The organism is Streptomyces sp. NPDC016845 (assembly GCF_044332585.1).
Classification (GTDB): domain Bacteria; phylum Actinomycetota; class Actinomycetes; order Streptomycetales; family Streptomycetaceae; genus Streptomyces.
The window spans coordinates 56,694-168,708 of record NZ_JBIRPI010000005.1 but is presented as its reverse complement, the minus strand read 5'-3'; the positions used below and the strand labels follow the sequence as shown (position 1 = coordinate 168,708).

Sequence of the window (112,015 nt, the reverse complement as noted above, 5' to 3'; positions counted from 1 at the left end):
AGGCGGTTCGGGAATTCGCGGCGCACTCTGCTGCTTATGTTACGGGGCTGATCATTTCGTCGCCCACTCTCAACCGGCCCGCCCAATAACCTGATTCCTGATCCCGTGGCGGGGATGCGAGAAGATTCCGTCTACGCTTCCCCAGCCCACCACTTCCCCCAGCTCCCATCCCGTCCGCCGTCGACCCACACGTCTGTGGAGCGGGCGTGGTTCATGGCGTCCAGGTGGAGCGCCCCACTGGACGAACGACCTGGACGCCATGGGCCGCGTCTGCTCGGCTCTGCCTGGGTCGATGGTGGACGGGATGGGAGCCCCCACACTCGCCACGATGTGCCCGCGGCCGGGAACGGCGCCCCCTCCCACCCGGTGCCGGCCGATCCCCCGCCGGAGGCATCGTCTGTGACCGAGGGCCGCATACGTCGGGTGCTCGACTCATGCCACCAGGCCCATCACATGAAGGGCGGGCGTCGGCGCAGCGGGGCGGAGCGGGCCGAAGGCAGGAGCGGCAGCCCCAGCGGAGCCGTGAGCCCGCCCGGCGGCGCGGAGCGGCGCCGGGTGCTTGAACCAGTAGAGAAAGTTGTAACTCAGTCTGGCCACTGGTACTTGAAGTCGTATGCGCAGGTCGGGAGTCCGGCAGCTTGCCTGTGGGCCAGGAGCAGGAAGAGGACCGGACGTATCGTCCAGGTGATCCGGGTGTTGGCGTGGGTGACTGAGACCGTGCACGGCTCTGTGCGCAGGAGGGTTCGGCGGGTGTGGATGCGTCCCTCGTACAGCCACCCCCAGGCTTCTTCGGAGGCGTCAGAGTCGAGTGTCGGTGAGATGGTGCGCAGAGCGATCGCCACCCACCTGTCGGCCTGGGGCGCCGAGTAGGCATCGAAGGATGCCCGCAGCCTCGGAGGTGCCCCCTCAACGTCGGTGAGGTCTTCGGTCCAGCACTCGCACCAGAAGCCGGGCCGTGGCCGTGGTTGGTCGGCTAGCACGAGCGGGCTTCCGGGTGCAGGCCGACGAAGAGTTCCGCCATGACCGTGTGGCCCCGGTCGTTGTCGTGGATCAGGACCCGGTGGGCGAGGATGCTGACCATTCCCAGGCCCCGGCCGTATTCCGCCTCCTGGTCCAGGTGCTCGACCTTGGGGGCCGATCCGGCGCCTCCGTCGTCCGTCACCGACAGCGCGACCATGTGCGGCGTCAGCGCAACAGAGAGGTGGAAGTTGCCGCCTGGCAGGCGTCCGCTGGCCGTGTGCAGGATCGCGTTCGCGCTCAGCTCGCTCACGATCAGTTCGGCGTCGTCCACCAGGGGGGAGCCCTGGAGGATGTCCCGTGTCCAGCGTCGGGCCCGGCTCACCTCTTCGGGGAAACCTGGGCAAGTGAGGCCCCAGACTCGCATTGTGCTCGTATACTCGTGCATACAAGTTCCTTCGTGCTGGTAGGCCGCCATGTGCAGCGGGTTCGAGCTAGACGAGTTTGACGCCGTCGTGGGCGCGGACGGTCGGCGGGCACGGTGCGTCGAGTGCGTCCAGGACGCGGATCGCGTATGCCTCGTCGGCGAGTTCGGTGACTTCTTCGCGGGTGGCCCAGCGCAGTGCGCGGGTCTCGTCGCCGGTAGTGGGGGTGCCGTCGGCGGCTTCGCAGCGGAAGACCATGGAGACGATCAAGCCGGTCATGTTCTTGTAGATGCCGGTGAGGGTCGCGGGAAGTGTGATCTTGATGCCGGTTTCTTCGAGGACTTCGCGTTGCAGGGCCTCGGGGATGGTTTCCTCAGCTTCGAGGACGCCGCCCGGGGGCTCCCAGTGGCCATTGTCCCGGCGCTTGATCAAGAGGGCGCGGCCCTGCTCGTCGACGATGACTCCAGCAACGCTCACGGAGTGCGGACGGTCAGTGCTCAAGGTCCTCGGCCCTCTCGAATAGCTAGGCTCTCCACCGTAGCAACAACACTCGCCCACTCGTCTAGATACCTAAAGGAGTGCACGTGACGACCCTTCCTGGCCTGCTCGGTGCCATCGACCCCACGAGCGACCGCGCGGTCTTCCGGCAGATCGCTGACCAGCTGCGCGAGTCCATCGACCGCGGGCGATTCAAGGAGGGCGAGAAGCTGCCCTCGGAGGCGGAACTCGTCGAGCATTACGGCGTCTCTCGGATGACCGTTCGGAACTCCTTCTCCGTCCTCCAGGGGGAGGGCCTGGTCCACGCCGAACACGGCAAGGGCGTCTTCGTACGACCACGGCCGCCAGTACGACGGCTCGCCTCCGACCGGTTCGCCCGGCGCCACCGCGATCAGGGGAAGTCCGCGTTCATTGTCGAGGCCGACGCTGCGGGCAGTCATCCCCAGGTGGACAGTCTGGAGGTCAAGGAAGAGAAGGCCAGTCAGGACATCTCCACCCGCCTCGGCTCGGTGCGGCGCGTGCTCGCTCGTCGGCGGCGGTATCTGCTTGACGGCCGGCCGGTCGAGTTCGCCACCTCCTACCTCCCGCTCGACATCGCGCGCGGTACGCAGGTCGCCGAACCCAACCCCGGCCCCGGCGGCATCTACGCCCGTCTCGAGGAACTGGGCCACCACCTCGACCACTTCGACGAGGAGATCCGGGCCCGGATGCCCGCACCGTCCGAGGTGAAGACGCTCCGACTGGCCTCCGGCGTGCCCGTGATCCATCTGGTCCGCACCGCGTTCGATACCGAAGGACGGGCGGTCGAGGTCTGCGACACCGTCATGGCGGCGGACGCCTACGTGCTGTCGTACCAGCTCCCGGCCACCTGAGGGCCTGACGGCCGTGGCGCGGCGCGGGGCGCTTCCCGAACTCGTACACGCCCACAGGCATACTCGTATAGACGAGTGGGCAAGTTGTGTGGCAAGGTGGTCGCCGTTCCCGGAGATCGGGTTCGAAGGCTGCATCTTGTATAGACGAGTAGATGGGAAGAACCTTGCGAACCATCCGTGTGGAGACCTCGGCCGCGACGATCCTGCTCACCGAAGCGCCCGAGCCCAAGGTCCGCGACCGTCAGACCGGCGAGATCGCCAAGGATGCCACCAGCGGTGAGGCCCTGATGACGATCGGCGTCGTCTACATCGAGGAAGGGGAGTCGTCCCTGATCAAGGTGACCGTTCCGGAGAGCGGCGTGTCGGACGGGCTGACGCTCGGCGCGCCGGTCTCGCTGCCGGGGCTCGTCGCCCGGCCGTGGGAGAGCGTGTTCAACGGACAGCAGCGGCACGGCATCGCCTACCGCTGCGCCGCCGTCACTCCGGCCGCCTTCCCGGCCGCCGTGGGGGCGTCGGCCTGATGTCCGACCTGACGACGCTTCTGGAGGTGGGTGGTCCTGTCGCCGCACTCGGCGGCGGGGCTGCCTACGCCCGGGCCAAGCACCCCGGGCTCTACTGGTCCACGGTCGGCCTGCCGATGTCCACCGCCCGCCTGCTCGGCTCGTACGGCTCGGTCATGGAAGCGTGCGGGCTGACCGTGGCCCCGTCCCGCCTGCGAATCCTGGCGGTCAAGGCCACCACCCGGGGTGAGATCCGGCCCGTACCGCCGCGTCGCGGACTCATCCACCCGACCACGACCGGGCTCCGGCTTCGCCTGCGGCTCGCACCCGGCCAGGAACCCGCCGACGTGGCTGCCTCGGCCGAACGACTGCGGCACGCCTGGGGCGTTCACGGCGTCTACGTGACCACGGTCAAGCCCGGCGTCATCGACCTGCGGCTCGTCGGGTACGACGTACTGCGCAAAGTCCGCATGCCGCGCAACGCCGTGGGCGGCTTCCTGGAAGTACCCGTGGCACTGCGGGAGGACGCGACACCGTTCGTACGCGACTACCGGGCCGTACCGCACGGGCTCACCCTCGGCGCCACCCTGTCCGGCAAGTCCATGTACCTGCGCCACCTCATCGCCGGACTCGCGCGACAGCCCGTCGCCCTGGTCGGCATCGACTGCAAGCGAGGTGTGGAGCTGGCGCCGTTCGCCCCGCGACTGTCGGCGCTGGCCACCGACCCCGACCAGGCCGCCAAGCTGCTACCCGTACTGATCCGGGAGATGGAGGACCGGTACGACCTGATCAAGGCCCGGCAGGGGATCGCCCCGAGCACCCCGGACGAAGTGATCACCTCCGACATCTGGGGACTGCCCGAGCACGAACGACCCCTCCCCATCGTGCTGGTCGTCGATGAGGTCGCGGAACTCTTCCTCGTCGCCACCAAGAAGGAGGAGGAGCGACGGGACGAGATGGTCACTCAGCTCATCCGCCTCGCCCAGCTCGGCCGCGCCGCCGGTATCTACCTGGAGATCTGCGGGCAGCGCTTCGGCGCCGAGCTGGGCAAGGGCGCCACCATGCTTCGGGCCCAGTTGAGCGGGCGCGTCTGCCACCGCGTCAACGACGAAGCCTCCGCCAAGATGGCGCTTGGCGATATCGCCCCGGAAGCCGTTTCCGCCGCCTGCACCATTCCGGCCGAGCGCCCCGGCCTCGCCGTCGCCGGGGACACCTCGGGGGGCTGGTCCCGCATCCGCACGCCGTATCTCTCTCTCGCTGATGCCGCCGCGACCTGCCGTGCAACGGCCCGCCTGGTCCCTGACCTGCCCACGCTGAAGCCGTTCCGGCCGTCCGTGCCCGTACCGCCGCCGGTCAAGTCCCCGGTATCGACCGTGCGACCGCGCCCGGCAACTAGCTGAACCGCACCTCCCGCACTCCGGTCGGCGTGACCGTCTCGCGCCACGTCCCTACCCCTCCCATGCCTGACCCCGGAAGGAGCCGCAGCATGCGCGCCCAACTGGCCCGTGTCGACGCGGTGCTCGTCCAGGCCGTCATCGCCGCCGCCCTGTCCTTCGCCCACCTGCACGACGTCGCTTCGGCGGCCGGACAGGACGGGTGGAAAGCGTGGGCCTACCCGGTCTCGGTCGACCTGCTGCTCGTCGCCGCCTGGCGCCGACTGCGGACCGGTGACAGCAAGGCCGCGGGCTGGTGCTGGTTCGTCATCGCGCTCACGGCATCCCTCGGTGCGAACGTCGCCACCGCCGGACTGCTCGACATGACCCACGTACCGGCCTGGCTCCGCATCCTCGTCGCGGGCTGGCCGGCAGTCGCCTTCCTCGGCGGGACGCTCCTTGCCCACTCGGCGCCGTCCCCGCGCGAAGGGACCGGCGCCACCGCGAACCAGAACCAGACAACCGAGGACATCGAGCGCCAGGACGACGCCGCGCCCGAGCCTGCCCCGGAGCCCCCGCCGACACCGCTCCCTGTGCCCGCCTCGCCCCTTCCGCCCGCCGTCCCCGTCCCGGCCGCCCTGGTCGAGCACGCCCGCAAGGTCGCCGCCGAACACCACACCCGGACCGGAACGGTCATCGACACCCCGACGCTTCGCGCCCGGCTCGGTGTCCCCGCGCCGATGGCTGAGGCCATCTCCGCCCAACTCACCTGAGAAGGAGGCTCCACCGATGCCACACCTCGACCGCAACACGGCCGCCGACTACTACGACGCCGCCCGCGAGATGGCCGCCACCGGCCGCCCGACGCTGGCGCGACTCCTCGCCGAAGAAGCCGCCGACCGCACCGCCGACCCCGACCAGGCCGCCGAAATCCTGCACGACTTCTCCGGCTTCAGCCTTCACCGGGAGGGCTGAGGCATGACTCCTATGAAGCGCTTCCGCAACGTCACCCGTATCGGCCCCGTTCAGGTCGGCACGGCCTACGACAACCGGGGCCGCGAACAGCACACCGCCGCCTGCACTGCCCCGCGCTGCGGCTTCTCCGCCGACTACGACAGCCGCGCCGCCGCCGAGTTGGCCGCCCGCACCCACCGCTGCCCCGTCCGCTGAAAGGACCGATCACCGTGACCGTCAGCCTGCCGCTCGTCTTCGTCCTCGGCTGCTTCGCCTGGGGAGCGGTCAAGTTCCTCGGTGTCCGCACATGGATCGTCGTCGTGATCGCACTGTTCGGCTTCTGGCTCTCGCACACGTTCATGGCCCCGGCCATCGAATCCGGTACGCGCTCCGGCGTGGACATCGTCAACGGCTCACACAACTAGACGAGTAGGCAAGGGTAGATCCACCGTGTTCCTGCCCAAGTACCCCGACAGCCCGACGCCGCCGCCCGCCCACACGCACGCGCCCAGCGATACGACACCCGCCCGGCGACCGGTCCCGCAGATATCCGTCAGTACGGGCGCGGTCGTGACCGTCCTGGTCGGCGGAGTCGTGCTCACCGCGCTCCTGGCCGCCGTCGCTGTCTCGGCCATCTCCGTGGCCGTCGCCGCCGTGGTCCTGCGCTCGATGCTCCGCGACCAGCGCCACCGCTGATCCACCCGGACTGATCCAGACCAGTCCGTACGCAGACCCCCGGGGCGGCCTCGATACCGCCAAGCATCCGCCGCCCCGGGAGCCCTGTACCTCCTGACCGAAGCCAGAAGGAGAACCCATCATTACCCGCGCCACCCAGCCCCCGCTGCCCGAACTGGGTCAACTGGCCGCCTCCGGCACCATGCCCTCGCTCCTGCGCCAGCTCTCCGGCCTCGGCGGCTGTACGCACCCGATCCGCCTTGACGGCCACCGCACCGAGCACGCCGTCGACACCCGTACCGGCGAGATCGGCAACGTCCTCCACCGCCTCGACTCCACCGACCTCCCGGCCGGTCACCTCCTGGTCCGCTGTAACAACCGCCGCACGACCCGCTGCCCGGCCTGCGCCGAGGTCTATCGCCGCGACACCTTCCACCTGATCACCTCCGGCCTGCGCGGCGGCAAGGGCGTCCCCGAACGCGTCGCCGCCCACCCCCGCGTCTTCGCCACCTTCACCGCCCCCGGCTTCGGCCCGGTCCACAACCGCCCCACCGGCCCGGCCCGAACCGTCCGCCCCTGCCGCTGCGGCGTCCTCCACGACCAGGACGACCCCGCCCTGGGCACGCCCCTCGACCCCGACACCTACGACTACGAGGCGGCCGTCCTCTGGAACGCGCACGCGGGCCTGCTCTGGAGGCGCTTCTCGATCTACCTCCGCCGTGAGGTCGCCAAGCGCGCCGGCCTCACCCAAAGGGCCTTCCGCGACTACGCCCGTGTCTCCTTCGCCAAGGTCGCCGAGTACCAAAAGCGCGGCGCCGTCCACTTCCACGCCGTCATCCGCATCGACGGCCCCGAGGGCGGCGACACCCCGCCTCCGGCCTGGGCGAGCGCCGAGCTGCTAACCGACGCGATCCGCGCCGCTGCGACCACTGCCCGCGTAGACGGCCCAGTCATCGACGACCGCGCGCACGCCTTCACCTTCGGCCGCCAACTCGACGTACGCACCATCCGATCCGCCGACTTCGACGGCGGCCAGGAACTCACCGAACGGGCCGTCGCGGCGTACATCGCCAAGTACGCCACCAAGGGCGCCGAAACAGCGACAGGCGCCCTCGACCGCCCGCTCAAGTTCCTCGCCGAACTCGCCCAGCTCGACATCAGCGACCACGCCCGCCGCATGGTCCGAGCCGCGTGGAACCTCGGCGCTCGCAAGGAACTGGAGTACCTCCGGCTCCGCGCCTGGGCCCACATGCTCGGCTTCCGCGGCCACTTCTCCACCAAGTCCCGCCGCTATTCCGTCACCCTCGGCGCCCTCCGCGACGCCCGAGCCGAATGGCGCCGCGCTCAGGTCATCGCGGACGACCAAGTCGCCCCGGACACGACCCTCGTCCTCGCTCACTGGGTCTACGCCGGAAGCGGCCTCACCGACACCGAAACCTGGCTCGCCGAAACCCTCGAACCTGTCCCAGGAACAGAAGGAGAACCGACGCATGCGTGAGCGTGACGACGAACTGCTGACCGTGGTCCAGGTCATGGCGCGGCTCAAGCTCGGTCGCTCGAAGGTCTACGACCTGATCCGCACCCGGCGTCTGCGCTCGGTCACCATCGGCCGGTGTCGGCGCATCCCTGCTTCTGCCATCAGCGAGTTCATCGCTGGGCAGATGGAGCGGGCTGCCTGATGACGACGCGTCGGAGTCGTGGTGACGGCGGCCTTCACTGGGATGAGAAGCGGCAGCGCTGGATCGCCACCGCGAATCTCGGCTTTGATCCGAGCGGCAAGAGGATCGTCAAGCGGGGGAGTGGCAGGACCAAGACCGAAGCCAAGAACAAGCTCAAGGAGGTGTTACGCGATCACGAGGACGGGCTTGCCATCGCGCCCACCAACTACACGGTCGCGGACGCGGTGAACGACTGGCTGACGTACGGCCTGGCGGGTCGTGATGAGGGCACGGTCGAGACCGTCACGCTGCTGAGCCGGACCCACGTGATCCCGAGCCTGGGCGCGCGAAAGCTGCGTGATCTCAGCGCAGAGGACGTTGACCGCTGGTTGGCGGTGAAGGCTCGAACGCTCAGCACGCGCACCCTGCAAGGACTGCACTCCTGCCTGAATCGCTCGGTCAAGCGGGCTATGGCACGGGACAAGGTGAAGCGCAACGTCGTCGAGCTGTGCGCCGTTCCGGCCGGCCGTCCGGGGCGCCCGTCCAAGGCACTCACCTTGGCCCAGGCGAAAGCCGTGCTCAAGGCTGCTGAGGGGACCTCGATGTACGCGTACATCGTCGTCGCTCTGCTGACCGGTGCCCGCACGGAGGAACTCCGCGCGCTGACCTGGGACCACGTCTTTCTCAGCGGCAGGCCGGACGCCAATCCGCCGCAGCCTCCGCACATCGCCGTGTGGCGGTCGGTCCGACGTGGCGGGGACACCAAGACGCGGAAGTCCCGGCGCACGCTGGCCCTGCCTGCGCGCTGCGTAGAGGTCCTGTGGGCCCAGTTCGAGGATCAGGGTTGGGAGCGCCTTGCCGCCGGTGACGACTGGGAGGAGACCGGGCTCGTCTTCTCCTCGGCCGTCGGCAAGCCGCTGGATGCGACCAACGTCCGACGTGCCTTCAGGGTGGCTCTTAAGGGCGCCGAGGGGATCAACGCCGACGAATGGACGCCTCGGGAGCTGCGGCACAGCTTCGTCTCACTGCTCTCGGACAGTGGCGTACCTCTGGAGGAGATCTCCCGGCTCGTCGGCCATTCCGGAACGGCCGTGACCGAGGAGGTCTACCGGAAGCAAATCCGCCCGGTCATCCAGACCGGTGCGATCACTATGGACAGCATCTTCCGGTCTAAGTGATCCACGGCGATACGAAGCGGCAGGGCCTGAGACCAGGCCCCGCTTTCGTGTCACTCCTGATCCGATGCCTGAGGTTCGCTCCACTCACGACGCAAGCGTCGAGCGGCTGGGATCACGGGACGAAGAGCGCAGAGGAAGCCGAGCACGAGCAAGACGAGGAGCCCGAGGACATCGAAGATGTTGAGAAGCCACAGGCTGACGTGATCACTCCAGTGCATCTGGTACGCACCTTCCGTTTCAGGCACGGCCAGACTGGGTGCATACGGCAGCCTCAGCCCAACCGCGCGCAAGCGGTCGAGATGAGTTCTGCCGACGTTCAGAACCAAGGATCGAACGGGGTGCCGATGACTGGCGGTCAACGGCCAAGCCTCACGAGAGCGGGTTGAAGGATCTCTAAAGCTCAGCTACGTCGAAGCCGAGCACATAGAGGGCAAACCTCCCAGACGCCGACCTATTCGGTCTGACGCGTCACCTCCCCGACCTATTCGGTCTGACGGAAGGTCTCGCAAACGATGGTTAGACGGTAGCTGAGCTGAGGGACCGGCGAGAGAGGTTTGGAGGAGCTAGTCACGCAGATAGACACGCACGCAGAAACAGGTGAGGCGCCTACCGAATCCGGTAGGCGCCTCACCTGCTGTTTTGGCTGTCGGGGTGGCGGGATTTGAACCCACGACCTCTTCGTCCCGAACGAAGCGCGCTGCCAAGCTGCGCTACACCCCGATGTCGTTGTTCCGCTTCCCGGGCCGTTCGGGCCGGTCGCGGCGACATCGATTACTTTAGCGGACTGGTGGCCTGAGACGAAATCCGGTTTTCGGGGCCCCGGATCTCGGGGCGGAAGCGGTCCGCCGTGACGAGGAGCAGGGCCAGGGCGTAGAAGGCCAGGCCGAAGATCACGGCGTTGCCGAGGACGCCCGCGTAGCCGTGCTGGTCGACGTCCAGGAACGGGTACGGGTAGCGCGCCGGCGTGCCCGGGGTCATGATCGCGCCGCGGATCAGGGCGAAGCCGAAGTAGGCCAGCGGATAGATCATCCAGGTGCCCGCGTGGCGGAGGCGCAGCATGCCGGGGCGGGTCAGCAGGAGCCAGTCCAGGACCGCGCCGATCGGGGTGACCGTGTGCAGAAGCTGGTTCGAGAGCTGGCGGGCGCCCGTCATCGCATGGCCGGGGTCGTCGGTCATGGAGAAGCCGGACGCGTCGTTCGCCAGGATCACGTGGTAGACGAGGCCCGTGATGCAGATGAAGAGCAGTGCGCCGCCCGTGAGGAGTGGGGGGAGGGGGCGGGACGCCGTCCACGCGCGTACCGCCGATACGGCCAGTACTGCCGCCAGCAGGATGTTCGACTGGATCGTGAAGTAGCTCAGGACGCGTAGCGCGCTGTCGCTGATCGCCAGGTCGGTGATGATGCCTGTCGCCGCCGCCAGCGCGAGCAGAGCGCGGAAGGCGGCGGCCAAGGGGCGCCGGCGTCGTGGGACCACTGCTTCCGCCGGTACCGGGCGGGCGCTGGAGGCACGAGGGTCGATCATCCACCCACCGTAGGACGGCCCGCGGACGGGCGCGAAGAGGGCTTCAGCGGCGTTTCGGCGCCGGGACCAGCGTCAGGAGGGACACCTCGGGCGGGCACGCGAACCTCACCGGCGTGTAGCGGTTCGCTCCGCAGCCCGCCGATACGTGGAGGTACGAGGTCCTGCCCTCCGCCGAGTGCGTGGACAGGCCCTTCACGCGGTCGGTGTCCAGGTCGCAGTTGGTGACGAGGGCGCCGTAGAAGGGGATGCAGAGCTGGCCGCCGTGGGTGTGGCCGGCCAGGACCAGGGGGTAGCCGTCCGCGGTGAAGGCGTCCAGGGCGCGGAGGTACGGGGCGTGGACCACGCCGAGCGAGAAGTCGGGGCCCGGGAGCGGGCCGCCCGCCACCTCCACGTAGCGGTCGCGCTTGATGTGCGGGTCGTCCAGGCCGGTCAGGCCGATCTCGACGCCCGCCACCTTCAGGATGCCCCGCGTGTTCGTCAGGTTCAGCCAGCCCGCCTCGTCGAAGCCGTCGCGCAGGTCCGTCCACGGGTTGTGGATGGCGTGGACGACGGGCGCGTTGCCGTTCAGGCCGTGCCTGCCGCGCGTCTTGTTGACCAAGTACCGCGCCGGGTTGAGGAGTTTGGGGCCGTAGTAGTCGTTCGAGCCGAAGACGTACGCGCCCGGGAACTCCATCAGCGGGCCGAGCGCGTCCAGGACCTCCGGGACGCCTTCCGTGTCCGACAGGTTGTCGCCCGTGTTGATCACGAAGTCGGGGCGCAGCCCGGCCAGCGAACGCAGCCAGCGCTGCTTCTTGCGCTGGCCGCTCACCATGTGGATGTCCGAGACCTGGAGGACCCGCAGGGGGCGCATGCCCTGTGGCAGGACGGGGACCGTCACCCGTCGCAGCCGGAAGGAGCGGGCCTCGAAGCCCGCAGCGTAGGCGACCCCGGCGGCTCCCACCGCCGCGACACCGGCCGACACCTTCAAGGAGGTCTTCAAGCCCCGTTGGAGGGCGGTCTGGACAGAGGGCTGCACAAGAGCTTCGTTTCGCACGCGCATGTGGCCCATCGTCGCAGACCCGCGAGGCCCCGGAAATCGACGGGCGCCGCACCCTGCGTACCTGCGACAATCAAGGCATGACCACGCTCAAGTCGAAGCTGCAGGACGACCTCAACGCCGCGATCAGGGGGCGCGACGAGCTGCGCTCCTCGACGCTGCGGCTGACCCTCTCCGCGATCACGAACCAGGAGGTCGCGGGCAAGGAGAAGCGGGAGCTCTCCGACGACGAGGTGCAGAAGGTGATCGCCAAGGAGGCGAAGAAGCGCCGCGAGGCCGCCGACGCGTTCGAGAAGGGCGGCCGCGCCGAGTCCGCCGCCCGTGAGCTCGCGGAGGGCGAGATCCTCGCCGTGTACCTGCCGCAGCCGCTGAGCGACGCGGAGCTGGAGCAGATCGTGGCGCAGGCCGTCGAGGAGGCGAAGGCGGCGGGTGCCGAGGGGCCGCGCGCCATGGGCCAGGTCATGAAGATCGCCAACCCGAAGATCGCGGGCCGCGCCGAGGGCGGCCGCGTCGCCGCGACGGTCAAGCGGCTGCTGGCGGGTTAGCGCCGACTGTTTCGGCGAGCTGAGGCGGGCTGGCGCTGACTGCCCCGTGAGCTGGCGCGGCTGGCGTCGATCGCCCGTGAGCTGAGGCGGGCTGGCGTTGATCGCCCGTGAGCCGGCGCGGGTCGGCGTCGATCGCCCGTGAGCTGGGGCGCGCTGGTGTCGACTGCCCCGTGAGCTGGCGCGGGTCGGCGTCGACCGCCCCGTGAGCGGAAGAAGGGGCGCCCCCGGACCGGGGGGCGCCCCTTTCACGTACTCCGCGTGGCTACCGGAACCTCAGCGGTCCCGGCCGCCCCCGCCCCCGTTCCCGTTCTCGCCGATCAGCCCCGGCGGAATGGAGAACCCGGGCAGCGGATCGTCGTCACCGCCGCCGTTCCCGCCGGTGTCGCCGCCACCGCCGTTGCCGCCGCCCCCGTTACCACCGGGTTTGGCGTCGTTCTGGCCTTCGTCGTCCCCGCCCTTGTCCTTGTCTTTGTCCTTGTCGTGGTCGGGGATGTCGACCATGGTGAACTGCGGGGCGGGCCGGCCCGACAAGGCGCCGGTCATGGCGCTGCGCCAGATCGGGCCCGGGGTGTCCGCGCCGAAGACCTTCTCGTGGTAGCGGCCGCCGATGTAGATGTCGGTCATCTCGACGTCCTGCCCCGGGCCGCCGACCCATACGGCGCCCGCGAGGTTCGGCGTGTACCCGACGAACCAGGCGTTCTTACGGCCGTCGGTCGTACCGGTCTTGCCCGCGTTGTCCCGGCCGTCCTGGAGGCCGGCCTCCTTGCCCGTACCGGAGTCGGTCACCCCGCTGAGCAGCGTGTTGATCTTGTCCGCGGTCTGCGTCGACATGGCGCGTGAGCACTTCGTCTTCGGCACGGCGAGCGACTTGCCGTCGGGGCCCTTGACGGAGTTGATGGCGACCGGCGTGCAGTACGTGCCCTCGTTCGCGAACGCGGCGTACGCGGAGGCGATCGTGAGCGGCGACAGACCCGTCGAACCGAGCGTCATCGACGAGGGCACCTCGTCGACCTTGGTGCCGTTGCCCTGCACCACGCCCAGCTTGTCGGTCATCTTGACGACGGGGCACATGCCGATGTCGCCGACCATCTGCACGAAGTACGTGTTGATGGACTTCTCCATCGCCTCATTGAGGCGGTAGGGGCCGACCTCCGTCTCGTTCTCGTTCTCCACCATCGCGGGGCTGGTCTTCGAGTTGACCCACGGCTTGCCGCTGCACGTCTGCACGCTGCTCGGGTACGGCATCTTGTACGGCGCCGGATACTCCTGGTCGATCGGCGTGCCTTGTTCCAGCGCCGCCGCCGCCAGGAACGGCTTGAACGTCGATCCCGTCGGGAATCCGTAACCCGAACCGTTGTACGCCTCGTTGACCGAGTAGTTGAGCACGGTCTCGTTCTTGGCGTTGTCGGTGCCGTACGGCTTCGACTGGCCCATGCCGAGGATCTTGCCGGTGCCCGGCTCGACGAGCGTGACCGCGGTCGCGACCTTGTCCGTCTTGCGGACGTTCTCCTTTATGGCGGCCTGCACCGAGGTCTGCGACTGCGGGTCGAGCGTGGTCTTCACCGTGAGCCCGCCGCGGTCCCAGACCTTGGCGCGGGCCTCCTTCGTCTTGCCGAAGACCGGGTCGCTGAGGAAGATCTCGCGGACGTAGTCGCAGAAGAAGGAGGCGCCCTTGACCGCCGTGATGCAGCCGTTCTGCGGCTTGCTGACCTTGAGGCCGAGCGGCGTCCTCTTCGCCCGCTCCGCTTCCTCCTGGGAGATGTCGTGCACCTGCGCCATGCGCGTCAGGACCGTGTTGCGCCGCTTCGTCGCCTCGGTCTCGTCGTTGACCGGGTCGTAGCGGCTCGGGGACTGCACGATGCCGGCGAGGAGCGCCGACTCCTGGAGGTTGAGGTCCTTGGCGTGCTTCGAGAAGTAGCGGCGGGCGGCCGCCTCGACGCCGTACGCCTGCTGCCCGAAGTACGTGATGTTCAAGTAGTTGGCGAGGATCTTCTTCTTGCCCAGCTCCTCCTCAACCTGGATCGCGTACTTGAGCTCCTTGACCTTGCGGCCGAGCGTCTGCTGGGTGGCCTGGGCGACCTTCGTCGGGTCGTTGCCCGCTTCCTCGATGAAGACGTTCTTCACGTACTGCTGCGTGAGGGTGGAGGCGCCCTGGGAGACGCCGCCGTCGCGCGCGTTGGCGTTGATGGCGCGCAGGATGCCCTTCGCGTCGACGGCCCCGTGCTCGTAGAAGCGTGAGTCCTCGATGGCGACGAGCGCCTTCTGCATGAAGGGCGAGATCTTGTCGAGGGGGACCACGGTGCGGTCGCGCGAGTAGACAGTGGCGATCTTGCCACCCTGGTTGTCCAGGATCGTGCTGCGCTGACTCAGCGGCGGCGTCTTCAAGTTGGCGGGGATCTCGTCGAACCCCTCGACGGAACCCTTGGCAGCCAGCCCCAGCGCGCCCGCGGCGGGCAACGCGATTCCGGCGAGCACGGCTCCTGCGAGCACGCTGACACCGAGGAACTTGGCAGCCTGCTGAGTCGGCGACAGTCCGCCGCCGCTACCGGCCGAGCGCTTCTTTCCCATGCGGGGCAGCCTACGTGTCGATTCTCCGGACAGGCGTATATGCCTTGGCCTAAGCTGCACTCAACTGTCACAGCAGTGCGGTCCCGTATCAAGACGTGGGACGAACCCGAATCGTTCCCGCTGTCTTCTACGTGGCCCTCAGTGGCCCTCAGCGGCTCGCGAGGCGGCCCTCGATATGGCTCTTGTAGTCATTTCCGGGCCCTCGGCGGGCTACCCGCACAGGGCCCACCGGGTGTCCGGAATCGCCTTGTGTGTCATCGGCCGTCCCTTGTGGCGCGTGTGAACTGCCCCGCTTTGCCGGGGTTATTACGCATGTCCTTCGGTCACTCCGTCGGGTGATCTGCCGCTTACGCATAGTCCGTTCGGACCATTCAAGATTGGGCCCGAAGGGGGTGTTGCGCTGTGCCCACCTTCCGTAACGTCCTCAACTGGCGGCGGTGAATATGCCGCTGCCGCCGTGGGGGAGCCTCGATTCGGGAGAGGACGGCGCCGGTATGGGCTGGGTAGTCGACTGGAGTGCGCAGGCGGCCTGCCGCACTACCGATCCGGATGAACTGTTCGTTCAAGGAGCAGCGCAGAACCGGGCCAAGGCGGTGTGCACGGGATGCCCCGTGCGGACCGAGTGCCTGGCGGACGCGCTGGACAATCGCGTCGAATTCGGCGTGTGGGGTGGCATGACGGAGCGGGAGCGCCGCGCACTGCTGCGCAGGCGTCCGACCGTCACCTCATGGCGCCGGCTCCTGGAGACGGCACGGACGGAGTACGAGCGTGGCGCGGGCCTGCTGCCCGCGGAGTTCGAGGACGAAGAGACGTACGAGCGGTACGCGGCCGTCGGGTAGCCGACCACCGCGCACCGCCAGGCTTCACGTGCGGCTCACGCAGCTCCGGCCGGAGTGTCCCCGGCCGCGAGCCGTTCCCCGATGTCCCTGAGGCCCGCCAGATCGTGTACGTCACCGGGCAGCGCCGCGATCTCCGCGACGGCGACCTCGGGATGCAGCGCGGTGAAGCGGTCACGCGTGCGCTGTTCACGCGCGACCACCTGCATCCGCTCGGCGTGCAGGCGCAGCAGGCCGGCGGTCAGCTGATGGGCGGTCGGTTGCCGGGTGGTGGGGCCGGGCGGAGGGTCCGCTGCGGCGGGGGAGCCTGTCGCGGAAGTAGTACGACCGTCTTCTTTCCCTCTCGGCTGATCCACAATGCGGGCCTCATCAAGATTTTCATCGTGGGCCGTAGCAAGTTCTTCGACGCGGACCTCGTCGGCCTCCTCCACGCGGACCTCGTCGGCTTCCTCCACGCGGGCCTCGTCAGGCTCCTCAACGCGGGCCTCGCCAGGCTCCTCCACCCCGACCTCGCCAGGCTCTTCCACGCGGGCCTCGTCGAGGTTCTCCGCGGCGGCCAGGGCGCGTTCGGCGGAGAGCGCGTCGGCCCCGCTGCCGTGCACCCGGTTCAGCACGAGACCGGCCAGCGGCATCCGCTCCGCGGCCAGCCGCTCCACGAAGTACGCGGCCTCGCGCAGCGCGTCCCGCTCGGGCGCGGCGACCACGAGGAACGCGGTGCCGGGCGCCTGGAGCAGCTTGTACGTGGCGTCCGCGCGCGTGCGAAACCCCCCGAACATGGTGTCCATCGCGGCGACGAACGTCTGCACGTCCCGCAGCAGTTGGCCGCCGAGCAGCTTGCCGAGGGCGCCGGTCATCATCGACATCCCGACGTTCAGGAACTTCATGCCCGCGCGTCCACCGACCTTCGCGGGCGCCATCAGGACCCGGATCAGCTTGCCGTCGAGGAACGAGCCGAGCCGCTTGGGCGCGTCCAGGAAGTCGAGCGCGGAGCGTGACGGGGGAGTGTCGACCACGATCAGGTCCCACTCGTCCCGGGAGCGCAGCTGCCCCAGCTTCTCCATCGCCATGTACTCCTGCGTGCCCGCGAAGCCCGCCGAGAGCGACTGGTAGAAGGGGTTGGAGAGGATGGCGTGCGCCCGCTCCTCGTCCGCGTGCGCCTCGACGATCTCGTCGAAGGTCCGCTTCATGTCGAGCATCATGGCGTGCAGTTCGCCGCCCTCGGCCCCTTGGGCGGTGACGATGTCCTTCACCCGGCGCGGCGTGTTGTCCAGCGAGTCGATGCCCATGGACTGGGCGAGCCGGCGGGCCGGGTCGATGGTGAGCACGACGACCTTGCGGCCCCGTTCGGCGGCGCGAAGGCCGAGGGCGGCGGCGGTCGTCGTCTTGCCGACGCCGCCGCTGCCGCAGCAGACCACGATGCGCGTGCCCGGGTCGTCGAGCAGCGGGTCGATGTCGAGCGTGCCCTCAGGATCCAGCGTCATCGAAGCGGTCCCCCCATGCTCGTACCACCCTTCCCCTTGTCGTCCGCGGAGATCCCCTGCCGGCGCAGATCCTTGGCGAGCTTGTACAGACCCGCGACGTCCAGGCCCTCGGTGAGCTGCGGCAGTTCGTGCAGCGGAAGGCCCGCCTCGGCGAGCAGTCCGCGCTGGGCGCTCTCGAGCGCGTACCGCTCCCCGTACTCCCCCGCCTGGTCGAGCAGTGGCCCTACGAGCTTCCCGGCGCCGCCGAGACCGGCCGCGGTCAGGGCCTTGGTGATCTCGGGGCGCACGGAGGTGTCGCGGGTCAACGCAAGGGCGGGTTCCCCCAGAAGCGCGGGACGCACCATGTTCACCATGATCCGTCCCACCGGGAGGCGCGCGGCGCGCAGTTCGCCGACCCCGTCGAGGGTCTCCTGCACCGGCATCTCCTCCAGGAGGGTCACCAGGTGGACGGCGGTCTCGCGGGACTTGAGGACCCGCATGACCGCCTGTGCCTGGTTGTGTATGGGGCCGATCCTGGCAAGCCCGGCGACCTCGTCGTTCACGTTGAGGAAGCGGGTGATGCGGCCCGTCGGGGGCGCGTCCATGATCACGTGGTCGTAGGCGTAGCGGCCCTGCTTGTCCTTGCGGCGCACCGCCTCGCACGCCTTGCCGGTCAGGAGTACGTCCCTGAGGCCCGGGGCGATGGTGGTCGCGAAGTCGATCGCGCCCAGCTTCTTCAGGGCGCGGCCCGCGCCGCCCAGTTTGTAGAACATCTGGAGGTAGTCGAGCAGCGCCAGTTCGGGGTCGATGGCGAGCGCGTACACCTCCCCGCCGCCGGGGGCGACGGCGATCTTGCGCTCCTCGTAGGGGAGCGCTTCCGTCTCGAAGAGCTGTGCGATGCCTTGCCTGCCCTCCACCTCCACAAGGAGAGTGCGCTTGCCCTCGGTCGCGAGGGCTAGCGCGAGTGCGGCGGCGACCGTGGTCTTTCCGGTACCGCCCTTGCCGCTGACGACCTGGAGCCTGCTCACGTATTCGAGCCTAACCAGAGAGCGCCGCGATCACGCAGGAGCCCGGGGAACGGCCGGCACTGAGGCCGAGAACGGTCGGCGCCGAGGCCGGGGGCGGTCGATGCCGGAGCCCGGGGAACGGTCGGCGCCGAGGCCGGGGGGCGGTCGGTGCCGGAGCCGGAGAAGCGCCGGCGCCGGGAGCCTGGCGGAGGAGGCGGATCGCTTCGGCGGATACAGTCGCCCCCATGGCTAAGAAGTGGGAATACGCGACCGTGCCGCTCCTCGTGCACGCGACGAAGCAGATCCTCGACACCTGGGGCGAGGACGGCTGGGAGCTGGTGCAGGTTGTGCCGGGCCCGAACAACCCGGAGCAGCTGGTGGCGTATCTGAAGCGGGAGAAGGCGGCGTGAGCGCCGTCGAGGACAAGCTGGCGTCGCTGGGCCTGACCCTGCCGCCCGTGGTCCCGCCGGTCGCGGCGTACCAGCCGGCCGTGCAGTCCGGGGTCTACGTGTACACGGCCGGGCAGCTGCCCATGGTCGACGGCAAACTGCCGCTGACCGGCAAGGTCGGCGACGAGGTCACCCCCGACCAGGCCAAGGAGCTGGCCCGCACCTGCGCGCTCAACGCCCTGGCCGCGGTGAAGTCCGTCGCCGGTGATCTGGACCGCATCGCGCGCGTGGTGAAGGTCGTCGGGTTCGTCGCCTCCGCCACCGACTTCACCGGTCAGCCCGGTGTCGTCAACGGCGCCAGCGAGCTGCTCGGCGAGGTTCTGGGCGACAAGGGCGTGCACGCGCGCAGCGCCGTCGGCGTGGCAGTGCTGCCGCTGGACGCGCCGGTCGAGGTCGAGATCCAGGTGGAGCTCACCGAGGCATAGGGCCGTGGGCCGTGGGCCGTGCGTCGTGGGCCGTGCGTCGTGGGCTGGGGGCTGTGGGCCGTTACGGAGTTCCGGTGGACGGGTGGGCTCTCGAACATCTGCCCTCCACCGGATAGCCTCCGGCCATGGCGAACGGGCAGTGGTACCCCCCTGAGTGGCCGGAGCGCATCCGCGCCCTCGCCGCCGGCACCCTGGTGCCCGCGGTGCCCCGGCGCGCCGCGACCGTGCTGCTCCTGCGGGACGCCGCCGACGGCCCTGACGGCCCTGACGGCCCTGACGGCTCTGACGGCCCTGACGGCGTCGAGGTGCACATGCTGCGCCGCCGCACGTCCATGGCGTTCGCCGCCGGTGCGTACGCGTACCCGGGGGGCGGCGTCGACCCCCGCGACGACGACCGCCAGGTCCGCTGGGCCGGTCCCGCGCGCCAGGAGTGGGCCGCGCGCCTCGGCGTGCCCGAGAAGGAGGCGCAGGCGGTCGTCTGCGCCGCGGTGCGTGAGACGTTCGAGGAGGCGGGCGTGCTGCTCGCCGGGGAGACCCCGGACACCGTCGTCGACGACACGACGGGGGCCGACTGGTCCGCCGACCGGCAGGCGCTGATCGCCCGCGACCTGTCCTTCGCCGAGTTCCTTCAGCGCCGCGGGCTCGTGCTCCGCTCCGACCTGCTGGGCGCCTGGGCACGCTGGATCACACCCGAGTTCGAGCCGCGCCGCTACGACACCTGGTTCTTCGTCGCCGCGCTGCCCGAGGGCCAGCGCACCAGCGACGACTCCTCGGAGGCCGACCGCACTGTGTGGATCCGCCCGGAGCGGGCCCTGGAGGCGTACGACCGGGCCGAGTTGTCGATGATGCCGCCGACCGTCGCGACCCTGCGCACTCTCGCGACGTACGCGCGCGTGGACAGCGCGCTCGCCGGTTCCACGGGGCACGACCTGACGCCCGTACTGGCGCGTGCGCGGATGGAGGGCGACGAGTTGGTGCTGGCCTGGCCGGGACACGAGGAGTTCACCAAGCACATTCCGAACGCGCCCTCGGGTTCCGTCACTCCCACCGCTCCCACCGCTCCCACCGCTCCGACCGCTCCGACCGCTCCGAGCAGGGGAAACAGCTGATGACCGAAGCCGCCGCCCTGCCGGGGCAGCCGCGCGGCGGAGTGCTCTCCGGCCCCGCCACCGCCCGCGCCGTCAACGTCCTGGCGCCCAACGCCTCCGCCATGACGCTCGACGGCACCAACACCTGGATCGTCGCCGAGCCGGACAGCGACCTCGCCGTCGTCATCGACCCGGGCCCGCTGGACGACGCGCACCTGACGCACGTCATCGACACGGCCGGCAAGGCGGGCAGGCGCATAGCGCTCACGCTGCTCACGCACGGGCACCCCGACCACGCCGAGGGCGCGGGCCGGTTCGCCGAGCTGACCGGCACGAAGGTGCGCGCCCTCGACCCGGCGCTCCGCCTGGGCGACGAAGGGCTCGCCGCGGGGGACGTCGTGACCACCGGCGGCCTGGAGCTACGCGTCGTCCCGACGCCGGGGCACACCGCGGACTCGCTCTGCTTCCATCTCCCCGCCGACCAGGCGGTCCTGACCGGCGACACGATCCTCGGGCGAGGCACCACCGTGGTCGCGCACCCGGACGGCCGCCTCGGCGACTACCTCGACTCGCTGCGCCGCCTGCGCTCCCTGACCGTCGACGACGGCGTGCACACCGTGCTGCCGGGCCACGGGCCCGTCCTGGACGACGCGCAGGGCGCCGTCGAGTTCTACCTCGCGCACCGCGCACACCGCCTCGCCCAGGTCGAGACGGCGGTCGAGAACGGCCACGTGACGTCGTCCGAGGTCGTCGCGCACGTCTACGCGGATGTGGACCGCTCGCTGTGGCCGGCCGCCGAGCTGTCCGTCCTGGCCCAGCTGGAGTACCTCCGCGACCACGGGCTCATCCGGAGCAGCGGCGTCTAGGGCAGTCCTAGAGGGTCCTAGAGGCCGTCCTCGCGCGGTTCGAGGGGCCACGTGACGCCCATCGCCGCGAGCCGCCCCGGGTCGGCGATGATGTCGACGCCGCCGACCCTGCCGTCCCGGAACGACAGGACGAGGACCGAGACGACCTGGCCGCGGGGCGCCTGCACGATGCCGACGCCGTCGCCCACGTACGCGGCGGACGCCGTGTCCACCATCTGCCCGAAGTACGTCGCCTGCCCGGCCACCTCCACCGCGCCCCGCACCAGCTTGGACGCCGTGCCGGGACCCGCGTCGACGCGCAGCAGCACGTCCGGGTCGAGGAGTGCGAGCAGCGCCTCGAAGTCCCCCGCGCGCGTGGCGGCCAGCCAGGCGTCGACGACCTCGCGCTGGCGGGCCAGATCGGTCGGCGCGGGCACGGCGGACCCCTGCACCCGGCGCCTGGCGCGACTCGCCAGCTGCCGGGTGGCCGCCGGTGTGCGCTCGACGATGGGCGCGAGGTCCTCGAAGGGCACGGCGAACATGTCGTGGAGGACGAACGCGAGCCGCTCGGCGGGCGCCAGCGTGTCGAGCACGACGAGCAGCGCCAGACCGACGGAGTCGGCGAGTTCGGCCTCCTGACCCGGGTCCGCGGGCCGCACCACGACGTCGGGGACGTGCGTCTCGGCCGTATCCGGCTCCAAGGGGTCCTCGCGGCGGGACGCGCGCGTGCGCAGCATGTCCAGGCAGATCCGCCCGACGACCGTGGTCAGCCAGCCGCCCAGGTTCTGTACGTCCGCGCTGTCGGCGCGCTGCAGCCGCAGCCAGCTCTCCTGGACGGCGTCCTCGGCCTCGCTGAGCGAACCGAGCATGCGGTACGCGACGGACCGCAGCCGCCCACGCTCGGCCTCGAACCTGGTCGCCAGATCGGCCGCCGACGGTGGCCGGGTCTCGGACTGCGTCATGCCGGGTTCCCCTCCGGGGTGGTCGAGTGCCGGTACGCGACGTGCGGTACGCGACGTGCGGACGGACCCGCCACGGATACGGGTCCCGCCACGACATCGTGGCGGGACCCGTATCCGTGACGGCCTGAGACCTTGAGGACCCAGCGGCTCAGCGTGAACGCTTGGCCAGGCGCTCCACGTCGAGCAGGATCACGGCGCGGGCCTCCAGGCGCAGCCAGCCGCGGCCCGCGAAGTCGGCGAGCGCCTTGTTCACGGTCTCGCGGGAGGCGCCGACCAACTGGGCCAGCTCTTCCTGCGTGAGGTCGTGCACGACGTGGATGCCCTCCTCGGACTGCACGCCGAAGCGGCGCGACAGGTCGAGCAGCGCGCGGGCGACACGGCCCGGCACGTCGGAGAAGACCAGGTCGGACATCTGGTCGTTGGTCTTGCGCAGGCGCCGGGCGACGGCGCGCAGCAGGGCGGCGGCCACCTCCGGGCGTGCGTTCAGCCAGGGCTGGAGGTCGCCGTGGCCGAGGCCGAGCAGCTTGACCTCGGTCAGCGCGCTGGCGGTCGCGGTGCGCGGACCGGGGTCGAACAGCGACAGCTCGCCGATCAGCTCGCCCGGGCCGAGCACGGCCAGCATGTTCTCGCGGCCGTCGGGGGATGTGCGGTGGAGCTTCACCTTGCCTTCGGTGACCACGTAGAGGCGGTCGCCGGGGTCGCCCTCGTGAAACAGGGCATCGCCGCGCGCGAGGGTCACCTCACTCATGGAGGCGCGGAGCTCCGCGGCCTGCTCGTCATCGAGCGCCGCGAAGAGCGGGGCGCGCCGCAGAACGTCGTCCACGAGTTTCTCTCCTATGTCGCCTGCACTGTGGGGACGGGTGTTTCCCGCCGCCCATTTTGCCGGACGGTCCAAACAGTGTGATCAGTCACTCAGACACAAGTCTGCCGCACCTGCGTCACAACCCGACGGGGAGGGGGCCAATCGGGGGCCGATCGGACGGCGTCGGGGCGGATGTCAGTACCGGGCTTTAGGCTGGCCGAGTATCCAAAAAGCTGGGGACGACGCAGGCGGAAGGGGCTGGAAGGGTGGCGGCCGACCGGTATTCCGCTGTGGGCGAACACGCCGGATGCGCTGCCCGGGCGACCCCGTCCGCCTCCGCATCGGTACCGTCCGCCTCCGCACCGTCGGCGTCCGTACCGTCCGCGTCCGCCTCCGTACCGTCCGGGTCAGTACCGTCCGTGCAGGGAAAGGCCGCATAGCTCATGCCCGCGAAGAAGCGATCCGCCGCGACGACCAGTGCGAGTACGGGAACGGGTACCAGCACGGGAACGGGTACGAGCACAGGTACGGGTACGAGCACGGGTGCGGCGAAGCCCGAGTCGCGTACGGCGCTGGTGCGCCGGGCGCGGAAGATCAACCGGGTCCTCGCGGAGACGTACCCGTACGCGCACCCGGAGCTGGACTTCGAGAACCCGTTCCAGCTCGTCCTCGCCACGGTGATGTCCGCCCAGACGACGGACCTGCGGGTCAACCAGACGACCCCGGCGCTGTTCGCGAAGTACCCGACGCCCGCGGACCTCGCGGCAGCCAACCCCGAAGAGGTCGAGGAGCTGATCCGGCCGACCGGGTTCTTCCGGGCCAAGACGAAGTCGATCATGGGCCTGGCCAAGGCGCTGGAGGAGGACTTCGACGGCGAGGTGCCGGGCCGGCTGGAAGACCTGGTCAAACTGCCCGGCGTGGGCCGCAAGACGGCGTTCGTCGTGCTCGGCAATGCGTTCGGGCGCCCTGGCATCACCGTGGACACGCACTTCGGCCGACTCGTGCGGCGCTGGAAGTGGACCGAGGAGACCGACCCGGACAAGGTCGAGAAGGCGGTCGGCGAGCTCTTCCCGAAGAGCGACTGGACCATGCTGAGCCACCACGTGATCTTCCACGGCCGCCGCATCTGCCACTCCCGCAAACCGGCCTGCGGGGCCTGCCCCGTCGCCCCCCTCTGCCCGGCGTTCGGCGAGGGCGAGACGGACCCGGAGAAGGCGCGGAAGCTGCTCAAGTACGAGAAGGGCGGCTTCCCGGGCCAGCGCCTCAAGCCCCCGCAGTCCTACCTCGACGCGGGCGGACGGCCGGCCCCGCCGCTGGGCGGCACCCCGGGCGGCGCGGCCGGGTGACGGCACGCGGTACGGGGCGGAGTACGGGCCGCGGTACGGGACGCGGTACCGGGCGCGGCGCCGGGTGACACGACCGGGTGACACCTCCGGAAGCCGGAACGAATCGGGGGCGGCCAGGCGTTGGGCGAGGGACGACGGGTACGGGGGCGGCGAGATGAAGCACGTGAGCGAGATCGAGGATGCGAGTGGCGTGACCGGTGAGGCGGCCGGATCCGGTGGTTCGACCCCGGGCGGTGGCGCCCCGCACGTCCCGGACGTGACGCTGCGCGCGGACGGCCTGCCCGGCTGGCTCACCCCCGTCGCCGAGGCCTTGCGCACCGTCCGCGGCGAGCAACTGAGCCGCTTCCTGCCCCCGGCGGACGGCGCGGGGCGGCAGTCCGCGGTGCTGATCCTGTTCGGGGAGGGCGCGCGCGGGCCCGAGCTGCTGCTGATGGAGCGGGCGGGATCGCTCAGATCCCATGCGGGGCAGCCGTCCTTCCCCGGCGGCGCCCTCGACCCGGAGGACGGGGACCCGCGGGCCGAGGGCCCGCTGCGCGCCGCTCTGCGCGAGGCGTGGGAGGAGACGGGGCTCGACCCGAGAGGCGTACAGCTCTTCGGCGTACTGCCCCGGCTCTACATCCCCGTCAGCGGCTTCGTGGTGAGCCCGGTCCTCGGCTGGTGGCGGCGGCCGACGCCGGTCACGGCGGTCGACCCGGCGGAGACGGCCCGCGTCTTCACGGTCCCGGTGGCGGATCTCACGGACCCGGAGAACCGGGTGACGACCATTCACCCGAGCGGCCACAGAGGCCCCGCGTTCCTGGTGGAATCCGCCCTCGTGTGGGGGTTCACGGCCGGTGTGATCGACCGGATCCTGCACTACGCGGGGTGGGAGCGCCCCTGGGACCGAAAGAAGACGGTGCCACTCGACTGGCGCACATGACAGGGTGGCCCCCGTGCCGTGCCGTCCCGGGGAGCGCCCCCGGAACTCCGGCGCGGAAGTGGACTTCACGATGACACCCGCGAGGACATCCGCGATGCGAGGCGAGGCCAGAATTCGGTGAACGTGCTGGACATCCTGCTGCTCGCGGCTGCCGTCTGGTTCGCCATCGTGGGCTACCGGCAGGGCTTCGTCGTCGGCATCCTGTCGGTGATCGGTTTCCTCGGCGGCGGCCTCGTGGCCGTCTACGCGCTGCCCGCCATCTGGTCCGCTGCGACCAGCGACGCCCAGGTGACGACCACCGCGGCGATCGTGGCCGTGGTCGTCGTGATCGTCTGCGCCTCCATCGGCCAGGCTTTCACCACGCACCTGGGCAACAAGCTGCGCCGCTACATCATCTGGTCCCCGGCGCGCGCGCTCGACGCGACGGGCGGCGCCCTCGTCAACGTGGGGGCGATGCTGTTGGTCGCCTGGCTGATAGGTTCCGCGCTCGCCGGTACCGCCCTGCCCACCCTCGGCAGCGAGGTCCGCTCCTCGAAGGTGCTGCTCGGCGTGGCCCGGGTGCTGCCCGCGCAGGCGGACACCTGGTTCGCCGACTTCTCCTCCACGCTCGCGCAGAACGGATTCCCCCAGGTCTTCAGCCCGTTCGCCAACGAGCCGATCGCCGAGGTCCAGCCGCCCGACCCCGCGCTCGCGCGGAGCGCCGCCGCCCGCACCGCCAAGCGTTCGATCGTCAAGGTCGTCGGCCAGGCGCCCAGCTGCGGCAAGGTCGTCGAGGGCACCGGCTTCGTCTTCTCCGACCGCCGCGTGATGACCAACGCGCACGTGGTCGGCGGCGTCGAGGAGCCCACCGTGCAGATCGGCGGCGAGGGCATCAAGTACGACGCGAAGGTCGTCCTCTACGACTGGAAGCGCGACATCGCCGTCCTGGACGTACCGCAGCTCAAGGCGCCCCCGCTGCGCTTCACGTCGACGGACGCGCAGCGCGGCGGCGGCGCCATCGTCGCGGGCTTCCCGGAGAACGGCGCGTACGACGTGCGCCCCGCGCGCGTGCGCGGCCGTATCACCGCCGACGGCCCGGACATCTACCACCGCGGCAAGGTGCAGCGCGACGTGTACTCGCTGTACGCGACGGTCCGGCAGGGCAACTCCGGCGGACCGCTGCTGACCCCGGACGGCCAGGTGTACGGCGTCGTCTTCGCCAAGTCCCTGGACAACGCGCAGACGGGCTACGCGCTGACCGGCGACGAGATCCGCACCGACATCACGCGCGGCCGAGCCGCGGTCCAGCAGGTGGACACGGACGCCTGCGCGCTCTGAGGAACCCGGGAAGACGGGGGATGTGTCAGCCGCGCCCGCTGTGGCGCAGCCGGGCCGACACCCACCGGGCCCGGCGCCGCAGGATGCGCGGGATGCCCAGCCGGGGATCGTGCACCGCGTGTCCTTGCGGTGCGCCCCTCTGGGGAGAGCCCAGCGTCATCGCTGGGCGGCGATTGCGTGCTGCGTCACTGTAGTCGTGCGTCCAGCCCATACCCCGACGTCTGCCCGGGCCCCATGGTCGGTAACCGCCCCCACAGCCCCCAAATTGGCTTATGCGGCAGGCAATTGGCTGTTCGTAGGACAGATGTTCCCGTCCGGACACCGGACGCTCACCGTCCACGCACCGCCCGCTCACGGACAGCTCGCGCACAGCTCACGAACGAGTTCTCAATGGCTCAACGGCTCAACGGCTCAACGGCTCAACGGCTCAACGGCTCAACGGTCCGGCTCGGAGTCCTTGAGCCAGCTCACCAGTTCCTTGGAGAACGCGGCCGGATCCTCCTCGTGCGGGAAGTGGCCGAGACCGTCGAACAGGCGCCAGCGGTAGGGCGCTTCGACGTACTCGCCGGAGCCAGCGGCGCTGCGCGTGCGCATCACCGGATCGAGCGAGCCGTGCAGATGCAGCGTGGGCACACGGACCGGCCGCTTCATGCGCCGGTTGAACTGGATGCCGTCGGGCCGCGCCAGGGAGCGCACCATCCACCGGTACGGCTCGATCGAGCAGTGCGCGGTCGAGGGGATGCACATGGCGCGCCGGTACGTCTCGACGGTCTCGTCGTCCGGTTGACGCGGCCCGGACCAGTCCCGGATCAGGCGCCCGACCAACGCCGCGTCGTCCGCCGCCAGCTGACGCTCCGGCAGCCACGGCCGCTGGAACCCCCAGACGTAGGACCCGGCGGTGGTCTGCTTGAGGTCCGAGAGCATCGCCGAGCGCCAGCGGCGCGGATGCGGCATCGACGACACCGCGAGCCGGCGCACCAGCTTCGGCCGCATCACGGCCGCCGTCCACGCGAGGTAGCCGCCGAGGTCGTGCCCGACGAGCGCCGCGTCGGGCTCACCGAGCGAGCGCACCACTCCGGTGATGTCGAGCGCGAGGTTGGCCGGGTCGTACCCGCGCGGCGTGCGGTCGCTGCCGCCCAGGCCCCGCAGGTCCATCGCCACGGCCCGGAACCCCGCGTCGGCCAGCGCCACGAGCTGGTGCCGCCACGTCCACCAGAACTGCGGGAAGCCATGAAGCAGCAGCACCAGCGGCCCGTCACCCACCTCCGCGATGTGGAAACGCGCGCCGTTGGCCGCGACGTCCCGGTGGATCACCTCTTTGGCACCGGGTACGTCCAGACGTACGACAGAGGAAGGCGGCTGGGCCGAAGGAGTGGCGGGGTCCGTCATGAAGACGAGCGTGCCACAGCCTCGATGGCCTCGGGGACACGCTCTCCGGCCGTCACCGGACGGGGGTGCGGCTTGGCGTTCTGCAGGACGCCCGCGGTCTCCTTGACGGAGGCGGCGACCTTCTGCGGGCCCTTGCTCTTCTTGGCCTTCTTGGCGAAGACCACACCGATCAGGCCGACCAGACCGGCGACGATCAGGCTCGCGGCGAAGGAGAGCAGGAAGCACCAGGCGAGGTTCCAGCCGCCGTCGCCGTTGTGCCCGCCGGTCCAGGCGTTGATGCCGTAGGCGAGCGCGAAGCTCAGCATCGGCAGCGAGAAGAGCGCGATCGTCAGCGCCGCGGTGAAGGCGCCGCCGCTCACCGCACCCTTCTTCACGTCCTGCTTGAGCTGTACTTTCGCAAGGGCGATCTCGTCGTGCACCAGTGCGGACATCTCGGCCGTCGCCGAGGCGAACAGCTGGCCGATGCTGCGCTCGGCGCCGACCGCGCCGACCGTGCTGCCGTCGGGTGCGCTCATCGCGTTCTCCCTGTTCTCCTGTAGGAGCACTGTGGCTCTGTCGGTTGTGCGGACTTGCTGTCAGATCATGCCGGACGCTCGCCCTCGCCGCCTTCCCCGCCCGTCGCTTCGGCAAGCCGCCGGTGCTCCGCGGCCTTCTTCTCGTGCAGCACGGCCATCCGAAGGTGGTACGCCGGGTCGCCCACCTCGTATATGTCGGGGACCCCGTCGAGGTCCTCGTCGCGCTCCTCCGCCTCCCACAGGGCGCGGTACTTGGCGTTCCGGATCCGCAGCAGTACGCCGCTGAGGACGGCCGCGATCAACGAGCCGACGAGGACGGCGGCCTTGGCCTCGTCGGTGAGCGCGGCGTCGCCGGTGAAGGCCAGTTCGCCGATGAGGAGCGAGACGGTGAAGCCGATGCCGGCGAGCGCGGAGACCGCGAAGAGGTCCGGCCAGGTCAGGTCGGAGGAGAGCGAGGCTCTGGTGAACCGTGCCGTCAGCCACGTACCGCCGAAGACACCGATGGTCTTGCCGACGACGAGACCGAGGACGACCCCCAGCGTCTCGGGCCGGGCGAAGACATCGCCGAGCGCGCCGCCCGACACCGCCACACCAGCGCTGAACAGGGCGAACAGCGGGACCGCGAGGCCGGTGGAGAGCGGGCGCACGAGGTGTTCGATGCGCTCGCCGGGGGACTGTTCCTCGCCGTCGCGGCGCGCGCAGCGCAGCATCAGGCCCATGGCGACGCCCGCGACAGTGGCGTGGACGCCGCTGTTGTACATCAGGCCCCAGATGACGAGCGCGAGCGGCACGTACACGTACCAGCCGCGTACGCCCGTCCGGAGGAGCAGCCAGAAGACGGCGAGGCCGATGAAGGCGCCGGCGAGAGCGGCGAAGTTCAGGTCGCTGGTGAAGAAGACCGCGATGATCAGGATGGCCAGGAGGTCGTCGACGACGGCGAGGGTCAGCAGGAAGGCGCGCAGGGCGCTCGGCAGCGACGTACCGAGGACGGCGAGGACGGCGAGCGCGAAGGCGATGTCGGTGGCGGTCGGCACGGCCCAGCCGTCCGTCGAGCCGCCGCCGGCCAGGTTGACCAGCGTGTAGACGAGGGCGGGCGCGGCCATGCCGCAGACGGCGGCGACGACCGGAAGCGCGGCGGCGCGCGGGTCGCGCAGATCGCCCGCGACGAGCTCGCGCTTGAGTTCGATGCCCGCGACGAAGAAGAAGATCGCGAGGAGGCCGTCGGCGGCCCAGTGTTCGAGGGAGAGGTGCAGGCCGAGCGAGCCGGGCCCGAGGTGCAGGTCGCGAACGGTCTCGTAGCTGTGGCTGAGCGCCGGGACGTTCGCCCAGACGAGGGCCGCGACGGCGGCGACGAGCAGCAGGACCCCGCCGACGGTCTCGGCCCGCAGGGCGTCGGTCAGGAAGTTCCGCTCGGGCAGGGACAGGTGTCCGAACGCTGTGCGGTCGTTCTTCTGGGGGGCGCTCACGCGGGGAACCTCCGGTCGGGTACGGCTGATCGATCTGCCGACCAGACTTCCCGGCGCACCCTGTGGACTTCCTGTCGCGTTCGTGACGCGCCTGTCACCCTACCGGGTGCATGGCGGGCAGGCCTGGTGATCATCGCCATACGGAACCTCACCCTACGAACGAAGCGGGCATCCGGCGCGTTCGCCGAATGCCCGCTCAGTACGGTGCGGTGTCTGATCAGTCCTCGCTGGACGCCGCAGGCAGCTTGTCCTGGATCAGGTCCATGACGGAGGAGTCGGCGAGCGTGGTGACGTCACCCACCGCCCGGTTCTCCGCCACGTCGCGCAGCAGGCGGCGCATGATCTTGCCGGAGCGCGTCTTGGGCAGCTCGGCGACCGGCAGGACCCGCTTGGGCTTGGCGATCGGGCCGAGCACGGCGCCCACATGGCCCCGCAGGTCGGCGACGAGCTGCTCGTCCTCCGCGTTCGCGCTGGAGCGCAGGATCACGAAGGCGACGATCGCCTGGCCGGTCGTGGCGTCGGCGGCGCCGACGACGGCGGCCTCGGCGACGGCCGGGTGCGAGACGAGCGCCGACTCCACCTCGGTGGTCGAGATGTTGTGGCCGGAGACGAGCATGACGTCGTCGACCCGGCCGAGCAGCCAGACGTCGCCGTCCTCGTCCTTCTTCGCGCCGTCACCGGCGAAGTAGCGGCCCTCGAAGCGGGACCAGTAGGTGTCGATGAACCGCTGGTCGTCGCCCCAGATGGTGCGCAGCATCGACGGCCACGGCTCGGTCAGGACGAGGTAGCCACCGCCGCCGTTCGGCACCTCGTTGGCCTCGTCGTCGACGACGGTCGCGGAGATGCCGGGCAGCGCGCGCTGGGCCGAGCCCGGCTTGGTCTCGGTGACGCCCGGCAGCGGCGAGATCATGATCGCGCCGGTCTCGGTCTGCCACCAGGTGTCCACGATCGGGCACGTGTCGCCGCCGATGTTCTTGCGGTACCACATCCACGCCTCGGGGTTGATCGGCTCACCGACCGAACCGAGCACGCGCAGGCTGGACAGGTCGAACTTCGCGGGGATGTCGTCGCCCCACTTCATGAACGTACGGATCGCGGTCGGCGCCGTGTAGAGGATCGTGACGCCGTACTTCTGCACGATCTCCCAGAACCGGCCCTGGTGCGGGGTGTCCGGGGTGCCCTCGTAGATGACCTGCGTCGCACCGTTGGAGAGCGGGCCGTACGTGATGTACGAGTGCCCGGTGACCCAGCCGATGTCGGCCGTGCACCAGTACACGTCCGTCTCCGGCTTGAGGTCGAAGACCGCGTGGTGCGTGTAGCTGGCCTGCGTCAGATAGCCGCCCGAGGTGTGCAGGATGCCCTTCGGCTTACCCGTCGTGCCGGACGTGTAGAGGATGAACAGCGGCTGCTCGGCGTCGAACGCCTGCGGCGTGTGCTCGGCGGACTGGCGGCCGACGACCTCGTGCCACCACTGGTCGCGCCCCTCGGTCCAGGCGACGTCCTGCTTCGTGCGCTGCACGACGAGGACCGTGCTGACGCCCTCGACGCGGGTCAGCGCCTCGTCGACGGCCGGCTTGAGGGCCGACGGCTTGCCGCGGCGGTAACCACCGTCGGAGGTGATGACGACCTTGGCGTCCGCGTCCTCGATGCGCTTGGCGATCGCGTCGGCGGAGAAGCCGCCGAAGACCACCGAGTGCGCGGCGCCGATGCGCGCGCAGGCCAGCATCGAGACGACCGCCTCGGGGATCATCGGCAGGTAGACGGCGACCCGGTCGCCCTGCTGCACGCCCAGCTCGGTCAGCGCGTTCGCCGCGCGGCTGACCTCGTCCTTCAGCTCGGCGTAGGTGATGGCCCGGCTGTCGCCCGGCTCGCCCTCGAAGTGGATCGCGACCCGGTCGCCGTTGCCCGCCTCGACGTGGCGGTCGACGCAGTTGTACGCGACGTTGAGCTTGCCGTCCTTGAACCACTTGGCGAACGGCGGGTTCGACCAGTCCAGCGTCTCGGTCGGCTCGGTGTCCCAGCTCAGGCGGCGGGCCTGCTCGGCCCAGAACCCGAGCCGGTCAGCCTTGGCCTGCTCGTACGCCTCGGCCGTGACGTTGGCGCTCGCCGCCAGCTCGGCGGGCGGCGCAAAACGACGCTCCTCTTTCAAGAGGTTGGCCAGGCTTTCGTTGCTCACGACATCTCCCTTACGGTGCTTCGCCGGGCGACCGTTGTGTCCCAAACCACAGCTCATCAGACGGTGCCCCCTGGTGACAAGGGGGGTCGGCGAATTGGTTTAGACCTGTAGACGGCCCTGGTGACGAGCGAACGGCTCCCGGCCACAGCGGCCGGGAACCGTCACGCTCTCACCCGTTGCACGCGGAAGGGTGCCCGCGGGTTCAGGCCCGCGTGGCGGGCGTGTCTCTGACGTCGTCGGCGGACGCGGCGGCGACCTGTCCGAAGACGGGGTCGGCATCCGCGGACGCGGCGGCGACCTGTCCGAAGACGGGGTCGGCATCCGTGGACGCGGCGGCGACCTGCCCGAAGACGGGGTCGGCATCCGTGGACGCGGGGGCGACCTGTCCGAAGACGGGGTCGGCCTCCTCGAGCAGGTATGCCTGCGCCTCGCCGACGTGGAAGTACATGCCGTGCAGCTGAAGCGTGCCCTCGTCCAGGGCGCGGGCCACCGCCTCGTGCGCCCGCAGATGCTCCAGCTGCTGGACCACATTGGTCAGACAGAGCTGCTCGACCGCGTCGGCGGGCGCCCGCCCGGCGAGCCGCGCGTCAGGGAGCCCCTGGTCGCCCAGGCGCTCAAGGCTCGGGACGCCGTGCCGCAGCCACCGCTTGAGCGGCGTGAGCGCCCCGGCCCCGGATGGCGGACTGCTCATGAGCGCCTGCATGGCCCCGCACCCGGAGTGCCCGCACACGGTGATCGACTGCACCTTCAGCACGTCGACCGCGTACTCGATGGCCGCCGCGACCGAGTCGTCCCCGCTCTCGGCGCCCGGCAGGGGCACCAGATTGCCCACGTTCCGTACGACGAAGAGATCGCCGGGCCCGCTCGACGTGATCATCGAGGTGACGAGCCGCGAATCGGCACAGGTCAGGAAGAGCTGCGTCGGCTGCTGCCCTTCCTTGGCGAGCCGCGCCAGCTCCCCGCGCACCAGCGGCGCCGTATTGCGCTGGAACGCGCTGAGCCCGCTGGCCAGATGGTGCCCGCCGCGCGGTGCGACGGTCTCGGGCGCCGGGTCGGAGGGCCGGTCGCAGTGGTGGTTGCGCCATGGCGTCCAGGGTCGGCAGCACGAGTGGCTCGCGCTCGCGGGTTCGGCGATCCGCTGCCCGCCGCGGCCGGCCAGCTCGACCTCGCCGCCCTGCGTGGTGTGCGTCTTCTCCCAGTCCTGCAGCGCCTCGTACGCGGCATGGTCCATGAAGGAGCCGTCCAGCTCGACGACGCATTGCGCCCGGTGCGGGATCTGGTGCAGTACCCGGCTGAGCCGGGGCACCGCGAGGAACGTCAACTGCCCGCGAACACGCACATGGTGGACGCCGCGTGCGTCCTCCTCGTGCGTGATGCGGGTACGCGTGAGGCGGTGCAGCGCGACGCCGACGGCCACCGCGACGCCGAGCCCCACGCCTTCGAGCACGCCGAGGACGACGACGCCGAGGGTGGTCACCACGTACACCAGGATCTCGCGGTGGCGGGTGACCGTGCGGATGTGGAGCAAGGAGACCATCTTGAGGCCGACCGCCATGACCAGCGCGGCGAGCGAGGCGAGCGGGATCAGCTCCAGCGCGGGGACGAGCAGCAAGGTGGCCGCGACGACCCAGAGCCCGTGCAGCATCGTGGAGTCGCGGCTCAGCGCTCCCGCGCTCACGTTCGCCGTCGAGCGCACCGCCACCCCCGCGACGGGGAGCCCGCCGAGGGTGCCGGACACGATGTTCGCGGCGCCCTGGCCGAGCAGTTCCCGGTCCAGGTTCGAGCGGCGCGACGTGGGCGGCAGTTCGGGCCGTGCGGCGGCCAGTTTGTCGACGGCCACGGCGCCGAGCAGGGACTGCACGCTGCACACCAGGGTGGTCGTCAGTACGGCGGCGGCGATGCCGAGCACCGGCCCGTCGGGGAGTCCGGCCAGCGCGTGGCTGCTCCAGGACGGCAGGTCCACCTTGGGGAGCGTCAGGCCGCAGAGCGCGGTGACCGCGGTCGCGGAGGTGACGGCGACGAGCGCCGCGGGCACCGCGCGCGTGAAGCGGCCGATCCGGCCCGGGATGCGCGGCCAGCAGTACAGGAGGGTGAGCGTCAGGGCGCTGACGCCGAACGCGGCCACGCGCGCGTCGGCGAGCTGGGACGGCAGCGCCGCCACATTGGCGAGCACCGAGCTCTCGGGGGTGCCGCCGAGCACGATGTGCAGCTGGGCGACGGCGATGGTGATGCCGATACCGGCGAGCATGCCGTGGACGACGGCGGGGCTGACGGCGAGCGCCGTGCGGGCCACCCGCAGGCAGCCGAGCCCGAGTTGGGCGATCCCGGCGAGAACGGTGATCGCGCAGGTGGTGCGCCAGCCGTAGCGCTGGATCAGCTCGGCGGTGACGACGGTGAGACCGGCGGCCGGGCCGCTGACCTGGAGCGGGGCGCCGCCCACCAAGCCGGCGACGAGTCCGCCGACCGCGGCGGCGACCAGGCCCGCTTCAAGAGGCGCGCCGGTAGCGAGGGCGATGCCCAGAGACAGCGGCAGGGCGATCAGGAAGACCGCGACGGACGCCGACAGATCGGCTCCCGCGATCCGGAAGCGGCGACGCGGCGGCGGTGGGGGACTGTGTGCGTTCCGGGCGCCGACTGACGGCTTGGCTGTCCGGCCGGGGTCGCTGGGGTCGCTGGGGCGAGTGGGAAGGCAGGCTGTCATGTCCCGTCTCCTTGGCACGTAGCGGCGGGATGAATTGCAACACTCGGTAAACGAACAGTAATGCAGAGTAAAGATTGTGGCTGGATTAAACGGGCAAATAGCCTACTTATTCACCTGGAGGAGTGAATAAGAATATTGGTCGGCTTGTCGTACAAATTCGGGGGTGAATTGCGTGCGACGTTGACGGCTGCCGCCCGCGCGCAAGCGGGCGCGCTCGCGCATGCCTGTCGCGCATGCGCGGCCTCGCAGGCCGACCCCAAGGAAGCAGGTGGGCGGAAGATGGCCGCCACCCAGAGGACCGCCGCACAGAAGACCGCCCCCCGGCAGTTCACCGCCCCGAGGATCACCGCGGCCGTCGCCGCGGCCGCGGCGTGCGCCGCCACCCTCGCGGGCTGTGGGCACGACGACCCCGGCGCGGCCCGCGACCAGGGCGCCCCCGGCGCCAGGAAGGCCGGGCCCGCCGCCCCGCACCGCACGGTCCGGCTGATCGGCGACGGCTCGACCGCGTACACCGGCCGGCAGCCGCACCTGCCGAGGGCCGAGCGTCTCAGACCGGGCCACAGACCCCCGCAGTTCGTGGTCTTCTCCTGGGACGGGGCCGGTGAGGACGGCCAGAAGCTGTTCTCGCACTTCCGCAAGGTCGCCAAGGAGAACAACGCGACCATGACGTACTTCCTCAGCGGCGTCTATCTGCTCCCGGGCGCCAAGAAGGAGCTGTACGACCCTCCGCGGCACGCACCGGGCCGCTCGGACATCGGCTTCAACGACGCCGAGGGAATCCGCGACACCGTCGAGCAGTTGCGCGGCGCCTGGCTCGAGGGCAGCGAGATCGGCACCCACTTCAACGGCCACTTCTGCGGCAGCGACGGCGGCGTCGGGCAGTGGTCGGTCGAGGACTGGAAGAGCGAGATCCGGCAGGCCAAGTCCTTCGTGCGCACCTGGAAGTCCCATACGGGCACGAAGGCGGCGGCCCCGCTGCCCTTCGACTACGACAAGGAACTCGTCGGCGCCCGCACGCCCTGCCTCGAAGGGCAGAAGAACTTCATGCGGGCGGGCCACGAGATGGGGTTCCGCTACGACACCAGCGGCGTCAACGACCAGGTGTGGCCGAAGAAGAAGCACGGCCTGTGGGACCTGTCCATGCAGCTCGTGCCGTTCCGAGGGCACTCCTACGAGCAACTCACCATGGACTACAACTTCATGGTCAACCAGTCGGGCACCACGCAAGGCGACCCGGACAGGCGTGCGTACTGGGGCGACCAGATGCGCGACAGCCTGGTGGCCGGGTTCAGGCGCGCCTACCACGGCAACCGCGCCCCGCTGATCATCGGCAACCACTTCGAGTCCTGGAACGGCGGCGTCTACATGCGCGCCGTCGAGCAGACGGTCCGGAAGGTCTGCGGCAAACCCGAGGTCCGCTGCGTCTCCTTCCGTCAGCTCGCCGACTGGCTCGACGCCCAGGACCCCAGGACGCTGGAGAGGCTCACCGGCCTCAAGGTGGGCGAGGCGCCGAAGCGGGGCTGGCGCTCCTACCTCGACGACGACGCGCCCGCCCCGGCGCCCAAGGGGGCGCCGGACACCCCGGCCGGTACGTCGTGACCCCCGTCAGACGGGTGCGGTGACGCTCTCCCGCAGCACGTAACCGGGGTCGATCTGCGCCGCCAGGTCGGCCCCCGTCCGCTCATTGCCCCAGCTCCGCGCGTTCTTCTCGTGGAAGTGCACCATCTGGCGCGTGTAGCGCTCCCAGTCGCGCGCCTCGTACGTGGCGTCGGCGGCGTCCTGGAGGGTCCGCAGGGCGCCCCTGGTGGGCTCCTCCAGGAGGTCGAAGCGCGGCGGAAGCCCCTTCTCCATGGCGCGCACCCAGTCCGACTGGCCGACGGTGACGAGCAGGTCGTCGCCCACCTCGGAGCGCAGGAAGTCGAGGTCCGCGTCATCGTCCCCGCGCACCTTGTTGCCCACGACCTTCAGGGCGATGCCGTAGTCCTGCGCGTATTGCTTGTACTGCCGGTAGACGGAGACCCCCTTCCGCGTCGGCTCGGCGACGAGGAACGTCATGTCGAAGCGGGTGAACATGCCCGAGGCGAAGGAGTCGGAACCGGCGGTCATGTCGACCACCACGTACTCGTCACGGCCGTCGACGAGGTGGTTCAGGCACAGCTCCACCGCTCCCGTTTTGGAGTGGTAGCAGGCGACGCCCAGATCGGCCTCGGTGAAGGGCCCGGTGACCATCAGACGCACGGTGCCGCCGTCGAGTTCCACCGGCCGCGCGCAGGCGTCGTACACCGGGTTGTTCTCGCCGACGCGCAGCAGCCGCGAGCCCTGGCCGGGCGGCGTCGTCTTGATCATCGTCTCGGCCGACGCGATCCGCGGGTTCGATCCGCGCAGGTACTCCTTGATGAGCGGCAGCCGCGCGCCCATGGCGGGCAGCTCGGCGGCCACCTCCTCGTCGAGCCCGAGCGCGGCACCGAGATGCTGGTTGATGTCGGCGTCGACGGCGACGACCGCGGATCCGGTGGTGGCGAGGTGGCGGATGAACAGCGAGGACAGCGTGGTCTTGCCACTGCCGCCCTTCCCTACGAAAGCGATCTTCATGTTCACCTAGCGTAGTGTGGCGACCGCGCAGCGTGTCGACCCCCCGTGAAGAAGACCACTCCAACGTGGGGCGCGGGCCCGGGGCCCGTAGGGTCGTACTCATGAGTACGTCAGCCGATCCCCTTGCCGCCCTCGGCGCGCTCGCCGGCGTGAGCGACGCCGTGGCCTCCGTGCGCAAGGCCGTGGACCGGGTCTACGGGCACCGGGTCATGCGGCGCCGGAGCAACGAAGTCACCTCCGAGGCCGCACTGCGCGGCGCGCGCGGCAGCGCGGCGCTCTCCGGCGCCGACTGGGCGCTCGAAGAGGTGCGCAGGCGCACCGACTTCAGCGGCGTGGACGGCGACGGCGAGGCGCCCACGGTCGGCGCGGCCCTGCGGCTCACCGCCGAGGCCGGGCAGCTGCTGTCCATCTGGCGGCAGTCACCGCTCCGGGTCCTCGCGCGCCTGCACCTGGTGGCCGCCGCCGACCGCGGGGACGCGGTCGGCCGCCCGCGCACGCCGGACGAGCCCGTCGACGAGCCGCTCATCGAGCTGCCGCTGCCGAGCGCCGACGAGGTGGCGGGCCGCCTGGAGGGCCTCTCCAGGCTGATCATCAGCGGCAGCTCGGCGCCCGCCCTGGTGAGCGCCGCCGTGGTGCACGGCGAACTTCTCGCCCTGCGCCCCTTCACGTCGCACAACGGCCTGGTCGCCCGCGCCGCCGAACGCATCGTCCTGATCGGCAGCGGCCTCGACCCGAAGTCGATCTGCCCGGCCGAGGTCGGCCACGCGGAGCTGGGGCGCGCGGCGTACGCGGCCGCGCTCGAGGGCTACGTCTCCGGTACGCCGGAGGGGATGGCGGCGTGGATCGCCCACTGCGGCAAGGCGATCGAGCTGGGCGTCAGGGAGTCGACGGCGGTCTGCGAGGCACTGCAACGCGGTGCTGCCTGATGGGCGGCCGTCGCGGCTGAGTGAGCGCAATTGCGTCTGAAAAGGGTTGCGGCGGTACGAGATCTCGTACCGCCGCCGGCATGACGCGCCGGGTTACCAAGCGTCCTCGATATATGCCCATCAGGTCGGGACTTCGCCCGTCACCTGGTGCGGCTGGCCCGTAATCGACGGGTCGACGTCGCGTGGGTGCCCGGTGTTCATGCTTCGGTCCGTGGGGCCTTGGTTGCGGTTGAAGGTGATCCTCTCGGATGTCCCTGGTCTCGCGGGCCGTTGACTCCTTTGTACTCCTCCCGTCGGGGAAGCGGAAGCCCTGGCCGCACTTCTTTACTTATAGGGACGGAAATGAACTTTTCCGGCATCTCGTCTCGGGCGGCCCCTGGCCCTACCGGGAGGCGGTGAGCGCCCGGCGCCGACTGGCGTACCAGACCAGGCCCGCCGTGGCCGCGGCGGCGCCTACAGCGGCCGCCGCGACCAGGGCGGGACGCGAGGGCGCGGAGAAGTCCGGCAGCCGCTGCTTCAGCCTGACCGGCTTGTGGAAATCGAGAATCGGCCACGCGCGCGTGAGCGCCTCGCGCCGCAACGCCCGGTCCGGGTTGACCGCGTAGGGATGCCCCACGGAACTCAGCATCGGCACATCCGTCGCCGAGTCGCTGTACGCGTAGCAGCGCGCGAGGTCGTACCCCTCGGAGCGGGCCAGGTCCTTGACCGCCTCGGCCTTCGTCGGCCCGTACGCGTAGTACTCCACCTCGCCCGTGAAGCAGCCGTCGGCGCCGACGACCATGCGCGTGGCCACCACCCGGTCCGCGCCGAGCAGCTCCCCGATCGGCTCGACGACCTCCGCGCCCGACGTGGAGACGATGACGACGTCGCGCCCGGCCGCGTGGTGCTCCTCGATGAGGGACGCCGCCTCGTCGTAGATGATCGGGTCGATCAGATCGTGCAGCGTCTCGGCGACGATCTCTTTCACCTGTTCCACGTTCCATCCGCGGCACAGCGCCGAGAGGTACGCGCGCATCCGCTCCATCTGGTCGTGGTCGGCACCGCCGGCGAGGAAGACGAACTGCGCGTACGCGGTGCGCAGCACGGCCCTGCGGTTGATCAGCCCGCCTTGGTAGAACGACTTGCTGAAGGTGAGCGTGCTCGACTTAGCGATGACCGTCTTGTCCAGGTCAAAGAAGGCCGCTGTGCGCGGCATGGAGTGGGTCAAGGACTGGATTTCCACGAGTTTGAGCATAGGCGCCCACCATTCGGCGTAAGCTGTGGCGCGTGGGTTTGCTTGAGAAGGCTCTCGGGTACACCATGGAAGTCACGGATCGTTCGCGACCGTGCTAACCCCGGTCTGGCTCCTCCCCCCCCCGAGTCAGACTGTGGGGACGACCCCCGCTCTCCCCCCCGGCGGGGGTCGTCGCATGTCCGGACCCGTTTTCGGGTCCATTTTTTTGCCGCTTGGGCTTCTGATCGCGCCTCGGGCCGCAGGCGCTGATCTGCGATGGACCAGTCACGGTGGGTGACCGCGAGGTGGCGTGGGAGCCGTTCTGCGGGCTGCCCTGCGGAAGTTCTGCTTCAACTGCACTGTGTCACTGGTATGGGTGGTTGGGATATTCACAACCCTTCTCACGTCCACAGTTATTGACCAAGATCCCCACGCTTTCCGGGATCGATGCACGGTGATTCCGCACGCGGAGTTCGGCATCGGTGTTCATGGCCGGTTCGTTATGGCCGAGCTGTGCCGGGGCGGCTGGTATTCGACGCTTCGGTTCCGGACTTCGCGGTGGCCGGTTCGACCCGCGCTTCCCGTATGTGTACGGCGGATGCGGGCGTCCACCGGCGGGCCAGATGTGTCGTACGGATGCGGGTGTGCGGGGAGAAGGGGGCCGGATCGTGGCGGAAACCATGACATGTGAGGTGCGGGGTGTACGGCGCACTCCGTTGATCGTGACGGAGGACGTGGGGCTCCTGGACGATCTGCTGCGGCTCTGCGCCGCGGCGGGCGTACGGCCGGAGGTCGGGCACGGGGCGCCCGCGACCAGGGGCAGCTGGGAGGCGGCGCCCCTGGTGCTGGTCGGGGACGACGCCGCGAGGCGGCTGCGCGGGCTGGCACGGCGGCGCGGAGTCGTGCTGGTGGGGCGCGACCAGGACGACCCCGGGGTGTGGCAGCGGGCCGTGGAGATCGGTGCCGACCACGTGCTGATGCTGCCCGACGGCGAGCAATGGCTGATGGACCGGATCGCCGATGTCGCCGAAGGCGTGGGGCGGCCCGCGGTGACCGTCGGGGTGATCGGGGGCAGGGGCGGCGCCGGTGCCTCGACGCTGGCGTGCGCGCTGGCGGTGGAGGCGGCGCGGGCCGGGCGGCGCACGCTCCTGGTCGACGCGGATCCACTGGGCGGCGGGCTCGACGTCCTGCTCGGCGGGGAGACGGTGGACGGCCTTCGCTGGCCTGCCTTCGCCCAGTCGAGGGGGCGCGTCGGCAGCACCGCGCTGGAGGAGTCGCTGCCGCGACTGCACGACGTGCGGCTGCTCAGCTGGGACCGGGGCGATCTCGCGTCGGTGCCGCCCGAGGCGGTTCGGGCGGTGCTCGCGGCGGGCCGGCGCAGAGGCGGTGCCGTCGTGGTGGACCTGCCGCGCCGGGTCGACGCCGGTTCGGTGGAGGCGCTGGCCCAGCTCGATCTGGGCCTGCTCGTGGTGCCACCGGAGCTGAGGGCTGTCGCGGCGGCCCGGCGGGTGGCCGGGGCGGTGGGGATGGTGCTGCGGGATCTGCGTGTGGTGACGGCGCCGACGTCCGGCCCGGGGGCGCTGGAGGGGGACGAGGTGGCCCGCTTGCTGGGGCTGCCGCTGGCGGGCGAACTGCCGTGCCTGGGGTCCGCTCCGGAGCCCTCTATGGGTGCCAAGGCGACGAAGTCCGGTGTGGGAGGGCCGCTGGGGCGGTTCTGCGCGGAGTTCTGGGGGCGGATGCCGGTGGGCTCGGAGGAAAGGGCGTGACGAGGGTGCGCGGCAGGTGGGGCGAGGCAGGACCGAGGGGGTCGCGGTGAGTGCGGTGGTGGGGGCGCGGATGCTGGACGGCGTACGCCAGTGGCTCGCGGAGAACGGGGCGGAGGCGACACCCGCCCGGGTCGCCGAGGCGTTGCGGGCACAAGGGCGGATCCTGGGCGACGCCGAGGTGCTGGGCGCGGCCGGACAGCTGCGGTCGGAGCTGGTGGGCGCCGGGCCGTTGGAGCCGCTGCTCGCGGATCCGTCGGTGACGGACGTCCTGGTGTCGGCGCCGGACCAGGTCTGGGTCGACCGCGGCGGCGGCCTGGAACCGACGAAGGTGGAGTTCGAGAGCGCCGCGTCCGTACGGCGGTTGGCGCAGCGGCTCGCCGCGGTGGCGGGTCGGCGCCTCGACGACGCACGACCCTGGGTGGACGCGCGGCTGCCGGACGGGACCCGGCTGCACGCGGTGCTGCCGCCGGTCGCGGTGGGCTGCACCTGTCTGTCACTGCGGGTCGTACGGCCCCGGGCCTTCACCCTGGACGAGCTGGTGGCGGCGGGGACCGTACCGCCGGGCGGCGACGGGGTGCTGCGTGCGCTCCTGGACGCGCGCCTCTCGTACCTGATCAGCGGTGGGACGGGCAGCGGCAAGACGACGTTGCTGAGCGCGCTGCTCGGCCTTGTCGGGCCGCACGAGCGCATCGTGCTGGCCGAGGACTCCGCCGAGCTGCGGCCGGACCACCCGCACGTGGTGCGCCTTGAGGCACGGCCCGCCAACCAGGAGGGCGCGGGCGCCGTCGACCTCGCGGATCTGGTGCGTCAGGCGTTGCGGATGCGCCCCGACCGGCTGGTCGTCGGCGAGGTGCGCGGCGCGGAGGTCGTCTCCCTGCTCGCCGCGCTGAACACCGGCCACGAGGGCGGCTCCGGAACCCTGCACGCCAACGCGGCGAGTGACGTCCCGGCCCGCCTGGAAGCGCTGGGAACGGCGGCGGGGCTCGACCGGGCGGCGCTCCACAGCCAGCTGGCGGCGGCGGTCTCCGTGGTGCTGCACCTCGTACGGGACCGGAGCGGGCGGCGCCGGATCGCGGAGGTACGCGTACTGGAGCGGGATGCGCAGGGCTGGGTGCGGGCGGTGCCGGCGCTGGAGTACGGCGAGCGGGGCTTCGTGCCGGGCGAGGGGTGGCGGCGGCTGGGCGAGGTGCTGGAGGTGCGGGCGCTGTGACAGGTGGATCGATGGGGGCGGAAACGCAGGGCGGGGTGTTGATGTCGGTCGGGGTGTTCGTCTTGGGGGTGGTGGCGGTGTCGGCAGCGGTCATGGGGTTGTGGAGCGACGGGTCGTGGCGGGGTGCGGAGGCGCGGCGGGCCCGGCTGGTGCTGGGCGTCGGGCCCGGGAAGGTGCCGGTGCCCGCCTGGCGGCGAGGGGCTAAGACGTGGTGGGAGTGGGGCCGGGCGCGCCCTGAGTGGGGGTGTGTCGCGGTCGGGCTGGTGATCGGGCTCGTCGGGGCCTCGGTCGTGCCGCTCGTGCTGGGGGTCTGCGCCGTGCCCGGTGCGGCGCGGGCACGGCGGGCCCGGGCCGCCCGACGGGAACGGGAGCGGCGCGGGGACGCGGTGATCCGCTTGTGCGGGCTGATGGCGGGAGAGGTGCGGGCGGGGAAACAGCCCGGGGAGGCGCTGGTCGTCGCCGTGCGGGAGTCCGCGGCGCTGCCCGGTGCCGGGGCGAGCGCGGCCGTGGTCGCGGCGGCGCGGTTCGGCGGGGACGTGTCCGGTGCGTTGCGGGAGGCGGCGCGTCGGCCCGGGGCGGAGGGACTGCATGGGCTCGCGGCGTGTTGGCGTGTGGCGGTGGACCGGGGCGCCGGGCTGGCGGCGGGGCTCGAGCGGTTGGCCTCGGCATTACAGGCGGAGCGGGACCAACGGGCGGAGCTGCGAGCACAGTTGGCAGGCCCCTGGTCGACGGTGGTGATGCTCGCAGCGCTGCCGGTGCTCGGCTTGCTGCTCGGCTCTGCGCTGGGCGCCCACCCGTTGCGGGTGCTGCTGCATACGGGGGCCGGGGCGGGGTGCCTGGTGGTGGGCGGGGCGTTGGAGGCGGCGGGGATGTGGTGGGCGGTGCGGATCGTGCGGGGTGCGGAGGCGTGAGCGCCAAGGGGTCGGGAGGTGCGGGGCGATGGAAGTTGTCCACAGGCTGGGGGTAGTGCTGTGCATTGCCGTGCTGGTCGCGTCACTGGCGAGCGAGGTCGGTGCACGGCGCCGGGAGCGGGTGACACGGCGACGGGTCCGGCTCGTGTGCGCGGTGACCGAGGCGCGGCCGGAGCGGCGCACACGGAGCGTGCCTGTTGCGGTCCGGCGTTGGGCGCTGGTGGCAGGGGCGGTGAGCGCCGGGTACGTGTGTGTCGGGGGCGTGGCGGGGTTGGTGGCCGGTGCGGTCGCGGGCGTGGGTGTGTGGCGGTGGTGGCGAGGAAGGGCTGGTGCCGACGGAGGTCTGCCCGGCTCGGTGAACGCGCGGGCGCGGGCCGAGGCGGAGCGGCAACTTCCATTGCTCGCGGATCTGTTGGCCGCGTGCCTGGCGGCCGGTGCGGAGCCGGTGGGAGCCGCACGGGCCGTGGGGGAGTCGGTGGGCGGACCGGTCGGGTCGGCGATGGCGCGGGGTGCCGCGCAAGTACGACTCGGAGGCGAATCGGACTCGGCTTGGCGGGAGTTGGTCGCGATACCTGGAGCCGGGGCACTGGTCCGTCTGCTGGAGCGGGCCGGGGAGTCCGGGGCACCGGCGGCGGGGCCGGTCGCACGTTTCGCCGCTGAGTGCAGAGCGGAGCGGGCGCGCAGGGCGACGGCCGTGGCGAGGCGGTCCGCTGTGCTGATCACGGCGCCGGTCGGGTTGTGCTTCCTGCCCGCGTTCCTGGTGATCGGCGTGGTGCCCGTGGTGATCGGGCTGGGGGCGGGGGTGCTGGGTGGTCGTTGAGGCCCGTGCGGTCGTACGGGCGCGGTGTGAACAGGGTTGTCGAGAACGGGGGTTGTGGTTGTGATGCGGAACAAGGCGAGTGAGGCACGGACGGCGTACGGCTGGGTGCGGGCGGGAGCGCTGCGCCGGTACCGGGCGGTTCGGTCGGTGCGACGGGATGCGGGCATGGTCAGTGCCGAGTACGCGGTGGGGTTGATCGCGGCGGTGGGATTCGCCGGGCTGCTGTACCAGGTGGTGACGAGTGACGTCGTGCAGGCGGCGTTGCAGTCCCTGGTGGCGAAGGCGCTCCATGGGTCGTTCTGAGGCGCTGAGCGGCAGCCGGCGCGACCGGGGCATGGTGACGGCCGAGGCGGCTGTGGTGCTGCCGGTGCTGGTGGCTTTCACCATGGGGCTGGTCTGGGCCCTGCTGGCGGCTTCGGCACAGATCCGGTGCGTGGACGCGGCGCGGGCCGGTGCTCGGGCGGTGGCCCGGCAGGAGCCCAGGGACGCCGCGATCACCGCCGCGCGTGAGGCGGCGCCGAACGGGGCGCGGGTCGAGGTGAGCCGGGAGGGCGACCTCGTCCGGGTGACGGTGCGGGTGCGCGCCGCTGGTCCCGGGCCGCTCGGCGTGGACCTGAGCGCGCAGGCCGTGGCGGCGGCGGAGGAGACGGTCGGGACGGCGGGGGAGGAATGACGAGGAATGTCCCGGAATGACGTGAGGAGCGTACGTAGGGCCCGGCGCGGACGGGCGCGCTCGGACCGCGGGTCGGCCACGGTGTGGGTGGCCATGGCGCTGGCCGCCATCGGCATCGTCTTCGGCGGCCTCCTGACCATGAGCCGCGCCGTCGAGGCCCGGCACCGGGCCGGCGCCGCGGCGGACCTTGCGGCACTTGCGGCGGCGGATCACTGGATGGAGGGAGGGCCGGTGGCCTGCGCGCTGGCGAAGAAGGTCGCCCGCGCCCAGGACGCCAGGGTCACGCGGTGCGCGGTCCACGGCCAGATCTCCGACGTGACGGCGATGTCAGGCACGGGCCCGTTGGAGGCGAGGGCCAGATCCCGGGCGGGGCCGGCGGGGCCGGTGGGGCCCAGGGCGTGACGGGGCGGTGCTGGGAGCAGGGGGGCGTCCTGGCCAGAGCTGCCGAGGGGCGGTCCGGCGGCCCGGCGGTCCCGGGCCCTCATGGCCCGACCGACGCAGCCCCCGCCGTGTCCGGGCCCGGGCCTGGTTCGGGTGTGGGCGTCTCCGGCCCCCCGGGCCGCTGCGACGGCGTCTCCGGCCCCCCGGGCCGCTGCGACGGCGTCTCCCGCGCCCTGGGGGGCTCCTCGGGCGCAGGTCCCCGACCAGGGGCGTCCGGCACCGTCACCGCCGGCCTGGCGCCAGTCACGCCCGGCGCTGGTTCCTCGGCCTCGGGACCCGGTCCGGCTTCCGCCGTCGCCGCCCCCTGCAAGAGCACCGAGAGCAACCGCACCGCCCCCCGCTTGTGCAGCGGATCGTTGCCGTTGCCGCATTTGGGGGACTGGATGCAGGAGGGGCAGCCGGCTTCGCATTCGCAGGAGGCGATCGCTTCGCGGGTGGCGGTCAGCCATTGCGGGGCCGTGTGGAAGGCGCGTTCGGCGAAGCCCGCGCCGCCGGGGTGGCCGTCGTAGACGAAGACCGTGGGGAGGAGCGTGTCGGGGTGGAGGGGGATGGAGACGCCGCCGATGTCCCAGCGGTCGCAGGTGGCGAAGAGGGGCAGCATGCCGATGGAGGCGTGTTCGGCGGCGTGCAGGGCGCCGCCGAGGATCTCGGGGTTGATGCGGGCGGCGTCGAGCTGGTCCTCGGTGACCGTCCACCAGACGGCGCGGGTGCGCAGGGTGCGGGGAGGGAGGTCGAGCTTGGTCTCGCCGAGGACCTCGCCGGTGATGAGGCGGCGGCGGAGGTAGCCGACGACCTGGTTGGTGACCTCGACGGAGCCGTAGCAGAGGCGGCCGTCGCCCCAGGGGACCTCGACGTCCGTCTCCAGGATGGAGATGGCCGTGGTGTCGCGGGCGGTGGTGGAGTAGGTGGGGTTGCCCGGCTCGACGAGGGCTACGTCGTCGTCCAGGTCGAGGTGTTTCACCACGTACGTGCGGCCCTGGTGGAGGTGGACCGCGCCGTCGTGGACGGTGGTGTGGGCGGAGGCCGCGTCGACCGTGCCCAGGAGCCGGCCCGTGGCGGCTTCGACGATCTGGACGGGGTTGCCGCCCGCGCCGCGGATGTCGGCGAGGTCGGCGGCGGACTCGCGCCGCGTCCAGTGCCAGGCCTTGACCCGGCGGCGCAGCAGTTTGGCGGCCTCCAACTGCGGGAGGAGGTCGGTCGTCGCCGGGCCGAACAGCTCCCGGTCGGACTCCGTCAGGGGCAGTTCCGCCGCAGCCGCGCACAGGTGCGGAGCGAGGACGTACGGGTTGTCGGGGTCCAGGACCGTCGACTCGACCGGCTGCTCGAAGAGCGCCTCGGGGTGGTGGACGAGGTAGGTGTCCAGCGGATCGTCGCGGGCGACGAGGACGGCGAGCGCGCCCTGGCCGGAGCGGCCGGCGCGGCCCGCCTGCTGCCACAGGGAGGCCCGGGTGCCGGGATAGCCGGAGATGAGGACGGCGTCGAGGCCGGAGACGTCGATGCCGAGTTCGAGGGCGGTGGTGGCGGCGAGGCCGAGGAGTTCCCCGGAGTGGAGCGCGGCTTCCAGGGCGCGGCGCTCCTCGGAGAGGTAGCCGCCCCGGTAGGCGGCGACGCGCCGGGGCAGCGAGCGGTCCACCTCGGCGAGACGTTCCTGCGCGATCACCGAGATCAGCTCGGCGCCACGCCGGGACCGTACGAAGGCGACCGAGCGGACGCCCTGCACCGTCAGGTCGGTGAGCAGGTCCGCGGTCTCGGCGGTGGCGGTGCGGCGGACAGGGGCGCCCTTCTCGCCCTGCATCTCGGTGAGAGGCGGCTCCCAGAGGGCGAAGACGAGCTCGCCGCGCGGGGAGGCGTCGTCGGCGACCTCGACGACCGGCAGGCCCGTCAGACGCCTCGCTGCGACGGCAGGCTCGGCGGCCGTGGCCGAGGCGAGGAGGAAGACCGGGGAGGAGCCGTAGCGGGCGCAGAGGCGGCGCAGACGCCGCAGCACCTGGGCGACGTGGGAGCCGAAGACGCCGCGGTAGGTGTGGCACTCGTCGATGACGACGTACTTGAGCGCCTTCAGGAAGGACGACCAGCGCGGGTGGGAGGGCAATATGCCGCGGTGCAGCATGTCGGGGTTGGTCAGGACGTAGTTCCCGTACTGCCGCACCCATTCGCGCCCTTCGAACGGGGTGTCGCCGTCGTAGACCGCCGGGCGTATCGCGGAGCCCAGCGGTTGTGAAAGTTCCTTCACAGAGCGGCACTGATCTGCGGCGAGCGCTTTTGTCGGGGCGAGGTACAGGGCGGTCGCGCCGCGCCCGTTCGGCGCCTGTGAACCGTCCAGCAATGTCGACAGGACGGGGGCGAGGTAGGCCAGTGATTTGCCCGACGCCGTGCCCGTGGCGACGACCACCGACTCGCCGTCCAGTGCGTGCTCCGCCGCGCGTGCCTGATGTGCCCACGGGTGTTCGATCCCCGCCTTCTGGACAGCGGCGATGACCTCGGATCGGATCCGGTCCGGCCAGACTGCATGACGACCCGGGCGAGGGGGCAAGTGCTCCGTATGAGTGATGCGCGCAGCCCTGTTCGGCCCCGAGGCGAGCCGCTCCAGGACCGCCCCGGGAGAGGGGCGGGAGGCAGCGGACGGCTGGGGATGATCGGGTCGGTGTTTCTTGGCCATCGGCATCGAGTGTGTCACTGGCGTGACGGACAATGCTTCGAAGGCGTCGTGCACGCCTGCCGGTAAGTGATTGAATGCCATCGCGGCTGGCGAACCGTCCCGGGGGATCAAGCCGAGGTATCCCCAAGGGGCGACCGCTCGATAGCAAGGTGCTGGAGGATCCGTGGACCTGTCCCTGTCGACCCGTACCGTCGGCGATCGTACGGTCGTCGAGGTCGGTGGCGAAATCGATGTATATACCGCGCCCAAGCTGCGCGAGCAGCTGGTCGAGCTGGTGAACGACGGCAGTTTCCATCTTGTCGTCGACATGGAGGGCGTGGACTTCCTCGACTCCACCGGGCTCGGCGTGCTGGTCGGCGGTCTCAAGCGGGTGCGCGCCCATGAGGGCTCGCTCCGTCTGGTCTGCAACCAGGAGCGCATTCTGAAGATCTTCCGGATCACGGGCCTGACCAAGGTGTTCCCGATCCACACCTCGGTCGAGGAAGCCGTCGCGGCCACCGACTGAGACCGAACAGGCGGATCCGCTGGATCGCGCCGCCCGCCGGGTCCCCGGACCCGTCGTGGCGGCCGGTCCGGCGGAGCCGGTAGATGGTGGGGATCGGTCCTTGGCCGGTCCGGTCCCCGAGAGCACGCCCGTACGTCCGAGGGGGATGCATGGCCACCGTCGAACTCCGCTTCAGCCCTCTGCCCGAGCATGTCAGGACCGCCCGCTTGGTGGCGGCCGCTGTGGCACGCAGGGCGGGTGTGGACGAGGCGGTCCTCGACGAGGTCAGGCTCGCCGTCGGCGAGGCGTGCTCCCGCGCCGTGGGGCTGCACCGGAGCAGTGACATCACGGCGCCGGTGCGGGTCGCGCTGATCGAGGAGGAGAAGCAGTTCTCCATCGAGGTCGGTGACGAGGCGCCCCGCACGATTGCCGTACCCGCCGCGCCCGGCGTCGCCGGCAGCGGTGACGAGTTGGAGGCCGAGGGCGAGGACGAGATGGGTCTCGCCGTCATCAGCGGCCTCGTGGACGACGTGGAGGTCACCGCGGACGAGTCCGGGGGTCTCCTTCGGATGACATGGCCGACCACGCCGTTGACGCTCCCCTAGCGGCCGTCCGGCCGATCGAGGTCCTGCTCACCACCCAGGTGAACAGGGCCTTTTTTATGTTCCATGTCTGCTGCTGCGAGCGCCGCTGCGAGCGCCATTGTGATCACCGCCGCGATCTTCGATATTTCCTCTGCGATCTTTGATAATGCCTCAAGGGTGTTATCCCCATACCCAGCGCGTATGGCCTGAAATGTGTTCTTCGATCATTAGCCGGGTAGGCAGAACACGGCAGAAGAAGAACATCGACGGTTGCGGCGTACTGTTTTGATCAGGTTCCGCTCCCTACAATCCGTCCACAATCTTGAGCTCTTCCCAAGCGTCAAGGAGGACGAATGGCGGAGCCCTCAACCATCGCAGCCGCAGTTCTGACGGACGACAACCGTCTGATCGTGATCGTCATCGCCGTCGTCGCGCTCGCGGCGCTCGCCGTCGCCGGAGTCCTGGTGCGCCAGGTGCTCGCGGCCGGCGAGGGGACGGATTCCATGAAGAAGATCGCGGCCGCGGTCCAGGAAGGCGCCAATGCCTATCTGGGCCGACAGCTGCGTACCCTCGGCGTTTTCGCCGTCGTGGTGTTCTTCCTGCTCATGCTGCTTCCCGCGGACGATTGGAATCAGCGTGCCGGGCGCTCGATCTTTTTCTTGATCGGCGCTCTGTTCTCGGCGATCACCGGCTATATCGGAATGTGGCTCGCGGTGCGCAGCAATGTGCGTGTCGCCGCCGCGGCCCGGGAAGCGACACCGGCGGAAGGCGAGCCGGAAAAAGATCTCACCGCTGTCTCGCACAAAGCCATGAAGATCGCTTTCCGCACGGGCGGCGTCGTCGGCATGTTCACGGTGGGGCTCGGTCTGCTCGGCGCCTCCTGTGTCGTGCTCGTCTATGCGGCCGACGCGCCGAAGGTCCTGGAGGGATTCGGGCTCGGCGCGGCGCTGATCGCGATGTTCATGCGTGTCGGCGGCGGCATCTTCACCAAGGCCGCCGATGTCGGTGCCGACCTGGTCGGCAAGGTCGAGAAGGGCATCCCGGAGGACGACCCGCGCAACGCCGCCACCATCGCGGACAACGTGGGGGACAACGTCGGGGACTGCGCCGGAATGGCCGCCGACCTGTTCGAGTCCTACGCCGTCACGCTCGTCGCCGCGCTGATCCTCGGCAAGGCGGCCTTCGGCGATGCCGGACTCGCGTTCCCGCTGATCGTGCCCGCGATCGGGGTCGTCACGGCGATGATCGGCATCTTCGCCGTCGCGCCGCGCCGCGCCGACCGGAGCGGCATGACCGCCATCAACCGCGGCTTCTTCATCTCCGCGGTGATCTCGCTGGTCCTCGTGGCCGTCGCCGTCTTCGTCTACCTGCCGGGCAAGTACACGGAGCTGGACGGGGTCACCGACGCCGCGATCCGGGTCAAGGACGGCGACCCGCGGATCTTCGCGGTCGTCGCCGTGGCCATCGGCATCGTCCTCGCCGCGCTCATCCAGCAGCTCACCGGCTACTTCACCGAGACGACCCGGCGCCCGGTCAGGGACATCGGCAGGACATCGCTGACCGGCCCCGCCACCGTCATCCTGGCGGGCATCTCCATCGGCCTGGAGTCCGCGGTCTACACGGCGCTGCTGATCGGGCTCGGCGTGTACGGGGCGTTCCTGCTGGGCGGTACGTCGATCATGCTCGCCCTGTTCGCGGTCGCGCTCGCGGGCACCGGGCTGCTCACCACCGTCGGCGTCATCGTCGCCATGGACACCTTCGGGCCGGTCTCCGACAACGCCCAGGGCATCGCCGAGATGTCCGGCGACGTACAGGGGTCGGGCGCGCAGGTGCTCACCGACCTGGACGCCGTCGGCAACACGACGAAGGCGATCACGAAGGGCATCGCCATCGCCACCGCGGTACTCGCGGCCGCGGCGCTGTTCGGCTCGTACCGCGACGCGATCCTGACCGCCGCGCGGGACGTGGGCGAGAAGGTCGGCGACGGCGGGCCGATGAACCTCGTCATGGACATCTCCCAGCCCAACAACCTGGTGGGGCTCATCGCCGGGGCCGCGGTGGTGTTCCTCTTCTCCGGGCTCGCCATCAACGCCGTGTCCCGGTCGGCCGGTTCGGTCGTCTACGAGGTGCGCAGGCAGTTCCGTGAGCACCCCGGGATCATGGACTACACGGAGGAGCCGGAGTACGGGCGCGTCGTCGACATCTGCACCAAGGACGCGCTCAGGGAGCTGGCCACGCCGGGGCTGCTCGCCGTGATGGCGCCGATCGCGGTCGGCTTCACGCTCGGCGTCGGCGCGCTCGGCGCCTACCTCGCCGGGGCCATCGGCACCGGCACCCTGATGGCCGTCTTCCTCGCCAACTCGGGCGGGGCGTGGGACAACGCGAAGAAGCTCGTCGAGGACGGGCACCACGGCGGCAAGGGCAGCGAGGCCCATGAGGCGACGATCATCGGCGACACGGTCGGCGACCCGTTCAAGGACACGGCCGGGCCCGCCATCAACCCGCTCCTGAAGGTGATGAACCTCGTCGCGCTGCTCATCGCGCCCGCGGTCGTCAAGTTCAGCTACGGGGACGACGCGAGCGTGCCGGTGCGGGTCGTGGTCGCCGTCGTCTCGCTCGGTGTCATCGTCGGGGCGGTCTACGTCTCCAAGCGGCGCGGCATCGCGGTCGGCGACGACGAGGACGGGAACGGCGAGCAGGGCCCGGGGCGCGTGCCGAAGCCGGCGGACCCGGCCGTGGCACCGTCCCGCACATAGCCGTCCCGCACACAGCCGCCCCGTACGGAGCTGCCTCGTACGGAGCTGCTTTGTACGGAGCTGCTTCGTACGTATGTTCAACGAGTGGGCGGGCACGGGTTCCTGACACCCTGTCCGCCCACTGGTGTGTGCGGCGTGATGTCCACTGTCGTGTCCAGCTCCTTGCGTGGGTTCTCCGTGAGCCTTCTCTCCCTTGGTGCAAATGGCTGCTAAACGTAAATAAAGCGGTCATATAGTGCGTCCGACGGGCGAGAGACGTGTGCTCGGCGTGTAAGTTCCGGGGCCGAGAGCCATGGAAGGGACCGATCCGGTGAACAAGAAGCTCGCAGCCGCACTGTCCGGCGGTGCGGTACTGGTACTGGCCTTGTCGGGTTGCGGTGACGACAGCAACGACAAGCTGAACTCCTGGGCCAAGCAGGTCTGCGACGCGGTCCAGCCGCAGGCCAAGAAGATCGAGTCGGCCAACGCCGCGATCCAGAAGCAGACCTCGGACAATAGTTCGCCGGCCGACGTCCAGAAGACGGACTCCCAGGCGTTCCAGGACATGTCCGACGCGTACAAGGCGATCGGTGACGCCGTCGACAAGGCGGGCGCCCCGAACGTGGACGGCGGCGAGAAGAAGCAGCAGAACGCCGTCAAGGAACTGGACAAGATCTCGACCTCGTACGCCGACCTGAAGAAGCAGGTCGACAAGTTGGACACCAAGGACCAGGGCAAGTTCGCCGAGGGGCTCAAGAGCGTCGCGGGCGAGCTGAGCAAGCTGAGCCAGTCCGGCAGCGACGCCCTGAAGAAGCTCGAGGAGGGCGACGTCGGCAAGGCGATGTCCGAGCAGGAGAGCTGCAAGAGCGCGTCCGCCACACCTTCGGCCTCCTCCTAGACCTGTCCGACCTCCTCCTAGACCTGTCCGGCCGCCACTGACCCTGTCCGGCCGCCACTGACCCCGACTGGCCGCCACCCATTTCGACCGGCCGCCATCGACCCCGACCGGCCGCCATCGACCCGACTGGTCCCGACAGGCCCCGGGTGGGGGCGGTGCCGTGAGGCTCGAAGCGTCACAATGGACGCGTGAGTTCTCCCGCCGCCTCCGCCCTGCCCGCCGCCGACCGTGACGACGTCGCCGCCTCGCTGCGCGACGCCCTGCTCGCCGCCGAGTTCACCGCCGACGGGCTGCTCGAACTGCTCGGAGCGCCCGCCTACGCGGCGCTCGCGCGCAGCGAGACCGTGCCCGCCCTGCGCGCCACCCGGGGGGACACGCCCCTGGAGACGCTCGTCCGGCTCTTCCTGCTGCAACAGCCCGCGGCGCGCGAGCGCGTCGCCGCCGTGCTGCCCCTGGAGGCGTGCCTGGCGAGCGGCTGGCTGCGCGAGGGCGGCCAGGACCACGGCACGGTCGCCGCCACCGTCGACGTACGGCCCTACGGCGGGCCTGACGGCGAGGACTGGTTCATCGTCTCCGACCTGGGCTGCGCCGTCGGCGGCGCGGGCGGTATCGGCAGCAGTGACGAAGGTGTCGTCCTCGGTGTCGGCGGCGCGTCCACCACGCTCGCCGGGATCACCGTCCGTACGCCCGTCGCGTCCGCCCTCGACCTCGGCACCGGCTCCGGGATCCAGGCGCTGCACGCGGCACGGCACGCCACCCGCGTCACCGCGACCGACCTCAACCCGCGCGCCCTCCACATCACCGCGCTCACCCTCGCGCTGTCCGGGGTGCCCGCCGCCGACCTGCGCGAGGGTTCACTGTACGAGCCCGTGGGCGACGCCACCTACGACCTCATCGTGTCGAACCCGCCCTTCGTCATCTCGCCCGGCGCACGCCTCACGTACCGCGACGGCGGCATGGGCGGGGACGATCTGTGCCGCTCGCTCGTTCAGGGAGCGGGGGAGCACCTGAACGAAGGGGGATACGCGCAGTTCCTCGCGAACTGGCAGCACGTCGAGGGCGAGGAGTGGACCGAGCGGCTGCGCTCCTGGGTGCCGCGCGGCTGCGACGCCTGGATCGTGCAGCGCGAGGTGCAGGACATCACGCAGTACGCCGAGCTGTGGCTGCGCGACGCCGGTGACCACCGCTCCGACCCGGCCGCGTACGCCGCCCGCTACGACGCCTGGCTCGACGAGTTCGAGGCGCGCAAGGTGACGTCCGTCGGCTTCGGCTGGATCACCCTGCGCAAGTCGTCCGCGGCCGAGCCGAACATCGTGGTCGAGGAGTGGCCGCACCCCGTCGAGCAGCCGCTCGGCGACACCGTGCGCGCCCACTTCGAGCGGCTCGACTGGCTGCGCACGCACGACGACGCGGCGCTGCTCGCATCCTCCTTCCTGCTCGCAGGCGAGGTCGTGCAGGAGCAGGTCGGGCTTCCCGGCGCCGAGGACCCCGAGCACGTCGTGCTGCGGCAGGGGCGCGGGATGCGCAGGGCCACGAAGGTGGACACGGTCGGCGCCGGGTTCGCGGGCGTCTGCGACGGGACGCTCAGCGCCGGGCGGATCCTCGACGCCATCGCGCAACTGGTCGGGGAGGAGCAGGTCTTGCTGCGCGACCGAACGCCCGCGCAGATCCGCACCCTGGTCGAGCAGGGCTTCATCGAGCCCGCGGGCGCGCCGGGGAACCCCGGCCCCGGACAGGCCGGATAACCCTCTTCTCTTCGCCTTGCGCTGCCCGGGAGTTCACCCCGGGTTCCCCCGCCCGTGCCAGCGTCACCGGACCGGGCGGCGGGGGCCGCCCCGGTATCGGGGAGTCCGGGAGGCAAGGCGATGGAGAGTGCACCTGCGTTGTTCGCGGGGACGGTGTTCGCGTTGTTCGGCGCGGGGCTCGTGGTGTGGACGGGCGCGCGCACGGTACACCGGCAGCCCGTGGTGTACGGCGCCCGGCCGGTGGCGGCGGCGGTGGTCACCGGAGTGGCGGGGGTGGGGTGCCTGGCGTTGGCAGCGTGGTGTTTCGGCCAGGTGTGACACACCGTTATACGTACGACGACGCCCGCCTCCGGAGGATCCCGGGGCGGGCGTCGTCGTATAGGGACTCGTACCGCTGCGCACGTCAGCGCAGCGGGCGGCCCTGCGCGTCCGTACGGTCGTTGCTGGTGAGGAAGAGGATGCCGTCGATGAAGCCCCACAGGCCGCCGGCGCCGCAGGTGAGGATCGAGACGACGAGCTGCCAGACACCGACCTTGGTGTCACCCACGTAGAAGCGCCCGACGCCGAACGAGCCGAGGAAGATACCGAGCAGGCCGGCGACCAGCTTCTGCTTGTCGGAGTACGGGCGGCCCTGCGGGTCGACACCGAACGGCGCCTCGGGCGTGGCGCCGGGGAAGGGCTGGGACATGGGAGTTGCTCCTAGGGACGCGAAAAGCGGCACGGCAAGGCCGGGCCTGTGAGCGGAAGGTTCCGAGAGCGACGCACCGGTGGGGACACGGCGTGTCCTCGGAAGTCCGAAGCGTAGAGGGGGACATGCGGGTGCAACGGTGTTGGGGGACCGATCGTGGCGTGTTCGTGACCTTGCGCGGTCGGAGGTGACGGCCTATCAGGAGCCGTCGTAATCCCGGCGGATCAGAAAACGTTGCGCAGCACGGTCCAGACGGCCGCCGCACTGAGCAGGGCCAGCTGCGTACGCGGGCTCGGGGCGGGCCGCCAGCGGCGTCCGCGCAGACCCTCGTAGAGCCAGCGGCCGAGCAGGAGGAGGACGAACGGGGAAGCGGCGAGGAGCAGGGCGTTGTCGTGCCAGGCCGTCGCGAAGTGGCCGTGCAGCACGTCGTAGGCCATGCGCGTGCCGCCGCAGCCGGGGCAGAGCAGCCCCGTGAGCGCGCGCAGCGGGCAGCCGGGGAGCCAGTGGCCCGGCTCGTGCGGGTTCGTGCCGTAGAGGTACGCGGCCCCGGCGGCCCCGGCGGTGAGCACCGCGAGGGGTGCCAGGGCCGGGGCGCGGGGTGCGGTGCGCGGTCGGTTCGCCACTATGACCGCAGGATGCGGCCCTGCGCGTCGGTCGTGTTGCTGCCGGCGAGCATGACGATGCCGTCGATGAAGCCCCACATGCCGCCGATGCCGCAGGTCAGCACGCCGACCAGGAGCTGGCCGACGGCCAGGCCGGTGTGTCCGGTGTAGAAGCGGCCGACGCCGAACGTGCCGAGGAAGATGTTGAGCAGACCGGCCGTCATCTTCGACTTGTCCGAGTACGGGCGGCCGTACGGGTCGTAGCCGTAGGGCGCCATCGGGTCGTAGGGGGCGGGCATGCCGGGCTGCGGCTGGGGCGGGTAGGCGCCACCGGCCGGGGCGGAGCCCGGGTAGGGGTAGCCGTAGGTGGGCTGGCCGCCCGGCGGCGGGCCCTGCGGGGGCTGCTGCGGGTAGCCGTACGGGTTCGCGCCGCCCGGCTGTTCCTGCGGGGGCTGCTGGCCGTAGGGGTTGCTGTCGGACATCGGGGTGCTCCTGGGTCGGGATGCCGGTGGGGACGGACCGGGGGTCTCCCTTGGTCATCCATGTCACCCATGGGCTCCCCCCAGCCGTCCGCCATCTTGTCAGGAGCAGATAAGGGAGGGGAGTGAGGGAGCGGGAATAGCGGCGGGACGGAAACGGTCGTGACAAGAACGTGGCACAGGAAGCCGCCGAGCGGCACGCGCTGTGATCTTGCGGCTACACGGAGGCGAGGCTTCCGCTCCCCGGTCCGGGGGCAGGATCACGAAGAGTCGGGTTACCGTTCCGAGTGGCTGCTGCGCGCTTTTCCCGTTTGACACACCGGCGGGAGGTACCGTCACACTCCGCAGCAGTGTCATAGAAGCAGCCACAACCGCCGACCGGAGAGAAGAGCGAAGTTGTCCCCGACCAGCGAGACCGCACAGGGCGGCCGCCGACTCGTCATCGTCGAGTCGCCCGCCAAGGCGAAGACGATCAAGGGCTATCTCGGTCCTGGGTACGTCGTCGAAGCGAGCGTCGGGCACATCCGCGACCTCCCCAACGGCGCGGCCGAGGTCCCCGAGAAGTACACCGGCGAGGTGCGCCGGCTCGGCGTGGACGTCGAGCACGACTTCCAGCCCGTCTATGTCGTCAACGCCGACAAGAAGGCGCAGGTCAAGAAGCTCAAGGACCTGCTGAAGGACTCCGACGAACTCTTCCTGGCCACCGATGAGGACCGCGAGGGCGAGGCCATCGCGTGGCACCTCCTGGAGGTCCTGAAGCCCAAGGTCCCCGTCCACCGGATGGTCTTCCACGAGATCACCAAGGACGCGATCCGCAGCGCCGTCGCCAACCCGCGCGAGCTGAACAAGCGCATGGTCGACGCCCAGGAGACCCGCCGCATCCTCGACCGTCTGTACGGTTACGAGGTCTCGCCGGTCCTGTGGAAGAAGGTCATGCCGCGCCTGTCGGCGGGCCGTGTGCAGTCCGTGGCGACCCGGCTCGTCGTCGAACGGGAGCGCGAGCGCATCGCCTTCCGCTCCGCCGAGTACTGGGATCTGACCGGTACCTTCGCGACCGGCCGCCCCGGTGACTCGTCCGACCCGTCGTCCCTCGTCGCGCGCCTCAGCGCCGTCGACGGCAAGCGCATCGCCCAGGGCCGCGACTTCGACTCCGTGGGCCGGCTCAAGTCCGACACCCTGCACCTGGACGAGGCGAGCGCCCGCGCGCTGGCCGCCGGCCTCCAGGACACGCGGTTCGCCGTCCGCTCGGTCGAGTCCAAGCCGTACCGCCGCTCGCCGTACGCCCCGTTCCGTACGACGACGATGCAGCAGGAGGCCTCGCGCAAGCTCGGCTTCGGTGCGAAGGCGACCATGCAGGTGGCGCAGAAGCTGTACGAGAACGGCTTCATCACCTATATGCGTACGGACTCCACGACGCTGTCGGAGACGGCGGTCGCGGCGGCTCGTACGCAGGTCACGCAGTTGTACGGGGCCGACTACCTGCCGGACAAGCCGCGCACGTACGCGGGCAAGGTGAAGAACGCGCAGGAGGCGCACGAGGCGATCCGCCCCTCGGGCGACCGTTTCCGTACGCCCGCCGAGACCGGTCTGACCGGTGACCAGTTCAAGCTGTACGAGCTGATCTGGAAGCGGACCGTCGCCTCCCAGATGAAGGACGCGGTCGGCAACTCGGTCACGGTGAAGATCGCGGGCCGGTCGAGCGACGGCCGCGACGCCGAGTTCAGCGCGTCCGGCAAGACCATCACCTTCCACGGCTTCCTCAAGGCCTACGTCGAGGGCGCCGACGACCCGAACGCGGAGCTGGACGACCGCGAGCGGCGCCTGCCGCAGGTCTCCCAGGGCGATCCGCTGACCGCCGAGGAGCTGACGGTCGACGGGCACGCGACCAAGCCGCCGGCCCGCTACACCGAGGCCTCGCTCGTCAAGGAGCTGGAAGAGCGCGAGATCGGCCGCCCGTCGACGTACGCGTCGATCATCGGCACGATCCTCGACCGCGGCTACGTCTTCAAGAAGGGGACCGCGCTGGTCCCCTCCTTCCTGTCGTTCGCCGTCGTGAACCTCCTGGAGAAGCACTTCGGACGCCTCGTCGACTACGACTTCACCGCCAGGATGGAGGACGACCTCGACCGCATCGCGCGCGGTGAGGCGCAGTCCGTGCCGTGGCTGAAGCGTTTCTACTTCGGTGAGGGCGACGGAACCGACGGATCCGGCGGCGCCGCCGAGGCGGGCAACGGGGACGGCGACCACCTCGGCGGCCTCAAGGAACTCGTCACGGACCTGGGCGCGATCGACGCCCGAGAGGTCTCGTCCTTCCCGGTCGGGAACGACATCGTGCTCCGCGTCGGGCGCTACGGCCCCTACGTCGAGCGCGGCGAGCGCGACTCCGAGAACCACCAGCGGGCGGACGTCCCGGAGGACCTCGCCCCCGACGAGCTGTCCGTGGAGTACGCGGAGGAGCTGCTCGCCAAGCCGAGCGGCGACTTCGAGCTGGGCACCGATCCGGGCAGCGGCCACCAGATCATCGCCAAGGACGGCCGCTACGGGCCCTACGTCACCGAGGTGCTCCCCGAGGGCACCCCGAAGACGGGCAAGAACGCGGTGAAGCCGCGGACGGCCTCGCTCTTCAAGACCATGTCGTTGGACACAGTCACGCTCGACGACGCGCTGAAGCTGATGTCGCTCCCGCGCGTGGTGGGCGCCGACGCCGAGGGCGTCGAGATCACCGCGCAGAACGGGCGGTACGGGCCGTACCTGAAGAAGGGCACGGACTCGCGCTCCCTGCAGAGCGAGGACCAGCTCTTCACCATCACCCTCGAAGAGGCGCTGGCGATCTACGCGCAGCCCAAGCAGCGCGGGCGTGCCGCCGCCAAGCCGCCGCTCAAGGAGCTCGGCGAGGACCCGGTCAGCGGGAAGCCCGTCGTGGTGAAGGACGGCCGCTTCGGCGCCTACGTCACCGACGGCGAGACGAACGCCACACTGCGCTCCGGCGACTCCGTCGAGGAGATCACGCCCGAGCGGGGGTACGAGCTGCTCGCGGAGAAGCGGGCGAAGGGCCCGGCCAAGAAGACGGCGAAGAAGGCCGCCAAGAAGGCTCCGGCCAAGAAGACGGCCGCGAAGAAGACCGCGGTCAAGAAGACGGCCGCGGCCAAGACGACGACGGCGGTCAAGAAGGCTGCTGCCAAGAAGGCGCCCGCCAAGAAGGCGGCTTCGGCGCCGGTCGAGTAGGCCGGGCCAGCCGAGCAAGCGGTACGGCCGGGCAGTACGTCCAGGTGGGACGCCGCATATGTGGAGGGGACGCCTCCGGGTTCCGTACCCGGGGGCGTCCGTTTGTTCGGGTGGGCCTCCGGAGTGTCGGTCCGTCCCGATAGGCTGGACGAATGACCCCTGCCGAGCACCCAACGGCCCTCCCCACGGCCCCAGACGACGCCCTGGTAGCGGACTCCCGAGAGCGCGCCGTCCGCGCCCTCCTGCGCGAACCCCAGTTGAAGCGACTGTGGTTCGCGCAGCTCGTCGGAGGGGTCGGTGATGTGCTCGGGCTGCTTGTGCTCGTGGTGCTCGCGCTCCAAGCGGCCATCGTCCAAGGGTCGTTCGGCGGCGGATACCGGGGCGTGGCCTTCGCCGTCGCCGCGGTGTTCGGGGCGCGCATCCTCTCCACCCTCGTCTTCGGCGCCGTCCTGCTCGGACCGCTGACCTCGCTGACGACCCCGGGCGGCCCCCTCGACCGGCGCTGGACCATGATCGGCGCCGACGGGCTGCGGGCGGCCCTGCTGATCGTCGCCCCGCTCTGGATCGACTGGACGCCGGACAACGCACTGGCGCTGCTCCTCGTCACCGCGTTCGTCGCCGGTGTCGCCGAGCGGTTCTGGACGGTCGCCAAGGAGAGCGCGGCGCCGGCCCTGCTGCCCGCGCCGCCGATCGAGGGCGCGGCCGTACGGCCGTTGCCGGACCACATGGACGCGCTGCGCCGCCTCTCGCTGCGCACCGGCTTCGTCGCGATCCCGCTGGCCGCCGCCGTCCTCGTCGTCATCACGCTGGTGCAGAACCTGATCGGCGCGGGCGTCGACTGGTTCGCCCAGCACCAGGTCGCGCTCGCCTCGTACGTGGGCGCCGGGCTGTTCGCCGCCGCCCTGTCCGTCGTCTACTTCCTCGAACTGCCCGGCGTGCAGACCCCGCGCGCGCGGTCGCCGCTCGAAGGGCTGCGCCGCCCGAAGACCGCCGGCGCCGTCGACAAGGGCCGCACGAACGCGATCCCGCTGCTCGTCCTCGCCTGCGCCGCCGTCGCCGGAGCGATCGCCGCGTCCGTCGCCGTCTCCGTACTGCACGCCAAGGACCTGGGCGGCGGCCCGGTCACCTTCGGCCTCCTCGTGCTCGGCCTGACCGGCGGCACCGTCATCGGCATCCGCACCGCGCCGGCCGTGCTGCCCGCGCTGTCCCGGCGCCGCCTGCTCGCCCTCGCCATCGCCCTCACCGGCATCGCGCTCCTCGCCGCCGGTCTCGTCCCCGACGTGACCACCGTCCTCCTGGTCGTCACGATCGCCGGAGCCACCGCGGGCATCGCCGCGAACACCGGCCACACCCTGCTCGACCAGGAGAGCGAGGAGTACCGGCGCGCCCGCGTCACCGAGCACCTCCAGGCCGTCGTACGGGTCAGCGTCGCACTCGGCGCCCTCATCGCGCCGCTGCTCGCCGCGCTCGTCGGCCCGCACCGCCTGGAGAACGGCAAGTTCGTCTTCGCACACGGCGGCGCCGCGTTCACGCTGATGCTGGTCGGCGCGCTGCTGCTGCCCGTCGCCGCGCTGGTCCTCGCCAAGACCGACGACCGCAGCGGCGTCCCGCTCCGCCACGACCTCAAGGACGCGCTGCTCGGCGGCAACGACCCGGTGGCGGCCCCCGCCGCCTCCGGCTTCTTCATCGCCCTCGAGGGCGGCGACGGCGCGGGCAAGTCGACGCAGGCCGAGGCGCTCGCCGAGTGGATCCGCGGCAAGGGCCACGAGGTCGTCGTCACGCGCGAGCCGGGCGCCACGCCCGTCGGCAAGCGACTGCGCTCGATCCTGCTCGACGTCTCCTCCGCCGGTCTCTCGCACCGTGCCGAGGCGCTCCTGTACGCCGCCGACCGCGCCGAGCACGTCGACACCGTCGTACGGCCCGCCCTGGAGCGCGGCGCCGTCGTCATCTCCGACCGCTACATCGACTCCTCCGTCGCCTACCAGGGCGCGGGCCGCGACCTGTCGCCGACCGAGGTCGCCCGGATCAACCGGTGGGCCACCAGCGGCCTCGTGCCGCATCTGACCGTGCTGCTCGACGTGGACCCGGAGACCGCCCGCGAGCGGTTCACCGAGGCGCCCGACCGCCTGGAGTCGGAGCCGATGGAGTTCCACGCGCGCGTGCGCTCCGGTTTCCTCACGCTTGCCGCCGGTGACCCGGGCCGCTACCTCGTGGTCGACGCGGGGCAGGAGCCGGAGGCCGTCACGACCGTCGTCCGCCACCGTCTCGACGTCCTCCTGCCGCTCTCCGAGGCCGAGATCAAGGCCCAGGAAGAAGCCCGCAAGGCCGCCGAGGAAGAAGCGCGCCGCAAGGCCGAGGAAGAGGCCGCGCGCAAGGCCGAGGAGGAGCGGCTCGAGCGCGAGCGCCAGGAGCAGCTCGCCAAGCTGCGCGCCGAGGAGGAGGAGCGCAAGCGCCGCGAGCTGGAGGAGGCGCAGCGCATCGAGGCCGAGCGCCAGGCGGAGGAGGCCAGGCTGCGCGCCGAAGAGGCGCGCAAGAAGGCCGAGGAGGAGAAGGCACGCCTCCTTGCCGAGGAGAAGGCGCGCGCCGCCGAGGAGGAGCGCCGCCGCAAGCAGGCGGAGGAGGAGGCCCGGCTGCGGGCCGAGGCCGAGGAGCGGCGCCTGGAGAAGCAGCGCAAGGCCGAGGAGGCGTTGCTGCGTGCGGAGGAGGCGCGACGGCTCGCGGCGCAGGCGGCTCAGGCCGCGCAGGCGGCGCAGGCGGCTCAGGCCGCGCGGCCGAGTACGTCGGCTTCGGCCTCGTCCGCTTCGGCCGGTGCGGCCGGTGCGGCCGGTCTGCGTAAGCGGGAGGTCCCCGCCGAGCCTGCCAAGCCGTCTGCGTCTTCTGCGTCTTCCGCGCCTTCCGAGCCGGACAACGAGACGACGCTGCAGACGCCGGTCGTGCGCCCGCAGGCGCCGTCCGACGCCGAGGAGACCGCGGTCCTCCCGCCCGTACGGGAACCGGTCCGGGAACCGGTCCTGGACGCGGAGGAGACCGCCGTGCTCCCGCCCGTCCGGGACGCCGAGGAGACGGCCCAGCTGCCGCGCCCGCAGGCCGGCGCGGCCGACGAGACGGCCGTGCTGCCGCGGGTCCCCGACCCCGCCGAGGATCGGGTGCCGCAGGGGTACTTCCGCGACGAGCGGCCCGCGTCGGCACCGGAGAGCGCGGTCGACCGTACGGCCGAGCTGCCGCAGGTCGACGAGGAGGGCCGGCCGCGCCGCCGCCCCCGCCCCGACTGGGCGGAGGAGACCCCGCTGGACGACCTGCCGACGCTCGCCGACGAGCTGCTCGGCGGCCGGGACGGCGAGGACGACCCCTCCGCCGAGGACGGCGACGGGGGCCGGAAGCGGCGCCGCCGCTGACCCGGGACACATGGGCCACGGGTGGGGCTCAGGCCAGCCTGAGCTCCACCCAGTCCACCGTGTCCCCGTCGAGGCGGTAGCGGTCGACCTCGACGGTGAACCCGGCGCGCTCGGCGAAACGCAGCCCCGCCGTGTTCGACGTCAGCACGACCGTCTCGATGTGTTCGGCGCCGAGCGCGCGGGCCTTGGCGAGGCCGCGCTCGTACAGCGCCCTGCCGTGTCCCCGCCCGCGATGCTCCGGCAGGACGCGTGAGATGACCGTCGCCACCCCGTCCTTCGGAGTGCGCACGGTGGAGCAGCCGACGAGGACGTCCCCGGCGTAGGCGACCTCCAGGACGTTGCGCCCGGCGCGTTCGCGCACGTCGTCGAGGGGGAGGTACGCGGATGCGGCGGGGACGATCGTGTTGTGTGCGTGCTGCCAGTCGGCGACGAGGGTGCTGTCGTCGCCCGCGCCACCCGCCAGGGTCACCACGCGGAGATCGTTACGGGGATCGGTCATGCGCGTAGCCAAGCGGGCGCGGGCGGTGTTGTCAGTGGCGCCCGGCACAATGGCGGAAGTACGAGAAAGGGCGGTGCCCCATGGCCGTATGGGACGACCTGGTGGGTCAGGAGCGCGTGGTCGCGGAGCTGGGCGCGGCCGCGCGGGACGCGGACGCCCTGGTGACCGCCGCCACTGCCGGGCAGGCGCCGCCCGAGGCGTCGAAGATGACGCACGCCTGGCTGTTCACAGGGCCGCCGGGCGCGGGCCGGGTCACCGCGGCGCGGGCGTTCGCGGCGGCCTTGCAGTGCGTGTCGCCGGACAGAGCGCTCGGCGGCGCCCCCGGCTGCGGGTTCTGCGACGGCTGCCACACCGCGCTGCTCGGCACGCACGCTGACGTCTCCACCGTCGCCGCGGTCGGCGCCCAGATCCTCGTCGACGACATGCGCGACACCGTCCGCAAGTCGTACACGTCACCGGCGACGGGCCGCTGGCAGGTGATCCTCGTCGAGGACGCCGAGCGGCTGAACGAGAAATCGGCGAACGCCGTCCTGAAGGCCGTCGAGGAGCCCGCCCCGCGCACGGTGTGGCTGCTCTGCGCGCCCTCGGTGGAAGATGTACTGCCCACGATCCGCTCCCGCTGCCGTCTCCTCACACTCAGCACGCCCGCCGTGGACGCCGTCGCCGACATGCTCGTGCGACGCGACGGGATCGAGCCGGACGTCGCCGCGAGCGCCGCCCGCGCCACCCAGGGCCACATCGACCGGGCCCGGCGCCTGGCCACCGACCCGCGCGCGCGGGAGCGCAGAGCCGCCGTGCTCAAGGTGCCGCTGCGCGTCGAGGACGTCGGCGGCTGCCTCAAGGCGGCGCAGGAGCTGGTTGACGCGGCGGCGGAGGACTCCAAGCAGCTCGCCGAGGAGGTCGACACCAAGGAGACCGACGAGCTGAAGGCGGCGCTCGGCGCGCAGAGCGGCGGCCGCATGCCGCGCGGCACCGCCGGCGTGATGAAGGACCTGGAGGACAAGCAGAAGCGGCGCAGGACGCGTTCGCAGCGCGACTCGCTCGACCTGGCCCTCACCGAACTGACCGGCGTGTACCGCGACGTCCTCGCGCTCCAGCTCGGCTCCCGCGTGGCGCTCGCCAACACCGAGATCCAGGACACCCTGGAACGCCTGGCGCGCTCCACCTCACCGGAGTCGACGCTCAGACGCATCGAGGCCATCGGCGCGTGCCGGATCGCCCTGGACCGCAATGTGGCGCCGCTGCTCGCGGTGGAGGCGATGACGATGGCGCTGCGGGCGGGGTGAGACGTACTCGGCGGACCGCTCCGAACACGGACCAGCGTGTGCTACGTAAAGTGACCTGGCGCGCGCGGAGCGTTACGCTCTCCGGATGTACTCCAGGCGCCACCCCCACACCGCCCGTCGCCGTGCCGCCCTGATCGCCGCCGCCGCCGGGCTGCTGCTGGTCGGTATCCCGGCCTGTTCGCCGAAGAGTTCGCAGGCCGCGGGGGGCACGCTCGCCGCGCTGCCCAGCTCCGACGAGGCCCGGCTGAGCACCTACTACGACCAGGACCCGAAGTGGCGCAAGTGCGGCGCTCCCGGGTTCGAGTGCGCGACGCTGAAGGCGCCGCTCGACTACGACAAGCCGTCCGCGGGCGACATCGACCTCGCGATCTCCCGCAAGAAGGCCACCGGACCCGGCAAGCGGCTCGGCTCGCTCCTGGTCAACCCGGGCGGTCCCGGCGGCTCCGCGGTCGGCTACCTCCAGGCGTACGCGGGCATCGGCTACCCCAAGGGGGTCCGCGCCCGCTACGACATGGTCGCCGTCGACCCGCGCGGCGTCGCCCGCAGCGCGCCCGTCACCTGCCTCGACGGCAAGCAGATGGACACGTACACGCAGACCGACGTGACCCCGGACGACGCCGGGGAGCAGAAGCGGCTGTCGGCCGCCTTCGACACGTTCGCGAAGGGCTGCGAGACGAAGGACCGGACGTCGCGGCGCGTGCTGCCGCACGTGTCCACCGTCGAGGCGGCCCGCGACATGGACCTGGCCCGCGCCGCCGTCGGCGACGAGAAGCTGAACTATGTCGGCGCCTCCTACGGCACGTTCCTCGGCGCCACGTACGCGGGCCTGTACCCGGAGCGGGTGGGGCGGCTCGTCCTCGACGGGGCGATGGACCCGTCCCTGCCCGCCCGCGAACTGAACCGGCAGCAGACCGCCGGCTTCGAGACCGCGTTCCAGTCGTTCGCGAAGGACTGCGTGTCCCGCTCCGGCTGCCCCCTCGGCACCGGCACCCCGAAGCAGGCGGGACAGCGCCTGAAGGCCTTCTTCACCAAGCTCGACGCGACCCCCATCGGTACCGGCGACCCCGACGGCCGCAAGCTCGGCGAGTCCCTCGCCACGACCGGCGTGATCGCCGCGATGTACGACGAGGGCGCCTGGCCGCAACTGCGGGAGGCGCTCACCGCCGCCATGACCAAGAAGGACGGCGCGGGCCTGCTCGCCCTCTCCGACAGCTATTACGAGCGCGACCCGGACGGCAAGTACGCCAACCTCATGTTCGCCAACGCGGCCGTGAACTGCCTCGACCAGCCCCCGGCCTTCACCTCCCCGAAGGAGGTCGAGGAGGCGGTGCCCTCCTTCGAGAAGGCGTCCCCCGTCTTCGGCGCGGGCCTCGCCTGGTCCGCCCTGAACTGCGCGTCCTGGCCGGTGAAGCCCACTGGAGAGGCGCACCGCATCACCGCGGACGGCGCCGCCCCCATCGTGGTGGTCGGCACCACCCGCGACCCGGCCACCCCCTACCCCTGGGCCAAGGCCCTCGCCGCCCAGCTCTCCTCCGGCCACCTCCTCACCTACGACGGCGACGGCCACACGGCGTACGGCCGCGGCAGCGACTGCATCGACGGCGCAATCAACACCTACCTGCTCTCCGGCACCCCTCCGAAGGACGGAAAGCGCTGCTCGTGACCGGTGTGTCCGGCTGACACCGGGCGATCCGCGGCCATAAAAGGGTGGGCAGAGCACCCCAGGGAAGCGTGTAGGATTGGCGATGTTGCTGACGCACTCACGTGCGCGCGGCGGCGCCGCCTTAGCTCAGATGGCCAGAGCAACGCACTCGTAATGCGTAGGTCTCGGGTTCGAATCCCGAAGGCGGCTCTGTGGAAGCCCCAGGACTCACTCGCCGTGACCTGGGGCTTTTGCTTTGGGCGGACGCGGCAGCGCTGGGTGCGCGGCGCCGCTGGGCACGCGCCGCGCGGGTGTCGGGTCCAGGTCCCGCAGGTCTCGTCCTTGTTCGCGGTGGGGCGTTGGGAGGCCCATGACCTCTTGAGTGCGGCGCTCGACTCCTCTTGTGCCTCGGCCATGGCGTCCATGGGTAGGAGGCTTCCTTCGACGTCCTGGCGCGCGGGTTGTAGCGCTGCCAGGAGCCGGGTGGAGATCTCTGCGCCGGCCTGCATGTTTTCGGCCAGGACTCAAGGCTCACCGACCACCCCGGCGCTATTTGGTGTGGTCCTCGCTACCTCTCGTTGCGATCGGCAAGACGTGAGTGTGAGGATGCTGGGCATGTCGGGCAGCGGGGGAAGCAGCGAGGCACCGGGACCGATTCGCCGTTCCGTGTTCGATGAGTATGCGGAGATGGCCGGGTACGCCGTAGACAAGACGCGTCCCGGCGTGGTGCAGAGCGACGGACCGCCGGACACCACGGCACCGGAAGGACCCGCCGTACCGGTGACCGATGAGCCGCCGGAGCCGCAGACCGCAACCGAGCTGTCTGCTGTCGAACCGGCCGCTGAGGGCCTTGACGTGGAGTTGAGGCGGCGGGAGTTCGCGGAACTGCTGGGTGCGTTTCGGCGCACGGCGGTGCTGGTACCGCTCGGTGTGGAGCCGGGCTCCGACGGTGAACAGGGCTGGCTGACGGCCGACTTCAACGGGATCCGGTTCATCCTGGCTTTTTCGGACGAGTACGCGCTGGCCCGGTATGCGCACGCGCGCGGCGAGTACGGCCGTGAGTGGGTGTATCAGACGGTGCTGGGCGCGAAGTTGTTGGATGTGGCGGTGCCGGCGGCCGGGGTGCCGTGCGGGGTCGCGCTGGACTGCGCGGACGCCCCGGGCGGAGGGATGGTGTTCCCTCCCGTGAAGGGCATCGTGCCCGACGAGGCCGCTGTGGACATCGACGATGAGGGGAAGCAGGCGTGACCGACGGGGGCGGCAAGGGTGCGAAGGATCTTCAGGCCAAGGGCCTGGATCTGATCACGAGAGGGCTGACTGAAGCCCTGGGTGAGCTGAAGGAACTCGGGATGGTGGGCGAGGCCGGAGCCGGGCGGGGCTTCAGTGATATCGCGCTGTCGGGGCTCGAGTTGGGCCATGAGGGTGTGACGGAAAAGGTCCACTCGTTCTGTGAGCGGTGGGAGTGGGGCGTGCGCTCGCTGATCAACGAGGGGAACACGTTCGCGGAGGGCGTGGGGCTGTCGGCGGGTACGTACTACGAGACCGACCATTACGTGGAGGGCGCCCTGAAGATCGGGCTGAACTCCGCCATCGGCAATCCTTACGCCACCGAGGACGAGGTCACGAAGCAGGGCTGGGGAGACATCGCCACCTTCGGTGTGCTCGGCGGCCCGGACTACAGCGCGGAGTCGTGGGCGCAGGCCAACGAGAACGTCAAGCAGGGCTATAAGGACGCGGGCCGCGACATCATGACCTCCCGCACCGCGTTGTTCGGCCTGAACCCGCAGAACCTGCACGGCGATGCCGGGATGTCGGACGCCGAGTACAACCAGTGGCTCGACAATCAGTTCGGACCCTCCCCCGAGGCGCGCGCCAAGGCTGCCGAACAGCAGCAGGGCGGTCAGGCCGGGGGCGAGCAGTAGTGGGCATCATCGGCGACTTCAAGGACGGCCTCAACGATGGCCTGAAGGCCGGCGGGGATCTGATCGACTCGGGCAAGAAGAAGCTCGGCGAGGTCGTCGACTATGGGAGCGACAAGCTCGGCGACGGCCTGGACCACGTCGGTCTGGACAAGGCCGGTGACTGGGTCCACAAGGGCGGTGACTATGTCGCGGCGGGCCTGGGAGCGACCCCGACCGAACAGGGTCTGGGCCACACCGATGACCCCACCGAGCTCGTCCACGGCAAGCCCGGCAAGATCCGGGAAGCGGCCAAGCACCTCAAGGACTTCTACACCGCCTTCGACAAAGTCAGCCGGGGCATGCGGAAGGTCGATGCCTCGGGGTGGAAGGGCGAGGCCGGTGACGCCTTCCATCGCAAGATCAGCATCCACCCCACCAAGTGGGCCCAGGCAGCTGACGCGTGCGAGGACGCGGCAAAGGCACTGGACTCCTACGCCGACTCCGTCAAGTGGGCGCAGGACAAAGCGCAGGACGCCATCGACACGTACAACCGCGGCAAGCGCACGAGCGCGGAGTCCGCCAAGGCGTACAACAAGAGGATCGACGCCTACAACGTCAAGGCCCTCTCCGGCGAGGACCCCGGCCCCGAGCCGGAGCCCTGGAAGGATCCGGGTGAGGCGGATCGCAGCAAGGCCGAGCACATCCTGGAGGATGCCCGTCGTGCTCGTAACGAAGCTGCTGCCCGTGCCGAGGCCGCCGTGGACGCCGCACTGGCGCACGCCCCGGCCGAACCGCCGCCCCTGACCCAGCTGAGCAACTCACTCGTCGACGCGAGCACGGCCCTCGACGTCGAGTCCACGCATCTGTTGGGCGGCGTGATCAAGGGCAGTGCGGGCCTGGTCAACTTCGCCCGCGGTCTGAACCCCTCCGACCCCTACAACCTCACGCACCCGGCCGCGTACTACCAGAGCCTCAACATGACGCTCACCGGCCTGGTCTCCGCCGGCACCCACCCCGAACGCATCGTCACTGCTGCCATCGACGGCTTCAAGAACGACCGTTCGGAGTTCATCGGGCGGCTGCTGCCGGAATTGCTCGGAACCAAGGGCGCGGGCTTCGCCAAGAGCGGCGTGCGGCTCGCCATGAGGGAGGGCAGTGAGGCCGCCGTATCCGGCGCCGCGCGTACGGGGTTGCGGGCGGTGGACGATGTCAGCGGCGCGCGCGGTGGGCTGCACGCAGCGGATGACATCGGCGGCGCACCGCATCTGCCGGACTCCTGGAAGTTGGACGAGGGAGCGGCCGCACACGTTGACGACGGTCTCCAGTCCCCTTCGAAGCTCACAAGAGAAGAATTCGCCGACCTCAGCGTCGAGCAGAAGCATGCTGCCGCGTCTGCTGAACTGCGTGACGGTGCGCGTATCTTCGCCGACGAATCGGAGGCGATTTCCTATGGACGGGATTACTGGAACGATCACGCCAGTAATCTTCCGCAAGTCGAAAGGGACGCACTTTACGACTACTCGCGTGAAGGGGGTGCCCCCGTTACTTACAAGGAGATGAACGGGTACCTCCGGGGCAACACCGATCTCGGCACTCCCGACGTCCTCCACCACATCGAGCACGCAGACAAGGGGCTGGCCGGCCGACCCCTTCCGGAGGACATTACGGTGGTGCGGGGGCAAGGAGTGGATTACCTCGGCTTCAGGCGACCCGAGCAGATGATCGGGAAGGAAATCACCGAACCGGGCTACTTTTCGTCGGCACTTGGCGACAACGGGGCCGCAGGAGTCTTCGCCAACGAGAAGGCCATCGTGCACCTCCGCGTCCCTGAGGGACATCCGGCAATCTGGATGGAGAACGTGAGTTACTTCGGCATGGGTGAGCGGGAGATTCTCCTCGGACGCGGCACCACGTACCGGGTGACCCGCGCCTTCATGGACAGCGGGCAATGGCACATCTACGGCGAAGTCCTGCCTGGGAAGTAAGAAGAGGAAGACACGTATGAGTTCCGATAGCAGCGGCGCCGAACCGCGCTTCGTCAAGCGCACGACCAACCCGCGCCTGCACGAAGACGACGGTGCGGGGCTGATCGTCTCCGGGCCGCCGAGTTACAAGTTCAGGACCAGCGGCCCCGTCCGGTACGTGGCGGTGGCCGATGCCCAAGACGAACTTGTCGGCTACTTGTGGTTCAACGACGACGACGACGCTGCGGACTGGCAACCGCTCAAGTCTGGCGGCTCGCACGCCAGTAGCCTCGGCATCGAGTGGACGACGCGGCTCGAGGCGGGCAAGGCGCGTGGTCTGACGCCGTCCCAAGCGGTGACCGAATTGATCGAACAGTGGCCTTCCACCCGCTTCACTCACATCGTTACGGGCTCCCTCAGGGAGGCGCCGAGCCTGGCGGCATTGGAGCAACTTGCGGGCCACCCCGCCCACAAGCGCGTGTGGAAGTCCACTCCTGGTTCCCTCTTCGGACTGGCCATCGGCGACGCCATGGGATACCCCACCGAATTTCTCAACATGGCCCAGATCACCGCCACATTCGGTCCGTGGGAAGAGATGGGTCTGCCGCTGTCCGCGGGCGACGTGGTCCGGGTGACCGATGACACCCAGATGGCACTGGCTGTGGGAGAGGCGCTGGTGGAGGCCGGCGCAGGTGAGCCAGGAGCCCGCAGGGCCTCCAGGACCCGTGGCGCGAGCGCGGCCGCCCTCACCCCTGCCACGGTCGAAGCCGCCCTGCGCAAGCACTTCGTCGCCTGGCTCCACGACCCCGACAACAACAGGGCCCCCGGCCAGACGTGTCTCCGCGCCTGCGCAGCTCTCGAACGTGGCATCCCCTGGCAGGAAGCCACGATCATGGGCTCCAAGGGCTGCGGCGCCAACATGCGTGTCACGCCTGTCGCCCTCATCCCCGGCCTCGGCCCCGAACAGCGCGCGGGCATCGCACAGTTGCAGGCAGCGCTCACTCACGGCCACCCCACGGCGCTCGCGGCCAGCGACCTGACAACCCACGCCACGTGGCTGCTCGCGCACGGCTGTGAGCTCGGTGACCTGCTGCCCAGACTGCGGACCTACGCACAGGAGTCCCGGCACACGTACCACGCGGAGTGGCTGGGTGACCTGGCCGCCAGGTCCGACGCCCCTGACCCGCGCGCCTTCATCGCCTTCGGCTGGGACGAGTGCCTGCGCGCCCTCGACACCGCGGCTGCCGCCCTGCGCGTGAAGGACATGGGCCGTGATCCGTCGGAGGCGGTCGGCCCCGGATGGATCGCCGAGGAAGCCCTCGCCACGGCTCTGTACTGCCTCTTGGTCGTCGACGGTGACCCACGCGGGGTGGTGGCGCGTGCCGCGCACTCGTCAGGGGACTCGGACTCGATCGCCGCACTGGCTGGCGCGTTCGCCGGTGCCAGTCGCGGACTCGTGTACTGGCCGCCGGAGTGGCGCGCGGCGCTGGAGTACCAGGACCGCATCAGCGCGCTGGCTGCGGCCTGGGACGATGCAGCCTGACCTGCGGGGAAGCGGAACGATGAGGAGTCCCGGCCTGAAGGGCCCTGCTCAGCGCACGACCGAGTGGCTCGGCGAGGTATATGGCGGGCTGGTCGAGCTCGCCGCGCCCCGCCCCGTGGCCGAGACGGACACCGCCTGGATGATGGCCTGCCGTACCATTGCCCAGCCTAGGTTCCCCCGCACACCGATGCTGGCGGCGTCCGTCGTGGTGCCGAAGATCGGCGGCTACCCGCACCATCCCGCGTCGTACGATCCGCTGGCGGATCTTCTCCCGGTGCCGCCACAGGAGGCCGCCCTCCGAGTCACCGGTCAGAGTCGCAGAATCAATGCCCGGGGTTGCGTCGCCGCCACGCACTCCGCGATCGACGGCCACCCGTCGGTCGCGGTGCCCTGGCAGCCGGCCCATGAGGCTCCCGGCTGGTGGGCCAGGCTGCATCGGCGTTACTTCCCGCACTTCGATCACGTGCCCGTGCGGGACTGGGACGAGGTGGTCCGGGCCGTGCAGGAGCCGGGCCCGGACACCCGGGGCGTGGTCTGGATCCGCCGCGCGATCGGCGGTCACGATGTCACGGGCAACCTGGTCTACGCCCGCAACGATCGCGGGCGGGTGGTCTTCCTCGACGGGCTCACGGGGTCGCTCGCCCGGCTCGACACGCAATGGGTCCGCGAGTTGATCCTCATCCGAGCTCTTCCTGATGCACCGCGTGCTGCCGAAGAGGGGTGGAGATACCGGCAGCACGGAAACGGGTGAGGGCCGCTCACCAGCATTGTGTGCACGATGGCTCCCCCGCCTCACCACGGGATTCCTGAGTCCCACTCAGCGAGCGGTGACCGGGAGCGATGCGTGAGCGGACGGGGAAGCACAGATTGGATCAAGCGGCACGGGCGGAAGCGGTGCCGCGCGTCTGACCAGGCAAGGCAAGACCTGGCGGGCAAGCACGCCATTACCCGTCACGACCCTGCAGGCCCTCGTAATGCGTAGGTCTCGGGTTCGAATCCCGAAGGCGGCTCTATGAAGGGGTGGCGGATGTACGAGCGTGTGGGGCGTGTCTTGTGGGCGCATCGAGGGGGGAACATTGCGTTCTGTGAATTCGCGCGTTTACGATCATGGCCGTTCCTGCGGCTGCAGGGACAACGTGCGAACAGGGGGAACAAGTTGAAACTCGGACGTATAGCCGGGGTGGCCGCCGCGAGCGCCGTGCTCGTCGTGGGGGTGACCAACTCCGCGATGGCCGCTGACCACACCATGCACACGGGCGATGCTTTCGGGAACGTTCCCGGCGTCGACTGGAGCGGCACCGGCTTCTTCAACGAGAACGGTGACGTCGTCACGATCAAGGACAACGACGCCGACGGCCGCGGTGTCACGATGAACGTGTACATCGGCAGCCCGACGGGCAACCCGCGCTACTCCTTCAGCGTCGGCGGCGAGGGCAACACCGCCACCCGCAAGGCGTCGCAGGGCGGCAGCTTCAACCTTCCCGAGAACACCTACGTCGGGTTCAAGTTCTGCCGGTCGCCCGACGGCGAGTGCAAGGACTACAAGTTCCTCAACGACCACTGACCAGGTCGATGGTGTGAACCGCCGCGGCCCCGCTCCCGACCAGGAGCGGGGCCGCTCGCGTTGGCCGGGGCCGAGCCGCCGCGCATCCCGTGCAACATTTCCCGGGGGTCACCGCATTCATCAGGTGTAGGTGAGGCGACGGGGGAGGACACCGGGGATGAGACGGTCGCTCGAGGGCGCGTTCCGCGAGTTCGCTGAGGCCCGCACGGGCCAGCTGTTCCGTTCCGGGTGCCTGCTGACCAGCGGTGACACGCATCTCGCCGAGGATCTCGTGCAGGAGACCCTCGGCAAGATGTACGTGGTCTGGGGCCGGCCCGCGGTCCGGCAGGGCAACCCGGCGGCGTACGCGCAGACCGTGCTCGTACGGGCCTTCCTGGCGCACCAGCGGCGGCGCTCGGCGGGGGAGCGCCCCTCGGACGAGCTACCGGAGCCGGTGGCGGCCAAGGCGGGCGATCCGTCGCTGCGGCTGACGCTGCTCGATGCGCTGCGCCGGCTGCCGCCCAAGGACCGGGCCGTCGTCGTGCTGCGCTACTGGGAGGACCGCTCCATCGAGGAGACCGCGGACGCGCTGCACCTCAGCTCGGCCGCGGTGCGCACCCGCAGCAGCCGGGCTCTGGCCAGGCTGCGCGAGCAACTCGGCGGTTCCGTAGCCGAGTTCGCCGCGTAACTACGGGCCGCCTGGCCGCCTACTGACGTTCAGACCGTGTACGTACAGAGGGGAAGTGGTCGGCATGTCCGGAGCGGACGACGGCCGGGACAACGGGTTCGAGGACGATCTGGGGATGGCGCTGCGGCGCACCGGGGAGGGGTTCACCACCGCCGAGGGGCGGGCGCTGGTGGAGGGCGGGATGGTGCGCGGCCGCCGCAGGCTCCGGCGCAGGCGCGTCGGCGCGGTGACCGGGAGTGTGGCGGCGCTGGCCGTCGTCGGGCTCGGTTCGTCATACGCCGCGGGGGCCTTCGGCAGCGGCCCCGGCGACGGCCGGAGCGGCGTGGCGTCGAGCCCCCTGCCCCAGCGGAGCGTCAAAAGCACCGCGCACGGTGATGGACCGCAGCTCAGCGCCGAGCAGGTCATCGCCGTCCTCGAAGGGCTGCTGCCCGAGGGGAAGGTGAGTGAGCGGGACGGGCGCGGCACCGACGACAGCCCGTCGGCGCACCTCGTGTACGACGACGGGGACGGCAAGAGCGCCATCGGCGTCAGCATCAGCGCGGTCGACCCGGACGGGGCCACGACCGGCGAGATGTTCGCCTGCCCGGACAAGGCGTTCGTGCCCTACGACTCGTGCACGGACCGGAAGATGTCCGACGGATCCCGGCTGCTGCTCATGCGCGGCTACGAGTATTCGGACAAGCGCGTCGACACCAAGATGTGGCATGCCGTCTACATGTCCCCCGAGGGGTACACCGTCGACGCCAGTGAGTGGAACGCCGCCGCCCAGAAGGACGCCCCGGTGACCCGGCCCGAACCGGCGCTCAGCATCGCCCAGTTGAAGACGCTCGTCACGTCGCCGAAGTGGCGGCCCGTGATGCGGGCGATCGGCGAGGCCCTGCCGGAGAAGGCCGCGCCGCCGACGGCGGAGGGGCTCGGCAAGGCGGCGGTCCTGAAGAATCTGAAGTCGCTGCTGCCGAAGCGGGTGGGGGTCACCGGCGAGGGCGGCCAGGACGGCGGCTACGCGTATGTGGTCGTCGACGACGGCAAGGGCGGGTCGCTCGTGCAGATCAATGTGCAGTCCGGTATGCAGGACGTGTCGGGCGACCTGTTCGGACCCGGTGACGAGACCCTGCCGGACGGCACGCGCGTGGCGACGCACAAGAGTTCCGGTGACGACAAGGGCGGCTCCGGGATCGTCATGTGGTCCGCCGACATGATGCGTCCGGACGGGTTCCGGGTGGTGGTCTCCGCGTTCAACTCGGCGTCGCAGAAGACCGACGCGACACGTGAGCGACCCGCCCTGACCATGGCCGAGTTGAAGAAGATCGCGCTCTCGCAGAAGTGGCAGTAGGCGGCGCCGGTGCCTACTTGGCGTCGGCGTAGCACTCCACCACCGCCACCGTGAACGGGAACCGCACCGGTGTCGCACCGAAGGTGAGGCGCCCCGCGAGGTCCGAGGCAGCCCGGATCGCCTCGCACACCTGGGGCGCCTCCTCCTCGGGGCAGTGCACGATCACCTCGTCGTGCTGGAAGAAGACCAGCTCGGCCGTCATCCCGGCGAGCGACTGGCGCAGCGCGCCCAGCAACAGCAGCGCCCAGTCGGCGGCGCTGCCCTGCACCACGAAGTTCCGGGTGAAGCGGCCGCGGGCGCGCGAGTTCGAGGACGCGTACCCGTAGCCGTAGCCGTACCCCTGCGCCGGGGCGCCGCCGTCGGTGGCCTGCTCGCCCGGCGCGTCCTGCGGCAGGCCCGCCTCCTCCGCCTCGGCCGCGCCCACGGCCGGCGGGCAGGTGCGGCCCAGCCAGGTGCGCACGAGACGGCCCTCCTCACCGGCGCGGGCGGCCTCGTCCACGTACGCGACCGCCGTCGGGAAGCGGCGGCGCAGCGCGGCGAGGTTCTTCAGGCCGTCGCCCGCGGTCTGCCCGTATATGGCGCCGAGCACGGCGATCTTGGCCCGGTCGCGGTCGCCGGAGAACGCGCGGTCCGAGATCGACTGGTACAGGTCGCTGTCCTGGCCCGCGACCTCCATGAACGCCGGGTCGCGGGAGATCGCGGCGAGCACCCGTGGCTCCATCTGCGCGGCGTCGGCGACGACGAGCCGCCAGCCGGGGTCGGCGACGACCGCGCGGCGGATGACCTTCGGGATCTGCAGCGCCCCGCCGCCGTTCGTCGTCCAGCGGCCCGAGACCGTGCCGCCCGGCAGGTACTCGGGTCTGAACCGGCCGTCCCGCACCCAGTCCTGCAGCCAGGACCAGCCGTGCGCGGTGTAGATCCGGTACAGCTTCTTGTACTCCAGGAGCGGGCGCACGGCCGGATGATCGATGGATCTGATCTCCCAGCGCCGGGTCGAGGTCACCTTGATCCCGGCCTCGGCGAACGCCTTCACCACGTCGGCGGGCAGCTCGGGGCGCACGCGTCTGCCGAACGCCGCCGACACCTCGTCGGCCAGCTCCGCCAGCCGGCGCGGCTCGCCGCCGCCCGCGTACCGCTCGCCGAGCAGCTCGTGAAGGAGGTCCCGGTGCACGTCGGCGCGCCACGGCAGACCGGCCGCGCGCATCTCGGCGGCGATCAGCATGCCCGCCGACTCCGACGCGGTGAGCAGCCGCATCCGGTCCGGCAGGGCCGTCGCCGCGTGTCTGCGCTGCTGGTCCGCGTACACGTCGACGAGATCGGCCAGGGTGACGTCGACGGGCGGGCGCGGCTCGAACAGGGACGACTGGGAGCCCGGCTCGGCGACCCGGGGCGGCGGGTCCGGCGGTACGGGCATGGAGCGGAGCCGGGCGAGCGCGGCGGCGGCCGAGCGGGGCTCGCCGTGCCGTCCCTCGTGCGCGAGCAGCAGGTTCTCGGCGGCCTCGATGTCGTAGCAGCGCTCGACCACGACCCCCGCGGCGAGCAGGCGCGGGTACACCGTGTGCGTGTCCCGCCACACCCAGCGGACCACGCCCGGTCTGCTCCGCACCGCCTCCACCAGGTCGGACTCCCTGGTGACGGGGGTGGCGGGCAGCCCTGTCCGGTCCAGCGGCACGACGTCGGCGCCGCCGTGCTCGGTGGGGGCGAGAGCCCAGCGCTCGTTCACATGGCTGAGTGTCACACCCGGCACTGACAATTGCCGTGCGGGCTGTTTCACTCGGCGTGCGGGGGCGACCGGTCCCCGTACAGCGACGCAGCAACCCAGCGACGCAGCAACCCAGCGACGCAGCAACCCAGCGACGCAGCAACGCAGCGACGCAGCGACGCAGTGACGACGTGGAGGACGAAGAAGACGTGCGCATCAGCCGCCGCACCCTGCTGACCACCGGCTCCGCCCTGGGCGCGACCGCGCTCACCGGGACCCTCGGAAGCACGAACGCGCAGGCCGCGAGCGGTGCCGGACGCCGCCTTGCCGCCCTGGAGCGGGCGCACGGCGCCCGCCTCGGCGTGTTCGCCCTCAACGTGCGCACCGGCGCCGTGATCGCGCACCGTGCCGACGAACGCTTTCCGCTCTGCTCCACCTTCAAGACCCTCGCCGTCGCGGCGGTCCTGCGCGACCTCGACCACGACGGCACGTACCTCGCCCGCCGCGTCCACTACACGCAGGCCGACATCGACCGGGCGGGCGGCGCGCCCGTCACCGGCAAGCCCGAGAACCTCGCGCACGGCATGACCGTCGCCGAGCTGTGCGGCGCCGCGATCTCCTTCAGCGACAACACCGCCGCCAACCTCCTCCTGCACCGGCTCGGCGGCCCCGCCGCCGTCACCCGCCTCGCCCGCTCGGTCGGCGACCGCGTGACCCGCCTCGACCGCATCGAGCCCGAGCTGAACTCGGCCGAACTCGGACGGCGCACCGACACCACATCGCCGCGCGCCATCGGGACGACGTACGCGCGTCTCGTCCTCGGCCGCGCCCTCGAGCGGGGCGACCGGGCGCGGCTCGCGCAGTGGCTGCTCGCCAACACCACCAGCGACAAGCGGTTCCGTGCCGGGCTGCCGGACGGGTGGGTGCTCGGCGACAAGACCGGCACGGGGTCCTACGGGACAGCCAATGACGTGGGCATCGCGTGGGCTCCGTCCGGTGACCCGGTCGTGCTCTCCGTGCTGACCACCAAGTCCGCGCAGGACGCGTCGCCCGACGACCGGCTCGTGGCGCGGGCCGCCGAGATCATGGCCTCCGTGGCATGAGCGCCGGATCCACCGTCGAGCGCGCCTTCGCCGCCGCGCTGTTCACCGCCGACGACGGCCTCGACCTCGACACGGGGGCGTCCCTGCTCGCGGCCGACGCCTCCGCCGACGCGGAGCTCGCGCTGCGCGGCCGGGAATTCGTGCGGCGGGCCTGGGAACGGGGCTGGCAGCCCGCCGACGTGATCCGGATGGCCGTCCGCGAACTGTCCCCCGGACACGCGGGGCTCGCCGCCCGGCTGATCCGCGCCGAGACCGGCCGGTACGAGGCGCTGCCGCCGCGCTGGGCGGGCCAGATCGCCGAACTGCCCGCCGACGAGGCGCCGCGCCGGGACCGGTTCTCCGCCGCTACGACGGCCCTCGAGCTGTACCGGCTGCTGGTACGGCTGCCCGCGATCGAGGCGGTCGGGCCGGTGCCGGGGGAGTCCGTCACGGTGCCCGTCGCCGGGGAGCCGCGCGCCCTCGCCCGGATCCGGGCGCTGCTCGCCAAGGCGGAGGCGACCGGGTATCCGCCGGAGGCCGAGGCGCTCTCCGCCAAGGCGCAGGAACTCATGGCCCGGCACTCGGTCGACGAGGCCGTGCTCGCGTCCCGTACGCGGGCCACGGACGCGCCCGGCGCCTGCCGCATCGGGGTCGACGCGCCCTACGAGACGGCCAAGGCGGTTCTCCTCGACGCGGTCGCCTCCGCGAATCGGTGCCGGGCCGTGTGGAACAGCGCGTTCGGCTTTTCCACGGTGGTCGGTTTCGAGCCCGACCTCGAGGTGGTGGAAGTGCTTCACACGTCGCTGCTGGTGCAGGCGTCCGCTGCCATGACCCGGGCGGAGGCGGAGCAGCGGGCGGCTGGCCGCAAGCGGACGAAGACGTTTCGGCAGTCCTTCCTCGCCGCGTACGCCCATCGCATCGGTGAGCGGCTGTCGGCGGTCGCGGAGGAAGTGGTGGGGGAGCGGGGGGACTTGTTGCCGGTGCTCGCGGCGCGGGACGTGGCCGTTGTCGGGCGGGCGGAGGAGATGTTCCCGGAGACGGTGACCACGCGTATGCGAGGGGTCTCCGACGAGCAGGGGTGGGTGGAGGGGGCTGCTGCGGCTGCGCGGGCGCGGGTGCCGGGTGCTCAGCGGGGCGGGGCTTGATCGGCTCGGGTTCGTCTGAGCCGCTGAGCACGTGCGTGGGGCGGGTCTCGTCGGCGGACGCGGGTGCGTCGTGGCTGGTCGCGCAGTTCCCCGCGCCCCTGGGTGCCGTGAGTGTGCGCCTTTGGGTGCGGGTGCGTCGTGGCTGGTCGCGCAGTTCCCCGCGCCCCTGTGGCTTGCGGCTGCGCCGCAGCCCCATGGGCTGAGATGGCGCACGCCGCGCGCATATCAGGGGCGTGGGGAACGCGCGACCAGCCGCGGTGGTGGTGCAGTCGGCCGTCCGACCCGTTTGTGGGGAATGACCCTATTCTGGCGGAGTGAGTTGGTTCCGGGCGTTGAAGGACACCACCCGCTCGGGGCTGAGCGTCGAGCGGAAACGGCTGGAACCCCTGGTCGCCCTGCGCGGGGCGGCCGGCCTGGCGGTGGTGATCGCCGTCAGCCTGACCCTGTTCGGCCCCACCGTGGCGGCCGGCTCGGCGTTCGGGGGGTTCCAGGCGGCGATCGCCACGTTCCAGCGCAGTTGGCGGCCCCGGCCGGAGCTGGCCCTCGCCTCCGGCGCGAGTCTCGGCGTGTCCACGTTTCTGGGCTATCTCACCGGCTCCCACCTGGTTCTCTTCCTGCCGCTCCTCGCCCTCTGGACCTTTCTCGCCGGGCTGTCCTGGGCCGCGGGTCCGACCATCGGCATCATCGCGTCGTCGAACGTGGCGATGATGCTGGTCACCATCACCCTGCCGACGACGGTCGCGGAGGCGGCGGGACACGCGGCGATCATGGCCTTCGGCGGCCTGGTCCAGGCGGCGCTGGTGATCCTCTTCCCCGTACGCCGCTGGGGAGCACACCGTGACGCACTCGCCGACGCGCTCGCCGCCGAGGCGGATTACGCGCGCCGCCTGCGCCACGACCCGGTCGCCGAGTTCGACCCGGCGCCGCTGATGCTGGCACGCAACGCCGCCGCGCTCACCCCGCGCCAGGCCCGCACCCGCCCCGCGCAGTTGCACGGCACGCGCGGTGTCGCCGAGCGCATCCGGCCGGTTCTGGCATCCCTCGCGGATCCGGCGGTCGGCGTCCCCGCCGAGGGGCCCGAGCGCGACCGGGCCCGCGAACTCCTCGCCGCCGCCGCTTCGATCCTGGACGCCGCCGCCCGCGCGATCCGGCACGGCACCCCGGTCTCCATCCCGCCGGGCGCGATCGCCGCGTTCCGCTCGCCCGACCTCGGCGAGACCCTGTCCGGCCCGGCGCGACGGGCGGCGACCCGCCTGGGCGCCCTCCTCAGGGACGTGGTGGAGACGGCGGGCGGCACTCCGCCCCCGGCGCCCCCGGCCCCCTGGGCGGCGGCCCTGCGCCACCGTCTGACCCCGCGCGTTCCCCTCCGCCCCGGCCCGCGCCTCAAGCCGCTCCCCCTGAACCCCGCGCCCCCTCCCGCCCCCGGTCCCGGCCGCCCCCTGCGCCGCCCCACCCTCTTCCAGCTCCTCCCCGTCGCCGTACGGGCGATGCGGCGGGAGGCGCGGCCCGGGTCGCCGATCCTGCGGCACGCCACCCGGGTCTGCGCGGTGGCGGTCGCCGGGTACCTGATCGGCGGCGCGCTCCCGCTGGGGCACGGCTACTGGGCGCCGATGTCCGCCGTGATGGTCATGCGGCCGGACTTCTCACAGACGTACTCCCGCGCCGTGGCCCGTTTCGGCGGCACCCTGGTCGGAGTCGCCCTGGCCACCGGCGTCGTCCAGCTCGCCCACCCCGGCACCGAGGTGTCCGCCGCCCTGGCCGTCCTGTGCGCGGGACTGATGTACCTGCTCATGCGCACGGGCCAGCTCGCCTCGCAGGCCTGCGTCTCCGCGTACGTCGTCTTCCTGCTCGGCATGGGCGGCGAGGCCTGGGGCCAGACGGTTCCCGAACGGCTCGTGCTCACCCTCGCGGGCGGCATCCTCGCCACTCTCTCCTACGCCCTCTACCCGGCCTGGGAGACCCCGCGCCTGCGCACCCGCCTCGCGGACTGGCTGGCCGCGCTCGGCGAGTACGCGGCCGTCGTCGTCGACCACTACGCCCATCCGGCGGGCAAGGCCGCCCCGGACGTCCGCGAGGCGCTGCTCAAGGCGCGGGACGCGCACATCGCCTGGCAGGAAGCCGCCGACCGGGCCAGGACCGAGCCCGTACGCCACCGCGGCCTGTCGAACGCCGCCGCCGACGACGCCGCGCACGCCCTGCAGCGCCTGGGCCGCGTCGCCATGCTGATGGAGGCCCACCTGCCCGAGCGCGACGCCACCCCGGTACCGGCCGCGGACGCCCTCGCCGACGCCCTGCGCGCCGCGACCCGCGACGGGGCCCGCGCCATCCGCGAACGCCGCGTCCCCGCGTGGGAGCCGGTCCGGGACGCCCTCGACGCCTGGGACGGCGAGGGCGTCCCCGACCGGGTCGTACGGCGCGGCGCGGGCATGATCGCGGAGGCGCTCCAGAAGCTCTCGGACGCGCTCGACACAGACGACCCGCCGATGACCGTGAAGGTGCCGGAGACACCCGAGAAGTAGGTTCAGCCCGTTTGCGGGCCGCTGGGCAGGCTCGTCGGGAGACCCGTCGGCAGCTTCCCGTCCGTCGACTTCGTGAACGTGTCCTCCGCGCCGGTCTTCCAGGACACCTTCATCGTCGAACCGTCGTTGGACTCGATCGTCCCCGTGGTCCGGTCGGTGTTCCCGTCCGCGCACTTCAGGTCGAGGGTCGGCGTGCCGGTGCCGGACACGGTCCCGTTGCAGAGGTGTCCGTCGCCCGTGGACAGGGCGGCCTGCTCGCCGCCCACCACCAGGACGACGGCCTTGCCGTCCGTCGTCGCGCTCCAGATGCCCTCGGTGTCCTTCGCGGACCCGGCCGAACCGGACGGCGCGTCGGACGAGGAGCCGGACGACGAGCCGCCGTCGGGCGCCGCCGAGGACGTCGGCGCGCTTTCGTCCTTGCCGCCGTCACCGTCGTCACTGCTGCAGCCCGTCACGGCCAGCGCCGCCACCACCACCGCGACGCCCGCCACGATCCGCTTCCCGATGCGCACACCATCCCCCTACGTCCCTGCCGCCGACCTGGATTGCGCCAGAAGTTACCAGCCGTCAACCAGGACGGTCGGCGTGACGCATCTCTCAGCCGGCCCCACTCCCGGCCTATTGAAAATGGCTGCCATTTTCATATACTGCCTGCATGGCACGAAACGAACTCCGCCCAGTGATCAAGCTCAGGTCCACAGCGGGGACCGGCTACACCTACGTGACCCGCAAGAACCGCAGGAACGACCCCGACCGGGTCACCCTGCGCAAGTACGACCCCGTCGCCGGCCGCCACGTCGACTTCCGAGAGGAGCGCTGACCATGAACAACGCCATCCACCCCGCCTACGGCCCGGTCGTGTTCCGCGACCGCGCCGCGAACCACGCCTTCCTCACTCGCTCGACCATGACGAGCGAACGGACGATCGAGTGGGAGGACGGGAACACGTATCCGGTCGTCGACGTCGAGATCTCCGACGTCAGCCACCCCTTCTACACGGGCAACCAGCGCGTCCTGGACACGGCGGGCCGCGTCGAGCGCTTCGAGCGCCGCTACGGGACCGCCTCGTAAGCCCGACGGCGTACGAGGGGCGTGTCAGAACGGGAAGCGGCTCCGGCCGTGCTGCACGGAGATCCACTTCTGTGTCGTGAAGGACTCCACGGTCGCCTCCCCGTTGAGGCGGCCGAGCCCGGAGCGCTTCTCGCCGCCGAAGGCGACCAGCGGCTCGTCGTGCACGGTGCCGTCGTTGACGTGGATCATGCCGGTGTCGATGCGGTGGGCGAACGCCACGCCCCGTTCGATGTCACCGGTGTGCACCGCCCCGCTCAGCCCGTACGGGGTGTCGTTCGCGATCCGTACCGCCTCCTCGTCCCCGTCGAAGGGGATGAGGAGCGCGACGGGGCCGAAGATCTCCTGGCGCAGCACCGGTGAGTCGGCGGGCAGCCCGGTCAGGACCACCGGCTCCACCAGGTTGCCGTCGACGCCGCCGCGCAGCAGGACCGTCGCCCCCTCCCGCACCGCCTGCTCGACGACGCCCGAGACCGCGTCGGTCTGCGTCGAGTTGATGAGCGGGCCGATGACGGTCTCCGGGTCGCGCGGGTCGCCCGCCTTGAGCGTCGCCACCTTCGCGACGAACTTCTCCGTGAACTCCGCCTCGATGGAACGGTCCACGAGGATGCGGTTCGCGGCCATGCAGACCTGGCCCTGGTGCACGTACCGGCTGAAGACGGCCGCGTCGACCGCGTAGTCGATGTCGGCGTCGTCGAGGACGGTCAGGGCGCTGTTGCCCCCGAGTTCGAGGACGGCGCGCTTGAACTGCGAGGCGCACACCGTCGCCACGTGCTGGCCGGTCGCGTCCGAGCCGGTGAAGGAGATGACCTTCGGCACCGGGTGCGTGAGGAGGGCGTCGCCGATCTCGGCGATGTCGGTGATGACGACGTTGAGGAGACCGGGCGGCAGCCCCGCGTCCTCGAAGAGCTTCGCGACCAGCGTGCCGCCGACGACGGGCGTGCACTGGTGCGGCTTGAGCACGACGCCGTTGCCCAGCGCGAGCGCGGGCGCCACCGACTTCAGCGACAGCAGGAACGGGAAGTTGAACGGCGAGATGACCCCGACCACCCCGACCGGCACCCGGTAGACGCGGTTCTCCTTGCCGTCGTCGGGGGAGGGGATGACGCGGCCCTGCGGGCGCAGCGCCAGCTGGATCGACTCGCGCAGGAACTCCTTGGCGAGGTGCAGCTCGAACCCGGCCTTGACGCGGGTGCCGCCGAGCTCGTCGATGATCGCCTCGGCCACCTCGCCCTCGCGCTCCTCCAGGAGGCGCAGCGCCCGCTCGAAGACGAGGCGGCGCGTGTACGCGTTGGTCCGCGCCCACTCCTTCTGCGCCCGCTCGGCCGCCCGGTACGCCTCGTCGACCTCCTCCACGGAGGCGACGGTGATGGAGGCGAGCTTGTCACCGGTGTACGGGTTGAGGTCGAGGATGTCCCACGACCCGCGTCCGGTGCGCCACGAACCGTCGATGTACTGCCGGTCCAGCTCCGTGAAGTACGCGTGTGACGTCATGGCCGAGATCCCTTGCTGCCGCGCCGGACACCTGAATGGGACGTCATCGTAGGACGGTTACTCGTCAGTTGTGGTCGAAGTCCTCACAAGTCACGCACGCAACTGGCGTACTCACTGAGCGAATTCGGCCGAGATTCGCTCAAGGAGCCTCAGGCTCTCCTCCGGTGAGGGGCACTCCTCCTGGAGCCGCTGCATCGCCTTCTCGTACTGCGCCACGTCCTCGGCCTTGTCCAGGTAGAGGGCGCTGGTGAGCTGTTCGAGGAAGACGACGTCCGGGAGGTCGGACTCGGGGAACGAGAGGAGCGTGAAGGTCCCGGACTCGCCGGCGTGCCAGCCGTGACCGAACGGCACGACCTGGAGCGTGATGTGCGGCATCTGCGCGGCCTCCACGAGGTGGTCGAGCTGCCCGCGCATCACCTCGGGGCCGCCGTGCACCCGGCGCAGCGCGGCCTCGTCGAGGACGAACCGCACCTCCGGCGCGCGCTCCGCGACCAGCACCTTCTGCCGCGCGAGCCGCAGTGCGACGCGCCGCTCGACGTCCTCGTGGGACGCGCCGCGCATGCCGCGCTCGACGACCGCGTGCGCGTACGCCTCGGTCTGCAGCAGGCCGTGCACGAACTGGGCCTCGTACCCGCGGATCGCCGAGGCGGCGCCTTCGAGGCCCACATATGTCTGGAACCAGCCGGGCAGCACGTCCGAGTAACTGTGCCACCAGCCCGCGACGTTGGCCTCCTTCACGAGGGAGAGCAGCGCTCCGCGCTCGGCCTCGTCGCTCACCCCGTACAGGGTCAACAGGTCCTCGACGTCCCTGGCCTTGAAGCTCACCCGTCCCAACTCCAAGCGGCTGATCTTGGATTCCGAGGCGCGGATCGAGTATCCGGCGGCCTCGCGGGTGATGCCGCGCGATTCCCTCAGGCGCCTCAGTTGCGAGCCCAACAGAATGCGCCGCACCACCGAGCCGCTCGGATCCCCAGCGGTCACGTCTCTGCCTCCCCATCGGTTCAAGGGCCGAAGTCTGCCATTAAAACGCGCCACGCTGTATGCGTTCGGTTACAGAAACGGAGAGATCGCGAAAGACCTGCGCAAGAAGTCGTAGGGAGAAACGGGCAAGAAGCGGTACGGGAAGGTCCAAGTCTGGCACGTGCACGTGCATCTGCCCTTGCATCCGTAGTACGCATTCGGAACGATGGTCGCCACCACCGCTCGCTACGCACGCGAATCTGGGGAGTGCCTCGCATGGGGACGAACGGATCGACCATGCTCGAGCCTTTACGGCAGGGGCTTCCCCCCATCGACCCCTCGGCCGTCTCCAGCGCCGCCTCGTGCGCGCTGCCGGCGCGGTTCGAAGCGGTGCGCTGCGCACGGCGGTTCACGCGCGCGACGCTGACCGAGTGGGATGTCCCCGAGCGCTTCGAGGACATCTGTCTGGTCGTCTCCGAGCTGGTCACCAACGCCCTGCGGCACGCGCTGCCCGCGGACGCGCCGGACGATCAGGAGCCGCCCGTACGCCTGCACCTGATGCGCTGGGCGACGCGGGTGGTGTGCGCGGTGCGCGACCCCAGCAACGAGAGCCCCGCGGCCGGTGAGCCGCAGGACGACTTCTCCGCCGAGTCCGGGCGCGGTCTCTTCCTCGTCGAGTCCTTCAGCGACAGCTGGGGCTGGCACCCGCTGGCCGGCACGCTCGGCGGCAAGGTGGTCTGGGCGCTGTTCCGGGTGTGACGGCCGCCCCGTGTCAGGCGCCGGCCACGAGATGGTCGAACTCGCCGTCCTTCACGCCGAGCAGCATCGCCTCGATCTCGGCGGGCGTGTAGACGAGGGCGGGCCCCTCCGGGTAGTTGGAGTTGCGCACGGCCACGCGGCCACCGGGCAACTTGGCGAACTCCACGCAGGAGCCCTGCGAATTGCTGTGCCTGCTCTTCTGCCAGACCACTCCGTGCAGATCCGTGGCCGCCATGCCGTTGTACACGTGGTGCACGGTTCGCTCCCCGGTGGTGATCAACTGTCCCAACTGTGCGAGAGCATAGCTGCGTTCACGTGCTGCTGCATGGGCAGATGCACGTGCACGCGGGGTGTCCCGTTGGTTACAGCTCACTGTGCGTCTGCCCTTCCCGGAGCCGCTCATGCAAGCGCTGCCCATAGCGGTCAGGATCTGACCTACATCGGTTCTACGTTTCTCTCCTCACCCCGGGATGTCCCCCGACACGAGAGGCGGCCCTCATGGTCATGCACGTGCACCCCGAAGCCCCCGGCGACGAGCGCGGGGCGCTGCTCGCCTTCATCGCCGAGCAGCGCGGCGGCATCCGCCGAGCCCTGCTCGGCCTCACCGACGAGCAGGCCACCACGACACCCAGCGCCAGCGAGCTCTCCCTCGCGGGGCTCCTCAAGCACGTGGCCGAGGTCGAGCAGGGCTGGATCGCGCGGGCGCAGCAGATCGCCCCGGACATCCAGCGGAACGCCGGGAACTGGGGCGACAGCTTCCGCCTCGTCGGCGACGAGACGGTCAAGGAGACCCTCGACCACTACGAGGACGTCGCCCGCCGCACCGAGGAGTTCTTCCGCGCCGCGCCCAGCCTGGACGACACCTTCCCGCTCCCGCCCGACCCGTGGTTCTTCGGCTGCCCCGCCGTCTCGGTGCGCTGGCTCGGCCTGCACCTGATCCGCGAGACGGCCCGGCACGCCGGGCACGCCGACATCATCCGCGAGTCCCTGGACGGCAAGACCGCCTTCGAACTGGTCGCCCTCGCGCAGAACTGAGCGGTCCGGGGCCATACGCTGGCCGTATGTCAGCCATCCGCCTCCTGGTCCTCGGAGCCGTGCGCCAGCACGGCCGTGCGCACGGCTACCAGGTGCGCAGCGACCTGGAGTACTGGGGCGCGCACGAGTGGTCGAACGCCAAGCCTGGCTCGATCTACCACGCCCTCAAGCAGATGGCGAAGGAAGGGCTGCTCGTCGCGCACGAGACGGAACCGTCCACGGCAGGCGGCCCGCCGCGCACCGAGTACGAGATCACGGAGCAGGGCACGAAGGAGTACTTCACCCTGCTCCGCTCGTCCCTGACCGCGAACGACCAGCGGTCCGACAGCCTCACCGCCGCGCTCGGCTTCATGGTCGACCTGCCGCGCGCGGAGGCCGTCGCGCTCCTTGAGGATCGGGTGCGCCGCATCGAGGAGTGGCGCACCTCCGTCACCGAGTACTACACACCCGAGGGCGGCCCAGGGCAGCTCGGCCACATCGGCGAGATCATGAACTACTGGGTGCACTCGGCCGACACGGGCGCGGAGTGGACCCGCGCCCTCATCGGCCGCATCGAGGGCGGCGCCTACACGTTCGCGGGCGAGGGCGAGCCGTTCGTGGCCGTCCTCGCGGACGGCCAGGAGAACCCGTACGCCCGGACCTGAGAGCTAGTGGTGGAAGCTCGTCGCCGCTCCCCGGTCCTGGGTGTACGGGTGCGGCTGGCGGCGCAGCTCCGGGAGCAGCCGGTTCAGGTCCTCGATGAGGAGCTCGGCCAAGTCGGCCGAGAAGCCGTTGCGGCACACGATCCGGAGCACCGCCAGGTCCTCCCGGTTCGCCGGGAACGTGTAGGCGGGGACCAGCCAGCCGCGCTCCCGCAGCCGCCGTGACACGTCGAACACGTCGAAGGACGTCACGTCCGGCGCCGTCGTGAACGCGAAGACGGGCAGTTCGTCGCCGCGTGTGACGAGCCGGAAGTCGCCCAGCGCCTCGATCCGTTCGGCCAGGCCGCGCGCCACGTCGCGGGACGCCTGCTGGACCGCGCGGTAGCCCTCCCGGCCCAGGCGCAGGAACGTGTAGTACTGGGCGACGACCTGGGCGCCGGGCCGCGAGAAGTTGAGGGCGAACGTCGGCATGTCGCCGCCCAGGTAGTTCACGCGGAAGACCAGCTCCTCGGGGAGCGCCTCCGCCGTGCGCCACAGGGCCCAGCCGACGCCCGGGTAGACCAGTCCGTACTTGTGGCCCGAGGTGTTGACGGACGCCACGCGCGGCAACCGGAAGTCCCAGACGAGGTCCGGGTCGAGGAACGGGGCGACCATGGCGCCGGACGCCCCGTCCACGTGTACGGGGATGTCGAGCCCGGTCCGTTCCTGGAGGGCGTCGAGCGCCGCGCACAGATCGGCGACCGGCTCGTACGACCCGTCGAAGGTGGAGCCGAGGATGCCGACGACACCGATCGTGTTCTCGTCGCAGAGCTCGGCGGCCGCCGCCGGGTCGAGGTGGAAGCGGTCGCCCTCCATCGGCACCTGCCGCGCCTCGACCTCCCAGAAGTTGCAGAACTTCTCCCAGCAGACCTGCACGTTCACGCCCATGACGAGATTGGGCCGGGCCTCCCGTGAGGGGTAGCGGTCCGCGTTCTTCCGCGCCCAGCGCCGCTTGAGCGCCATCCCGGCGAGCATGCACGCCTCACTGGACCCCGTCGTCGAACAGCCGACGGCGGCCGACGGGTCCGGCGCGTTCCACAGGTCGGCGAGCATCGCCACGCAGCGCTTCTCCAGCTCGGCCGTGCGCGGGTACTCGTCCTTGTCGATCATGTTCTTGTCCCGGCACTCGTCCATCAGGACCCCGGCCTGCGGCTCCATCCACGTGGTGACGAAGGTGGCGAGGTTGAGGCGGGCGTTCCCGTCGAGCATCAGCTCGTCGCGCACGAGCTGGTGCGCGGTCATGGGCGCGAGCGGCCGGTCGGGCAGGCGGTGCTTGGGCGGCGCCTCGGACATCCCGGCCGTCGGGTTGGCCTCCCCGACCAGCGGGTTGACGGACAGGTGCGGTTCGCCGGGTTTGTCGGACGGGCTCATGTGCAGCGGAGACATGCCATCAACTCCTGTGAGCGGGTGTTTTCCAGGGTGGGCAGAGGTGTCAGCGCAAGGACGTTCCGTCCTTCGAGAGTTGCATCTGCGCCCGCCCCGTCACCAGGAGCCAAGCGGGCAAAGAAGCTACGCACATGAGGGCGAGGATCGCGGGCGAGGCGACGAGCACGGCGGCGGTGAAGAGGCTGACCCAGCCCTGCCGGGTGATCGCGAGCAGCATCCCGAGGACGCCCGCCGCGACCCCGACCGAGACATGGACGCCGGGGACGAGCGCGTGCGCGCACAGGCCGAACGCGGCGCCGACGAACACCGCCGGGAAGATCCGGCCGCCCCGGAACCCGCAGGACGCGGCGATCAGCAGCGCCGCCAGCTTCACCACGGTCATCACCGCGAACTGCCCCGCTGACCAGCCCTCCGGATCGGCGGCCAGCTCACCCACCTCTCCCAGGCCCTTGAACAGCGTGAGATGCCCGCCGAGCGCGCCGAGGAGGCCGAGCACGAGCCCGCCGAGCGGCAGCGTCAGCATCGGGTGCCGCAGCCGCGCGAAGGCGCCGTGGACGTAGGGGAAGGCGAGGACCGCGAGCATGCCGAGGACGGTGGCGGCGCAGGCCACCACGATCGTCGCGAGCAGGTCGCCCCAGCCGGGCCGGCCGAAGTGCGGCAGGCCCAGGTCGAAGGAGGGCGAGGCGACAAGGGTCGTGGTCAGCGCGCCCGCGGCGGCGGCGAGGAGCGGCCCGAAGAGGTTGTCCCAGAGCGAGCCCCTGATCGGCATCGGCTTCCCGGCCAGCGCCTCGGAGACGACGAGCGCGGCGGCGACCGGCGTGCCGAACAGGGCGCCGATCGTCGCGGCCGAGGCGAGCGACACCCACAGCGCGCCCGGCGCCCTCGGCAGCACCTTGCGGCCGAGCCAGAACGCCAGGGCGACATTGGTGGCGATGATCGGGTTCTCCGGGCCGAGGCTGGGCCCGCCCGCGAGCATCAGCGCCGTCGCGACGACCAGACCCGGCAGGACGTACGGCGGCAGCGGCTCCTCACCGCCGAGGCCGAGCGTCGCCGGGTCGGGGCCCGCGTGGCCGGGGGCCTTCCACACGACGATCCCCACGAGGATGCCGGTCGCGGTCAGCATGACGATCATCCAGAGCGTGGAGTACCGGCCGATGCCGAGCGCGTCGGGCAGGTCGCTCCACAGCACGTCCTGAAGCTTCTCGGCGGCGCCGCTCACCGCGAGGAACAGCAGACTGCACCCGACGCCGGCCACGAGCGCGGGCGCGACGAGCGGCAGCAGGGTGCGAGCGGAGACGGCGGGCTGGGCGGTGGGCGGCGCGACGACGGCTTCATCAGGGCTCACGGCGACACTGTAAGCGGACATTCCACGCATAACACCCGGAGTGCGGGCCAGGCTTGCACCTCACGCGGCGTGAGGACCCAGGCTTGCCACCACGGACGACAGCGGGAACGCGACGACGATCAGGAGGCCCCGCGATGAGCTACCCGGTGGGTCAGGTGGCCGGATTCGCCGGTGTCACGGTGCGCACCCTGCACCACTACGACGAGATCGGCCTGCTCGCGCCGAGCGAGCGCAGCCGGGCGGGCCACCGCCGCTACAGCGAGGCCGATCTCGACCGGCTCCAGCAGATCCTCTTCTACCGCGAGCTCGGCTTCCCGCTGGAGGAGGTGCGCACCCTGCTCGACGACCCGGCGACGGACCCGCGCGAGCACCTGCGCCGCCAGCACGAAGTACTCGTCGCCCGTATCGAACGACTGCGGAAGATGGCCGACGCCGTCGAACACGCCATGGAGGCACAGAAGATGGGAATCCAGCTCACGCCCGAGGAGCGCTTCGAGGTCTTCGGGGACAAGGACCCCGGGCAGTACGCCGAGGAGGCCGAGGAGCGCTGGGGCGGCACGGCGGAGTACGCCGAGTCCCAGCGCCGGGCCGCCGGCTACGGCAAGGAGGACTGGAAGCGGCTCCAGGCCGAGGTCGACGACTGGAGCGCGCGCTACGCGGCCCTCGTCGCCTCCGGCGCCCCCGCGACGGGCGAGGACGCCATGGGCCTGGCCGAGGAGCACCGCGCGCACATCTCGCGCTGGTTCTACGCATGCCCGTACGCGATGCACGTCTGCCTGGGTGACATGTACGTGGCCGACGAGCGGTTCAAGGCGTTCTACGACTCCATGGGCGAGGGCGTCGCGGAGCACCTGCGGGACGCCATCCACGCGAACGCCGCACGGCACGGTGGCTGACCGACAGGTTTGCCACAGTTGGGGCACAGTGCATCCTGAAGGGGCCACTGGAACCTGGCACAGGCGATGGGCGTTGATAACTTTGCATCACCATTGCCTTGCCTGACCTTCGTGTCGGTCTGTTCCGTATCGTTTCCCAAGCCCCCAGGAGCCCGGACCCGTGATGACGCTTGCTCTCGGACCAAGCTGGCTGGACCCGGACTATCTGCTGAACACGTTCGGCATCTGGGGTCTGCTGCTGATCGTGTTCGCCGAGTCGGGTCTGCTGATCGGCTTCTTCCTGCCGGGCGACTCGCTGCTGTTCACCACGGGCCTGCTGATCACCGCGGGCACCCTGGACTTCCCGCTGTGGGGCGCGGTCGGGCTGATCTGCGTCGCGGCGATCCTGGGCGACCAGGCGGGCTATCTCTTCGGCAACAAGGTCGGCCCGTCGCTGTTCCGGCGCCCCGACTCCAAGCTGTTCAAGCAGGAGAACGTGCAGAAGGCGCACGAGTTCTTCGAGAAGCACGGCCCCAAGTCGCTGGTCCTGGCCCGCTTCGTGCCGATCGTCCGCACGTTCACGCCGATCATCGCCGGTGTCTCCGGTATGAAGTACCGCTCGTTCATCACGTACAACGTGATGGGCGGCGTCCTGTGGGGCGCCGGCGTGACGCTGCTCGGCTCCTGGCTGGGCAACATCGAGTTCGTGCACAAGAACATCGAGGCGATCCTGATCCTGATCGTCCTCGTCTCGGTGGTGCCGATCGCGATCGAGTTCCTGCGGGCGCGCAGCAAGTCCAAGAAGGCGGCGCAGGAGGACCCGGGCCCCGCCGCGGGCGACCAGGCGCAGCCCCCGGCGCAGGGCCAGCGCGGCCGTCACGCCAAGCGGTAAGGCATCTCCCGGAAGCAGGGCTCCGTCTAGAAGCCGCGCGTCCGCTTGGCCGCGCGGCGGTTCGCCGCCCCCGGCGAGCGCAGGAAGAGCCGGGAGATCTCGCCACCGAGGTTCACCCCGATGGCGATGGCCAGGGCGAGCGCGGCGGCCTTGGACAGCGAGACGATCCCGTGGTTCACGTCGTTGTGGGCGATCGCGAGCAGCCCGAAGTACGTGGCCGAACCGGGCAGCAGCGGGCCGATCGCGGCCGTGACGTAGGGCAGCGCCGACGCGAACCGGTAGCGCGAGAACAACTGGCCGAACAGGCCGACGAGCCCGGCCGCGGCGGCGGTGGAGGCGACCGGCGAGATGCCGCCCGCGTCGTGCATCGCCCCGTAGACCACCCAGGCCACACCGCCGTTGAGCGTCACGGCGAGCACGGTCGAACGTTCCTGCTGGAGCAGGACGGCGAAGGCGAGCGAGAGCGCCATCGACGCGGCGATCTGCCAGTACGGCCGGTGGACGGGGTGCAGCGCCGCCTCGGGGTTGAGCTCCGCGTGCAGCTGCACACCGACGTACAGCATGATCAGTACGCCGATGACGATGCCCACGAAGAAGTACATGACTTCGAGCAGGCGTGCCGATGCCGTGATGTAGAAGCCCGTCAGGCCGTCCTGCACGCCCGCCACCAGCGCCCGTCCCGGCAGCAGCGCGAAGAGCCCACCGGTGATCACCGCCGACGCCTTCACGTCCACGTCCGCGAGGGTGAGCACCAGGCCGATCGCGGCGGGCGGCATCGCGGCCACCGTGAACTGGTAGAACTCCGGGAACCCGCGGCCCGCGCACAGCCAGGCCAGGCGGTCGCCGAGCATCGCGCCGACCGCCGCGGCGATGAAGACCAGGAGGTCACCGCCGACGAGGATCGAGGCGGACCCGGCGAGCAGGCCGTTCGCCCCGGTGAGCGCCCAGCCGGGGTAGGGGTGGCGGTTGCGGCGGATCTCCGCGAGGCGCCGGTAGGCCTCCTCCAGGGTGACGACGACCTCGTCGTCGTCGTCGCTGATGTCGTCGACGAGCCGGAACACGGCCGCGAGCCGGTTGTAGTCGGTGCCGCGGCGGCGCACGGTGCGCGACGCGGTCACCGGGTCGTCGACGAGCGAGGGCTGGAAGGTGATCGAGAGCAGCGTGAACGTCACCGTCGGCTCGCACCGGTCGAGCCCGTAGGAGCGGCACACGGCGAACATCGCCGCCTCCACGTCCTCGGCGCCCTCACCGCCCGCGAGCAGCAGCTCCCCGATACGCAGCGTCAGGTCGAGCACGCGCGGCACGGCGGGCCCCGCGTCGTCCTGCTTCTGCACCGCCTCGGGCGCGGGCCGGTCGGCGACCGGCATCCGCAGCATGGTGCGCATCCGGTCCTGCCAGGGCGCCTCCCGGGTCAGCTTGACCATGGGGATGCCGTGCGCCGGGGTGAACGCGGGCGGGGACTGGCGCGAGCTGTAGGTCGCCGGCGGGGTGAAGGCGGAGCCCTCCGCGTCGGACGGTTCGGTCGCCTGGTAACTCAGGCCCTCGGGAAGCGAGAACTCCGAGGTGGTCGACGACTCCTCGTCCACCGGCGCAGGCGCCGACACCACCCCGATGGGCTGTGTGAACTGGCTGCGGGCCTCGTCGGACTGCGGTTTGCGGTCCTCAAGGGCCTCCGTCTCCCGGTCCGTCACCTGTGTGACACCTCTGTGCTTTCCTCGCCCGACGTACGTCCGCCTACGCACGTCTACGTACTAAGCGTCTGCCTCCCGTACGCCTCAGTATGCGCATGACTACACGAACGGGCCGCCCGACCCCGGTCGAGGTCGTGCGGCCCGTACGTGAACGCTTCGGTGAGTGACCGCTCGGGTCAGTGGCCGCCCTGGTCCTGGGCGCGCTTGTACGAGCGCTCGATCTCGGCCTCGGCCTCGGTGCGGCCCACCCAGTCGGCGCCCTCGACGGACTTGCCGGGCTCCAGGTCCTTGTAGACCTCGAAGAAGTGCTGGATCTCCAGGCGGTCGAACTCGGAGACGTGGTGGATGTCGCGCAGGTGCTCCATCCGCGGGTCCGTCGCGGGGACGCACAGCAGCTTGTCGTCGCCGCCGGCCTCGTCCGTCATCCGGAACATGCCGATGGCGCGGCACTTGATGAGGCAGCCCGGGAAGGTCGGCTCGTCCAGGATGACCAGGGCGTCCAGCGGGTCACCGTCCTCGCCGAGGGTGTTCTCGACGAATCCGTAGTCCGTCGGGTAGGCGGTCGAGGTGAACAGACGACGGTCCAGACGGATCCGGCCGGACTCGTGGTCGACCTCGTACTTGTTCCGCGAACCCTTCGGAATCTCGATCGTGACGTCGAACTCCACCGGTGGCTCCTCCATGATCAACACATACGACTGGTGGTACTGCATCTCCCGGGGGATGACCCCCGGACCCCCAGCCGACTCGGGAGCCGGTGCGCCGCCCGGAAGTGATCGCGCGGTGAGGGGCAGTGGTTAAGTGTCCCTCACGCAGGTGTGTGATCGCGAAAGGGGCTGGTCCGCAGTGCCGGAGCCGAAGGCTTCGCAGCTCTTGACGAGCGCGGCGAAGACCGCTGCCACAGCGGTGGTGCGAGCGAGGACCAAGCACGTCGCGGCGGGCGCGACGGCCGTGGGCCTTGCCCTCGCCGCCGTCGTGGTGGCCACGACCGGTCCCTGGGACGCTTCCGGCCAGCGTAAGGCCGAGGCGGACCGGTCGGTCTCCCAGGTGGCCGGGGGTGGCGCAGATCACGGCGGTGCCCCAGGCAACGGGCCCGGCCGGTCGCCCGCCGCGCCCACCGCCCCCGCGGTCCTGGCCGCGCCCGGCGCGACCGTGCCGGCGCCGACCCGCTCGGCCCTCGCCGACGTGCTCGACCCGCTCCTGAGGGACCCCGCGCTCGGGACGCACCGCACGGCCTCGGTCGTCGACGCCGTCACCGGCAAGCAGCTCTACGGGAAGTCCTCGGGCGACCCCCTCACCCCGGCGTCCACGACCAAGCTGGCCACGGCGGTCGCGGCCCTGTCGGCGGCCGGCCCCGATCACCGCATTGCGACCCGTACGGTCCTCGACAAGGACGCCAGAAAGCTCGTTCTGGTCGGCGGCGGCGACCCCACCCTGACAATGCGTCAGAAGAATCCTTACGGCGCCGCCAGCCTGCGCACTCTCGCCGACAAAACGGCCGCTGCCCTCAAGGCGGGCGGCACCACCGAGATCACGCTCGCCTACGACGCCTCGCTCTACTCCGGGCCCGCCACCCACCCCATCGGCTTCAACGAGAACCTCGCCCAGGTCACCGCCCTGATGGTCGACGAGGGCCGCGCCGACGACTCCACCAGCGGGCCCGCCACGCGCGCGGAGGACCCCGCCGCGTCGGCGGCCCGCACCTTCGACGGCCTGCTGCGCGAACGCGGCATCAGGACCAAGGGCGGCGACCCGCGCGCGGGCAAGGCGCCCGGCAAGGCCGAGGATGTCGCCAAGGTCGAGTCGCCCCCGCTCTTCGCCCTGGTCGAACGCATGCTGACGCACAGCGACAACGACATCGCCGAGGCCCTTGCCCGGCAGGCCGCCGTCGCCGCGCACGAAGACCACTCCTTCGACGGCGCGGGCAGGGCCATAAGGAAGCAGCTCGACAAGCTCGGCCTGCCGCTCACCGGCGTCCGCTTCGCCGACGGCAGCGGCCTCGACCGCGCCGACAAGGTCTCCGCGGAGCTGCTCACCGGCCTCCTCGCCAAAGCCGCCGAACCCGGCCGCCCCGAACTGCGCTCCGTGCTCACCGGGCTGCCCGTCGCGGGCTTCACCGGCACCCTCAGCAGCCGCTACGACGACGCGGCCGACGCCTCCGGAACGGGCCTCGTCCGCGCCAAGACCGGCACCCTGACCGGCGTGAACACTCTCGCCGGCACGGTCGTCGACGCCGACGGACGCCTCCTCGTCTTCGCCTTCATGACCCAGGGCGCCCCAGGCCCCCAGTCCGCCCAGGCGGGGCTCGACCGGCTGGCTTCCTCGGTCGCGAACTGCGGCTGCCGCTGAACAGGTGGGAAGCGACTCGCTCCGGGCGGACGCCGGTCCGTTCGCCCGACGGTGCCGCACGCGGCTCCCGCGTCCGCGTAGCCCTTCGTGGACTTCACCGGCACCCGTGCCGGCCGTCCCGCCGCCGCGACAGGCGCCCCGGGAACCGGTCCCGTAGGCGCCCGGACCGGCACCGACCCGTCCTCGGCCGGCTCGGGCGGCCCCGGAACCCGCTCGCCCGGCGGACGCCGATCGCGCCTGCCGCTGAACACAGCCCCGCGCAACCCCCTCCGTGTGCGGAAGAGGTCACGTACCGTTGACGCATGACGAGCATCGGCGGTGCTGCCAGTTCAGGGATGGTCGACTGGAACCTCGCGGTGGCGACCGCGACCCGACTCGTACGACCAGGCCCGGAAGTGAGCCGGGACGAGGCGCGGGCCATCGTCGCGGAGCTGCGCCGGCACGCCAAGTCCTCCGAGGAGCACGTACGCGCGTACACGCGCATGGCCACCGAGGACGCGCACGACACCCCCGTCCTCGTCGTGGACCGGCCCGGCTGGGTACGGGCCAACGTCGAGGGCTTCCGCGAGATCCTGCGGCCACTCCTCGACAAGATGCAGGAGCGCCGCTCGGGCGCGGGCGGCGCCGTGCTCGGCGCGGTCGGCGGCAAGGTCACCGGCGTCGAACTCGGCATGCTCCTGTCGTTCATGTCCTCCCGCGTCCTCGGCCAGTACGAGACTTTCGCCCCGGCCTCGCGCGACCTGCCCGCCTCGCCGACCGGCGGCGGCCGCCTCCTGCTCGTCGCGCCGAACATCGTCCACGTCGAGCGCGAACTGGACGTCGACCCGCACGACTTCCGGCTCTGGGTCTGCCTCCACGAGGAGACGCACCGTACCCAGTTCACCGCCGTGCCCTGGCTGCGCGACCACCTGGAGGGTGAGATCCAGTCGTTCCTCGCCGAGACCGAGGTCGACCCCTCCACGTTCCTGGAGCGCATCAGGGAAGCCGCCCAGTCCCTCGCGGGCGGACGCCCCGAGGGTGAGGAGGACGACGGCGGACGCTCCCTCGTCGAACTCGTCCAGTCCCCGGCCCAGCGCGAGATCCTGGCCCGCCTCACCGCCGTCATGTCCCTGCTCGAAGGCCACGCGGACTACGTGATGGACGGCGTGGGACCCGCGGTCGTACCGACCGTCGGCGAGATCCGCGAGAAGTTCAGGGAGCGCAGGCAGAAGGGTGCCTCCCGGCTCGACCTCGCCCTGCGCAAACTCCTCGGCCTCGACGCCAAACTGCGCCAGTACCGCGACGGCGAACGGTTCGTGCGCGCCGTCGTCGACCAGGTCGGCATGGACGGCTTCAACCGCGTCTGGACCTCGCCCAACACGCTCCCCACCAAGGCCGAGATCGCCAAACCCGCAGACTGGGTCGCGCGGGTGCACAACAAGGCGGACGGGGCTCACGACGCCCCGTAGACGGCGTCCCGAATTGCTCAGGATCACCCATCCGAGGGACCGTGGGCCGCGGGTAGGCGTGCGATGCTCAGGGAATGGCTCGGCTCTGTCACCATCGAGGCACTCTGCGTGACCGAACCCACCGGAAAAGCGTTGAGCGACTGAGCCAGCTCTCTTTCTGGCGCCCACCCCCCAGACACGGAATGAAGGGAACCGGACATGGGTCCCCATCCTGCGGTCGCAGCGATACGCCTGGCGGTCCGCCGCGTACTCCACGACATCCTCAGCGCACAACCCCACCCCCCGGGCGATGAGCAGCCGCACGGCCCCCTCGTGCTCGTCGCCTGCTCCGGCGGCGCCGACTCCATGGCGCTCGCCTCCGCCCTCGCCTTCGAAGCGCCCAAACTCGGCATCCGCGCCGGTGGCATCACCGTCGACCACGGTCTGCAGCCCGGCTCCGACTCCCGGGCCGAGGATGTCGTCCTGCGTCTGACCGCCCTCGGCCTCAACCCCGTCGAGTCCGTCACCGTCCAGGTCGGCCGCGAAGGCGGCCCCGAGGCCGCCGCCCGCGACGCCCGCTACGCCGCCCTCGACGAGGCCGCCCAGCGCCACGGCGCAGCCGCCGTCCTGCTCGGCCACACCCGCGACGACCAGGCCGAGACCGTCCTGCTCGGCCTCGCCCGCGGCTCCGGGATCCGCTCCCTGTCCGGCATGGCACCCGTCTCCGGCGGACCGGGGTCCGAAGGCCGCTACCGGCGCCCCTTCCTCCAGCTCGACCGGCAGACCGCCCGCAAGGCCTGCCTCGTCCAGCACCTGCCCGTCTGGGACGACCCGCACAACACGGACCCCGCCTACACCCGCTCCCGGCTGCGCCACGAAGGACTGCCCGCCCTGGAGAAGGCGCTCGGCAAGGGCGTCGTCGAGGCGCTCGCCCGTACGGCCCAGCTCTCCCGGGACGATGCCGACGCCCTCGACACCTGGGCCAGAGAAGCCGCCGACTCCGTACGGGACGCGGCCGGGCTCCTCGAATGCGCCAAGCTGTACGCGCTCCCGCCCGCCGTGCGCCGCCGCATCCTGCGCAAAGCCGCCATCGAGGCGGGCGCCCCGGCCGGCGCGCTCTTCGCCCGCCACATCGAGGAAGTCGACCGTCTGATCACCGGATGGCGCGGCCAGGGGGAGATCAATCTCCCGGGCAAAGTCCTCGCTCAGCGGCAGGGTGGCAGACTGGTCATCCGGCAAGGCTGACACCGCGGCTCACGTCGCGGCGGCCGGTGGGACGACCGAAAGTGATGCGGGTGGACGCGAAAGACATGGGCACCGACCTCAAGTCGGTGCTCATCACCAAGGAAGAGATCGACGCGAAGCTGGCCGAACTGGCCGGCAAGGTCGACGCGGAGTACGCGGGCAAGGACCTGCTGATCGTCGGGGTCCTCAAGGGCGCCGTGATGGTCATGGCGGACCTGGCACGCGCCCTGTCCACCCCCGTCACGATGGACTGGATGGCCGTGTCCTCGTACGGCGCGGGCACCCAGTCCTCCGGCGTCGTACGGATCCTCAAGGACCTCGACACCGACATCAAGGGCAAGCACGTCCTGATCGTCGAGGACATCATCGACTCCGGACTGACCCTGTCCTGGCTGCTCACCAACCTCGGCTCGCGCGAGCCCGCCTCCCTCGAGGTCTGCACGCTGCTGCGCAAGCCGGAGGCGGCCAAGGTCGCCATCGACGTGAAGTGGGTCGGCTTCGACATCCCGAACGAGTTCGTCGTCGGGTACGGCCTGGACTACGCGGAGAAGTACCGCAACCTGCCGTTCGTCGGCACGCTCGCGCCGCACGTGTACGGCGGCTGAGCACGCGCGAGACGGCCGGGAACCCTTCCGGGCTCCCCGCCGTTGGAGCATGCGAAGGGCCGTTTACCGGTCGTCCCCTGCGGCGTCGGGTGACAATGCTGGGGTACCGTCCGAAGAACAGTTCTTCAAACAGCTTCAAACAGCCTTATCAAACTCACTATGGCAGGAGGGACGGGGCGTCATCGCTCCGTATGGATGGACGTGAAGCGATACTTCCGTGGGCCGGTCATGTGGATCGTGCTGGCCGTCCTTGCCGTGGTCGTGTTGATGCAGGTCGTCGGTTCGTCCGGCGGCTACAAGACGGTGGACACCGGCCAGGTCATTCAGGCCATCAACGACAACAAGGTGAAGTCGGCCAAGCTCACCACCGGCGACGAGAGCACCATCAAGGTCGAGCTGAAGGACGGCCAGAAGGTCGAGGACTCCGGCAAGCTCCAGGCCAGCTACATCGGTGACCAGGGCGTCGACGTCGCCAAGAGTCTGCAGGCCAAGTTCGAGGACAAGCAGATCCCCGACGGGTACACCGTTTCCCCGTCGAAGCAGAACCCCTTCGTGGGCATCCTGCTCTCGCTGCTGCCCTTCGTCCTCATCGTCGTCGTCTTCCTGTTCCTGATGAATCAGATGCAGGGCGGCGGCTCCCGGGTCATGCAGTTCGGGAAGTCCAAGGCCAAGCTCATCACCAAGGACACCCCGAAGACGACCTTCGCCGACGTGGCCGGATCGGACGAGGCCGTCGAGGAGCTCCACGAGATCAAGGAGTTCCTCCAGGAACCGGCCAAGTTCCAGGCCGTCGGCGCCAAGATCCCCAAGGGTGTGCTGCTCTACGGCCCGCCCGGAACCGGCAAGACGCTCCTCGCGCGCGCCGTCGCCGGTGAGGCCGGGGTCCCGTTCTACTCGATCTCCGGCTCCGACTTCGTCGAGATGTTCGTCGGTGTCGGCGCCTCCCGCGTCCGTGACCTCTTCGAGCAGGCCAAGGCGAACGCCCCGGCGATCGTCTTCGTCGATGAGATCGACGCGGTCGGCCGCCACCGCGGCGCCGGCCTCGGCGGCGGACACGACGAGCGCGAGCAGACGCTCAACCAGCTGCTCGTCGAGATGGACGGCTTCGACGTGAAGGGCGGCGTCATCCTGATCGCCGCCACCAACCGGCCCGACATCCTCGACCCGGCGCTGCTGCGCCCCGGCCGCTTCGACCGGCAGATCGCCGTCGACCGCCCGGACATGCAGGGACGCCTCGAGATCCTCAAGGTGCACCAGAAGGGCAAGCCCGTCGCGCCCGACGTCGACCTGTCGGCCGTCGCGCGCCGCACCCCCGGCTTCACCGGTGCCGATCTGTCGAACGTGCTGAACGAGGCCGCGCTGCTCACGGCCCGCTCGGACAAGAAGCTGATCGACAACCTCTCGCTCGACGAGGCGATCGACCGGGTGGTCGCCGGCCCGCAGAAGCGGACCCGGATCATGTCGGACAAGGAAAAGAAGATCACCGCGTACCACGAGGGCGGACACGCCCTGGTCGCGGCGGCCTCCCCCAACTCCGACCCGGTCCACAAGATCACGATCCTCTCCAGAGGCCGTGCTCTGGGCTACACGATGGTGCTCCCGGACGAGGACAAGTACTCGACCACGCGCAACGAGATGCTCGACCAGCTCGCCTACATGCTGGGCGGCCGTGCGGCCGAGGAGCTCGTCTTCCACGACCCGACGACGGGTGCCGCGAACGACATCGAGAAGGCCACCGGTACGGCCCGCGCGATGGTCACGCAGTACGGCATGACCGAGCGGCTCGGCGCGATCAAGTTCGGCGGCGACAACACGGAGCCGTTCCTGGGCCGTGAGATGGGTCACCAGCGCGACTACTCGGAAGAGGTCGCCGCGCTCGTCGACGAAGAGGTCAAGAAGCTCATCGAGACCGCGCACAACGAGGCCTGGGAGATCCTCGTCGAGAACCGCGACGTCCTGGACAACCTGGTCCTCGCGCTGCTCGAGAAGGAGACGCTGAACAAGGAGCAGATCGCCGAGATCTTCGCCCCGATCGTGAAGCGCCCGGCCCGCCCCGCGTGGACCGGCTCCTCCCGCCGCACCCCCTCGACCCGTCCGCCGGTGCTCTCCCCCAAGGAGCTCTCGCTGACGAACGGGGCGAACGGATCGGCGCCCGCCATCGAGACCACCACCCCGGTGGACACGGTGAAGGAAGACCGCCCCGAGAGCTGACCCGAGTCGACTCAGGGCCCGGAATGCAGGCCGCGTCCCCCACGCTTTACGGTGTGGGGGACGCGGCCTTTCGCGCTGCCGCGCCTGCACATACGGAGAAGAGGCACCTCATGACCGACCCGGTGACGCTGGACGGCGACGGCACGATCGGCGAGTTCGACGAGAAGCGGGCCGAGAACGCCGTGCGCGAACTGCTCATCGCCGTCGGTGAGGACCCGGACCGCGAGGGCCTGCGGGAGACTCCGGGCCGGGTGGCGCGCGCGTACAGGGAGATATTCGCGGGCCTGTGGCAGAAGCCCGAGGAGGTCCTGACGACGACGTTCGATCTCGGCCACGACGAGATGGTCCTGGTGAAGGACATCGAAGTCGCTTCGTCCTGCGAACATCATCTCGTCCCGTTCGTCGGCGTGGCCCACGTCGGCTACATCCCGTCCTCCGACGGCAAGATCACGGGCCTCTCCAAGCTGGCCCGCCTCGTCGACGTCTACGCCCGCCGTCCGCAGGTCCAAGAGCGCCTGACCACGCAGATCGCGGACTCCCTGATGGAGATCCTGGAGCCGCGCGGCGTCATCGTGGTCGTCGAGTGCGAGCACATGTGCATGTCGATGCGGGGTGTCCGCAAGCACGGCGCCAAGACGATCACGTCGGCGGTGCGCGGCCAGCTGCGGGACGCGGCGACCCGCAACGAGGCGATGAGCCTGATCATGGCTCGGTAGCTCCTTTGTCGGTGGTGTCCGCTACCTTCAGCCGCTCGGTGCTGGTTCTTGGTAGGGGAGAAGCCGAGTGAGCTACGGAATTGCGAGCAAGCGGACCGTGCACGCGGTCGGCGTTCGGCTGCGCGCACGAGAGGTCCGGATCGGCAGCGGACTGCGGGCCGTGGACGGCGAGCGGAGTGTGAACACCGACGCCGCCGGAACCGTGCTGGCTCGGACCCCCGCGCAAGGCAGGGGACATGCCGTTCACGTTCTACAGCCGGCAGCTGGACCCGCATCCGAGGTTTCTGGTGAGCGGCCACTTGGCACGCCGGCCCTGGTGAACGGGGCCGGGCCTGGTCAGGCCGCCGGGGCTGCGCCCTCCGTGTCGTCGTCCTCCGGGAGTTTGCAGACGCGCTCCAGGAAGAGGGCGGCCGCTATCACCGCGATGCCGGCGAGGACCGAGAAGCCGGCGTAGATGGCTTGATCGCGGCGGGCCGGGACCTCCAGCCACTCCAGGAGGAACCCGCCCGTGCCGCCGTACATCCCGGCCACGAGGGCGGCGACCAGCGCGCTGGCCTGGCCGAAGACGAGCGCCCGGGCGGCCATCATCGGGTCGACGCCCTTCGCCTCGGGGCGGCGCTCGCGCTGGGCCTTGAGCCGGGAGCGGATGGACAGGCCCGTCGCGAGGAGCACGGCAGCGATCACCGCGAGGACGATGGGCGCGGCCAGCGGGACCTTCGGCAGCGTACCGACGGAGTCCCACAGCCGGGCGCCGGCCCAGGACAGCACCCCGGCGGCCAGGAACAGGCCCGCCAACGTCCTGATGCGCAGTTGCTTCATCCCCGTACGCAGCCCTTCACGTGTCCCTGGGCCGTACCTTTCCCGGCCTGCCCGCACGACCTTAACGATTACTCGGGCAGCCGGAGTTCCAGGTCGCCGCGCGGCGCCACTCCGTCCCGGGCCACGCCGGAGAGCAGTTCGGCGACCGGGCCGCGTCCCGGCAGCTGCGCGTCCGGCTCCACGTCGTGCCAGGGGGCGAGGACGAAGGCCCGCTCGTGGGCGCGCGGGTGCGGCAGCGTGAGCGTCGGGTCGTCGGAGACGACCTCGGCGTACGCGACGATGTCGACGTCGATGGTGCGCGGCCCCCAGCGCTCGTCCCGGACGCGGTGGAACGCCTCCTCGACGGCGTGGGCGCGCTCCAGGAGCGAGGCGGGCGGGAGCGTCGTCTTCAGGACCACCACCGCGTTGAAGTACGAGGGCTGGCTGCCGGGCTCGACGCCCCACGGCTCCGTCTCGTACACCGGCGAGACCGCTTTGACGCGGACGCCGGGGGTGTCCTCCAGGGCGTCGACGGCGCCCTGGAGGGTCTCCAGGCGGTTGCCCAGGTTGGCGCCGAGGGAGAGGACTGCGCGGTGGGGGTTGGAGAGGGTGGTGTCGGCGGCGTCGACCTGTTCCACCACGGAGGTCGGCACCGGTTGGACGGTCGGGTCGAACTGAGTCTGGTTCATACTCGGCTCCGGGTGATGGTGACGGTCACGTCGTCGAAGGGCACGGTGATCGGGGCGTCCGGCTTGTGGACGACCACCTCGACCTCCTGCACCCCTTCGTGGATCAGGCACGTCCGGGCGATGCGCTCCGCGAGCGTCTCGATGAGGTCGACGGGCTCACCTGCGACGACGGCCACGACCTCCTCCGCCACGATGCCGTAGTGCACGGTCTTCGCCAGGTCGTCGTCGGCCGCGGCCGCCCGGGTGTCCAGTCCGAGCACCAGGTCCACGATGAAGGTCTGGCCCTCTTCGCGTTCCTTGGGGAAGACGCCATGGTGCCCGCGGGCCTTGAGGCCGCGCAGCGCGACACGATCCACGCGAATCACTCCTGCAGTCGTCGGTAGAGGCCGGTTCCGCCGATGTGCGGTCGACGTGATGGCCTCGATCGAATCTACCTGCGAGCACTGACAGCACTCGCCCGCGGGGGCTATGGACAGCGGGGCCCGCGGCTGGTAGCCGCCCATACCCAGCGAGCCCGGAAACCAACCCCGAGAAGGGATTTCGCGGTTCCGCGAGAGCGATTACCACTCAGGCGAGTGGTCCGTCGTCCTCGGGATTGTCGCCGATGTCGCCGATGTCGCTGATGTCTCCGTCACCGGCGCTTTCGGCGAGGCGCGCGCCGTCGCTCTCGTCGTCCGACTCCGCGAGCACCGGTGAGGCGTGGTGGGACCACAGCTTCCAGCCGTCACGAGTGCGCCGGAACACGTTCGTGGCGACGACGAGCTGGCCGACGAGCGGTCCGAGTTCGTCGCTGTCGGCAGGGGCGGGGCCGCCGCTGAGGATGTTCTCCGTGCAGGTCACGAGGGCCGTGTCGGCGACGACGCTGATCCGTACGTCGGTCAGGAAGAACTGGATGTACTCGGTGTTCGCCATGATCAGCGCGTACGAGCGCAGCACCTCGCCGCGTCCGGTCAGCACCGGCCAGCCCGGGTGCACGCAGCTGATCGAGGTGTCCTCGGCGTCGTCCGGATCCGCGTCCTCGGCGTACGAGACGTCCTCGGGCGCCAGCCACAGGGACGTCAGCTCCTCGAAGTCACCGCGCTCCATGGCCTCGTAGTAGGCGCGGTTCGCGTCGTCGACGGCCTGGGTGTCGGTGCTGGTCACCGGGCTCCTTCGACGGCACGGGCCACCCGGACCGCGTCGGCGGTGGCCCGGACCTCGTGGACACGTACCGCCCAGGCGCCGGTGTGCGCGGCGATGGCCGAGACGGCGGCGGTGGCGGCGTCGCGCTCGAGCGCGGGCGGCGGGGCACCCTCCTCGTCGGCCAGTACGTGGCCGAGGAACCGTTTGCGGGAGGCCGCGACCAGGACCGGGTGGCCGAGGGCGCGGAGCTCGCCGAGGTGGGCGAGGAGAGCGAGGTCGTGTCCGGGCTCCTTGGAGAAGCCGAGGCCCGGGTCGACGACGATGTGGTCCGGGGCCACGCCGCCCTCGATGATCGCCTCCACGCGCGCGTGCAGCTCCCCGACGACCTCGGCGACGACGTCCTGGTAGCTGCCGCGGATGGTGGCGCCCTCCAGGAAGCCGCGCCAGTGCATCACCACGAAGGGCGCCCCCGCGGCGGCGACGACCGGGATCATCGCCGGGTCGGCGAGACCGCCGCTCACGTCGTTGACCAGCACCGCGCCCGCCGCGAGCGACTGCTCGGCGACGCTGGCGCGCATGGTGTCGACCGAGACGGTGACGCCCTCGCCCGCGAGGCCGCGCACGACGGGGATGACGCGCTTGAGCTCCTCGTCCTCGTCGACCCGGGCCGCGCCGGGGCGGGTGGACTCGCCGCCGACGTCCACGAGGTCGGCGCCCTGGGCCACCAGGTCCAGGCCGTGCTTGATCGCCGCGGTGGTGTCGAACCAGCGGCCCCCGTCGGAGAAGGAGTCGGGCGTCACATTGACGACGCCCATGACCGCGCAGCGGTCCCAGACGGGGAGGTGGGCTACGTGGCCGCGGTGGACCTGCGACGTGCTCATGGCTTCCAGCCTAGAGCCGGAATCGGTGGGCCCGCGTTGGGGTGGGCGGCTTCCGGGGTGGGGTGGTGGTGTGCGTTGCCGGGTGCGGGGTTCGTCGTGGTCGCTCGCGCAGTTCCCCGCGCCCCTGAGGCAGCCTGTGCGGCGTGCTTCGTGCTCCTGGACAAGGGTGGACAAGGGTGGGGTTCCGGGGCGCAGGGGCCGGGCTCGGCGCCTGCCCCGTCGATCCTGCGGGCCGTCGCCATCAGGTAGTCGCCGTCCGACGCGTCGCCGGTCCGGCCCCGCGCCATGGAGAAGCCGCGTCGCCGGTCCGGCCCCGCGCCTTGGAGAAGCCGCGCTCGGTGTCGGTGCCGCGCCGCTCCTCGGCGGCGCGGCGGACGCGGGCCGGCTCGGCGGGAGCGAGGTCACGGATGCGCCGCACCCGGGCCTCGCAGCCATGCCGCTCGATCCTCCTGACCATCTGGCGCACATTGCGCATCGCGCGCCCCGGCCAGGGAGAGATCCGCGACGTCCACCACCGCCTTGTCGCCCGGTTCGAGCGCGGTCAGGCCGGTCTCGCGGGTCCAGACCTCGCCGCCGGTCTCGGAGCAGCCCATGACGGCCGGGGTCCAGGAGTGGGCCCGCGCCTCGTCCATGAAGTGCTCGATGGCGCCGGGCCAGGCCTCCACGTCGCCGACGGGGTCGCCGCCCGCGAGCATGACCCCGGAGACCACGCGGTAGCAGACGGCCGCCTTGCCGCTCGGTGAGAAGACGACGCCCTTGTCGCGGCTGAGCGCGAAGTGGCCCAGGGAGTCGCGGGCACCGTGCTTCTCCAGGAGGGCGCGCAGTCGCTCCTCCTCCTCGCCGAGACGCGCGGCCGGCTGCTCGGGGCGGAACGCCAGGTAGACGGTGGTGAGCGCGGTGACGATGCCGAGCGCGCCCAGGGAGAACGCGACCGTGCGTGACGTGGTGCCTGTGTAGTCGAGTGGCCCGTCGACGCCGAACAGGCCGTACAGGACCTGTTCCAGGCGCTCGGCGAGGCTCGGGCTGCCGACGATCCCGCGCGGATGGACGCTGACGATCGCGAGGCCCAACAGCAGGGAACCGGCGCCCATGAGCACGAAGTTCGTGAGCGCGCGCCAGCGGCTGTGCGGGTCGGGCAGGGCGCCGAACCGGCCGCGGTGCCTGGTGAGCAGCCACAGGAGCAGCAGCGGGACGACGACGCCGACGATCGAGTGCCGGTACGCGAACTGCGCGCAGGCGCCGACCGGCAGCAGCACCACGGCCGCCCGCCAGGCCCGCCGCTTGCGGCGCCGCAGGCCGTGCGCGAGCAGGAGCAGCAGGACGCCGGTGCTGAGTGCGAGGGCCGCGGCGAACGGCCCGAGCGTGCCCGGAATCAGCTCGGCGAGAGTGTGCGTCCGGCTGTGCCGGAACCGCGGGAAGACGCCGGCGGCGATGTCGAGGAACCCGGCCAGGACGCAGGCCCTGGCGATCAGGGCCGGTACGGCCTCCGGTCGCGGACCGCGCAGCACGCGGCGCACCCGGCCCGCAGGCCCCGGGGGAGCCTCCGTGTCCTGCCGGTCCTGCCCCGCGCTTTTCCTGACAAGCATCGCATTCCCGTAGTTCCGCGAGAAACGTGAACGCGGTGCCATATCCGGCATCCGCGACGTGCGCTCTCTAGGACGGGACGAGGGGGAGCCGGGTTCACTCCCCGTCGCAAAGTCACCGCAAACAGCGAAGCGGTGCGTCGGCGATACGTCGGCTGTGCGTCACCGGTGCGTCACCGGTGCCTCACTTGCCGAGCGGCGCCACCGTCTCCAGTTCGACCTCCGCGCGCGTGATGTCCCGCGCGTCCGCCGCTGTGGAGCGGCGCAGCGCCTCGTGGAGCCTGGCCGGGGTCAGGACCCCGAGGAAGCGGCCCTCGGAGCGGGCGTCGATGACCGCGATCCAGCCCGCGTCGTGCTGGAGCATCGTCGCGAACGCCTGCTTGAGCGAGGCGCCGACCGGCAGCCACGCCTCCATGCGGCGGGCGTGGTCGCGCACGGTGCCGCCTCCGCCCTGTGCCGCTGCCGCGCGCGTGTGCTCGGCGGAGATCCAGCCGTGCAGGTTGTTGTCGTGGTCCAGGACGACGGCCCAGCGGGCGTCGAGGTCCGTGGGCAGCGGGTCGTCGAGGTGGACGACGGGCGGCTGCTCCAGGTCGCCCTCCTCGATGGGCGTCACGGACAGGCGCTTGAGACCCCGGTCGGCGCCGACGAAGTCGGCCACGTACGGCGTCGCGGGGGCGCCCAGGACGGCCGAGGGGGTGTCGTACTGCTCGATGCGGCCCTGCCCGTACACGGCGATGCGGTCGCCGAGGCGGACGGCCTCCTCGATGTCGTGCGTGACGAACAGGACCGTCTTGCCGAGCGTCTGCTGGAGCCGCAGGAACTCGGTCTGCAGGTGGTCGCGGACGACCGGGTCGACGGCGCCGAACGGCTCGTCCATCAGCAGGACGGGCGGGTCGGCGGCCAGGGCGCGGGCCACGCCGACGCGCTGGCGCTGGCCGCCCGAGAGCTGTTCCGGGTAGCGGTCGCCGAACGTCTTCGGGTCCAGGCCCACCAGGTCGAGCAGTTCGGCCGCGCGCTCGCGGGCGGTGGCGCGCTTGACGCCGAGCAGGTGCGGGACGGTCGCGGTGTTGTCGAGCACCGTCTTGTGGGGGAAGAGGCCCACCTGCTGAATGACGTAGCCGATACGGCGCCGCAACTGGACGGGGTCGATGGCGGATATGTCGTCGCCGTCGAGGAATATCCGGCCCTCGGTGGGCTCGATCAGCCGGTTCACCATTTTCATCGTCGTGGTCTTGCCGCAGCCCGACGGGCCGACGAGGGTGACCAGTTCGCCCTCGTTCACCTCGAAGGACAGGTCGTCGACGGCAGTGGTGCCGTCCGCATACCGCTTGCTGACGTGCTCGAACCGGATCATGAGACCCCATTCTGCCGCGCCGCGGCGCCGACGGACACGGCCCGGCAAGGCAGTCGTGTGAAGGGAATGTTGCGGGGAGGGGACGGGTATCGGCCATTGTCAGTGCTGCCCGCTAGGGTCGTCGACAGTCAGAAAAGGTGCGTGCGGTTGTGCGGATCACTGACATACGTTCGGGGAAGCGGGGGAGGTGGGCGGGGTGAGCGAGCAGAACTGCCTGGTGGCCAATGACTGGGTGTGCGGGGAGTATCTGCGCACCCGCAGCCAGGAATTGGTGGACGCGACCGTCCAGCACATCGGGATCACCGTGGCGTCGGTGCTGATCGGGGTACTGATCGCGTTCCCGCTCGCGCTGCTCGCCCGGCACAAGCGGGCTTTCGCGGGCCCGGTGCTCGGTCTGACGACGGTGGTCTACTCGATTCCCTCGCTGGCGATGTTCTCGCTGCTGCTGCCCCTTTTCGGGCTCTCGGCCGCGCTGGTGGTCACCGGACTCGTCCTGTATTCACTGACGATTCTCGTGCGCAACATTCTGGCGGGGCTGCAGGCGGTGCCCGAAGAGGCCAGAGAGGCCGCGCGCGGCATGGGGTACGGGTCGCTGCGGCTGCTGTGGGAGGTCGAACTGCCGCTGGCGCTGCCCGCGTTGCTCGCGGGTGTGCGCATCGCGACGGTCTCCACGGTGGCGCTGACGACGGTCGGCGCGATCGTCGACTACGGCGGCCTCGGCACGCTGATCCTCGACGGCCTCGACAGCGACTTCAAGGCGCAGGTGCTGACCGCCTCGGTGCTCTGCGTGGTGCTCGCGATCCTCGCGGACCTGCTGCTCCTCGGCGTGCAGCGGTGGCTGACCCCGTGGACGCGGGTGGCGGCCGGGCGGTCCTCGCGCGGGTCCCGAATACGTCAGGGCGGCGCGGCGCCGGCCTCGACCACGGCCTCGGTGGAGCCGGAGAAGGTGGCATGAACGCGATATCGGGGGCATGGGACTGGCTGAGCACGGGCGCCAACTGGCAGGGCGAGAAGGGGGTGTGGCACCGCCTGGCCGAGCATCTGTACTTCAGCGGTGTCGCGCTCGCCGTGGCCTGCCTGATCGCGCTGCCGCTCGCCCTGTGGCTCGGGCACATCGGCAAGGGCGGCGCCCTCGCGATCAACGTGTCGAACGTGGGGCGCGCGGTGCCGACCCTGGCCGTCCTCGTCCTGCTGACCCTGACCCCGCTGGGCCGCCACGGTGACGTGCCGACGCTGATCGCCCTGGTCCTGTTCGCGGTGCCGCCGCTGCTGACCAACGCGTACGTGGGTATGCGCGAGGTCGACCGCTCGGTGGTGGAGGCGGCGCGCGGCATGGGCATGAGCGGCCGCCAGGTCTTCGCCCGGGTCGAGCTGCCGCTGGCGTACCCGCTGGTGATGACCGGGCTGAGGTCGGCGGCGGTGCAGGTGATCGCGACGGCGACGCTGGCGGCGATGGCCGGCGAGGGCGGCCTCGGCCGGATCATCACGGCCGGGTTCAACCTCCAGGACACGCCCCAGGTGGTCGCGGGAGCCGTCCTTGTGGCCGCGCTCGCGCTGCTGGTGGAAGGCGTTTTCGTGGCGCTGGGACGGGTGCTCGACCCCATGCGGGGCCGGGCGTGAAGGCAACTAGGAGAGCGATGAACAGCAGGACGCGTCGAATGGCTCTGGCCGCCGTGGCGGTCGCGGCGCTGACCGCGGGCGTCACCGCGTGCGGCGGGGACAGCCTGGAGGGCAAGGACGACTCGGGCAGCTCGGGCGACGGCGGCAAGAAGGGCAAGGTCGTCGTCGGCGCGGCGAGTTTCACCGAGGCCAAGGTGCTCGGCGAGCTGTACCGGCAGATATTGTCCGACGCCGGGTACGACGCCTCGGTGAAGACGGTCGAGAACCGGGAGATCTACGAGCCGCAGCTCGCCAAGGGCGCCATCGACGTGGTGCCGGAATACGCGGCGACGCTCGCCGAATTCCTGAACCTGAAGAAGAACGGCTCCGACGCCAAGCCGGTCGCCTCCAGCGATGTCGACGCCACCGTCACGGCGCTGCGGGGGCTCGCCGAGCCGGAAGGGCTGAAGGTTCTCGACCCGGGTGAGGCCGTCGACCAGAACGCGTTCGCCGTCAGCGAGAGCTTCGCGGAGAAGCACGACCTCAAGACGCTTTCCGATCTCGGCAAGTCGGGCGAGAAGGTCAAGGTCGCCGCCGGTGACGAATGCGAGGAGCGGCCGTTCTGCGCGCCGGGTCTGAAGAAGACGTACGGCATCGACGTCACCGGAATCGACCCCAAGGGCGTCGGCACCACGCAGTCCAAGCAGGCCGTGAAGAACGGCACGGACCAGCTGGTCCTGACGACCACGACCGACGCGACGCTGAAGAACTTCGGCCTCGTTCTCCTGGAGGACGACAAGAAGCTGCAGAACGCGGACAACATCATTCCGGTTGTGAACGCGAAGGACGCCGGTGACAAGGGGATATCCGACGTTCTCGGGAAGCTGACGAAGACGCTCACGACGGATGACCTCATCGAGTTGAACCGCAAGGTCGACGCCGAGCGCCAGAAGGAAGCGGATGTCGCGAAGGACTATCTCGAGTCCAAGGACCTCATCGGTAAATGATCTTGAAGGGCCCGCGGAGGTCTTCTCTGGGCCATCGATGAGGGTGATCGAGAGGACCATCGAGAAGGCCGTCGGGAGGGACGGGAGGGAACGGAACGGGCGGTGCGGGCGTCTTCCGGTGTGAGTCCGGTGATTTCTGTGCCGCCTGTGCCCGAATTTTGCCGGGCGGGGCTTCGGGATTCGCCTACGCGCGGTAAGTTTCTGGCCATGCCACGTGGACGTCACCGCCATTCCCCACCCCTGCACCGACTGCTGCCCCCTTCGGTGATCGCCGGTGTGCCCCTCGTCTGCGCGGGCGGCGTCTGGCTGTCCGACGATCCGCTCGTGCTCCGCGGGATCACCGCCGCCGCCGCGGCCGCCGCCGTGATCGGCGCCGTGGTGATGCGGCGCTGGGACAGGCTCGCGGGCAAGCAGGTCGCCGAGCTGACCCGGGGCGCCGCGAGCGAGCGCTGGCGGCACGAGGAGGCGGTGGCGGAGCTGGAGGGCGACCTCGAGGAGTCCCGCGAGCTGCGCCTCAAGTTGGAGGCGAAGCTCCGCGCGAAGCGCTCCGAACTGGCGGGGCTGCGCAACGAGCACGCGGCGCTGCTGCGCCGGTACGCCAACGCCGAGACGGAGCGGGCCAGCGCCCTGGAGGGCCGGCGCCGGCTCGCCATAGAGGCCACCGCCCCGGCCAAGGCGCTGCCCGCTGTGGCCAGTGGCCCCGGGGGCGCGACCACCCCGGTCCTGTACCTGCGGGCCAACGCGGCGCTCGACCGCCTCGCCCGCCCCGAGCCGAAGCCGGCCGCGGAGGCCGATTCGCAGGGGAAGTCCCACGCGGCGTCCGGCCACTACACCGTGCCGGCCGCCGCGGCGGTGGTGCCCGCGGCGCCCGCGCGGAGGGTTCCGCAG

104 protein-coding genes, 2 tRNA genes and 3 pseudogenes (2 of these 109 only partly in view) are annotated in these 112,015 nt (G+C 71.0%); 69 read left to right on the top strand and 40 right to left on the bottom strand.

Features of this window, described 5'->3' with window-relative positions:
* Positions 1–89, top strand: the 3' end of a protein-coding gene (locus ACH4RC_RS16670; protein ID WP_398200898.1) for a hypothetical protein. The gene continues 532 nt to the left of window position 1, outside the view; only the last 89 of its 621 coding nucleotides appear in the window; its start codon lies off the left edge, out of view; it ends in the stop codon at positions 87–89.
* Positions 90–584: 495 nt separating this feature from the next.
* On the opposite strand, the gene ACH4RC_RS16665 is transcribed toward ACH4RC_RS16670, so the two are convergent.
* Genes ACH4RC_RS16665 through ACH4RC_RS16655 form a run of 3 tightly spaced genes read right to left on the bottom strand, consistent with a single transcriptional unit; the run spans position 585 to position 1,859 of the window.
* Positions 585–980: a hypothetical protein gene (locus tag ACH4RC_RS16665; protein ID WP_398200897.1), complete on the bottom strand. Its 396-nt coding sequence runs from the start codon at positions 978–980 to the stop codon at positions 585–587.
* Complete coding sequence (locus tag ACH4RC_RS16660) at positions 974–1,405, bottom strand: ATP-binding protein (RefSeq protein WP_398200896.1); 432 nt, start codon at positions 1,403–1,405, stop codon at positions 974–976. Before ACH4RC_RS16660 ends, ACH4RC_RS16665 begins: the two co-directional genes overlap by 7 nt.
* A gap of 46 nt (positions 1,406–1,451) precedes the next feature.
* Positions 1,452–1,859 carry an NUDIX hydrolase gene (locus ACH4RC_RS16655; protein ID WP_398200894.1) on the bottom strand — a complete coding sequence of 136 codons (408 nt, stop codon included), beginning with the start codon at positions 1,857–1,859 and terminating at the stop codon, positions 1,452–1,454.
* Between the two features lie 107 nt (positions 1,860–1,966).
* Here ACH4RC_RS16655 and ACH4RC_RS16650 point away from each other — a divergent pair, with 107 nt between their 5' ends.
* The 11 genes from ACH4RC_RS16650 to xerC all read left to right on the top strand — a co-directional run bounded on the left by ACH4RC_RS16650 (position 1,967) and on the right by xerC (position 9,090).
* Positions 1,967–2,752 carry a GntR family transcriptional regulator gene (locus tag ACH4RC_RS16650; RefSeq protein ID WP_398200891.1) on the top strand — a complete coding sequence of 262 codons (786 nt, stop codon included), beginning with the start codon at positions 1,967–1,969 and terminating at the stop codon, positions 2,750–2,752.
* Between the two features lie 164 nt (positions 2,753–2,916).
* The gene (locus tag ACH4RC_RS16645; protein WP_398200889.1) at positions 2,917–3,273 is read left to right on the top strand and encodes a hypothetical protein; all 357 of its coding nucleotides are present in this window, start codon (positions 2,917–2,919) and stop codon (positions 3,271–3,273) included.
* The gene (locus ACH4RC_RS16640; protein WP_398200888.1) at positions 3,273–4,652 is read left to right on the top strand and encodes an FtsK/SpoIIIE domain-containing protein; all 1,380 of its coding nucleotides are present in this window, start codon (positions 3,273–3,275) and stop codon (positions 4,650–4,652) included. Before ACH4RC_RS16645 ends, ACH4RC_RS16640 begins: the two co-directional genes overlap by 1 nt.
* Positions 4,653–4,738: 86 nt before the next feature.
* Positions 4,739–5,398, top strand: coding sequence for a DUF2637 domain-containing protein (locus ACH4RC_RS16635; RefSeq protein ID WP_398200886.1), 660 nt, complete (start codon positions 4,739–4,741; stop codon positions 5,396–5,398).
* A 16-nt stretch (positions 5,399–5,414) separates the two neighbouring features.
* The gene (locus ACH4RC_RS16630; protein WP_398200884.1) at positions 5,415–5,600 is read left to right on the top strand and encodes a hypothetical protein; all 186 of its coding nucleotides are present in this window, start codon (positions 5,415–5,417) and stop codon (positions 5,598–5,600) included.
* A gap of 3 nt (positions 5,601–5,603) precedes the next feature.
* Positions 5,604–5,795, top strand: coding sequence for a mobile element transfer protein (locus ACH4RC_RS16625; RefSeq protein WP_398200881.1), 192 nt, complete (start codon positions 5,604–5,606; stop codon positions 5,793–5,795).
* Between the two features lie 14 nt (positions 5,796–5,809).
* Positions 5,810–6,004: a hypothetical protein gene (locus tag ACH4RC_RS16620; protein WP_398200879.1), complete on the top strand. Its 195-nt coding sequence runs from the start codon at positions 5,810–5,812 to the stop codon at positions 6,002–6,004.
* Between the two features lie 25 nt (positions 6,005–6,029).
* Positions 6,030–6,275, top strand: a complete 246-nt coding sequence (locus ACH4RC_RS16615; protein WP_398200876.1) for a SpdD protein — start codon at positions 6,030–6,032, stop codon at positions 6,273–6,275.
* 181 nt (positions 6,276–6,456) lie between these two features.
* Positions 6,457–7,752, top strand: a complete 1,296-nt coding sequence (locus ACH4RC_RS16610) for a replication initiator (RefSeq protein ID WP_398200873.1) — start codon at positions 6,457–6,459, stop codon at positions 7,750–7,752.
* Entirely contained in the window at positions 7,745–7,933 is a 189-nt protein-coding gene (locus ACH4RC_RS16605; RefSeq protein ID WP_398200871.1) for a helix-turn-helix domain-containing protein, read from the top strand. The genes ACH4RC_RS16610 and ACH4RC_RS16605 overlap by 8 nt, the downstream gene beginning before the upstream one ends.
* A complete protein-coding gene (gene xerC / locus ACH4RC_RS16600) occupies positions 7,933–9,090 on the top strand; it encodes a tyrosine recombinase XerC (RefSeq protein ID WP_398200869.1) in 1,158 nt (385 codons plus the stop codon). The genes ACH4RC_RS16605 and xerC overlap by 1 nt, the downstream gene beginning before the upstream one ends.
* Positions 9,091–9,736: 646 nt before the next feature.
* Here the strand turns inward: xerC and ACH4RC_RS16595 are convergent.
* The 3 genes from ACH4RC_RS16595 to ACH4RC_RS16585 all read right to left on the bottom strand — a co-directional run bounded on the left by ACH4RC_RS16595 (position 9,737) and on the right by ACH4RC_RS16585 (position 11,590).
* Positions 9,737–9,810: transfer RNA gene (locus ACH4RC_RS16595), tRNA-Pro, on the bottom strand.
* A gap of 51 nt (positions 9,811–9,861) precedes the next feature.
* Entirely contained in the window at positions 9,862–10,611 is a 750-nt protein-coding gene (locus ACH4RC_RS16590) for a Pr6Pr family membrane protein (protein WP_398200866.1), read from the bottom strand.
* 43 nt (positions 10,612–10,654) lie between these two features.
* Complete coding sequence (locus tag ACH4RC_RS16585; RefSeq protein WP_398200863.1) at positions 10,655–11,590, bottom strand: metallophosphoesterase; 936 nt, start codon at positions 11,588–11,590, stop codon at positions 10,655–10,657.
* Between the two features lie 137 nt (positions 11,591–11,727).
* On the opposite strand from ACH4RC_RS16585, the gene ACH4RC_RS16580 reads away from it, so the two are divergent.
* Entirely contained in the window at positions 11,728–12,192 is a 465-nt protein-coding gene (locus tag ACH4RC_RS16580) for a GatB/YqeY domain-containing protein (RefSeq protein ID WP_398200860.1), read from the top strand.
* Between the two features lie 273 nt (positions 12,193–12,465).
* On the opposite strand, the gene ACH4RC_RS16575 is transcribed toward ACH4RC_RS16580, so the two are convergent.
* Complete coding sequence (locus ACH4RC_RS16575; RefSeq protein ID WP_398200857.1) at positions 12,466–14,760, bottom strand: transglycosylase domain-containing protein; 2,295 nt, start codon at positions 14,758–14,760, stop codon at positions 12,466–12,468.
* A 494-nt stretch (positions 14,761–15,254) separates the two neighbouring features.
* Here ACH4RC_RS16575 and ACH4RC_RS16570 point away from each other — a divergent pair, with 494 nt between their 5' ends.
* Entirely contained in the window at positions 15,255–15,599 is a 345-nt protein-coding gene (locus ACH4RC_RS16570; protein ID WP_361068720.1) for a WhiB family transcriptional regulator, read from the top strand.
* 35 nt (positions 15,600–15,634) lie between these two features.
* On the opposite strand, the gene ACH4RC_RS16565 is transcribed toward ACH4RC_RS16570, so the two are convergent.
* Both ACH4RC_RS16565 and ACH4RC_RS16560 read right to left on the bottom strand, forming a co-directional pair.
* Positions 15,635–17,077 carry an ArsA family ATPase gene (locus tag ACH4RC_RS16565; RefSeq protein ID WP_398200854.1) on the bottom strand — a complete coding sequence of 481 codons (1,443 nt, stop codon included), beginning with the start codon at positions 17,075–17,077 and terminating at the stop codon, positions 15,635–15,637.
* Positions 17,074–18,084 carry an ArsA-related P-loop ATPase gene (locus ACH4RC_RS16560; RefSeq protein ID WP_398200851.1) on the bottom strand — a complete coding sequence of 337 codons (1,011 nt, stop codon included), beginning with the start codon at positions 18,082–18,084 and terminating at the stop codon, positions 17,074–17,076. The genes ACH4RC_RS16565 and ACH4RC_RS16560 overlap by 4 nt, the downstream gene beginning before the upstream one ends.
* 224 nt (positions 18,085–18,308) lie before the next feature.
* Here ACH4RC_RS16560 and ACH4RC_RS16555 point away from each other — a divergent pair, with 224 nt between their 5' ends.
* The 4 genes from ACH4RC_RS16555 to ACH4RC_RS16540 all read left to right on the top strand — a co-directional run bounded on the left by ACH4RC_RS16555 (position 18,309) and on the right by ACH4RC_RS16540 (position 20,891).
* Entirely contained in the window at positions 18,309–18,473 is a 165-nt protein-coding gene (locus ACH4RC_RS16555; RefSeq protein WP_107498797.1) for a DUF4177 domain-containing protein, read from the top strand.
* Positions 18,470–18,937 (top strand): RidA family protein, encoded by a 468-nt coding sequence (locus ACH4RC_RS16550; RefSeq protein WP_398200848.1) that lies wholly within the window; start codon positions 18,470–18,472, stop codon positions 18,935–18,937. Before ACH4RC_RS16555 ends, ACH4RC_RS16550 begins: the two co-directional genes overlap by 4 nt.
* A 125-nt stretch (positions 18,938–19,062) precedes the next feature.
* Complete coding sequence (locus tag ACH4RC_RS16545; RefSeq protein WP_398200846.1) at positions 19,063–20,046, top strand: NUDIX hydrolase; 984 nt, start codon at positions 19,063–19,065, stop codon at positions 20,044–20,046.
* Positions 20,046–20,891: an MBL fold metallo-hydrolase gene (locus ACH4RC_RS16540; protein WP_398200844.1), complete on the top strand. Its 846-nt coding sequence runs from the start codon at positions 20,046–20,048 to the stop codon at positions 20,889–20,891. Before ACH4RC_RS16545 ends, ACH4RC_RS16540 begins: the two co-directional genes overlap by 1 nt.
* Before the next feature lie 17 nt (positions 20,892–20,908).
* Here the strand turns inward: ACH4RC_RS16540 and ACH4RC_RS16535 are convergent, their stop codons facing one another.
* Both ACH4RC_RS16535 and ACH4RC_RS16530 read right to left on the bottom strand, forming a co-directional pair.
* Entirely contained in the window at positions 20,909–21,832 is a 924-nt protein-coding gene (locus tag ACH4RC_RS16535) for a sigma-70 family RNA polymerase sigma factor (protein WP_398200841.1), read from the bottom strand.
* A gap of 148 nt (positions 21,833–21,980) precedes the next feature.
* Positions 21,981–22,655, bottom strand: a complete 675-nt coding sequence (locus ACH4RC_RS16530) for a Crp/Fnr family transcriptional regulator (RefSeq protein ID WP_016642758.1) — start codon at positions 22,653–22,655, stop codon at positions 21,981–21,983.
* Between the two features lie 422 nt (positions 22,656–23,077).
* Here ACH4RC_RS16530 and nth point away from each other — a divergent pair, with 422 nt between their 5' ends.
* The 3 genes from nth (at position 23,078) to ACH4RC_RS16515 (ending at position 26,216) form a co-directional block, all read left to right on the top strand.
* Positions 23,078–23,980, top strand: coding sequence for an endonuclease III (nth, locus tag ACH4RC_RS16525; RefSeq protein ID WP_398200840.1), 903 nt, complete (start codon positions 23,078–23,080; stop codon positions 23,978–23,980).
* A gap of 154 nt (positions 23,981–24,134) precedes the next feature.
* Positions 24,135–24,899, top strand: a complete 765-nt coding sequence (locus ACH4RC_RS16520; RefSeq protein ID WP_398200838.1) for an NUDIX hydrolase — start codon at positions 24,135–24,137, stop codon at positions 24,897–24,899.
* A 117-nt stretch (positions 24,900–25,016) separates the two neighbouring features.
* On the top strand, positions 25,017–26,216 hold the full coding sequence (locus tag ACH4RC_RS16515; protein ID WP_398200836.1) for a MarP family serine protease: 1,200 nt from the start codon (positions 25,017–25,019) through the stop codon (positions 26,214–26,216).
* Between the two features lie 25 nt (positions 26,217–26,241).
* On the opposite strand, the gene ACH4RC_RS16510 is transcribed toward ACH4RC_RS16515, so the two are convergent.
* The 6 genes from ACH4RC_RS16510 to ACH4RC_RS16485 all read right to left on the bottom strand — a co-directional run bounded on the left by ACH4RC_RS16510 (position 26,242) and on the right by ACH4RC_RS16485 (position 34,463).
* A complete protein-coding gene (locus ACH4RC_RS16510; protein WP_398200833.1) occupies positions 26,242–26,427 on the bottom strand; it encodes a hypothetical protein in 186 nt (61 codons plus the stop codon).
* A 224-nt stretch (positions 26,428–26,651) separates the two neighbouring features.
* Positions 26,652–27,605 carry an alpha/beta fold hydrolase gene (locus tag ACH4RC_RS16505; protein WP_398200830.1) on the bottom strand — a complete coding sequence of 318 codons (954 nt, stop codon included), beginning with the start codon at positions 27,603–27,605 and terminating at the stop codon, positions 26,652–26,654.
* Positions 27,602–28,120: a phage holin family protein gene (locus tag ACH4RC_RS16500; RefSeq protein WP_398200827.1), complete on the bottom strand. Its 519-nt coding sequence runs from the start codon at positions 28,118–28,120 to the stop codon at positions 27,602–27,604. Before ACH4RC_RS16500 ends, ACH4RC_RS16505 begins: the two co-directional genes overlap by 4 nt.
* Before the next feature lie 65 nt (positions 28,121–28,185).
* Positions 28,186–29,586: a Na+/H+ antiporter NhaA gene (nhaA, locus tag ACH4RC_RS16495; RefSeq protein WP_398200825.1), complete on the bottom strand. Its 1,401-nt coding sequence runs from the start codon at positions 29,584–29,586 to the stop codon at positions 28,186–28,188.
* A 217-nt stretch (positions 29,587–29,803) separates the two neighbouring features.
* The gene (acs, locus tag ACH4RC_RS16490) at positions 29,804–31,819 is read right to left on the bottom strand and encodes an acetate--CoA ligase (RefSeq protein ID WP_398200823.1); all 2,016 of its coding nucleotides are present in this window, start codon (positions 31,817–31,819) and stop codon (positions 29,804–29,806) included.
* Positions 31,820–31,964: 145 nt separating this feature from the next.
* Entirely contained in the window at positions 31,965–34,463 is a 2,499-nt protein-coding gene (locus tag ACH4RC_RS16485) for a SulP family inorganic anion transporter (RefSeq protein ID WP_398200820.1), read from the bottom strand.
* 279 nt (positions 34,464–34,742) lie between these two features.
* Here ACH4RC_RS16485 and ACH4RC_RS16480 point away from each other — a divergent pair, with 279 nt between their 5' ends.
* Positions 34,743–36,062, top strand: coding sequence for a hypothetical protein (locus tag ACH4RC_RS16480; protein ID WP_398200817.1), 1,320 nt, complete (start codon positions 34,743–34,745; stop codon positions 36,060–36,062).
* A gap of 6 nt (positions 36,063–36,068) precedes the next feature.
* Here the strand turns inward: ACH4RC_RS16480 and ACH4RC_RS16475 are convergent, their stop codons facing one another.
* A complete protein-coding gene (locus ACH4RC_RS16475) occupies positions 36,069–37,055 on the bottom strand; it encodes an ATP-binding protein (RefSeq protein ID WP_398200815.1) in 987 nt (328 codons plus the stop codon).
* A 101-nt stretch (positions 37,056–37,156) separates the two neighbouring features.
* Between ACH4RC_RS16475 and ACH4RC_RS16470 the strand changes: the two genes are divergently transcribed.
* Positions 37,157–37,981 carry an oxidoreductase gene (locus ACH4RC_RS16470; protein WP_398200812.1) on the top strand — a complete coding sequence of 275 codons (825 nt, stop codon included), beginning with the start codon at positions 37,157–37,159 and terminating at the stop codon, positions 37,979–37,981.
* A 382-nt stretch (positions 37,982–38,363) separates the two neighbouring features.
* On the opposite strand, the gene ACH4RC_RS16465 is transcribed toward ACH4RC_RS16470, so the two are convergent.
* Positions 38,364–39,215: an HAD family hydrolase gene (locus ACH4RC_RS16465; RefSeq protein WP_398200810.1), complete on the bottom strand. Its 852-nt coding sequence runs from the start codon at positions 39,213–39,215 to the stop codon at positions 38,364–38,366.
* A gap of 659 nt (positions 39,216–39,874) precedes the next feature.
* On the opposite strand from ACH4RC_RS16465, the gene ssd reads away from it, so the two are divergent.
* From ssd to ACH4RC_RS16430, 7 genes and pseudogenes are all read left to right on the top strand, one after another.
* Positions 39,875–40,960 carry a septum site-determining protein Ssd gene (ssd, locus tag ACH4RC_RS16460; protein ID WP_398201573.1) on the top strand — a complete coding sequence of 362 codons (1,086 nt, stop codon included), beginning with the start codon at positions 39,875–39,877 and terminating at the stop codon, positions 40,958–40,960.
* 70 nt (positions 40,961–41,030) lie between these two features.
* Positions 41,031–42,170: a TadA family conjugal transfer-associated ATPase gene (locus ACH4RC_RS16455; RefSeq protein ID WP_398201569.1), complete on the top strand. Its 1,140-nt coding sequence runs from the start codon at positions 41,031–41,033 to the stop codon at positions 42,168–42,170.
* Between the two features lie 11 nt (positions 42,171–42,181).
* Positions 42,182–43,081, top strand: a complete 900-nt coding sequence (locus ACH4RC_RS16450) for a type II secretion system F family protein (protein WP_398200807.1) — start codon at positions 42,182–42,184, stop codon at positions 43,079–43,081.
* Positions 43,082–43,109: 28 nt separating this feature from the next.
* Positions 43,110–43,793: pseudogene (locus ACH4RC_RS16445) on the top strand (type II secretion system F family protein); the annotation flags it as partial.
* Positions 43,794–44,066: 273 nt separating this feature from the next.
* The gene (locus ACH4RC_RS16440; RefSeq protein WP_398200806.1) at positions 44,067–44,204 is read left to right on the top strand and encodes a DUF4244 domain-containing protein; all 138 of its coding nucleotides are present in this window, start codon (positions 44,067–44,069) and stop codon (positions 44,202–44,204) included.
* Positions 44,191–44,574, top strand: a complete 384-nt coding sequence (locus ACH4RC_RS16435; RefSeq protein WP_398200803.1) for a TadE family type IV pilus minor pilin — start codon at positions 44,191–44,193, stop codon at positions 44,572–44,574. The genes ACH4RC_RS16440 and ACH4RC_RS16435 overlap by 14 nt, the downstream gene beginning before the upstream one ends.
* Before the next feature lie 6 nt (positions 44,575–44,580).
* Positions 44,581–44,976 (top strand): Rv3654c family TadE-like protein, encoded by a 396-nt coding sequence (locus ACH4RC_RS16430; RefSeq protein WP_398200800.1) that lies wholly within the window; start codon positions 44,581–44,583, stop codon positions 44,974–44,976.
* Positions 44,977–45,055: 79 nt separating this feature from the next.
* On the opposite strand, the gene ACH4RC_RS16425 is transcribed toward ACH4RC_RS16430, so the two are convergent.
* A complete protein-coding gene (locus ACH4RC_RS16425) occupies positions 45,056–47,755 on the bottom strand; it encodes a DEAD/DEAH box helicase (RefSeq protein ID WP_398200798.1) in 2,700 nt (899 codons plus the stop codon).
* 82 nt (positions 47,756–47,837) lie between these two features.
* Between ACH4RC_RS16425 and bldG the strand changes: the two genes are divergently transcribed.
* The 6 genes from bldG to ACH4RC_RS16395 all read left to right on the top strand — a co-directional run bounded on the left by bldG (position 47,838) and on the right by ACH4RC_RS16395 (position 54,438).
* Positions 47,838–48,179: an anti-sigma factor antagonist BldG gene (gene bldG, locus ACH4RC_RS16420; RefSeq protein WP_003975386.1), complete on the top strand. Its 342-nt coding sequence runs from the start codon at positions 47,838–47,840 to the stop codon at positions 48,177–48,179.
* 149 nt (positions 48,180–48,328) lie between these two features.
* The gene (locus ACH4RC_RS16415) at positions 48,329–48,763 is read left to right on the top strand and encodes an ATP-binding protein (RefSeq protein WP_398200795.1); all 435 of its coding nucleotides are present in this window, start codon (positions 48,329–48,331) and stop codon (positions 48,761–48,763) included.
* A 332-nt stretch (positions 48,764–49,095) separates the two neighbouring features.
* Positions 49,096–51,498, top strand: a complete 2,403-nt coding sequence (locus ACH4RC_RS16410) for a sodium-translocating pyrophosphatase (protein WP_398200793.1) — start codon at positions 49,096–49,098, stop codon at positions 51,496–51,498.
* A 292-nt stretch (positions 51,499–51,790) separates the two neighbouring features.
* Positions 51,791–52,375: a small secreted protein gene (locus ACH4RC_RS16405; RefSeq protein WP_398200790.1), complete on the top strand. Its 585-nt coding sequence runs from the start codon at positions 51,791–51,793 to the stop codon at positions 52,373–52,375.
* 188 nt (positions 52,376–52,563) lie between these two features.
* Positions 52,564–54,120, top strand: a complete 1,557-nt coding sequence (locus ACH4RC_RS16400; protein WP_398200787.1) for a methyltransferase — start codon at positions 52,564–52,566, stop codon at positions 54,118–54,120.
* Between the two features lie 120 nt (positions 54,121–54,240).
* A complete protein-coding gene (locus tag ACH4RC_RS16395) occupies positions 54,241–54,438 on the top strand; it encodes a hypothetical protein (RefSeq protein WP_398200785.1) in 198 nt (65 codons plus the stop codon).
* A gap of 85 nt (positions 54,439–54,523) precedes the next feature.
* On the opposite strand, the gene ACH4RC_RS16390 is transcribed toward ACH4RC_RS16395, so the two are convergent.
* From ACH4RC_RS16390 to ACH4RC_RS16380, 3 genes are all read right to left on the bottom strand, one after another.
* Positions 54,524–54,808 (bottom strand): TM2 domain-containing protein, encoded by a 285-nt coding sequence (locus ACH4RC_RS16390; RefSeq protein ID WP_398200782.1) that lies wholly within the window; start codon positions 54,806–54,808, stop codon positions 54,524–54,526.
* Between the two features lie 224 nt (positions 54,809–55,032).
* Positions 55,033–55,431, bottom strand: coding sequence for a DUF2752 domain-containing protein (locus ACH4RC_RS16385; protein ID WP_398200780.1), 399 nt, complete (start codon positions 55,429–55,431; stop codon positions 55,033–55,035).
* The gene (locus ACH4RC_RS16380; RefSeq protein WP_398200778.1) at positions 55,431–55,892 is read right to left on the bottom strand and encodes an NINE protein; all 462 of its coding nucleotides are present in this window, start codon (positions 55,890–55,892) and stop codon (positions 55,431–55,433) included. Before ACH4RC_RS16380 ends, ACH4RC_RS16385 begins: the two co-directional genes overlap by 1 nt.
* Positions 55,893–56,285: 393 nt before the next feature.
* On the opposite strand from ACH4RC_RS16380, the gene topA reads away from it, so the two are divergent.
* Entirely contained in the window at positions 56,286–59,114 is a 2,829-nt protein-coding gene (gene topA, locus ACH4RC_RS16375; RefSeq protein WP_398200776.1) for a type I DNA topoisomerase, read from the top strand.
* A gap of 152 nt (positions 59,115–59,266) precedes the next feature.
* Positions 59,267–62,509 (top strand): dTMP kinase, encoded by a 3,243-nt coding sequence (gene tmk / locus ACH4RC_RS16370; RefSeq protein ID WP_398200773.1) that lies wholly within the window; start codon positions 59,267–59,269, stop codon positions 62,507–62,509.
* Positions 62,510–62,537: 28 nt separating this feature from the next.
* On the opposite strand, the gene ACH4RC_RS16365 is transcribed toward tmk, so the two are convergent.
* Positions 62,538–63,008, bottom strand: coding sequence for a GNAT family N-acetyltransferase (locus tag ACH4RC_RS16365; RefSeq protein ID WP_398200770.1), 471 nt, complete (start codon positions 63,006–63,008; stop codon positions 62,538–62,540).
* An 80-nt stretch (positions 63,009–63,088) separates the two neighbouring features.
* Between ACH4RC_RS16365 and ACH4RC_RS16360 the strand changes: the two genes are divergently transcribed.
* From ACH4RC_RS16360 to ACH4RC_RS16310, 11 genes are all read left to right on the top strand, one after another.
* Positions 63,089–64,294 (top strand): DNA polymerase III subunit delta', encoded by a 1,206-nt coding sequence (locus ACH4RC_RS16360; protein WP_398200768.1) that lies wholly within the window; start codon positions 63,089–63,091, stop codon positions 64,292–64,294.
* Between the two features lie 85 nt (positions 64,295–64,379).
* Entirely contained in the window at positions 64,380–65,957 is a 1,578-nt protein-coding gene (locus tag ACH4RC_RS16355; RefSeq protein ID WP_398200765.1) for an alpha/beta hydrolase, read from the top strand.
* Positions 65,958–66,072: 115 nt separating this feature from the next.
* Positions 66,073–66,146: transfer RNA gene (locus tag ACH4RC_RS16350), tRNA-Thr, on the top strand.
* 405 nt (positions 66,147–66,551) lie between these two features.
* Positions 66,552–67,184, top strand: a complete 633-nt coding sequence (locus ACH4RC_RS16345) for a hypothetical protein (protein WP_398200762.1) — start codon at positions 66,552–66,554, stop codon at positions 67,182–67,184.
* A complete protein-coding gene (locus tag ACH4RC_RS16340; protein WP_398200759.1) occupies positions 67,181–67,858 on the top strand; it encodes a hypothetical protein in 678 nt (225 codons plus the stop codon). The genes ACH4RC_RS16345 and ACH4RC_RS16340 overlap by 4 nt, the downstream gene beginning before the upstream one ends.
* Positions 67,858–69,822, top strand: coding sequence for a putative T7SS-secreted protein (locus ACH4RC_RS16335; protein WP_398200757.1), 1,965 nt, complete (start codon positions 67,858–67,860; stop codon positions 69,820–69,822). Before ACH4RC_RS16340 ends, ACH4RC_RS16335 begins: the two co-directional genes overlap by 1 nt.
* Positions 69,823–70,279: 457 nt before the next feature.
* Positions 70,280–71,344, top strand: a complete 1,065-nt coding sequence (locus ACH4RC_RS16330) for an ADP-ribosylglycohydrolase family protein (RefSeq protein WP_398201566.1) — start codon at positions 70,280–70,282, stop codon at positions 71,342–71,344.
* A 19-nt stretch (positions 71,345–71,363) separates the two neighbouring features.
* Positions 71,364–72,095 carry a toxin glutamine deamidase domain-containing protein gene (locus ACH4RC_RS16325; protein ID WP_398200755.1) on the top strand — a complete coding sequence of 244 codons (732 nt, stop codon included), beginning with the start codon at positions 71,364–71,366 and terminating at the stop codon, positions 72,093–72,095.
* Positions 72,096–72,500: 405 nt separating this feature from the next.
* A complete protein-coding gene (locus ACH4RC_RS16320; protein ID WP_398200752.1) occupies positions 72,501–72,908 on the top strand; it encodes a hypothetical protein in 408 nt (135 codons plus the stop codon).
* 157 nt (positions 72,909–73,065) lie between these two features.
* Positions 73,066–73,575, top strand: a complete 510-nt coding sequence (locus ACH4RC_RS16315) for a SigE family RNA polymerase sigma factor (RefSeq protein WP_398200749.1) — start codon at positions 73,066–73,068, stop codon at positions 73,573–73,575.
* 64 nt (positions 73,576–73,639) lie between these two features.
* Entirely contained in the window at positions 73,640–74,908 is a 1,269-nt protein-coding gene (locus tag ACH4RC_RS16310; protein ID WP_398200746.1) for a hypothetical protein, read from the top strand.
* 13 nt (positions 74,909–74,921) lie between these two features.
* Here the strand turns inward: ACH4RC_RS16310 and ACH4RC_RS16305 are convergent, their stop codons facing one another.
* Positions 74,922–76,631, bottom strand: coding sequence for a bifunctional 3'-5' exonuclease/DNA polymerase (locus tag ACH4RC_RS16305; RefSeq protein ID WP_398200743.1), 1,710 nt, complete (start codon positions 76,629–76,631; stop codon positions 74,922–74,924).
* Between the two features lie 188 nt (positions 76,632–76,819).
* Between ACH4RC_RS16305 and bla the strand changes: the two genes are divergently transcribed.
* The 3 genes from bla (at position 76,820) to ACH4RC_RS16290 (ending at position 81,356) form a co-directional block, all read left to right on the top strand.
* Positions 76,820–77,713 (top strand): class A beta-lactamase, encoded by an 894-nt coding sequence (gene bla / locus ACH4RC_RS16300; RefSeq protein WP_398201563.1) that lies wholly within the window; start codon positions 76,820–76,822, stop codon positions 77,711–77,713.
* The gene (locus tag ACH4RC_RS16295) at positions 77,710–78,837 is read left to right on the top strand and encodes a DUF2786 domain-containing protein (RefSeq protein ID WP_398200740.1); all 1,128 of its coding nucleotides are present in this window, start codon (positions 77,710–77,712) and stop codon (positions 78,835–78,837) included. The genes bla and ACH4RC_RS16295 overlap by 4 nt, the downstream gene beginning before the upstream one ends.
* 314 nt (positions 78,838–79,151) lie before the next feature.
* Positions 79,152–81,356: an FUSC family protein gene (locus ACH4RC_RS16290; RefSeq protein ID WP_398200738.1), complete on the top strand. Its 2,205-nt coding sequence runs from the start codon at positions 79,152–79,154 to the stop codon at positions 81,354–81,356.
* A gap of 2 nt (positions 81,357–81,358) precedes the next feature.
* Here the strand turns inward: ACH4RC_RS16290 and ACH4RC_RS16285 are convergent, their stop codons facing one another.
* Positions 81,359–81,868, bottom strand: coding sequence for a hypothetical protein (locus tag ACH4RC_RS16285; protein ID WP_398200735.1), 510 nt, complete (start codon positions 81,866–81,868; stop codon positions 81,359–81,361).
* A gap of 143 nt (positions 81,869–82,011) precedes the next feature.
* Between ACH4RC_RS16285 and rpmG the strand changes: the two genes are divergently transcribed.
* The gene (gene rpmG, locus ACH4RC_RS16280) at positions 82,012–82,176 is read left to right on the top strand and encodes a 50S ribosomal protein L33 (RefSeq protein WP_324770702.1); all 165 of its coding nucleotides are present in this window, start codon (positions 82,012–82,014) and stop codon (positions 82,174–82,176) included.
* Positions 82,177–82,178: 2 nt separating this feature from the next.
* The gene (locus ACH4RC_RS16275; protein ID WP_398200732.1) at positions 82,179–82,427 is read left to right on the top strand and encodes a type B 50S ribosomal protein L31; all 249 of its coding nucleotides are present in this window, start codon (positions 82,179–82,181) and stop codon (positions 82,425–82,427) included.
* 24 nt (positions 82,428–82,451) lie between these two features.
* Here the strand turns inward: ACH4RC_RS16275 and ACH4RC_RS16270 are convergent, their stop codons facing one another.
* Both ACH4RC_RS16270 and ACH4RC_RS16265 read right to left on the bottom strand, forming a co-directional pair.
* The gene (locus ACH4RC_RS16270; protein ID WP_398200730.1) at positions 82,452–83,918 is read right to left on the bottom strand and encodes an aldehyde dehydrogenase family protein; all 1,467 of its coding nucleotides are present in this window, start codon (positions 83,916–83,918) and stop codon (positions 82,452–82,454) included.
* 111 nt (positions 83,919–84,029) lie between these two features.
* Complete coding sequence (locus tag ACH4RC_RS16265) at positions 84,030–84,899, bottom strand: helix-turn-helix domain-containing protein (protein ID WP_398200728.1); 870 nt, start codon at positions 84,897–84,899, stop codon at positions 84,030–84,032.
* Between the two features lie 255 nt (positions 84,900–85,154).
* On the opposite strand from ACH4RC_RS16265, the gene ACH4RC_RS16260 reads away from it, so the two are divergent.
* Entirely contained in the window at positions 85,155–85,637 is a 483-nt protein-coding gene (locus tag ACH4RC_RS16260; protein WP_398200727.1) for an ATP-binding protein, read from the top strand.
* A 13-nt stretch (positions 85,638–85,650) separates the two neighbouring features.
* On the opposite strand, the gene ACH4RC_RS16255 is transcribed toward ACH4RC_RS16260, so the two are convergent.
* The gene (locus ACH4RC_RS16255) at positions 85,651–85,893 is read right to left on the bottom strand and encodes a DUF397 domain-containing protein (RefSeq protein WP_394431909.1); all 243 of its coding nucleotides are present in this window, start codon (positions 85,891–85,893) and stop codon (positions 85,651–85,653) included.
* A gap of 242 nt (positions 85,894–86,135) precedes the next feature.
* Here ACH4RC_RS16255 and ACH4RC_RS16250 point away from each other — a divergent pair, with 242 nt between their 5' ends.
* Positions 86,136–86,672: a DinB family protein gene (locus ACH4RC_RS16250; RefSeq protein ID WP_398200725.1), complete on the top strand. Its 537-nt coding sequence runs from the start codon at positions 86,136–86,138 to the stop codon at positions 86,670–86,672.
* A 26-nt stretch (positions 86,673–86,698) separates the two neighbouring features.
* Positions 86,699–87,316, top strand: a complete 618-nt coding sequence (locus ACH4RC_RS16245; RefSeq protein WP_398200723.1) for a PadR family transcriptional regulator — start codon at positions 86,699–86,701, stop codon at positions 87,314–87,316.
* Positions 87,317–87,319: 3 nt separating this feature from the next.
* On the opposite strand, the gene ACH4RC_RS16240 is transcribed toward ACH4RC_RS16245, so the two are convergent.
* A complete protein-coding gene (locus ACH4RC_RS16240) occupies positions 87,320–88,738 on the bottom strand; it encodes a glutamate decarboxylase (protein ID WP_398200720.1) in 1,419 nt (472 codons plus the stop codon).
* Between the two features lie 46 nt (positions 88,739–88,784).
* Positions 88,785–90,104, bottom strand: coding sequence for an ion channel protein (locus ACH4RC_RS16235; protein ID WP_398200717.1), 1,320 nt, complete (start codon positions 90,102–90,104; stop codon positions 88,785–88,787).
* Positions 90,105–90,217: 113 nt separating this feature from the next.
* Here ACH4RC_RS16235 and ACH4RC_RS16230 point away from each other — a divergent pair, with 113 nt between their 5' ends.
* On the top strand, positions 90,218–90,979 hold the full coding sequence (locus tag ACH4RC_RS16230) for a MerR family transcriptional regulator (RefSeq protein ID WP_398200714.1): 762 nt from the start codon (positions 90,218–90,220) through the stop codon (positions 90,977–90,979).
* A 163-nt stretch (positions 90,980–91,142) separates the two neighbouring features.
* Positions 91,143–91,814 (top strand): annotated as a pseudogene (locus ACH4RC_RS16225) (DedA family protein); the annotation flags it as partial.
* 62 nt (positions 91,815–91,876) lie between these two features.
* Here ACH4RC_RS16225 and ACH4RC_RS16220 read toward each other — a convergent pair.
* Both ACH4RC_RS16220 and ACH4RC_RS16215 read right to left on the bottom strand, forming a co-directional pair.
* Positions 91,877–93,541, bottom strand: coding sequence for a threonine/serine exporter ThrE family protein (locus tag ACH4RC_RS16220; RefSeq protein ID WP_398200712.1), 1,665 nt, complete (start codon positions 93,539–93,541; stop codon positions 91,877–91,879).
* 176 nt (positions 93,542–93,717) lie between these two features.
* Positions 93,718–94,209 (bottom strand): inorganic diphosphatase, encoded by a 492-nt coding sequence (locus ACH4RC_RS16215; RefSeq protein WP_164303342.1) that lies wholly within the window; start codon positions 94,207–94,209, stop codon positions 93,718–93,720.
* A gap of 178 nt (positions 94,210–94,387) precedes the next feature.
* Between ACH4RC_RS16215 and dacB the strand changes: the two genes are divergently transcribed.
* The 6 genes from dacB to folE all read left to right on the top strand — a co-directional run bounded on the left by dacB (position 94,388) and on the right by folE (position 102,094).
* Complete coding sequence (dacB, locus tag ACH4RC_RS16210) at positions 94,388–95,890, top strand: D-alanyl-D-alanine carboxypeptidase/D-alanyl-D-alanine-endopeptidase (protein WP_398200710.1); 1,503 nt, start codon at positions 94,388–94,390, stop codon at positions 95,888–95,890.
* A gap of 302 nt (positions 95,891–96,192) precedes the next feature.
* A complete protein-coding gene (locus tag ACH4RC_RS16205; protein ID WP_398200707.1) occupies positions 96,193–97,338 on the top strand; it encodes a zinc-dependent metalloprotease in 1,146 nt (381 codons plus the stop codon).
* 198 nt (positions 97,339–97,536) lie between these two features.
* Positions 97,537–98,562 (top strand): tRNA lysidine(34) synthetase TilS, encoded by a 1,026-nt coding sequence (gene tilS / locus ACH4RC_RS16200; RefSeq protein WP_398200705.1) that lies wholly within the window; start codon positions 97,537–97,539, stop codon positions 98,560–98,562.
* A gap of 44 nt (positions 98,563–98,606) precedes the next feature.
* On the top strand, positions 98,607–99,167 hold the full coding sequence (gene hpt / locus ACH4RC_RS16195) for a hypoxanthine phosphoribosyltransferase (RefSeq protein ID WP_398201561.1): 561 nt from the start codon (positions 98,607–98,609) through the stop codon (positions 99,165–99,167).
* A gap of 195 nt (positions 99,168–99,362) precedes the next feature.
* On the top strand, positions 99,363–101,378 hold the full coding sequence (ftsH, locus tag ACH4RC_RS16190; protein WP_398200704.1) for an ATP-dependent zinc metalloprotease FtsH: 2,016 nt from the start codon (positions 99,363–99,365) through the stop codon (positions 101,376–101,378).
* Positions 101,379–101,488: 110 nt separating this feature from the next.
* Positions 101,489–102,094, top strand: coding sequence for a GTP cyclohydrolase I FolE (gene folE, locus ACH4RC_RS16185; protein WP_398200702.1), 606 nt, complete (start codon positions 101,489–101,491; stop codon positions 102,092–102,094).
* A 336-nt stretch (positions 102,095–102,430) separates the two neighbouring features.
* Here folE and ACH4RC_RS16180 read toward each other — a convergent pair whose 3' ends face one another.
* The 7 genes and pseudogenes from ACH4RC_RS16180 to ACH4RC_RS16150 all read right to left on the bottom strand — a co-directional run bounded on the left by ACH4RC_RS16180 (position 102,431) and on the right by ACH4RC_RS16150 (position 108,521).
* A complete protein-coding gene (locus tag ACH4RC_RS16180) occupies positions 102,431–102,913 on the bottom strand; it encodes a DUF3180 domain-containing protein (RefSeq protein WP_398200699.1) in 483 nt (160 codons plus the stop codon).
* 68 nt (positions 102,914–102,981) lie between these two features.
* Positions 102,982–103,581, bottom strand: coding sequence for a 2-amino-4-hydroxy-6-hydroxymethyldihydropteridine diphosphokinase (gene folK / locus ACH4RC_RS16175; protein WP_398200696.1), 600 nt, complete (start codon positions 103,579–103,581; stop codon positions 102,982–102,984).
* A complete protein-coding gene (gene folB / locus ACH4RC_RS16170; protein WP_398200693.1) occupies positions 103,578–103,937 on the bottom strand; it encodes a dihydroneopterin aldolase in 360 nt (119 codons plus the stop codon). The genes folK and folB overlap by 4 nt, the downstream gene beginning before the upstream one ends.
* Positions 103,938–104,148: 211 nt before the next feature.
* Positions 104,149–104,724 (bottom strand): nuclear transport factor 2 family protein, encoded by a 576-nt coding sequence (locus tag ACH4RC_RS16165; protein WP_398200690.1) that lies wholly within the window; start codon positions 104,722–104,724, stop codon positions 104,149–104,151.
* On the bottom strand, positions 104,721–105,584 hold the full coding sequence (gene folP, locus ACH4RC_RS16160) for a dihydropteroate synthase (RefSeq protein ID WP_398200687.1): 864 nt from the start codon (positions 105,582–105,584) through the stop codon (positions 104,721–104,723). Before folP ends, ACH4RC_RS16165 begins: the two co-directional genes overlap by 4 nt.
* 194 nt (positions 105,585–105,778) lie before the next feature.
* Positions 105,779–107,170, bottom strand: a pseudogene (locus ACH4RC_RS16155) (phosphatidylglycerol lysyltransferase domain-containing protein); the annotation flags it as partial.
* Positions 107,171–107,351: 181 nt separating this feature from the next.
* Positions 107,352–108,521: an ABC transporter ATP-binding protein gene (locus ACH4RC_RS16150; protein ID WP_398200684.1), complete on the bottom strand. Its 1,170-nt coding sequence runs from the start codon at positions 108,519–108,521 to the stop codon at positions 107,352–107,354.
* 196 nt (positions 108,522–108,717) lie between these two features.
* Here ACH4RC_RS16150 and ACH4RC_RS16145 point away from each other — a divergent pair, with 196 nt between their 5' ends.
* The 4 genes from ACH4RC_RS16145 to ACH4RC_RS16130 all read left to right on the top strand — a co-directional run.
* Entirely contained in the window at positions 108,718–109,476 is a 759-nt protein-coding gene (locus tag ACH4RC_RS16145; RefSeq protein ID WP_398200682.1) for an ABC transporter permease, read from the top strand.
* Positions 109,473–110,141, top strand: coding sequence for an ABC transporter permease (locus ACH4RC_RS16140; protein WP_398200679.1), 669 nt, complete (start codon positions 109,473–109,475; stop codon positions 110,139–110,141). Before ACH4RC_RS16145 ends, ACH4RC_RS16140 begins: the two co-directional genes overlap by 4 nt.
* A gap of 17 nt (positions 110,142–110,158) precedes the next feature.
* Positions 110,159–111,127: an ABC transporter substrate-binding protein gene (locus tag ACH4RC_RS16135; protein WP_398200676.1), complete on the top strand. Its 969-nt coding sequence runs from the start codon at positions 110,159–110,161 to the stop codon at positions 111,125–111,127.
* A 207-nt stretch (positions 111,128–111,334) separates the two neighbouring features.
* Positions 111,335–112,015 carry the 5' portion of a hypothetical protein gene (locus ACH4RC_RS16130; protein WP_398200673.1) on the top strand. Its footprint extends 330 nt past the window's final position, so the window shows 681 of its 1,011 coding nt (coding positions 1–681); its start codon is at positions 111,335–111,337; the stop codon falls past the right edge of the window.

Bases quoted from the DNA above. Each gene is read 5' to 3' on its own strand.
- ACH4RC_RS16660 (WP_398200896.1), bottom strand. From the start codon at position 1,405: ATGCACGAGTATACGAGCACAATGCGAGTCTGGGGCCTCACTTGCCCA.
- ACH4RC_RS16640 (WP_398200888.1), top strand. From the start codon at position 3,273: ATGTCCGACCTGACGACGCTTCTGGAGGTGGGTGGTCCTGTCGCCGCA.
- ACH4RC_RS16635 (WP_398200886.1), top strand. From the start codon at position 4,739: ATGCGCGCCCAACTGGCCCGTGTCGACGCGGTGCTCGTCCAGGCCGTC.
- ACH4RC_RS16630 (WP_398200884.1), top strand. From the start codon at position 5,415: ATGCCACACCTCGACCGCAACACGGCCGCCGACTACTACGACGCCGCC.
- ACH4RC_RS16625 (WP_398200881.1), top strand. From the start codon at position 5,604: ATGACTCCTATGAAGCGCTTCCGCAACGTCACCCGTATCGGCCCCGTT.
- ACH4RC_RS16610 (WP_398200873.1), top strand. From the start codon at position 6,457: ATGCCCTCGCTCCTGCGCCAGCTCTCCGGCCTCGGCGGCTGTACGCAC.
- ACH4RC_RS16605 (WP_398200871.1), top strand. From the start codon at position 7,745: ATGCGTGAGCGTGACGACGAACTGCTGACCGTGGTCCAGGTCATGGCG.
- xerC (WP_398200869.1), top strand. From the start codon at position 7,933: ATGACGACGCGTCGGAGTCGTGGTGACGGCGGCCTTCACTGGGATGAG.
- ACH4RC_RS16590 (WP_398200866.1), bottom strand. From the start codon at position 10,611: ATGATCGACCCTCGTGCCTCCAGCGCCCGCCCGGTACCGGCGGAAGCA.
- ACH4RC_RS16580 (WP_398200860.1), top strand. From the start codon at position 11,728: ATGACCACGCTCAAGTCGAAGCTGCAGGACGACCTCAACGCCGCGATC.
- ACH4RC_RS16575 (WP_398200857.1), bottom strand. From the start codon at position 14,760: ATGGGAAAGAAGCGCTCGGCCGGTAGCGGCGGCGGACTGTCGCCGACT.
- ACH4RC_RS16570 (WP_361068720.1), top strand. From the start codon at position 15,255: ATGGGCTGGGTAGTCGACTGGAGTGCGCAGGCGGCCTGCCGCACTACC.
- ACH4RC_RS16565 (WP_398200854.1), bottom strand. From the start codon at position 17,077: ATGACGCTGGATCCTGAGGGCACGCTCGACATCGACCCGCTGCTCGAC.
- ACH4RC_RS16555 (WP_107498797.1), top strand. From the start codon at position 18,309: ATGGCTAAGAAGTGGGAATACGCGACCGTGCCGCTCCTCGTGCACGCG.
- ACH4RC_RS16545 (WP_398200846.1), top strand. From the start codon at position 19,063: ATGGCGAACGGGCAGTGGTACCCCCCTGAGTGGCCGGAGCGCATCCGC.
- ACH4RC_RS16540 (WP_398200844.1), top strand. From the start codon at position 20,046: ATGACCGAAGCCGCCGCCCTGCCGGGGCAGCCGCGCGGCGGAGTGCTC.
- ACH4RC_RS16535 (WP_398200841.1), bottom strand. From the start codon at position 21,832: ATGACGCAGTCCGAGACCCGGCCACCGTCGGCGGCCGATCTGGCGACC.
- nth (WP_398200840.1), top strand. From the start codon at position 23,078: ATGCCCGCGAAGAAGCGATCCGCCGCGACGACCAGTGCGAGTACGGGA.
- ACH4RC_RS16520 (WP_398200838.1), top strand. From the start codon at position 24,135: ATGAAGCACGTGAGCGAGATCGAGGATGCGAGTGGCGTGACCGGTGAG.
- ACH4RC_RS16510 (WP_398200833.1), bottom strand. From the start codon at position 26,427: ATGGGCTGGACGCACGACTACAGTGACGCAGCACGCAATCGCCGCCCA.
- ACH4RC_RS16505 (WP_398200830.1), bottom strand. From the start codon at position 27,605: ATGACGGACCCCGCCACTCCTTCGGCCCAGCCGCCTTCCTCTGTCGTA.
- ACH4RC_RS16500 (WP_398200827.1), bottom strand. From the start codon at position 28,120: ATGAGCGCACCCGACGGCAGCACGGTCGGCGCGGTCGGCGCCGAGCGC.
- acs (WP_398200823.1), bottom strand. From the start codon at position 31,819: ATGAGCTGTGGTTTGGGACACAACGGTCGCCCGGCGAAGCACCGTAAG.
- ACH4RC_RS16485 (WP_398200820.1), bottom strand. From the start codon at position 34,463: ATGACAGCCTGCCTTCCCACTCGCCCCAGCGACCCCAGCGACCCCGGC.
- ACH4RC_RS16480 (WP_398200817.1), top strand. From the start codon at position 34,743: ATGGCCGCCACCCAGAGGACCGCCGCACAGAAGACCGCCCCCCGGCAG.
- ACH4RC_RS16475 (WP_398200815.1), bottom strand. From the start codon at position 37,055: ATGAAGATCGCTTTCGTAGGGAAGGGCGGCAGTGGCAAGACCACGCTG.
- ACH4RC_RS16470 (WP_398200812.1), top strand. From the start codon at position 37,157: ATGAGTACGTCAGCCGATCCCCTTGCCGCCCTCGGCGCGCTCGCCGGC.
- ACH4RC_RS16465 (WP_398200810.1), bottom strand. From the start codon at position 39,215: ATGCTCAAACTCGTGGAAATCCAGTCCTTGACCCACTCCATGCCGCGC.
- ssd (WP_398201573.1), top strand. From the start codon at position 39,875: ATGACATGTGAGGTGCGGGGTGTACGGCGCACTCCGTTGATCGTGACG.
- ACH4RC_RS16455 (WP_398201569.1), top strand. From the start codon at position 41,031: ATGCTGGACGGCGTACGCCAGTGGCTCGCGGAGAACGGGGCGGAGGCG.
- ACH4RC_RS16450 (WP_398200807.1), top strand. From the start codon at position 42,182: ATGGGGGCGGAAACGCAGGGCGGGGTGTTGATGTCGGTCGGGGTGTTC.
- ACH4RC_RS16440 (WP_398200806.1), top strand. From the start codon at position 44,067: ATGGTCAGTGCCGAGTACGCGGTGGGGTTGATCGCGGCGGTGGGATTC.
- ACH4RC_RS16435 (WP_398200803.1), top strand. From the start codon at position 44,191: ATGGGTCGTTCTGAGGCGCTGAGCGGCAGCCGGCGCGACCGGGGCATG.
- ACH4RC_RS16430 (WP_398200800.1), top strand. From the start codon at position 44,581: ATGTCCCGGAATGACGTGAGGAGCGTACGTAGGGCCCGGCGCGGACGG.
- ACH4RC_RS16425 (WP_398200798.1), bottom strand. From the start codon at position 47,755: ATGGCATTCAATCACTTACCGGCAGGCGTGCACGACGCCTTCGAAGCA.
- ACH4RC_RS16415 (WP_398200795.1), top strand. From the start codon at position 48,329: ATGGCCACCGTCGAACTCCGCTTCAGCCCTCTGCCCGAGCATGTCAGG.
- ACH4RC_RS16410 (WP_398200793.1), top strand. From the start codon at position 49,096: ATGGCGGAGCCCTCAACCATCGCAGCCGCAGTTCTGACGGACGACAAC.
- ACH4RC_RS16405 (WP_398200790.1), top strand. From the start codon at position 51,791: ATGGAAGGGACCGATCCGGTGAACAAGAAGCTCGCAGCCGCACTGTCC.
- ACH4RC_RS16395 (WP_398200785.1), top strand. From the start codon at position 54,241: ATGGAGAGTGCACCTGCGTTGTTCGCGGGGACGGTGTTCGCGTTGTTC.
- ACH4RC_RS16390 (WP_398200782.1), bottom strand. From the start codon at position 54,808: ATGTCCCAGCCCTTCCCCGGCGCCACGCCCGAGGCGCCGTTCGGTGTC.
- ACH4RC_RS16380 (WP_398200778.1), bottom strand. From the start codon at position 55,892: ATGTCCGACAGCAACCCCTACGGCCAGCAGCCCCCGCAGGAACAGCCG.
- tmk (WP_398200773.1), top strand. From the start codon at position 59,267: ATGACCCCTGCCGAGCACCCAACGGCCCTCCCCACGGCCCCAGACGAC.
- ACH4RC_RS16365 (WP_398200770.1), bottom strand. From the start codon at position 63,008: ATGACCGATCCCCGTAACGATCTCCGCGTGGTGACCCTGGCGGGTGGC.
- ACH4RC_RS16360 (WP_398200768.1), top strand. From the start codon at position 63,089: ATGGCCGTATGGGACGACCTGGTGGGTCAGGAGCGCGTGGTCGCGGAG.
- ACH4RC_RS16355 (WP_398200765.1), top strand. From the start codon at position 64,380: ATGTACTCCAGGCGCCACCCCCACACCGCCCGTCGCCGTGCCGCCCTG.
- ACH4RC_RS16345 (WP_398200762.1), top strand. From the start codon at position 66,552: ATGTCGGGCAGCGGGGGAAGCAGCGAGGCACCGGGACCGATTCGCCGT.
- ACH4RC_RS16325 (WP_398200755.1), top strand. From the start codon at position 71,364: ATGAGGAGTCCCGGCCTGAAGGGCCCTGCTCAGCGCACGACCGAGTGG.
- ACH4RC_RS16315 (WP_398200749.1), top strand. From the start codon at position 73,066: ATGAGACGGTCGCTCGAGGGCGCGTTCCGCGAGTTCGCTGAGGCCCGC.
- ACH4RC_RS16310 (WP_398200746.1), top strand. From the start codon at position 73,640: ATGTCCGGAGCGGACGACGGCCGGGACAACGGGTTCGAGGACGATCTG.
- ACH4RC_RS16295 (WP_398200740.1), top strand. From the start codon at position 77,710: ATGAGCGCCGGATCCACCGTCGAGCGCGCCTTCGCCGCCGCGCTGTTC.
- rpmG (WP_324770702.1), top strand. From the start codon at position 82,012: ATGGCACGAAACGAACTCCGCCCAGTGATCAAGCTCAGGTCCACAGCG.
- ACH4RC_RS16275 (WP_398200732.1), top strand. From the start codon at position 82,179: ATGAACAACGCCATCCACCCCGCCTACGGCCCGGTCGTGTTCCGCGAC.
- ACH4RC_RS16270 (WP_398200730.1), bottom strand. From the start codon at position 83,918: ATGACGTCACACGCGTACTTCACGGAGCTGGACCGGCAGTACATCGAC.
- ACH4RC_RS16260 (WP_398200727.1), top strand. From the start codon at position 85,155: ATGGGGACGAACGGATCGACCATGCTCGAGCCTTTACGGCAGGGGCTT.
- ACH4RC_RS16250 (WP_398200725.1), top strand. From the start codon at position 86,136: ATGGTCATGCACGTGCACCCCGAAGCCCCCGGCGACGAGCGCGGGGCG.
- ACH4RC_RS16245 (WP_398200723.1), top strand. From the start codon at position 86,699: ATGTCAGCCATCCGCCTCCTGGTCCTCGGAGCCGTGCGCCAGCACGGC.
- ACH4RC_RS16240 (WP_398200720.1), bottom strand. From the start codon at position 88,738: ATGTCTCCGCTGCACATGAGCCCGTCCGACAAACCCGGCGAACCGCAC.
- ACH4RC_RS16235 (WP_398200717.1), bottom strand. From the start codon at position 90,104: ATGTCCGCTTACAGTGTCGCCGTGAGCCCTGATGAAGCCGTCGTCGCG.
- ACH4RC_RS16230 (WP_398200714.1), top strand. From the start codon at position 90,218: ATGAGCTACCCGGTGGGTCAGGTGGCCGGATTCGCCGGTGTCACGGTG.
- ACH4RC_RS16205 (WP_398200707.1), top strand. From the start codon at position 96,193: ATGACGAGCATCGGCGGTGCTGCCAGTTCAGGGATGGTCGACTGGAAC.
- tilS (WP_398200705.1), top strand. From the start codon at position 97,537: ATGGGTCCCCATCCTGCGGTCGCAGCGATACGCCTGGCGGTCCGCCGC.
- hpt (WP_398201561.1), top strand. From the start codon at position 98,607: ATGCGGGTGGACGCGAAAGACATGGGCACCGACCTCAAGTCGGTGCTC.
- ftsH (WP_398200704.1), top strand. From the start codon at position 99,363: ATGGACGTGAAGCGATACTTCCGTGGGCCGGTCATGTGGATCGTGCTG.
- folE (WP_398200702.1), top strand. From the start codon at position 101,489: ATGACCGACCCGGTGACGCTGGACGGCGACGGCACGATCGGCGAGTTC.
- ACH4RC_RS16180 (WP_398200699.1), bottom strand. From the start codon at position 102,913: ATGAAGCAACTGCGCATCAGGACGTTGGCGGGCCTGTTCCTGGCCGCC.
- folK (WP_398200696.1), bottom strand. From the start codon at position 103,581: ATGAACCAGACTCAGTTCGACCCGACCGTCCAACCGGTGCCGACCTCC.
- folP (WP_398200687.1), bottom strand. From the start codon at position 105,584: ATGAGCACGTCGCAGGTCCACCGCGGCCACGTAGCCCACCTCCCCGTC.
- ACH4RC_RS16150 (WP_398200684.1), bottom strand. From the start codon at position 108,521: ATGATCCGGTTCGAGCACGTCAGCAAGCGGTATGCGGACGGCACCACT.
- ACH4RC_RS16140 (WP_398200679.1), top strand. From the start codon at position 109,473: ATGAACGCGATATCGGGGGCATGGGACTGGCTGAGCACGGGCGCCAAC.
- ACH4RC_RS16135 (WP_398200676.1), top strand. From the start codon at position 110,159: ATGAACAGCAGGACGCGTCGAATGGCTCTGGCCGCCGTGGCGGTCGCG.